Annotated in this window: 78 protein-coding genes, 2 tRNA genes and 4 pseudogenes; 57 read left to right on the forward strand and 27 right to left on the reverse strand. The window is 72.0% G+C overall.

What is annotated here, in order from left to right; genetic code table 11:
• Positions 1-844: 844 nt before the first annotated feature.
• The 9 genes from CTZ28_RS24265 (at position 845) to CTZ28_RS24305 (ending at position 9220) form a co-directional block, all read left to right on the forward strand.
• Complete coding sequence (locus CTZ28_RS24265) at positions 845-3259, forward strand: ATP-binding protein (RefSeq protein ID WP_398656617.1); 2415 nt, start codon at positions 845-847, stop codon at positions 3257-3259.
• 94 nt (positions 3260-3353) lie between these two features.
• Positions 3354-3788: a roadblock/LC7 domain-containing protein gene (locus CTZ28_RS24270; protein ID WP_121891795.1), complete on the forward strand. Its 435-nt coding sequence runs from the start codon at positions 3354-3356 to the stop codon at positions 3786-3788.
• The gene (locus CTZ28_RS24275) at positions 3785-4162 is read left to right on the forward strand and encodes a DUF742 domain-containing protein (RefSeq protein WP_121891796.1); all 378 of its coding nucleotides are present in this window, start codon (positions 3785-3787) and stop codon (positions 4160-4162) included. Before CTZ28_RS24270 ends, CTZ28_RS24275 begins: the two co-directional genes overlap by 4 nt.
• The gene (locus tag CTZ28_RS24280; protein WP_121891797.1) at positions 4140-4739 is read left to right on the forward strand and encodes a GTP-binding protein; all 600 of its coding nucleotides are present in this window, start codon (positions 4140-4142) and stop codon (positions 4737-4739) included. Before CTZ28_RS24275 ends, CTZ28_RS24280 begins: the two co-directional genes overlap by 23 nt.
• Before the next feature lie 73 nt (positions 4740-4812).
• On the forward strand, positions 4813-5406 hold the full coding sequence (locus CTZ28_RS24285; protein ID WP_121891798.1) for a GAF domain-containing protein: 594 nt from the start codon (positions 4813-4815) through the stop codon (positions 5404-5406).
• 170 nt (positions 5407-5576) lie between these two features.
• Complete coding sequence (tdh, locus tag CTZ28_RS24290; protein ID WP_121891799.1) at positions 5577-6605, forward strand: L-threonine 3-dehydrogenase; 1029 nt, start codon at positions 5577-5579, stop codon at positions 6603-6605.
• Positions 6606-6666: 61 nt separating this feature from the next.
• The gene (locus CTZ28_RS24295; protein WP_121891800.1) at positions 6667-7860 is read left to right on the forward strand and encodes a glycine C-acetyltransferase; all 1194 of its coding nucleotides are present in this window, start codon (positions 6667-6669) and stop codon (positions 7858-7860) included.
• 31 nt (positions 7861-7891) lie between these two features.
• The gene (locus CTZ28_RS24300; protein WP_121891801.1) at positions 7892-8794 is read left to right on the forward strand and encodes a LysR family transcriptional regulator; all 903 of its coding nucleotides are present in this window, start codon (positions 7892-7894) and stop codon (positions 8792-8794) included.
• A 66-nt stretch (positions 8795-8860) separates the two neighbouring features.
• Positions 8861-9220 carry an MmcQ/YjbR family DNA-binding protein gene (locus tag CTZ28_RS24305; RefSeq protein ID WP_183154556.1) on the forward strand — a complete coding sequence of 120 codons (360 nt, stop codon included), beginning with the start codon at positions 8861-8863 and terminating at the stop codon, positions 9218-9220.
• Positions 9221-9305: 85 nt separating this feature from the next.
• Here the strand turns inward: CTZ28_RS24305 and CTZ28_RS24310 are convergent, their stop codons facing one another.
• Together CTZ28_RS24310 and CTZ28_RS24315 are read right to left on the reverse strand one after the other, a co-directional pair.
• On the reverse strand, positions 9306-10217 hold the full coding sequence (locus CTZ28_RS24310; protein ID WP_121891803.1) for a transketolase family protein: 912 nt from the start codon (positions 10215-10217) through the stop codon (positions 9306-9308).
• A gap of 34 nt (positions 10218-10251) precedes the next feature.
• The gene (locus tag CTZ28_RS24315; protein WP_121891864.1) at positions 10252-10959 is read right to left on the reverse strand and encodes a thiamine pyrophosphate-dependent enzyme; all 708 of its coding nucleotides are present in this window, start codon (positions 10957-10959) and stop codon (positions 10252-10254) included.
• A gap of 147 nt (positions 10960-11106) precedes the next feature.
• Between CTZ28_RS24315 and CTZ28_RS24320 the strand changes: the two genes are divergently transcribed.
• A tRNA-Pro gene (locus CTZ28_RS24320) sits at positions 11107-11180 on the forward strand.
• Between the two features lie 56 nt (positions 11181-11236).
• Here CTZ28_RS24320 and CTZ28_RS24325 read toward each other — a convergent pair.
• Positions 11237-11737 (reverse strand): MarR family winged helix-turn-helix transcriptional regulator, encoded by a 501-nt coding sequence (locus CTZ28_RS24325; RefSeq protein ID WP_259471778.1) that lies wholly within the window; start codon positions 11735-11737, stop codon positions 11237-11239.
• A 58-nt stretch (positions 11738-11795) separates the two neighbouring features.
• Between CTZ28_RS24325 and CTZ28_RS24330 the strand changes: the two genes are divergently transcribed.
• The 9 genes from CTZ28_RS24330 to CTZ28_RS24370 all read left to right on the forward strand — a co-directional run bounded on the left by CTZ28_RS24330 (position 11796) and on the right by CTZ28_RS24370 (position 23548).
• Positions 11796-12665 carry an SDR family NAD(P)-dependent oxidoreductase gene (locus CTZ28_RS24330; RefSeq protein ID WP_183154557.1) on the forward strand — a complete coding sequence of 290 codons (870 nt, stop codon included), beginning with the start codon at positions 11796-11798 and terminating at the stop codon, positions 12663-12665.
• Between the two features lie 174 nt (positions 12666-12839).
• Positions 12840-15074, forward strand: coding sequence for an MMPL family transporter (locus CTZ28_RS24335; protein WP_121891804.1), 2235 nt, complete (start codon positions 12840-12842; stop codon positions 15072-15074).
• Between the two features lie 191 nt (positions 15075-15265).
• A complete protein-coding gene (locus CTZ28_RS24340) occupies positions 15266-16564 on the forward strand; it encodes a sensor histidine kinase (RefSeq protein ID WP_121891805.1) in 1299 nt (432 codons plus the stop codon).
• Positions 16561-17343: a response regulator gene (locus CTZ28_RS24345; protein WP_121891806.1), complete on the forward strand. Its 783-nt coding sequence runs from the start codon at positions 16561-16563 to the stop codon at positions 17341-17343. The genes CTZ28_RS24340 and CTZ28_RS24345 overlap by 4 nt, the downstream gene beginning before the upstream one ends.
• A gap of 156 nt (positions 17344-17499) precedes the next feature.
• A complete protein-coding gene (locus tag CTZ28_RS24350; RefSeq protein WP_121891807.1) occupies positions 17500-17697 on the forward strand; it encodes a ferredoxin in 198 nt (65 codons plus the stop codon).
• The gene (locus CTZ28_RS24355; protein WP_183154558.1) at positions 17694-18815 is read left to right on the forward strand and encodes an NAD(P)/FAD-dependent oxidoreductase; all 1122 of its coding nucleotides are present in this window, start codon (positions 17694-17696) and stop codon (positions 18813-18815) included. The genes CTZ28_RS24350 and CTZ28_RS24355 overlap by 4 nt, the downstream gene beginning before the upstream one ends.
• Positions 18816-18829: 14 nt before the next feature.
• Positions 18830-20056: a cytochrome P450 gene (locus CTZ28_RS24360; RefSeq protein WP_220795401.1), complete on the forward strand. Its 1227-nt coding sequence runs from the start codon at positions 18830-18832 to the stop codon at positions 20054-20056.
• Positions 20057-20280: 224 nt separating this feature from the next.
• Positions 20281-21561, forward strand: coding sequence for a metallophosphoesterase (locus tag CTZ28_RS24365; RefSeq protein ID WP_121891809.1), 1281 nt, complete (start codon positions 20281-20283; stop codon positions 21559-21561).
• A gap of 172 nt (positions 21562-21733) precedes the next feature.
• Positions 21734-23548 carry an ABC transporter ATP-binding protein gene (locus CTZ28_RS24370; RefSeq protein WP_121891810.1) on the forward strand — a complete coding sequence of 605 codons (1815 nt, stop codon included), beginning with the start codon at positions 21734-21736 and terminating at the stop codon, positions 23546-23548.
• 13 nt (positions 23549-23561) lie between these two features.
• Here CTZ28_RS24370 and CTZ28_RS24375 read toward each other — a convergent pair whose 3' ends face one another.
• Genes CTZ28_RS24375 through CTZ28_RS24390 form a run of 4 tightly spaced genes read right to left on the reverse strand, consistent with a single transcriptional unit; the run spans position 23562 to position 27570 of the window.
• Positions 23562-24089 carry an NUDIX hydrolase family protein gene (locus CTZ28_RS24375; RefSeq protein WP_183154567.1) on the reverse strand — a complete coding sequence of 176 codons (528 nt, stop codon included), beginning with the start codon at positions 24087-24089 and terminating at the stop codon, positions 23562-23564.
• A gap of 42 nt (positions 24090-24131) precedes the next feature.
• Positions 24132-25277 (reverse strand): amidohydrolase family protein, encoded by a 1146-nt coding sequence (locus CTZ28_RS24380; protein WP_183154559.1) that lies wholly within the window; start codon positions 25275-25277, stop codon positions 24132-24134.
• A 2-nt stretch (positions 25278-25279) separates the two neighbouring features.
• Positions 25280-26683 carry a type I glutamate--ammonia ligase gene (locus CTZ28_RS24385; RefSeq protein WP_121891812.1) on the reverse strand — a complete coding sequence of 468 codons (1404 nt, stop codon included), beginning with the start codon at positions 26681-26683 and terminating at the stop codon, positions 25280-25282.
• A gap of 38 nt (positions 26684-26721) precedes the next feature.
• A complete protein-coding gene (locus CTZ28_RS24390; RefSeq protein WP_121891813.1) occupies positions 26722-27570 on the reverse strand; it encodes an SAM-dependent methyltransferase in 849 nt (282 codons plus the stop codon).
• A gap of 125 nt (positions 27571-27695) precedes the next feature.
• Here CTZ28_RS24390 and CTZ28_RS24395 point away from each other — a divergent pair, with 125 nt between their 5' ends.
• Together CTZ28_RS24395 and CTZ28_RS24400 are read left to right on the forward strand one after the other, a co-directional pair.
• A complete protein-coding gene (locus CTZ28_RS24395) occupies positions 27696-28559 on the forward strand; it encodes a Cof-type HAD-IIB family hydrolase (RefSeq protein WP_121891814.1) in 864 nt (287 codons plus the stop codon).
• 148 nt (positions 28560-28707) lie between these two features.
• Positions 28708-29481 carry a sulfite exporter TauE/SafE family protein gene (locus CTZ28_RS24400; RefSeq protein ID WP_121891815.1) on the forward strand — a complete coding sequence of 258 codons (774 nt, stop codon included), beginning with the start codon at positions 28708-28710 and terminating at the stop codon, positions 29479-29481.
• A gap of 8 nt (positions 29482-29489) precedes the next feature.
• Here the strand turns inward: CTZ28_RS24400 and CTZ28_RS24405 are convergent, their stop codons facing one another.
• Complete coding sequence (locus tag CTZ28_RS24405) at positions 29490-30287, reverse strand: HAD-IIA family hydrolase (RefSeq protein WP_183154560.1); 798 nt, start codon at positions 30285-30287, stop codon at positions 29490-29492.
• 105 nt (positions 30288-30392) lie between these two features.
• Here CTZ28_RS24405 and CTZ28_RS24410 point away from each other — a divergent pair, with 105 nt between their 5' ends.
• A complete protein-coding gene (locus CTZ28_RS24410; protein ID WP_121891816.1) occupies positions 30393-31151 on the forward strand; it encodes a cobalt-precorrin-6A reductase in 759 nt (252 codons plus the stop codon).
• A gap of 43 nt (positions 31152-31194) precedes the next feature.
• Here the strand turns inward: CTZ28_RS24410 and cobF are convergent, their stop codons facing one another.
• Together cobF and CTZ28_RS24420 are read right to left on the reverse strand one after the other, a co-directional pair.
• A complete protein-coding gene (cobF, locus tag CTZ28_RS24415) occupies positions 31195-31968 on the reverse strand; it encodes a precorrin-6A synthase (deacetylating) (protein WP_121891870.1) in 774 nt (257 codons plus the stop codon).
• 55 nt (positions 31969-32023) lie between these two features.
• Positions 32024-32557 (reverse strand): DUF309 domain-containing protein, encoded by a 534-nt coding sequence (locus CTZ28_RS24420; RefSeq protein ID WP_121891817.1) that lies wholly within the window; start codon positions 32555-32557, stop codon positions 32024-32026.
• Positions 32558-32671: 114 nt separating this feature from the next.
• On the opposite strand from CTZ28_RS24420, the gene CTZ28_RS24425 reads away from it, so the two are divergent.
• A tRNA-Pro gene (locus CTZ28_RS24425) sits at positions 32672-32745 on the forward strand.
• Positions 32746-32845: 100 nt separating this feature from the next.
• Here CTZ28_RS24425 and CTZ28_RS24430 read toward each other — a convergent pair.
• Positions 32846-33019: pseudogene (locus CTZ28_RS24430) on the reverse strand (site-specific integrase); the annotation flags it as partial.
• Here CTZ28_RS24430 and CTZ28_RS24435 point away from each other — a divergent pair.
• Together CTZ28_RS24435 and CTZ28_RS49625 are read left to right on the forward strand one after the other, a co-directional pair.
• A pseudogene (locus CTZ28_RS24435) lies at positions 33009-33170 on the forward strand (transposase family protein); the annotation flags it as partial. The pseudogenes CTZ28_RS24430 and CTZ28_RS24435 sit on opposite strands and share 11 nt — an antisense overlap.
• Complete coding sequence (locus tag CTZ28_RS49625; protein ID WP_121891818.1) at positions 33095-33394, forward strand: SPDY domain-containing protein; 300 nt, start codon at positions 33095-33097, stop codon at positions 33392-33394. The pseudogene CTZ28_RS24435 and the gene CTZ28_RS49625, both read left to right, overlap by 76 nt.
• A 216-nt stretch (positions 33395-33610) precedes the next feature.
• On the opposite strand, the pseudogene CTZ28_RS49630 reads toward CTZ28_RS49625, so the two are convergent.
• Together CTZ28_RS49630 and CTZ28_RS24450 are read right to left on the reverse strand one after the other, a co-directional pair.
• A pseudogene (locus tag CTZ28_RS49630) lies at positions 33611-33960 on the reverse strand (transposase family protein); the annotation flags it as partial.
• Positions 33961-34108: 148 nt separating this feature from the next.
• The gene (locus tag CTZ28_RS24450) at positions 34109-35869 is read right to left on the reverse strand and encodes an amidohydrolase (RefSeq protein WP_121891819.1); all 1761 of its coding nucleotides are present in this window, start codon (positions 35867-35869) and stop codon (positions 34109-34111) included.
• A 474-nt stretch (positions 35870-36343) separates the two neighbouring features.
• Here CTZ28_RS24450 and CTZ28_RS24455 point away from each other — a divergent pair.
• Positions 36344-36556, forward strand: a pseudogene (locus CTZ28_RS24455) (aminoglycoside phosphotransferase); the annotation flags it as partial.
• Between the two features lie 181 nt (positions 36557-36737).
• On the opposite strand, the gene CTZ28_RS24460 reads toward CTZ28_RS24455, so the two are convergent.
• Complete coding sequence (locus tag CTZ28_RS24460; RefSeq protein ID WP_121891820.1) at positions 36738-37508, reverse strand: IclR family transcriptional regulator; 771 nt, start codon at positions 37506-37508, stop codon at positions 36738-36740.
• Between the two features lie 171 nt (positions 37509-37679).
• Here CTZ28_RS24460 and CTZ28_RS24465 point away from each other — a divergent pair, with 171 nt between their 5' ends.
• The 7 genes from CTZ28_RS24465 to CTZ28_RS24495 all read left to right on the forward strand — a co-directional run bounded on the left by CTZ28_RS24465 (position 37680) and on the right by CTZ28_RS24495 (position 46611).
• Complete coding sequence (locus tag CTZ28_RS24465) at positions 37680-38741, forward strand: zinc-dependent alcohol dehydrogenase (RefSeq protein ID WP_121891821.1); 1062 nt, start codon at positions 37680-37682, stop codon at positions 38739-38741.
• Positions 38738-39466, forward strand: a complete 729-nt coding sequence (locus CTZ28_RS24470; protein WP_121891822.1) for an SDR family NAD(P)-dependent oxidoreductase — start codon at positions 38738-38740, stop codon at positions 39464-39466. Before CTZ28_RS24465 ends, CTZ28_RS24470 begins: the two co-directional genes overlap by 4 nt.
• A gap of 114 nt (positions 39467-39580) precedes the next feature.
• Positions 39581-40921 (forward strand): histidinol dehydrogenase, encoded by a 1341-nt coding sequence (gene hisD / locus CTZ28_RS24475; protein WP_121891823.1) that lies wholly within the window; start codon positions 39581-39583, stop codon positions 40919-40921.
• Between the two features lie 224 nt (positions 40922-41145).
• Positions 41146-42615: a purine-cytosine permease family protein gene (locus tag CTZ28_RS24480; RefSeq protein ID WP_220795402.1), complete on the forward strand. Its 1470-nt coding sequence runs from the start codon at positions 41146-41148 to the stop codon at positions 42613-42615.
• 14 nt (positions 42616-42629) lie between these two features.
• On the forward strand, positions 42630-43832 hold the full coding sequence (locus CTZ28_RS24485) for an alpha-hydroxy acid oxidase (protein ID WP_259471783.1): 1203 nt from the start codon (positions 42630-42632) through the stop codon (positions 43830-43832).
• 125 nt (positions 43833-43957) lie between these two features.
• Positions 43958-45538, forward strand: coding sequence for a histidine ammonia-lyase (gene hutH, locus CTZ28_RS24490; protein ID WP_121891826.1), 1581 nt, complete (start codon positions 43958-43960; stop codon positions 45536-45538).
• Positions 45535-46611 carry a histidinol-phosphate transaminase gene (locus CTZ28_RS24495; RefSeq protein WP_220795403.1) on the forward strand — a complete coding sequence of 359 codons (1077 nt, stop codon included), beginning with the start codon at positions 45535-45537 and terminating at the stop codon, positions 46609-46611. Before hutH ends, CTZ28_RS24495 begins: the two co-directional genes overlap by 4 nt.
• A gap of 84 nt (positions 46612-46695) precedes the next feature.
• Here the strand turns inward: CTZ28_RS24495 and CTZ28_RS24500 are convergent, their stop codons facing one another.
• The 3 genes from CTZ28_RS24500 to CTZ28_RS24510 are packed head-to-tail and all read right to left on the reverse strand — an operon-like array spanning position 46696 to position 50475.
• The gene (locus CTZ28_RS24500; protein WP_121891827.1) at positions 46696-48315 is read right to left on the reverse strand and encodes an amidohydrolase; all 1620 of its coding nucleotides are present in this window, start codon (positions 48313-48315) and stop codon (positions 46696-46698) included.
• Positions 48312-49664 (reverse strand): MFS transporter, encoded by a 1353-nt coding sequence (locus tag CTZ28_RS24505; protein ID WP_220795404.1) that lies wholly within the window; start codon positions 49662-49664, stop codon positions 48312-48314. Before CTZ28_RS24505 ends, CTZ28_RS24500 begins: the two co-directional genes overlap by 4 nt.
• A gap of 43 nt (positions 49665-49707) precedes the next feature.
• Complete coding sequence (locus tag CTZ28_RS24510) at positions 49708-50475, reverse strand: IclR family transcriptional regulator (RefSeq protein WP_183154563.1); 768 nt, start codon at positions 50473-50475, stop codon at positions 49708-49710.
• Positions 50476-50725: 250 nt separating this feature from the next.
• On the opposite strand from CTZ28_RS24510, the gene CTZ28_RS24515 reads away from it, so the two are divergent.
• The 6 genes from CTZ28_RS24515 to CTZ28_RS24540 are packed head-to-tail and all read left to right on the forward strand — an operon-like array spanning position 50726 to position 56603.
• Entirely contained in the window at positions 50726-51619 is an 894-nt protein-coding gene (locus CTZ28_RS24515) for a DUF6282 family protein (protein WP_121891829.1), read from the forward strand.
• Between the two features lie 33 nt (positions 51620-51652).
• Complete coding sequence (locus CTZ28_RS24520) at positions 51653-52579, forward strand: cupin domain-containing protein (RefSeq protein WP_121891830.1); 927 nt, start codon at positions 51653-51655, stop codon at positions 52577-52579.
• Complete coding sequence (locus CTZ28_RS24525) at positions 52576-53322, forward strand: HpcH/HpaI aldolase family protein (protein ID WP_121891831.1); 747 nt, start codon at positions 52576-52578, stop codon at positions 53320-53322. Before CTZ28_RS24520 ends, CTZ28_RS24525 begins: the two co-directional genes overlap by 4 nt.
• The gene (kce, locus tag CTZ28_RS24530; RefSeq protein WP_121891832.1) at positions 53319-54290 is read left to right on the forward strand and encodes a 3,5-dioxohexanoate:acetyl-CoA acetone transferase; all 972 of its coding nucleotides are present in this window, start codon (positions 53319-53321) and stop codon (positions 54288-54290) included. The genes CTZ28_RS24525 and kce overlap by 4 nt, the downstream gene beginning before the upstream one ends.
• Positions 54287-55462 (forward strand): iron-containing alcohol dehydrogenase, encoded by a 1176-nt coding sequence (locus CTZ28_RS24535; protein WP_259471784.1) that lies wholly within the window; start codon positions 54287-54289, stop codon positions 55460-55462. Before kce ends, CTZ28_RS24535 begins: the two co-directional genes overlap by 4 nt.
• Before the next feature lie 22 nt (positions 55463-55484).
• Positions 55485-56603, forward strand: a complete 1119-nt coding sequence (locus CTZ28_RS24540) for an enoyl-CoA hydratase/isomerase family protein (protein ID WP_121891833.1) — start codon at positions 55485-55487, stop codon at positions 56601-56603.
• Positions 56604-56649: 46 nt separating this feature from the next.
• On the opposite strand, the gene CTZ28_RS24545 is transcribed toward CTZ28_RS24540, so the two are convergent.
• The 3 genes from CTZ28_RS24545 to CTZ28_RS24555 all read right to left on the reverse strand — a co-directional run bounded on the left by CTZ28_RS24545 (position 56650) and on the right by CTZ28_RS24555 (position 59842).
• On the reverse strand, positions 56650-57309 hold the full coding sequence (locus CTZ28_RS24545; RefSeq protein WP_121891874.1) for an HAD family hydrolase: 660 nt from the start codon (positions 57307-57309) through the stop codon (positions 56650-56652).
• Between the two features lie 95 nt (positions 57310-57404).
• Positions 57405-57680, reverse strand: a complete 276-nt coding sequence (locus CTZ28_RS24550) for an HPr family phosphocarrier protein (protein WP_121891834.1) — start codon at positions 57678-57680, stop codon at positions 57405-57407.
• 62 nt (positions 57681-57742) lie between these two features.
• Entirely contained in the window at positions 57743-59842 is a 2100-nt protein-coding gene (locus CTZ28_RS24555) for a transketolase family protein (protein ID WP_310887623.1), read from the reverse strand.
• 249 nt (positions 59843-60091) lie between these two features.
• Here CTZ28_RS24555 and CTZ28_RS24560 point away from each other — a divergent pair, with 249 nt between their 5' ends.
• The 4 genes from CTZ28_RS24560 to CTZ28_RS24575 all read left to right on the forward strand — a co-directional run bounded on the left by CTZ28_RS24560 (position 60092) and on the right by CTZ28_RS24575 (position 63234).
• Positions 60092-60820, forward strand: coding sequence for a GntR family transcriptional regulator (locus CTZ28_RS24560; protein ID WP_121891836.1), 729 nt, complete (start codon positions 60092-60094; stop codon positions 60818-60820).
• 43 nt (positions 60821-60863) lie between these two features.
• Positions 60864-61319, forward strand: coding sequence for a PTS sugar transporter subunit IIA (locus CTZ28_RS24565; RefSeq protein WP_121891837.1), 456 nt, complete (start codon positions 60864-60866; stop codon positions 61317-61319).
• Entirely contained in the window at positions 61316-61597 is a 282-nt protein-coding gene (locus tag CTZ28_RS24570; protein WP_121891838.1) for a PTS sugar transporter subunit IIB, read from the forward strand. The genes CTZ28_RS24565 and CTZ28_RS24570 overlap by 4 nt, the downstream gene beginning before the upstream one ends.
• Before the next feature lie 251 nt (positions 61598-61848).
• Positions 61849-63234, forward strand: a complete 1386-nt coding sequence (locus tag CTZ28_RS24575; protein ID WP_121891875.1) for a PTS ascorbate transporter subunit IIC — start codon at positions 61849-61851, stop codon at positions 63232-63234.
• Positions 63235-63818: 584 nt separating this feature from the next.
• Here CTZ28_RS24575 and CTZ28_RS24580 read toward each other — a convergent pair.
• Entirely contained in the window at positions 63819-64349 is a 531-nt protein-coding gene (locus tag CTZ28_RS24580; protein ID WP_259471785.1) for a hypothetical protein, read from the reverse strand.
• 971 nt (positions 64350-65320) lie between these two features.
• Complete coding sequence (locus CTZ28_RS46635) at positions 65321-65593, reverse strand: hypothetical protein (protein WP_147481197.1); 273 nt, start codon at positions 65591-65593, stop codon at positions 65321-65323.
• A gap of 229 nt (positions 65594-65822) precedes the next feature.
• Between CTZ28_RS46635 and CTZ28_RS24590 the strand changes: the two genes are divergently transcribed.
• From CTZ28_RS24590 to CTZ28_RS24605, 4 genes are all read left to right on the forward strand, one after another.
• Positions 65823-66623: an AfsR/SARP family transcriptional regulator gene (locus CTZ28_RS24590; protein WP_121891839.1), complete on the forward strand. Its 801-nt coding sequence runs from the start codon at positions 65823-65825 to the stop codon at positions 66621-66623.
• A gap of 105 nt (positions 66624-66728) precedes the next feature.
• Complete coding sequence (locus CTZ28_RS24595) at positions 66729-67502, forward strand: thioesterase II family protein (RefSeq protein WP_259471786.1); 774 nt, start codon at positions 66729-66731, stop codon at positions 67500-67502.
• A gap of 217 nt (positions 67503-67719) precedes the next feature.
• Entirely contained in the window at positions 67720-68133 is a 414-nt protein-coding gene (locus CTZ28_RS24600) for a DUF4260 domain-containing protein (protein ID WP_259471787.1), read from the forward strand.
• Between the two features lie 145 nt (positions 68134-68278).
• Positions 68279-69514: a cytochrome P450 gene (locus CTZ28_RS24605; protein WP_121891841.1), complete on the forward strand. Its 1236-nt coding sequence runs from the start codon at positions 68279-68281 to the stop codon at positions 69512-69514.
• A gap of 375 nt (positions 69515-69889) precedes the next feature.
• On the opposite strand, the gene CTZ28_RS24610 is transcribed toward CTZ28_RS24605, so the two are convergent.
• The gene (locus CTZ28_RS24610) at positions 69890-71152 is read right to left on the reverse strand and encodes an FAD-dependent oxidoreductase (protein WP_183154565.1); all 1263 of its coding nucleotides are present in this window, start codon (positions 71150-71152) and stop codon (positions 69890-69892) included.
• Between the two features lie 218 nt (positions 71153-71370).
• Between CTZ28_RS24610 and CTZ28_RS24615 the strand changes: the two genes are divergently transcribed.
• The 10 genes from CTZ28_RS24615 (at position 71371) to CTZ28_RS24660 (ending at position 85211) form a co-directional block, all read left to right on the forward strand.
• Positions 71371-73305, forward strand: coding sequence for an HAD-IIIC family phosphatase (locus CTZ28_RS24615; protein ID WP_121891842.1), 1935 nt, complete (start codon positions 71371-71373; stop codon positions 73303-73305).
• Between the two features lie 131 nt (positions 73306-73436).
• On the forward strand, positions 73437-75254 hold the full coding sequence (locus CTZ28_RS24620; protein ID WP_121891843.1) for a fatty acyl-AMP ligase: 1818 nt from the start codon (positions 73437-73439) through the stop codon (positions 75252-75254).
• A 1-nt stretch (position 75255) separates the two neighbouring features.
• On the forward strand, positions 75256-77067 hold the full coding sequence (locus CTZ28_RS24625) for an acyl-CoA dehydrogenase family protein (protein ID WP_183154566.1): 1812 nt from the start codon (positions 75256-75258) through the stop codon (positions 77065-77067).
• Positions 77061-78848, forward strand: a complete 1788-nt coding sequence (locus tag CTZ28_RS24630) for an acyl-CoA dehydrogenase family protein (RefSeq protein ID WP_121891844.1) — start codon at positions 77061-77063, stop codon at positions 78846-78848. Before CTZ28_RS24625 ends, CTZ28_RS24630 begins: the two co-directional genes overlap by 7 nt.
• 102 nt (positions 78849-78950) lie before the next feature.
• Positions 78951-79238 (forward strand): acyl carrier protein, encoded by a 288-nt coding sequence (locus CTZ28_RS24635; protein WP_121891845.1) that lies wholly within the window; start codon positions 78951-78953, stop codon positions 79236-79238.
• Complete coding sequence (locus CTZ28_RS24640) at positions 79238-82297, forward strand: type I polyketide synthase (RefSeq protein WP_121891846.1); 3060 nt, start codon at positions 79238-79240, stop codon at positions 82295-82297. The genes CTZ28_RS24635 and CTZ28_RS24640 overlap by 1 nt, the downstream gene beginning before the upstream one ends.
• Positions 82294-83325, forward strand: a complete 1032-nt coding sequence (locus tag CTZ28_RS24645) for a 3-oxoacyl-ACP synthase III family protein (protein WP_121891847.1) — start codon at positions 82294-82296, stop codon at positions 83323-83325. The genes CTZ28_RS24640 and CTZ28_RS24645 overlap by 4 nt, the downstream gene beginning before the upstream one ends.
• A complete protein-coding gene (locus CTZ28_RS24650; RefSeq protein WP_121891848.1) occupies positions 83322-83588 on the forward strand; it encodes an acyl carrier protein in 267 nt (88 codons plus the stop codon). Before CTZ28_RS24645 ends, CTZ28_RS24650 begins: the two co-directional genes overlap by 4 nt.
• Positions 83585-84445: a 2-oxo acid dehydrogenase subunit E2 gene (locus CTZ28_RS24655; RefSeq protein ID WP_259471788.1), complete on the forward strand. Its 861-nt coding sequence runs from the start codon at positions 83585-83587 to the stop codon at positions 84443-84445. Before CTZ28_RS24650 ends, CTZ28_RS24655 begins: the two co-directional genes overlap by 4 nt.
• The gene (locus CTZ28_RS24660; RefSeq protein WP_121891849.1) at positions 84351-85211 is read left to right on the forward strand and encodes a 4'-phosphopantetheinyl transferase family protein; all 861 of its coding nucleotides are present in this window, start codon (positions 84351-84353) and stop codon (positions 85209-85211) included. The genes CTZ28_RS24655 and CTZ28_RS24660 overlap by 95 nt, the downstream gene beginning before the upstream one ends.
• A 100-nt stretch (positions 85212-85311) precedes the next feature.
• Here the strand turns inward: CTZ28_RS24660 and CTZ28_RS24665 are convergent, their stop codons facing one another.
• The 4 genes from CTZ28_RS24665 to CTZ28_RS24680 form a co-directional block, all read right to left on the reverse strand.
• Positions 85312-88086: an AfsR/SARP family transcriptional regulator gene (locus CTZ28_RS24665; protein WP_121891850.1), complete on the reverse strand. Its 2775-nt coding sequence runs from the start codon at positions 88084-88086 to the stop codon at positions 85312-85314.
• A gap of 8 nt (positions 88087-88094) precedes the next feature.
• A complete protein-coding gene (locus CTZ28_RS24670; protein ID WP_121891851.1) occupies positions 88095-89102 on the reverse strand; it encodes an AfsA-related hotdog domain-containing protein in 1008 nt (335 codons plus the stop codon).
• A gap of 143 nt (positions 89103-89245) precedes the next feature.
• Positions 89246-89572 carry a ferredoxin gene (fdxA, locus tag CTZ28_RS24675; protein ID WP_121891852.1) on the reverse strand — a complete coding sequence of 109 codons (327 nt, stop codon included), beginning with the start codon at positions 89570-89572 and terminating at the stop codon, positions 89246-89248.
• A partial coding sequence (locus tag CTZ28_RS24680; protein ID WP_259471789.1) for a thiamine pyrophosphate-dependent enzyme occupies positions 89569-90257 on the reverse strand: 689 nt, incomplete at its 5' end. The genes fdxA and CTZ28_RS24680, both read right to left, overlap by 4 nt.

Genomic DNA, 90257 nt, shown 5'->3' on the forward strand with positions numbered 1-90257 from the left:
CGGCGCACGGCGCGGGCCGGTCGGCAACTCCTCGCCCGGACAGGGCATTTCCGGGTTTGCTACGGGTCGTCCGCCCGTTTCCCGCGGCCCACTGTCCGTTTGAGTGACCGCGTGCCGCCCGCTTGCCCGCTTTTCCTTGCACGGGAAAGCGATCCGCGGTTACGCGCAGGAGAATCCGGATCATGACCGGCATTTGGCGCGGCAGCGCCGAACGCGAGGCGAAGGAAAGCCGGGGACGCCGAACTGCCGTACCGCGATCCGTGCGCCGCGAAGGCGGCCCGCCGGCGGCCCCCGGGAGCCGGCCGTCGCTGCCCGGCCGGAGCCGTCGGTCGGCAGACACGCCCGGTGACGCTCCGAGGTGGGGTCCGAGGTGCACGGGGTGCGGGCGAGGCTGCCCGGCCGAACGGCCGGAGACGGACAAGAGGGAGGAAGCGGGCGTCTCGTGAGGGTCGGAGCGCGAGGGTCCCCCCGTCCTCGCCGACTGTTCATGACCGCTTCTGACTAGGTCAGATCGGTATCTTTCGGTTCGATTTCGCGTTCCCCGCCGGATTATCGGGCTGCCGTACGAGCTCTCATACCAGAGCGGGACCCAACGCGGGAGACTTCGCCAACTGCCCACCGCACGTGACACACAGACGACTACTGTCAGTGTCCGTCGGCCGGGCAGGGCCGGATGCCGCACGTCATCGGCCCCCTCGACCGGCACCGCGATGGCGCATGCCCACGTCGTGCACCCCGCGCGAGGAAACCGGCCCGACGGACGAGTACGAGGACACCGATGTCTCACCTCCGTGCACCGGCCCCCCGCGCCGACCGCCGAGAGGGCGGCCGGCACGGGCGACCGGTGACCCGCCCCGTTCCCGCGCTGCCCGAGGCGCACGTACGGCCCCAACTCCTGCGCCTCGCCGTGCTGCCGCCCCTCGCGGTCGCGCTCAGCGCGAGCGCGGCCGTCCTGTTCACCGTCCGCGCCACCGGCGCACGACCCGACCTCGCCCTGTGGAGCGTGCTCGCCGGAGCGGTCTCGGTGACCGTGGCCGGCATCGCGATCGCCGCCGTCGCCGCGGACCGCGCCGCCCGCGCGGTGAGCGACCGCCTCGCCGCGCTGCGCCGCAGCACCGCGCGAGGCGAGGCCGACCTGCGCGCCCTCGTGGAGAGCCTGCGACGGGGCGACGGGGCGCCACCGCGCAAGCCGCGCGGCGGACCGCCCGCGGACGCCGACGACTTCGAACTGCTCGCCGCCGATCTGTCCCGCGCCCATGACGGCGCCGTGCACGCCGTCGTCCAGGCCGCCCAGCTCTCCAGCCAGGCCGGCAGCGAACAGAAACTGGAAGTATTCGTCAACCTCGCCCGGCGGCTGCAGTCCCTCGTGCACCGGGAGATCTCCATCCTCGACGAGCTGGAGAACGAGATCGAGGACCCCGACCTGCTCAAGGGCCTCTTCCACGTCGACCACCTCGCCACCCGCATCCGGCGCCACGCCGAGAACCTCGCCGTGCTCGGCGGCGCCGTCTCCCGCCGCCAGTGGAGCAACCCGGTGTCCATGACCGAGGTGCTGCGCTCGGCCATCGCCGAGGTCGAGCAGTACTCCCGGGTCAAGCTGGTACCGCCGATCGACGGCGAACTGCGCGGCCACGCCGTCGCCGACGTCATCCACCTGCTCGCCGAACTCGTCGAGAACGCCACCGTGTTCTCCGCCCCGCAGACCCAGGTGCTGCTCCGCGCCAACCTCGTCACCTCCGGGCTCGCCGTCGAGGTGGACGACCGCGGCCTCGGACTGCCGCTCGCCGAGCAGCAGAAGATGAACGCCCTGCTCGCCGACCCCGACCAGGTCAACGTCGCCAGCCTGCTCGCGGACGGCCGGATCGGACTCTTCGTGGTCTCCCAGCTCGCCCGGCGGCACGGCATCAACGTCCGTCTGCAGACCAACATCTACGGCGGCGTCCAGGCCGTACTCGTCGTCCCGCAGGCCCTGTTGGGGACGGCACCGGGCGCACCATCCGGCAGCCGGGGGACGGCTCCCACCGCGGTCCCGGCGGGAGAGCGGAGCCGGTCCACGGAAGGAAGCCGCGGGGCAGGGGCGGCCGGGACCTGGAACGGGCCCGGCGACACCGGCACTTCGGGCGCGGCTCCGGGCGAGGCGTGGAGCCCGCCCGGGGAGTCCAGGACCACCGAACCAGCGGGCGGGCCGACCGGGCGACCGGGCGCTCCCCCCGAGCCGTCGACCGGCCGACGGCGCCACGCCGCACGCGACTCGACCGGAGCCACGGGAGCCGACGGAGCCACGGAGTCTGCGGGAGCCGCCGGGGCCACGGCGCCCGCGGCAGGCGACGGCGGTGCGCAAGCGCCGCTGCCGGTGCGCGGTGCCCATGAGGAACGGCCCAACCCGGCGGAGGCCGTGCCCGGCATCCGGTCCGGCGACCGGTGGTCCGTCGACCGGCAGGCGGGCATGGTGCCCACCCCGCGCGGCGGCACCGTGCGCGGCACCATGGACCGGCCCCGGCTGCCGCGCCGCCGCGCCCAGGAACACATCGCGCCCCAACTGCGCGGCGGCCCCGCCCCACGCCCCGGGCCGGAGACCCTCGGCGGACACGACCCCGGCCTGATGGCGGCCTTCCAGCGGGGCATCGGACTCGCCGAGGCCCAGCAGGACATGGAGTCGACACCGCCCCACACGGAGCCGCCCCACACGGAGCCGCTCCACATGGGCGTGGCCCACATCGACGCGGCTCACATGGGCGCGGCCCACCCAGAGGGGGCGCCCGTACCGGGGAGTTACCTGGAGGGGGCCCACATGGACGGGGCGTCCGTGGAGGCGCCCCCCACGCACCGGCCGCACAGGGACGCAGCGCACACGGACGTGGCGCACATGGATGCAGCGCACGTGGACGCAGCGCCACCGGACGCGGCGCGCCACACCGCGGCCCACACCCATGTGACCCACACCCACGCCCTCCCCATGGATCTGGCCCACAGAGAGAGGGCCCACACAGAGGGACAGCACATGGCCGCGGCCCACACGGACGGGTCGCATACGGACGGGCCCCACACGGAGGCGGCCCCCACACGCGCGGCCCCCACACACGCGGCCCCCACGGACGCGACCCACATGGACGCGGCCAACGCGGAGGCGGTCTACGTGGAGGGCGGCTACCTGGGTGCGGCGCCGCACACCGACACCGCCGCCGCACCCGAGCCGCACGCCCGCGCGTTCCACTCCGATCCGAGCGTCCGCCCCGACGGGAGCGCACCCACGGGATGACGACACTCGTCCCCGCCCCCGTCTCCACCCACACCCCCACACCCCCACACCCCGCACCCCCACACCCAGCACGACCCCAAGGAGCCGATCCATCATGGCGAGTGATGTGCCGACCGCCCAGGTATCCGACCTCGACTGGCTGATGAGCGGCCTGGTGCAGCGCGTACCGCACACCACCAGCGCGGTGCTCCTGTCCTGCGACGGGCTGGTGAAGTCCGTCCACGGACTCGAGCCCGACAGCGCCGACCACATGGCGGCCCTGGCCTCCGGCCTGTACTCCCTCGGCCGCAGCGCGGGCGTCCGGTTCGGCGGCGGCGGGGACGTCCGCCAGGTGGTCGTCGAACTCGACTCGACCCTGCTGTTCGTCACCACCGCCGGCTCCGGCACCTGCCTCGCCGTGATGGCCGGCCGCGAGGCCGACGCCGCGGTGCTCGGCTACGAGATGGCGATGCTGATCAAGAGCGTCCGCCCCTACCTGGTGACCGCGGCCCGGCAGCACGCCGACGAACCCCCGGCGATGAGGCCTTGAGCGTCACGGCGGCCGGTGAAGGGCCGTGGCTCGACGATGCGGCCGGACGGCTCGTGCGTCCCTTCACGGTCAGCAACGGCCGTACCCGGCCCACCATCGCGCTCGATCTGCTGTCGCAGGTGATGGCCACCGGCGCCGACACCCTCGGCTATCTCGGCCCCGAGCACGCCCAGGTGCTCGACCTGTGCCGTGCACCCGTCTCGGTCGCCGAGATCGCCGCCCAGCTGCGGCTGCCGGCCGTCGTCACCAAGGTGCTGCTCGCGGACCTCGTCGACTGCGGGGCGCTGACCGCCAAGCCCCCCGCCTTCCACCACAACCCCACTGACCGGTCTCTGCTGGAGGCAGTGCTCGATGGACTACGACGACAGCTCTGACCCGTTCCCCACCGCGCTCAAGATCCTGGTGGCGGGCGGGTTCGGAGTGGGCAAGACGACCTTCGTGGGGGCGGTGAGCGAGATCGCGCCGCTCAGCACGGAGGAACTCCTCACCACGGTCAGCGCCGCGACCGACGACCTCGACGGGATCGAGAACAAGGTCGAGACGACCGTGGCGATGGACTTCGGGCGCATCACGCTCGGCCCGGAGCACGTGCTGTACCTGTTCGGCACGCCCGGGCAGGAACGGTTCTGGTTCATGTGGGACGAGCTGTCCGAGGGCGCGCTCGGCGCGGTGATCCTCGCCGACACCCGCCGGCTCGAAGACTCCTTCGCCGCCGTCGACTTCTTCGAGGAGCGCGGCCTCGGCTTCGTCGTCGCCATCAACGAGTTCGACGGCTCCCACCGCTACGAGCCCGAGGAGGTGCGCGCCGCCATCGGCCTCGATCCGGCGATCCCCGTCGTCCGCTGCGACGCGCGCATCTCCAGCTCCGGCATCCAGACACTGCTCACCCTCGTACGCCACCTGATCGCGCACACCCCGGCCCCGGCACCCAGCCACGGCGCCCACAGGTGAAACCCGCACACCGCTCATGGAGCACATATATGAGGGACGCCCATAGGTACGCCCGCAGGGACGGAGCCCGGCCATGAGCTACGAGCCGCCACGGCCGGCCAGGGGGCTGCTGGTCACACCGGAGGACCGGGACGCGCCCGCCCGCGTGCGGCGACTGCGCCGACTCGGCCTGGGGGAGTGGCCCGAGCCCGCGCTGGACGCCCTCGTGTACCAGCTCGCCGAGCTGACGGACGCACCGTACGCCATGGTCAACTTCATCAACGAGGAGCGGCAGTTGTTCGCCGGCCTGTGCACCCCGGCCATCCGGCCGCCGGGGCTGACCGGACACGGCGGGCACGGCGGACACGACAGGCCCGTGATGGGCCGCCGACTGCCCCGCGACCATGGTTTCTGCCCCCATGTGATGGTCCGGCGCAAGGCACTCGTCCTGGAGGACGTCCGCGACTACCCGCGCTTCGCGGGCAACCCGGTCGTCGACACGTTCGGCATCCACGCCTACCTGGGCGCGCCGCTCGTCGACAGCACGGGAACGGTGCTGGGCACGGTGTGCGTCGCCGACCTCGTACCGCGGCACTGGGGGCGGACCAGTCTCGACACCGTCAAGTCGACGGCCGCCGACCTCGCCGTACGGCTGGAGCGACGCGAGGCCGACGGCCTGCCACTGTGAGCCGAGCGGGCCCGGCAGCGCGTTCAGGAAAGCTGTGGCGGCGGTTAAGAAAACCTCGATGGACCGGGCCTCGCGCATGCGGCAGATTGCTACGGGAATCCACTCTCGTCCCCGCCGCGGGCTCCTTCGGCCTGCCCGCGGCCGGGACCCGACCCACAGGAGCCGTAGCGTTGAAGGCGCTGGTCAAGGAGAAGGCGGAGCCCGGACTGTGGCTCACGGACGTCCCGGAGCCCGCCGTCGGGTCCGGTGACGTGCTGATCAAGGTCCAGCGGACCGGGATCTGCGGCACCGACCTGCACATCCGGTCCTGGGACGGCTGGGCGCGGCAGGCGATCCGCACGCCGCTCGTCATCGGCCACGAGTTCGTCGGCCAGGTCGTGGAGACCGGCCGGGACGTCTCCGACATCGGGGCCGGCGACCTGGTCAGCGGCGAGGGCCACCTGGTGTGCGGCAGATGCCGCAACTGCCTGGCGGGGCGCCGCCATCTGTGCCGGGCCACGGTCGGCCTGGGCGTCGGCCGCGACGGCGCGTTCGCCGAGTACGTGGTCCTGCCCGCCGCCAATGTCTGGGTGCACCGGGTCCCCGTCGACCTCGATGTCGCCGCGATCTTCGACCCGTTCGGCAACGCCGTGCACACCGCCCTGTCCTTCCCGCTGGTCGGCGAGGACGTGCTGATCACCGGCGCCGGGCCGATCGGTCTGATGGCCGCCGCGGTGGCCCGGCACGCGGGCGCCCGCAACGTCGTCGTCACCGACGTCAGCGAGGAGCGGCTGGACCTGGCCCGCAAGATCGGGGTGAGCCTCGCGCTGAACGTCTCCGGCGCGTCGATCGCCGACGGGCAGCGGGAGTTGGGGCTGCGCGAGGGCTTCGACATCGGTCTGGAGATGTCCGGCCGCCCCGAGGCCCTGCGGGACATGATCGCCAATATGACGCACGGCGGCCGGATCGCCGTCCTGGGTCTGCCCGCCGAGGAGTTCCCGGTGGACTGGGCCCGGATCGTCACCTCGATGATCACGATCAAGGGCATCTACGGCCGGGAGATGTTCGAGACCTGGTACGCGATGTCGGTCCTGCTGGAGGGCGGCCTCGACCTCGCCCCGGTGATCACCGGCCGGTACGGCTACCGCGACTTCGAGGCGGCGTTCGCGGACGCGGCCGGCGGCAAGGGCGGCAAGGTCATCCTCGACTGGACCGCCTGAAGCCCGCCCCGCTCCGCGCACCCCTCCGCCTCACTCGCCCCCGCATCTGATGGAGACCCTCATGTTCGACTCCGTACGCGACGACCTGCGCGCCACCCTCGACGAGATCCGTGCCGCCGGCCTGCACAAGCCCGAGCGGGTCATCGGCACCCCGCAGTCCGCGACCATCGGCGTCACCGCCGGCGGCCGGCCCGGCGAGGTCCTCAACTTCTGCGCCAACAACTACCTCGGCCTCGCCGACCACCCCGAGGTCGTCGCCGCCGCCCACGCCGCCCTGGACCGCTGGGGCTACGGCATGGCGTCGGTGCGCTTCATCTGCGGGACGCAGGAGGTCCACAAGGAGCTGGAGGCGCGGCTGTCCGCGTTCCTCGGCCAGGAGGACACCATCCTGTACTCCTCCTGCTTCGACGCCAACGGCGGCGTCTTCGAGACACTGCTCGGCCCGGAGGACGCCGTCATCTCCGACGCGCTCAACCACGCCTCGATCATCGACGGCATCCGGCTGTCCAAGGCCCGCCGCCTCCGCTACGCCAACCGTGACCTCGCCGACCTGGAGGCCCGGCTCAAGGAGGCCGCCGACGCGCGCCGGCGCCTGATCGTCACCGACGGCGTCTTCTCCATGGACGGATACGTCGCCCCGCTCCGCGAGATCTGCGACCTCGCGGACCGCTACGACGCCATGGTCATGGTCGACGACTCGCACGCCGTGGGCTTCGTCGGCCCGACCGGGCGCGGCACACCCGAGCTGCACGGCGTCACGGACCGCGTCGACATCGTCACCGGCACCCTCGGCAAGGCCCTCGGCGGCGCCTCCGGCGGCTATGTCGCCGCGCGCGCCGAGATCGTCGCCCTGCTGCGCCAGCGTTCCCGGCCGTATCTGTTCTCGAACACCCTCGCCCCGGTGATCGCCGCGGCTTCCCTGAAGGTCCTCGACCTGCTGGAGTCGGCGGACGACCTGCGGGTCCGGCTCGCCGAGAACACCGCGCTGTTCCGCCGCCGGATGACCGAGGAGGGCTTCGACGTCCTGCCCGGGGACCACGCCATCGCGCCGGTGATGATAGGCGACGCCGCGGAGGCGGGCCGGCTGGCCGAACTGCTGCTGGAGCGGGGCGTGTACGTGATCGGCTTCTCCTACCCGGTGGTGCCGCAGGGCCAGGCCCGCATCCGGGTCCAGTTGTCCGCCGCGCACTCCACGGACGACGTGCACCGCGCGGTCGACGCGTTCGTCGCGGCTCGGGCCGCGCTGGCGGCGTGAGCGGCCCGGACATATTGCGATAATCGTCCGCATGATCGAGGCGCGGCGGCTCCATATCCTCCGGGCGGTGGCCGACCACCGTACGGTGACGGCGGCGGCCGCCGCGCTGTACCTCACTCCCTCCGCGGTCTCCCAGCAGCTCGCGGCCCTGGAGCAGGAGACGGGCCACCGCCTGGTCGAGCGGAGCGCCAAGGGCGTACGGCTCACCCCGGCCGGGGAGATCCTGCTCGGCCACACCAATGCCGTCCTCGCCCAGCTGGAGCGGGCCGAGGCGGAACTGGCCGCGTACGGCTCCGGCGAGGCGGGCACGGTCACGGTGGCCGCCTTCGCGACCGGGATCGCCCAGGTCGTGGCCCCGGCGGTGGCCCGCCTCGCCCGGACCGCGCCCGGCATCCGCATCCGCGTCCGGGACGCCGAGGGCGACGCCAGTGTGCCCATGGTCCTGGACCGGCAGGTGGACGTGGCGGTCGCCGTCGAGTACCGCGGCGCCCCACCCGCCGACGACCCGCGCCTGACCCATGTCCCGCTGTACGCCGAGCCCTTCGACGCGGTCGTGCCGCTCGACCACCGGCTGGCCGGCGCCGCCGTCGTCCCGCTCGCCGAACTGGCCAAGGACCCGTGGATCGGCCCGTACCCGGGCAACCCCTGCCATGACGTGGTCGTCCTGGCCTGCGAGAGCGCCGGGTTCCAGCCGCGCCTGGAGCACTCCTCGGACGACTTCCGCGCGGTCGTGGCGCTGGCCTCGGCCGACGCCGGTGTGGCGCTCGTCCCGCGCTCGGCGCTGCGCGGCATGGACCTGTCGGGCGTGGTCGTCCGTCCCGTGCACGGAGTGGCCCCGACCCGCCGGGTCTTCGCTGCGGTACGGCGCGGAGCCGAGGGTCACCCGCTGATCCGGCCGGTGCTGGACGCACTGGACGAGGCCGCCCGGACGTGAGCGTTCCGTACCGGGCTGTGCCGGGTGAGCGGGCCGCTGTCAGTGGCGGCGGCTACCGTGCCTGTCATGCCGGACGCCGAAGACGTACGCCGTATCGCCCTGTCCCTGCCCGAGACGACCGAGAAGACCGCCTGGAGCATGCCCACGTTCCGGGTGGCCGGGAAGATGTTCGCCACGCTGCCCGAGGACGAGACCTCCCTCGCCGTGCGCTGCCCCAAGGAGGAGCGCGACGAACTGGTGCTGGCCGAGCCGGAGAAGTTCTGGATCGCCGGACACGAGGCCCAGTTCGCCTGGGTCAGAGCCCGGCTCGCCGCGCTGGACGACGAGGCCGAACTGCGGGACATCCTCGCCGACTCCTGGCGCCAGGCGGCCCCGCCCCGGCTCCTGGAGGCCCACCCGGCGGTGGGGCTGCCGGGCGGCCCGTGATCCGCTGGGCGTCGCCGTGGCACGACCCGACGGCGACAGCGCCAGCGGCGGACGGCGGGGGAGCGGGCAACGGCCCGCGCGCCGCTCAGGCCCGGGCCGGCACGGCGACGAACGCCCCGATCCGCTCCCGCAGGCTCGCCGCGTCCAGCCCGTGCGCGGCGACATGCTCCTCGACGGTCCCGTACTTCCGCAGCTCGCGCCGCCCCACCCCGAGCCCGAGGATCCGGTGCGGGACGTCGACCAGCGCCTCGCTCACCGCCCCCGTCGAGGTCCCGGCCAGATACGGCTCGACGAGGACCACATCGGTGCCCGCCGCCTGGGTGGCCCGGCGCAGCGCCGCCGCGTCGAAGGGCCGCACCGTCGTCGCGTACAGGACGGTGACCTCGAGCCCCTCGGTGGCGGCGAGCACGGCGTCCAGCATCGGACCGACGGCGACGACGACACCGGCGCGCCCCTCCCGGACCGTGCGCAGGCCCCGCCCGTCGACCCGGTGTCCCCGCCGGTTGGCCGACTCGGACAACCGGACGTACACCTTGTCGTCGCCGGCCGCGACCGCGTGCCGCAGCAGGGTCTCGGCCTCGTCCGGGTGCCCCGGCACCTGCACGGTCCAGCCGTCCAGGGTGTCGAGCAGCGCCACGTCGCCCGGCGCCATGTGCGTATAGCCGCCGGCCGGCCAGTCGAACGAGGCGGCGGCGCTGACCAGCACCGCCCCCGCGTTCTGATGCCCGAGATCCAGCTTGACCTGCTCGAAGGGGCGCTCCACCAGAAAGCTGGCGAAGGTGTGCACCACCGGCCGCATCCCGGTCAGCGCCAGCCCGGCCGCGGCCCCGACGAGCAACTGCTCACGGATGCCGACATTGATCACCCGGTGCGGATGCCGGCGCATCGCCTCGGCCAAGGCGACCTTGCCGATCTCGGCGACGACGACCGCGACCCGCGGATCCTCGTCGAGCAGGTGGGTCACGACGGGGGCGAAGCGGTCGCGCATGGTGTCCATGGGTGTCGAGCCTCCTTGGGGAAGTACGGGGAGATCAGCCGGACTTGGGTTCGACGCGGGCCACGACGACGTGCGGGCGGCCCGGGTGCGCGGCGGTGAAGGCGGCGTACAGCGCCTCGTGGTCACGGCCGTCGACGGTCACGGCCGACCAGCCCGCCGCCTCGAAGCGGGCCGCGATCCCGCCGGGCCGGGCGTGGCCGGCGGAGGCGTTGTCGACGACGACGGTGTGCAGCCGCTCCAGTCCGGTCGGCCCGGCGAAGGCGATCGCCTCGTGATTGCTGCCCTCGTCCAGCTCGGCGTCGCCGACCAGCACCCACACCGCAGGACCGGTCCGCCCCTGGGCCCGCAGCCCCAGCGCCGTGCCCACGGCGATGGGCAGCCCATGCCCCAGCGACCCGCTGCCGATCTCGGCGCCCGGCACCAGCACCCGGTCAGGATGGTGCCCGAGCGGCGAGTCGTACGACCCGAAGCCGGGCAGCCACGCCACCGGCACGAAGCCCTTCGCGGCCAGCACCGCGTAGTACGCCATCGGCCCGTGCCCCTTGCTCAGCAGGAACCGGTCCCGGTCCGGATCCGCCGCCCGCTCCGGCCCGACCCGCAGCACCCGGTCGTAGAGCACCCACAGCACGTCCAGCGTGGAGGTGGCCGCGGGCCCGTGCTTCTCGTCGCCGGTCATCAGCCCCATCAGCCGGGGCAGGTCCGCATGGGTGTACGCGCGCCCGCGTTCCTCGGTGATCGTCATACCGACCACCGTGCAACCTCAATCAGACTTCAGGTCAAGCGTCGCGCCGTGTGTCGGCTCCCGACAAACCGGTGCGCGATCACCGGCCCGAGTACGGTATGGTTTCCCTGCGCGTTCAGACGGGGGAAACCCCAGGTCAAACGGCATCGGGATGTGGCGCAGCTTGGTAGCGCACCTGACTGGGGGTCAGGGGGTCGCAGGTTCAAATCCTGTCATCCCGACTCGTGAGAGTCGTAGGTCAGGGCCGGTTCCGGAGGCATCCGGAACCGGCCTTTGGTCATTCTTGGGAAGCCGTCGGATGCCGGTGTCCTCGACGGGCGTCGGCGGGTGACGCGACGGCCGTGTCGAGTCGGGCGAGCAGCGCCTGGAGGCTTGCCAGTTGCTGCCGGTCGAGTGAGCCGAAGACCTTGCGCAGGGCGTGTGTTCCTGCTTCTTCCGCTGCTGCCAGCGTGGTGCGGCCCTTGTCCGTCAGGGACACGGTCTTGCGGCGCCGGTCGTCGGCATCGTCGGCGCGGGTGACCAGGGCGAGGCGTTCGAGTCCTTCCACGATCTGGGTGACGGAACGGGGCGCCTGGCCGAGGGCGTCGGCGAGCTGGGCCTGGTGCAGCGTGCCGTGAGCGGCCAGCGCCTGAAGGACCTTGGTGCGGGACAGTGACAGTCCCGCGGTCGACAGCATGTGCCGGTCCACGTCTTCCCGTACGCCGTAGGCGAGGGTGAGGAAGGCCAGTCCCACCTGTTCGGGGCCGCTGCCGACGGTGATCGCTTCGTACTTGCTCATGGTGTCGGGTATCCTCTCACAGAGAACTCTTGAGGTACCTCACGAATGGAGTGAAGTGATGGACCATCCCATCGCCGTGATCACCGGAGCCACCTCGGGACTGGGCCGTATCACCGCACTCGACCTGGTCGGCCGCGGCTACCGCGTCGGCGTGGTGGCCCGCTCCCGTGCCAAGGCCGACGCCCTCGTGGGCGAGCTCAAGGCGGTGGCCGACGACGCGCCGGTCGATGTCTTCGACGCGGATCTGGGCCTGCTCTCGCACGCCCGCCGGGTCGGTGAGGAGATCGCCGCGTACTACCCGCGGGTGGACGTGCTGATCAACAACGCTGGTCTGCACGCGTTCTCCCAGCGCATGACCACCGAAGGCTTCGCGGAGATGACCGCGGTCAACTATCTGGGCCCGTTCGTCCTGACCCAGGCTCTGACCGGCAAACTCCTGACGTCGGCGCCGTCCCGGATCGTCAACGTCGCCTCCGAGGCGTCCCAGCAGGCCGGGACGATCGCACCGGCCGAGGATCTGCGGCACGTCGCCCCCTACACCCGCCGCGAGTCGATGCCCTTGTACGGGCGGACCAAGCTGATGACCATCATGTGGACGCAGGAGCTGGCGCGGCGCCTGGATCCCGCGAAGACCACCGTCAACTGCTGCGACCCCGGCTTCAACGCCACCGGTCTGGGACGGGACCTGCCCGGCTCCAGGGTTCTCCAGGGCATTCTGAACACGCTGCGCATCGGTGACCCGCGCAGGGGTGCCGGCATCATCGTCCGGCTGGCCACCGACCCGGCGTTCGCGCGCACCAGCGGCGGCTATTTCTCGGTGCGCGACGCCAAGCCGCTGGAGTGCCCCGAGCCCGGCCGGGACCCTCGCGTGCAGAAGGAACTGTGGGACGAGACCGTGGCGTTGCTGGCGGCCCGTGCAGCCGGTTGAGGTCCGGTGGCTCCGTCTCAGGGATGACGTCCGACCGGTACCGGGGTACCGGCCTCGGCGCGGATTCAGTCTCCAGTAGCTCAAGCCGGTCACGCCGGCCTTCTACGTTGTGGGTCCGGAGCCTGTCAGGCCCGCTTTCACACATCCTCATTTCTCCTGGTGGGAGTAGTTTTCGTGGCCACCTTCCTCTACCGGCTCGGCCGGCTCGCCTTCCGACGGCGCAGGCTTGTGCTGCTGGCCTGGGTCGTGGTGCTGGTCGCCGCAGGCATCGGCGTCAGCAGCGTCTCCGGCAGCACGACGGATGACTTCACACTTCCCGGCACCCAGTCGCAGCAGGCCATCGACCTGCTGGAGAAGGAGTTCCCGCAGGCCTCCGCCTCGGGTGCCACCGCCCGCGTGGTCATCGAGGCGGCGGACGGCAAGAAGCTGACGTCGACCGTGCACAAGCCGCAGGTGGCAGGACTGGTCGACGACCTGCGCACGGCGCCGCAGGTGGCGAGTGTGGTTGATCCCCTCTCCAGCGGCCTCGTATCCGCCTCGGGCACCATCGCCTACGCCCAGGTCACCTACGCCGTGCCGCAGGCGGACATTTCCACCGCTGCCTCCGACGCGCTGCACGACGTCGTGCGGCGCGGTGCCGACGCGGGTCTGGCCGTCAGCCTGGGCGGCAACGCGGTCCTGGACGAGGGGGAGAGCAACGCAGCGGAGCTCATCGGCCTGCTGGTCGCAGCGTTTGTGCTGGTGATCACGTTCGGTTCGTTGCTCGCGGCCGGGCTGCCGCTGCTGTCCGCGATCGTCGGTGTCGGTGTCGCACTGTGCGGCGTCACCGTCGCCTCGTCGTTCGTGGACATGGCCTCCAACGCGCAGACTCTGGCGTTGATGCTGGGCCTGGCGGTGGCGATCGACTACGCCCTGTTCATCGTCTCCCGCTACCGCAGTGAGCTGCGGGAGGGCCACCGGCCGGAGGAGGCCGTCGGGCGGGCGCTGGGGACGGCGGGTTCGGCGGTGGTGTTCGCCGGGCTGACAGTGATCATCGCACTGGTGGGTCTGTCCGTCATCGGCATCGCGATGCTGACCACCATGGGGCTGGCCGCGGCCTTCGCCATCACCGTCGCGGTCCTGGTCGCCCTGACCCTGTTGCCGGCTCTTCTGGGCTTCACCGGCACCCGCGTGGCCAACGGCCGGTTCACCACACGCCGTTCGCGCGCCGTGCAGCGAGGCCGCGGCACCCCCATGGGGGTGCGCTGGGGCCGCTTCGTCACCCGCCACCCCTGGAAGATGCTCCTGGCCTCCGTCGTCGGCCTCGGTGTGCTGGCTCTTCCGGCCATGTCGCTGCGGCTGACCCTGCCGGACGACAGCATGGCTGCTCCGGGCAGCACCCAGCGCGTGGCCTACGACACGCTCAGCAAGGGCTTCGGGCCGGGCTTCAGCGGCCCGCTGACCGTGGTCGTCGACGCGCGGACCAGCGACGACCCCAAGGCCGCGGCGAAGGACGCCTCGGCCTTGCTGGGCCGGCTGGACGATGTCGCCACGGTGCGGCCGCCGGTGTTCAACAAGGCCGGCGACGTCGCCCTGATCAACGCCGTTCCGGCCAGCTCGCCGACCAGCCAGGCGACCGTGGATCTGGTCGCCGACATCCGTGAGCGCGGTACGGCCTTGGCGAAGGCCGGTGGCGCGCAGCTGATGGTGACCGGCACGACCGCTCTCAACATCGACGTCTCGGCCAAGCTCGGCGAGGCGATGGTGCCCTACCTGGCCATCGTCGTCGGCCTGGCACTGATCCTCCTGCTGCTGGTGTTCCGCTCGGTGCTCGTCCCGCTCAAGGCGGCCCTCGGCTTCCTGCTCAGCGTGGTCGCCACCCTCGGTGTGCTGGTGGCCGTGTTCCAGTGGGGCTGGCTGAAGGACCTCTTCGGGGTCGACGAGACCGCGCCCATCGTGAGCCTGCTGCCGATCCTGCTGATCGGTGTCGTCTTCGGGCTCGCCATGGACTACGAGGTCTTCCTCGTCTCCGGGATGCGCGAGGCGTACGTCCACGGCGCGTCCCCCACCGAAGCGATCGTCACCGGCTTCCGGCACGGGGCCCGCGTCGTCACCGCCGCGGCCATCATCATGATCTCGGTGTTCGCCGGGTTCCTCCTCGACGATGTCGCCCTGGTGAAGTCGATCGGCATGGGCCTGGCCGCCGCGGTCCTCTTCGACGCCTTCGTGGTCCGCATGACCATCGTCCCGGCCGTGATGACCCTGCTCCAGGACCGGGCCTGGTCGCTCCCCGCCTGGCTGGACCGCGTCCTGCCCAACGTGGATGTGGAAGGCGAAAAGCTGCGCCACACCCTTGACGTTCGCGACACGGACGCGCCCGATCCCGCCCTCGCGGGCCGGGAACCGGCTTCCTTCACCCCTCTTGGCTAGGCGCCCGTTCACCGGTTCCGCCCGTCGGCTCCTTGTCCGGGGCCGGCGGGTGGCCCGGACCCGGAGAGCGGAGGGCACTGCTCCGTCCTCCGGCGATGCGGTTGTCCGGGCCCCCGCACGCCCCGCCCGCCGGTCACGCCCCCGAGGGCCGGCGGGCGGCCTGACCCCTGGACCGCGAAGGCCACCCCGTCATGACCGACCCGACCACCCCGGCGCCCACGCACCGGACCGCCACGCGTGCCTCCCGACTGCCCCACTCGCTGACCAGCGACCCGGACCAGCGCGTCACGGTGTCGATCATCAGCGGGCTGGCCGCGTGGCGGATGCTCGACCGGGACCACCCGCAGCTACGGCGGTGGGCCCTGCCGGCGTTCTGCGTCGTCCTGGGCCTGCCCTCCCTGCTCAACCCGGCCAACCGCGCCCATCTGCCCAGCGAGATCGTCCTCACCCTCGCCTACGCGGTGCCTCTGCTGTGGCGCGAACGCCGCCCCGGCCTGGTCTTCGCCCTGACGACCATCGCCTCGGTACTCGCTCTGCCGCTGAACGTCCTCAACGGTGCCGACTCCGCCCGGATCGTCGCGCTCTACAACGTCGGCCGCTACGGCACCCCGCGCCAGCTGGCCGCCGCCTGCACCGTCACGGCCGCCCAACTCATCGTGTGGACCCTGACGTTCTGGGACAGCGGCCACCTGCAGCACGCCAAACGGCCCGAGATGATCACCCTGCTCGCCATGCTGGCGGTCACGGCCTGCGCGGGCCTCGCCTTGACCGGGCGGCTGGCGAAGGCGTACATCGTGGCCCTGGAGACGGAGCGGGACCAACAGGCCCGTCTGGCGGCCGCGCAGGAACGCACCAAGGTCTCTCGCGAGATGCACGACATCCTCGGCCACACCCTCGCCGTGATCGTCGGCCTGGCCGACGGAGCCGCGGCCCTGGCCAGGACCCGGCCCGAACGCTCGGCCGACACCCTGCACCTCATCGCCGACAGCGGGCGCGAAGCCCTGGCTGAGCTGCGCCGCCTGCTCGTGGTCATCGACGACCGCGCTGCGGACACGGAGGATGCCCCGCTGGCCCCGCAGCCGACTCTGGAGAGCCTCCCGGCGCTGCTGAACCGTGTGCGGGCCGCCGGCCCCGCCGCCACGCTGCGCACCGACGGCGACCTGACCGCGCTGAGCAAGGGAGTGCAGCTCACCGCCTACCGCATAGTTCAGGAAGCCCTCACCAACACCCTCAAGCACGCGGCCGCGGACACGCGTGTCGCTGTGGACGTGAGCACCGACGGCAGTACCGTCCACGTCACCATCGAGGACTCCGGCCCGCCGCGCCGCGAGAACACCGAACACCCCAGTGGACAGGGCCTGCTCGGCATGCGCCGGCGTGCCGCCCTCTACCGGGGCCACGTCCAGGCCGGCCGCACTCCCTCGGGCGGCTGGCGCGTCCACACCGCCCTCAGCGCGCCCACCGTCGCCTTGGAGAAGCACCGCACATGACCACCGTTCTCATCGTCGACGACCAGACCCTGCAACGGCTCGGCTTTCGCATGCTGCTCGAAGCCCAACCCGATATGACCGTCGTCGGCGAAGCCGCCCAAGGCCACGACGCCGTCCGTATGACCGCCGAGCTACGCCCGGACGTCGTCCTGATGGATGTGCGCATGCCCGGCCTCAACGGCATCGAGGCCACGCGTCGCATCGTCGACTCCGGCGGCCGCTCCCGCGTCCTGGTCCTGACCACCTTCGACCTCGACGAGTACGCCTACGAAGCCCTGCGCGCAGGCGCCGCGGGCTTCTTCCTCAAAGACGCACGCCCCGAGGAACTCGTCGTCGGCATCCGCGCCGTGGCTGCCGGTGACTGCGTCATCTCCCCCAGCCTGACCCACAGGCTGATCGACGCCTTCACCACGGCCCGCTCCCATCAGCACCCGTGCTCCCCCCGGCTCACCCGCGAACAGCAGCACCGGCTGGCCGAGTTGACCGAGCGGGAACGCGAAGTCCTCTCGGCGGTGGCCACCGGGTGGTCCAACACCGAGATCGCCGCCGCACTCCACCTGGCCGAATCCACGGTGAAGTCCCACGTCAGTCGCATCCTCGCCAAGATCGACGTCCGTGACCGTGTCCAAGCGGTCATCTTCGCCTACGACGTCGGTCTCGTCCGCCCCAACCGATCCCGCGTACCGCAGCCCGCCCGGCACGCGGGTCATCCACAGGTCCTCCCGTCCACCGCGCAGCGCCAGCCTGCCACCAGCCGTCGCGCGGACCGCCACCCCTAGAGCTGAGGTACCACACGATATGCTGAAGTTCGTGAGGCACCTCACTGGTTGAGGGGGCTGCGGCCTTCGCGTCGGGACCGGTCGGCACGGCACCTACCGTCCGGCGGCCACCGCGCGGGCGTCATGGCCCCAGTCGGAAGAGAGGAACCCTGGCACATGAAGGTCCATATCGACGAGCACAGGTGCGTGGCCGGCGGACAGTGCGTCCTCGTCGCCCCGGACGTGTTCGATCAGCGTGAGGAGGACGGCATCGTCGTCCTCCTCGACGACTCCCCGGCCTCCGACAAGGCCGGGGAACTGCAGGAAGCGGTCGTCGTCTGCCCGGCCGCGGCCATTCGCCTGGACCAGGCATGAGGCGTGTGGTGGTGGTCGGCGCCTCGGCCGCGGGGCTGACCACGGCCGAGGCCCTTCGCCGGCAGGGCTTCGACGGCCTGCTCACCATGATCGGCGATGAGCGGCATCCGCCGTACGACCGGGCGCCGTTGTCCAAACAGATCCTCACCGGGCAATGGGGCCCCGAACACCTCCGGCTGCGCCCCGAGTCGGACATCGAGGCCCTGGACCTGGACCTCAGGCTCGGTGTGGCCGCAGCCGGCGTCGACCGGGCGAGGCGCACCGTCGCTCCGGCCGACGGCAGCACCGTGCCCTACGACACGTTGATCATCGCCACCGGCGTACGACCACGCCCCTTCCCCGGCGGACGCGGCATCGCGGGCGTGCATGTGCTGCGCACCCAGGAGGACGCCGTGGCGCTGCGTGATCGCCTCGGCAGTGGTCGCCGCCTGGTGATCATCGGGGCCGGGTTCGTGGGCACCGAAGTGGCTGCCGTCGCACGGCGGCGGGACGTCGACGTCACGCTGGTGGAGTCCGCGGCCCAGCCGCTGGCGCGGATCATCGGCCGCGACGCGGGCCGGTTCCTCACCGGCATCCACCGTGAGCGGGGCGTGCGCATCCTCACCGGGGTGAGGGTCGCAGCTCTCGACACCGCCGGCGATGCCGTGTCCGGTGTGCGTCCGGAAGACGGCCGGCTACTGCCCGCCGACGACGTGCTCGTCGCGATCGGCTCGCTGCCCAACACCGACTGGCTGCGCGGCAGCGGACTCGACATGGGCGACGGCCTCGTCTGCGACGTCTTCAGCCGCTGCGCACCCGGCGTCTACGCAGTGGGCGACGTCGCCCACAACCTGCTCAACCCTGCCGACGCGCAGCCCTTCGCGCCCGTGCCCTACTTCTGGACCGATCAGTGCGAGGTGAGGGTGCAGGCCCATGGATATCTGCCCGGACACGCGGAGAGCGCCGTCCTCGACGGCGACCTGGCTCAGGGGCGGGCCCTGATCGGCTACAGCCGAGGACGCCACCTGACCGGCGTGCTCGCCATCGGCATGCCTTTCGGAGCCGTCCGAGCCTGGCGCACCGCCGTGGCCCGCCGCACCGAATGGGCTGCCGCAGCATCCTTACCGGCACCGGCATGACGAACGGAGCATTCATGACCCCCCAGGACCACGCCGCCCTCCCGCCTCGCTTCCCTCAGGCACGGCCGTCTGCCTGCCCGTTCGACCCACCGCGGGACTACCGGGACTGGCAGCAGCGTGACGGACTGCAGCGCGTCACGCTGTGGAACGGCACCACCGCCTGGTCGGTGACTCGCTACGAGGACATCCGCGCCGTCCTGAGCGACCCGCGCGTCAGTGCCGACGCCCGCAATCCCGGCATGCCCCGCCTGTCGCCGGCCGGAGGGGACCGGGCCGATCAGGAGCCTCCGTTCGTCCGGCTGGACGATCCCGAGCACGCTCTGCAACGCCGCATGCTCACCCGGGACTTCACCGCCAAACACGCCGCGACACTACGCCCCCGGGTGCAGCAGCTCGTCGACGAAGCCCTCGACGAGATGGTCCGCACAGGGCCGCCGGCGGACCTCCTCACCGACTTCGCCCTGCCCGTGCCCTCCCGCGTGATCGCCGTCCTGCTCGGCGTTCCCTACGACGACCACGCCTTCTTCCAGGACTGCAGCAACAAGCTCCTGGACCTGTCACTGCCCGCCGAAGAAGTACGTGCCACCAGCGAGGCGTTCGGGACCTACCTCCGCACGCTGGTCGACAGCAAAGCCGCCGAACCAGGAGAGGACCTGCTCAGCCGCCTGCTCGCCGAACGGGTCAGTACCGGTGAACTGACGGAACAGCAGCTGGTTTCCATGGCCCTGCTCATGTTGATCGCCGGGCACGAGACAACTGCCAACACCATCGCCCTGGGCACCCTCGCGCTGCTGCGCCGCCCCGAGCAACTCGCCTTCCTGCGCGACGCCGAGGACCCGGCCGTCATCGCCCGGGCCATCGAAGAACTGCTGCGCTACCTGTCGGTCGTCGAGAACGTCGTCGTCCGGGTCGCCGCCGCCGATCTCACGATCGCGGGAGAGCACATCGAGGCCGGCGACGGCATCATCGTCAGCCTCCCGGCGGGCAACCGCGACACCGCTCTCCTGCCCGACCGCCCGGACGCCCTCGACCTCACCCACAACGCCCGCGCCCACCTGGCCTTCGGCTTCGGCGTCCACCAGTGCCTGGGGCAGAACCTCGCCCGGATGGAACTGCAGGTGGCCATCCCCTCGCTGCTGCGCCGCCTGCCCACCCTGCGCCTCGCCGTCCCCTTCGAGGAGGTCCCCTTCCGTCAGCAGATGTCCGTCTACGGCGTCACCCGGCTGCCCGTCACCTGGTGAGAACCGTCCCAGCCGACCCGCGGTCCTGGCGATCCATCGCATGAGGCACCTCACTCGATGCGGTGGATCGCCGTGCCGGCCGGCACGACCGGATGCAGCCCTGCCCACACGCCCACCGCACCCGCCTCATCACGGAGCAACCGCGCCCCCATGCCCAGACACACCCGCCCCACCCGCCGTCGGCCGCGTGTGCGTGCCGCGAGCCCCGTCCCGGCGACGGCGGCATGAGCAGCCTCGCCCAGGAAGCAGCCGTCGTCGGCACGAGCATCGTGGTCGCAGCCGCCGCGCACCGCTACCTCTACGTGCGGCTCGTCAAGGGCGTCACAGCCTCCCCTCGGCTGCGCCGCGCCGGGCAGATCACGGCGGTGGTGCTGACCGTCCTGGTTCCTGCCGGTGTCCTGGCCGCCCAGTACGCCGATCCCACACGCATCGCCTGGCTCGTCCGGCCGGTGTTCGCCTGGGTTGCCTGCGCCGCCTACCTCCTGCTCGTCCTCGCCGTCCTGGAGGTTCCCCTGCGGCTGACGGCGCGCTCGCTCGGACGGTCCGGCCGAGCGACCTCCAGCAGCCCCGCACCCGCACCCGACGCAGTCGTCGCCCACCGGCCGCGGCCGGGCCCGGACACGACAGCGGCGGAGACCGCAGAGACCGTTCCAGGCCCGGACACACCGAGCACGGTCGACCGGCGCCTCGTGCTCGCCCGATCGGTCGCTCTGCTGGCCACCGCGACGGCTACAGCCACGACCGGCTACGGCTTCCACCGCGGACTGGGACCGGCCGACATCAAGACGGTGCGGGTGAACCTGCGCCGACTTCACCCGTCCCTCGACGGCATGCGCATCACCATGGCCAGCGACCTCCACATCGGCCCCTTCTTCGGCCGCGCCCACACCGCCCGCAACGTCCGCGCGATCAACAGCACCTCTCCCGACCTCGTCGCGATCGTGGGCGACCTCTCCGACGGCAGCGCCGAAGACCTCGCCGGACACGCGGAACCCCTGGCGCGCCTGCGCTCGACACACGGCACGTTCTTCGTCACCGGCAACCACGACTACCGCCACGACGTCGACGCCTGGATCGACGCCCTCGCCGGCTTCGAGGTCACGACCCTGCGCAACACCCGCACCCTGATCGTCCACCGCGGCGGAGCCCTCGACCTCGCCGGCGTCACCGACATCGAAGGCGAACGCGACCACGACGCCCCCGACTACGACAAGGCCCTCACCGGCCGGGACCGGTCACACCCGGTGATCCTCCTCGCCCACCAGCCCGTCCAGGTGCACGAGGCAGCCCGGCGCGGCGTGGACCTGCAGCTGTCCGGCCACACCCACGGCGGAGGGTTCTTCCCCGGGAACCTGCTCGTCCCCCTGACACAGCCGGTCACGGCGGGACTGGCCACCTTCGACACCACACAGCTCTACGTCTCGCGCGGGGTCGGGGCTTCCCTGCCACCCATCCGAGTCGGAGCCCCACCGGACATCACGGTGATCGAACTGCGCAGCACCTGAGCGACCGACAGCGGCGGCCACCGGCCGGATTCAGGTCGGCGGCCCGGAAAACGCGTGGACTCCGTGAGCGCGCCCGCGGGACACTGCCCGTCCTTGTCCGCCCGTACCGCACGTGGTCCTCGCCATCGGCCGCGTGGGGGTGCGGGCTGTCCTACGACACCACAGGGTTGGGATGGGAACGCCTGAATCGCCTGGGAATTCTCGGCGCAGGGGCTCCGTGCTCCTCGCACTTCGCTACTACGGACGGGAGTTGGCCCGGCTGCGCCGGCTCACGGTGCCCGCGATGCTGCTGCCGGCGCTGGGCAACATCGGCATCGCCTACCTCGCGCCGCTGATCGTCGCCAAGCTCGTCGCCGATCTCGCCGACGACCCCGGAACCACCGTCGGCTCGGCCCTGCCGTACGTCCTCGGCTTCGCCGGTGTCCTGCTGGTCGCTGAGACACTGTGGCGGATCGGGCTGCACTGCCTCAACCGCCTCGACGCCCTCGGCATCGAGCATCTGTACGTGGTCGGCATGGACGAACTGTTCGCCAAGGACGCCGCGTTCTTCCACGACAACTTCGCCGGTTCGCTGACCAAACGGGTGCTGAGCTTCGCCTCCCGCTTCGAGGAGTTCGTCGACACGCTGACGTTCAACGTGGTCGGCAGCTTCGTACCGCTGATCTTCGGCTCGATCGTGCTCTGGCGCTACGAACCGCTGCTCGTCGTCGGCCTGTTGACGATGATCGTGCTCACCGCGGTGTGCGTGGTGCCGCTGATCCGCCGCCGCCAGGCCCTCGTCGACCAGCGCGAGGAGGCGATCGCCCGGGTGTCCGGCCACGTCGCCGACAGCCTGATGAACATGGACACGGTCCGGGCGTTCGCCGCCGAGGAACGCGAAGCGGCCGAGCACCGCTCCCGCGTCGCCGCGTCCCGCCGGCTCACTCTGCGGTCGTGGGACTACGGCAATCTGCGCATCGACACCCTGGTCGCGCCGATGTCCGTGCTGACCAACGCGCTGGGCCTGCTGCTGGCGATCATGATCGGCGGCGGCGAGCACGGCGTGGAGGCCGTCGTCGTCGCCTTCACGTACTACACCAACGCGACCCGGATCATGTTCGAGTTCAACCAGATCTACCGCCGTCTGGAGAGCTCGATGACGGAGGCGGCACAGTTCACCGAACTGCTGCGGACGTCGCCGACGGTGCTCGACCCGGTGTCGCCCGAGCCGCTGCCGTCCCGTCCCGCCGACGTCCGGTTCGAGCGGGTGACCTTCGCCCACGGGGGCGCCGAGCCGCTGTTCGAGGGCCTCGACCTGGCCGTGCCCAGCGGCACGAAGGTCGGGCTCGTCGGCCGGTCCGGCGGCGGCAAGACCACGCTCACCCGGCTGCTGCTGCGGATGACGGACATCGACTCCGGCCGGATCCTGATCGGCGGCCGGGAGATCAGCCGGCTGCGCCAGGCGGACCTGCGCAGCCTGATCGCCTACGTGCCGCAGGACCCGGCGATGTTCCACCGCACACTGCGGGACAACATCGCGTTCGCCCGGCCCGACGCCACCGACGCGGAGATCCGCCGCGCGGCCGAGGCGGCGCACGTCACGGAGTTCGCCGACGCGCTGCCGGACGGCTTCGGGACCATGGTGGGCGAGCGCGGCATCAAACTGTCCGGCGGACAGCGCCAGCGGGTCGCCCTCGCCCGGGCGATCCTGCGGGACGCGCCGATCCTGCTGCTGGACGAGGCGACCAGCGCCCTCGACTCCGAGAGCGAGATCCTCGTCCAGGAGGCGCTGTGGCGGCTCATGGAGGGGCGGACGGCGCTCGTGGTGGCGCACCGGCTGAGCACGGTCGCCTCCATGGACCGGCTCGTCGTCCTCGACCGCGGGCGGATCGTCGAGCAGGGCACCCACCAGGAACTGCTCACCTCGGAGGGCGCCTACGCCAAGCTGTGGCAGCACCAGTCGGGCGGCTTCCTCGACGGCGTCCCGCCGCAGGCCGACCCGCGCTGAGGGCCGCAGCGGGTCAGGACACCTGGCCGACGTAGGCGAGGGCCTGCTTCAGCAGCACCCCGTGCCCGCCCGGCATCTCGCTCTGCACCGCCTCGGACGCGGCCTCCTGCGGCGTGAACCACACCAGGTCGAGCGCGTCCTGCCGGGGGCGGCAGTCCCCGGCCACCGGGACGACATAGGCGAGGGACACCGCGTGCTGCCGCGGGTCGTGGTACGGGGTGATCCCCGCCGTCGGGAAGTACTCGGCGACCGTGAACGGCTGGAGCGAGGCCGGCACCCGCGGCAGCGCCACCGGGCCGAGGTCCTTCTCCAGGTGGCGCAGCAGGGCGTCGCGCACCCGCTCGTGGTGCAGGACCCGGCCGGAGACCAGGGTCCGGCTGACCGTGCCCTCCGATCCCATGCGCAGCAGCAGACCGATGCTGGTGACATCGCCGCTGTCGTCCACGCGCACGGGCACGGCCTCGACGTAGAGGATCGGCATGTGGGCGCGCGCCATCTCCAGCTCGTCGCTGGACAGCCAGCCGGGCGTGGTCTCCGTCATGTCAGACATTGCTTGATCATACTTTCCGGGTGTGGCACGCGCTCAGTCGCGGGCGGGGTCGGATGCGGGCAGTCCGTACAGGCGGCGGGCGTTGTCCCGGCCCGTCCAGGCGGCGATCCGCAGGGCGTCGGTCAGGCTCAGCTCGTCCGCGTCCACCCGGTCCTGGAGCAGCGCGGCGAGGCCCTTTCGGAAGCACAGCGCGCCGAGGTGGTGGAACTCGGCCACACCGTACGCGTCGGAGCTGTACAGCAGTTTGCGGAACGGGGTGATCTCCAGCGCCTCCTCCAGGATCGCCCGGGCCCGGACCGGTCCCGCGTGGTGCAGGGCCAGCCCGACGTCGAGGTACACCTGCTCGAACACCGCGGCCAGAAAGGCGGCGTTGCGCTGGTACGGCCAGCAGTGCAGCAGCAGCACGGGCACGGTGCCACGGGTCAGGTGCAGCCAGTCCGTCAGCAGGGCGGGGTCGGCCCGGTGCAGCCGGATGTCGTCGTCACCGAACCCGGTGTGCAACTGCAGCGGCAGCCCCAGGTCGACGGCGGTCCACAGCAGATGCCGTATCAGCACCGGGTCGGCCAGCCGGCCGCCCGCCGCGAGCCAGCGCCGGGCCGAGCCGGTCACCTCGTCGTCCGCGGGCCGGGCCGGGTCCAGGGCGAGGCCGGTGCGGTAGGCGGCCACCGACTTGACCGCGACCACGCCGGGCCGCCGCACCGCCTGCTCGGCGGCGGCGCGGAACGCGCGCGCGTACTCGCCGGGCTCCACGCCCGCGCGGGCCACCGCCTCGGCGACCGTCTCCAGCCGCACCACCTCGTACGCCGTCGCGCCCGCGGCCCGGGCCAGCTCGGCGGGGGAGGTGAGGGGATGCGGGGCGTACCCGGTGTCGACGCAGAACACCCCGGCCGCCGCCGCGGACAGGAGACGCCGGTTGACCTCCGCCCAGCCCAGGGCGGTGCGCCGGGCCAGATAGTCGGCGGCGGGCGCGTGCCGGGGCAGGTCGAGCAGGGGCGCGCAGTGCCGGCGCACGGCCACGCCGGCCGGGGTGTCGAACGCGGAGATCCCGCTGCCGGGCCGGGCCTCGCCCTCGGTGAGCAGCGACTCGAACGCGGCCGGGGCGAGGTCGGCGGTGACCGCGCCATGGCAGTGGTGGTCCACCAACGGCAGCCCGGCGAGCGCCTCCTGGACCGCGCCCATCGTCAGTACCGCCAGCGGTAGGCCGCCGCCACCTGCGCGTCGTCGAGGCCCTCGACGGCCCGGGCCTCCCCGAGGCGGACCGCGGTCACGGCGTCGGCCAGGACCGGGCCGAGCGCGGCGCGCAGCACCGGGTCCGCGCGGAACGCCGCGACCGCCGCCGTGAGCGTGGTCGGCAGCCGCCGTACGCCCCGGACGGCGGCCTCCTCGGCGTCGAACCGGGCCGGATCCCCGGTGATCTCCTCGGGGAGCGGGGCCGCGGCGGCGAGGCCGTCGAGACCGGCGGCGATGACGCAGCCGAGCGCGAGATACGGGTTGGCGGCCAGGTCGACCGGTTTGACCTCCAGGTTGGCGTCCCGTTCCCGGCGGCCCACGGTGCCGGTGACGAGCCGCAGCGCCGCCTCCCGGGTCTCCCGGCCCCAGCAGGTGAACACGCCCGCCCACTGGGCGGGTCTGAGCCGCAGATAGCTGGCCGGGCTCGGCGCGGTCACCGCCGTCAGCGCGGGCAGCCGGGCGAGCACCCCGGCCGCGAACGACTCCGCGTCGGCCGTCATGCCGTAGCGGCCCTCGCCGCCCGCGTGCAGGTTCGTCCCGGCCCGCCAGCAGGACAGGTGCAGATGACCGCCATTGCCGACGCCGCCGGCGAGCACGGCCGGGGCGAACGACACCCGCAGCCCGTGCCGCCGCGCCACCGCCCGCACGGTCTGCCGCACCAGCACGCTGCGGTCGGCCGCCGCCACCGGGTCCAGCGCGCCCACCGACACCTCGAACTGCCCGGCCGCGTACTCGGGATGGAGCTGGTCGACGTCCACGCCCTGCGCGGCCAGGGCGGCGAGCAGGTCGGCGGCGCAGTCGCCCAGCTCGACCTGCCGCGTGGCACTGTAGGCCGGTCCGGACACCGCCGGGACGAACGCACCCTCGGGTGCCGTGTCCAGGCCGACGGCCCACTCGATCTCCACGGCCGCCCGGAAGGTGAGGCCGAGCCGGGCCTCGGCGTCCGCGACGACCCGGCGCAGGAAGGTGCGGCTGCACCCGGGGTGCGGCTCGCCCTCCTGGGTGATCCGGTCGACCGGGGCCCAGGCCCAGCCGGGCTGACCGGCCAGCTCCACCAGCCGGTCCAGGTCCGGGTACAGCCGCAGGTCGCCGTCGGGGGAGCCGAGGACGTCCGTGGTGACGATCGAGTCGTCGGCCAGGAACGTGTCGAAGACCGGTGACATGCCGACGCCCCAGGCGGCCGCGTCGGCGAGCCGGGCCGTCGGGATCGTCTTCACCCGGCCCACGCCCGCCGTGTCGACGTAGGCCAGGACGATCCCGCGGACGCCCCGGCCGGTCAGTTCGGCGGCGCGTTCCACGGCCCGGTCCACGTCACCGGGGCGCCCCCCGGGCACGGGGTCGGCCAGCGTGGTCATACGTCCTCCAAGACGGGCTCGGCGGTCCGGTCCGGGGGTCAGGGTTTCACGGCCACCGCGCCGAACTGGGGCACCACCGCGGGGGAGTCGGGTCCTGCGCGCCACTGCGAGCAGGGCACCAGGCCGGGTTCGAGCAGGTCCAGCCCGTCGAGGAAGGCGGCGACCTCGGTCTTCGCACGGGCGATGATGGGCGGCGTGGCGTTCTCGTTCCAGAACTCCATGGCGGCCACGTTGCCCGCGCCGCCGAACTCGGCGTCGAAGGTGGGGTGGGTGAGCACGAGGAAGCTGCCGGAGGGCACCGCCGCCATCACCCGGCGCACGATGTCCCGCGCCTTGTCCGTGTCGAGCACGAAGTTCAGGATGCCCAGCATCATCACCGCGACCGGCCGCGACAGATCGAGGGTCTCGGCGGCCCGCCGCAGGATCGCGTCCGGGTCGTGCACATCGGCATCGATGTAGTCGGTGACGCCCTCGGCACTGCTGGTCAGCAGGGTGCGGGCGTGCGCCAGCACGATCGGGTCGTTGTCGACGTACACGATCCGGGAGTCGGGCGCGATCCGCTGGGCCATCTCATGGGTGTTGTGCACGGTCGGCAGCCCGGTGCCGATGTCGAGGAACTGCCGCACCCCGCGCTCCTCGGCCAGGCACCGGACCGCCCGCCCGAGGAACTCCCGGTCGGCGCGCGCGACCGCCCGGATCACCGGGAACAGCCCGGCCACGTGCTCGCCGACCTGCCGGTCGACCTCGTAGTTGTCCTTGCCGCCGATCCAGTAGTTCCAGACCCGTGCGTTGTGGGCCACGGAGGTGTTCAGCTTCACCGGCCCGTCCGCAGGGGGGCGCCCCTCGCTCACGTCACTGCCCCTCTCATATGCGCTGTCCGCCGACATTCTGCCGCCCGGTGATCGGGAATGTCCCGGGAATCGGACAGCGGGCGGCTCGGGGGCCGTGCGCCCCATGAGGAACACTGGGGCGCGTACGCCCCAGCAGCACCGTCCCCGACCGGAAGCAGGACATGTCCGTCTCCCCCGCACCCCTCGGCACCGTCCCCGACCTCCCGTCCGGCCCCGCCGACATCAGGCTCGTCGTCACCGACATGGACGGCACACTTCTGGACAATGCCAAGCGGATCCCCGAGGCGATGTGGCCGCTGCTGGCCGAACTGCGCCGGCGCGGGGTGGTGTTCATCCCGGCGAGCGGACGCCAGTACGCCACGCTGGCCCGGCAGTTCGCCGAGGTCGCGGAGGGCATGGCGTTCATCGCGGAGAACGGCACGTATGTGGTGCGCGACGGGGTGGAGATCAGCTCCGACCCGCTCGCGGCGGGCGTCGCCGCCGACCTGGCGCGGGCGGTACGGCGGCTGGCGGCAGGCGGTGCCGACGTGGGCGCCGTCGTGTGCGGCAAGCGCGCCGCCTACGTCGAGCGGACCGATGAGGCCTTCCTCGCCGAGGTCCGCACGTACTACGCGGAGCACCGGATCGTCGAGGACGTCACCGCGGTGGACGACGAGGTGATCAAGGTGGCGCTCTTCGACTTCGGGCGGGCCGAGCACTCCACCGCCCCGGCCCTGGCGGAGTTCGCCGCCACCCACAAGGTCGTCGTCTCCGGTGAGCATTGGGTCGACGTGATGAACCGCACCGCCGACAAGGGCACCGCCCTGCGCGGCCTCCAGCGCGAACTCGGCATCACCCCCGCCCAGACCATGGTCTTCGGCGACTACCTCAACGACCTGGAGATGCTGGACGCGGCCGACTGGTCCTTCGCCATGGCCAACGCCCACCCCGAGGTCGTCCGCCGGGCCCGGCACCTCGCGCCGTCCAACAACGACCACGGGGTGCCGCGCACCATCGCCCGGGTCCTGGGCCTGCCCGCACTGTGAGTCCCCGCCCGTCCGATGGTTCCGCCGTGGCTCACGCCGGCGGCACGGCGTCCGGGAACCGGACGAGGCCCACGAGGACCTCGTCCCCCCTCGGCGGCTCGGGCGGCGGCCCTGACCGAGGGACCCACCGCATAGCATCGGTGTCCGCATGAACACGATGACGCTCTGGCACATATCAGGCTGGGAGTTCGCCGCGCTCGCCTTCGCGGCACTCCTGGTCGGCTTCTCCAAGACCGCGGTGAACGGGGCCAACACGGTCAGCCTCGCCGTCTTCGCGGCGGTGCTGCCGGCCCGCGCCTCCACCGGCGTGCTGCTCCCGGTGCTGATCGCGGGCGATCTGCTCGCCGTCGCCATCTACCGGCGGCACGCCCACTGGCCCACGCTGTGGCGGCTGTTCCCCGCCGTCGCGGCCGGTGTGGTGCTCGGCACGCTGTTCCTGCTGTGGGCCGACGACGGGATCGTACGGACCTCGATCGGCGCGATCCTGCTGCTGATGGCCGCGGTCACGCTCTGGCGGCGGCGCCGGGCCGACCACGAGGAGACGACCGAGCCGGACACCGGCCGGGCGGCCCGCGTCACGGCCCGCTCGTACGGCGTCCTCGGCGGCTTCACCACCATGGTCGCCAACGCCGGCGGCCCGGTGATGTCGATGTATCTGCTGTCGGCGGGCTTCCGGAAGCTGGGGTTCCTCGGCACGTCGGCGTTCTTCTTCCTGATCGTGAACGTCTCCAAGGTCCCCTTCAGCGTCGGCCTCGGCCTGATCGACGGCCGCTCGCTGCTCCTCGACGCCGCTCTCGTCGTGTTCGTCGTACCCGGGGCGTTCCTCGGCACCTGGGCCGTGAACAGGATCAACCAGCGGCTGTTCGAGCACCTGGTGATCGCGGCGACGGTCGTGGGCGGCGTGCAACTGCTGGTGCGCTGAGCCGGCCGCTACCCGCGCGGTCCGAGGAGCGCGGGCAGGCCGGCGAACGAGTCCAGCACGTGGTCAGGGGCGCCGCCCGCCGCGGCGAGCGTCTCGGGCAGGTACTTGCCCGTGCGGACCAGCACTCCGGTGATCCCGGCCCGCTGCGCCGCCAGGACGTCCGCCTCGACGTCGTCGCCCACCATCAGCGCCCGGTCCGCGCCCACCCCCAGCCGGGCCAGCGCCGCCGCGAAGAACGCCGGCGACGGCTTGCCTGTCACCACCGCCTCGATGCGCGCGGCCCGCTCCAGGCCCAGCAGGAACGCGCCCGTGTCCAACTGCAGGCCGCGGTCCGTGCGCCAGAACAGATTGCGGTGCATCGCCACCAGCCGCGCACCCCGCTGGAGCTGCCCGAAGACCCGGTCGAGCGCCGCGTAACCGAACTCCGGTCCGGCCCCGCCCACGACCACCACGTCCGGGTCCGCGTCCATGCCGACGAGCCGCACGCCGGCGAGGTCCTCCCGGACGTCCCCGCTGTTCAGGAGGGCGCAGCGGGCGTCAGGGAAGTGCGCGGCGAGATGGGCGGCGGTGACGGCGGGCGCGGTGAGCACGTCCTCGGCGGTCACCGCGAAACCGGCCGCCGCCAGGGTCGCGGCGATCGAGGCCCGCGTCCGGGACGTGGTGTTGGTGACGAGCGCGACACCGAGCCCGGCCGCACGGATCTCCCGCAGCGCCGCCACCGTGCCGGGCAGCGCCCGCCACGAGACGGTGAGCACTCCGTCGATGTCGATCAGCACGGCACGCACGGACACCGGACCGGACCCCATGCCCGACCGGGTACCCGGATCTCCGCACCCCGACCGCACGCCTGGTCCACATATGCGCTTTGCACGCCCGGGCGGCGGCGACCCGTGACCCCGTACGCTCACCCCATGTCCCCGCACGTCCTGATCCTCGGCGGCACCGCCGAGGCGCGCCTGCTCGCCGCCGAACTGGCGGCCGGCCCCGGTGTCCGGGTCACCACCTCACTGGCCGGGCGGGTGAGCCGGCCGGCCCCGCTGGCCGGAGACGTCCGCACCGGCGGGTTCGGCGGGGCCGAGGGGCTCGCCGGGTGGCTCGCCGAACGGCGGGTGGACGCCGTCGTGGACGCCACACACCCCTTCGCCGCCGGGATCACCGCGCACGCGGCGCGAGCCGCGGCGGCGACCGGGGTGCCGCTGGTGGTGCTGCGCCGCCCGGGCTGGCAGCCCGGCGACGGCGACCGCTGGCACCCGGTGCCCTCCCTGGCCGCCGCCGCGGACGCGCTGCCCGGCCTCGGCCGCCGGGCGTTCCTGACCACCGGCCGCCTCGGTCTCGCCGCCTTCGCCCACCTCGCCGGAGTGCACTGCGTCGTACGGTCCGTGGAGCCGCCCGCGCCGCCGCTGCCGCCGCACGCCGAAGTCCTCCTCGCGCGCGGCCCGTTCACGGTGGCCGACGAGACGGCGCTGCTGCGAAGGCACCGGATCGACGTCCTGGTCACCAAGGACAGCGGGGGAGCGGCCACGGCCGCCAAGCTGACGGCCGCCCGCACGCTCGGCCTGCCCGTGATCGTCGTACGCAGACCGCCGCTGCCGGCCGGAGTGGCGGCGGTGCCGGACGTCGCGGCCGTGCTGGCCCGGCTGGGCCTCACTCCGCCACCACCGACGCGCTGAGCCGGCCGGCCGCACCACCCGGTCCGGGGTCCCGGCGCTGCCGTCAGCGGTCGTGCGGACGGCGGCGCAGCAGATACGTGTCCATGATCCAGCCCTTGCGGGCACGGGCCTCCGCGCGCAGCCGCTCGATGCGCGGCCCGGCCTCCGCGATCGGACCGGAGTCCAGGATCTCGTCCGGGGTGCCCAGATAGGCGCCCCAGTAGATGTCGATGTCCTCGCCCGCGTACCGCTGGAACGCCTGCTGGGCGTCGAGCATCACCACCACGTCGTCCACGCCCTCGGGGAAGCCCTCGGCCAGCCGCCGCCCGGTGGTGATCTGCACGGGCCGGGCCACCCGGTTCAGGCCCGTGCGGTGCCGGGCGACGAGCGCCGAGACACTGCTGATCCCGGGCACGACCTCGTACGCGAACGTCACGGTGCCCCGGGCCAGCACCTCCTCCAGGATCCCCAGCGTGCTGTCGTACAGCGCGGGATCCCCCCACACCAGGAACGCCCCGGTCTCGTCCTCGCCCAACTCCTCGGCGATCAGCCGCTCGTAGAGGCCGGCACGCGCGCTGCGCCACTCGCCGACAGCCGGGGAGTACGCCGCGCCGCCCGCGCCCCGGTCCCGCTCCGGGTCACGCGCCGCCACCAGCCGGTACGTCCCCTGCGGCACATGCGCGTCCAGCATCTCCCGGCGCAGCCGGGTCAGATCACTCTTCACCTCGCCCTTGTCGAGGAGGAAGAACACGTCCGTGCCGCGCAGCGCCCGGACCGCCTGGAGGGTCAGCTGCTCCGGGTCGCCCGCGCCGATACCGATGACAAGAATCCTTCGCACGCCCCGAGTCTGCCCCATGCCGCCGACCGTGCGCGCACCCCCTGCGCACCGGGCGCTACGACGCCTGCCGCCCGCACAGCCGAGGGGCCCGCGCGGCGGCGTCGACGGGCTTCCCCGTCCGCTCCGCCGCGTCCGCCAGTTCGCGCGCCCAGGCCGCGAGCCCGGCGATGTCCAGGCCGTACGGCCGCTCCCGCCCGCAGTGCGCCGCCCACTCCTCGGCCGCTCCCGCGCCCCGGCGCAGCAGCCGCGGCCCGCCGGTGGCATTGCCGCGGGCCGCGTGGGTGAGCCCCACCGCCAGCTGGGCCAGGCCCCGCCACAGCGCGCGTTCGTCCTCGGGCCCGGACTTCCAGGCGTCCTCGAAGACCTCGTGCGCGTGGAACGGCTTGCCCGCGTCCAGCAGTTCCTGCGCCTCGGCGAGCGTCTGCGACGGTGTGCGCACGACCCCCTCCGGCTGGCGCGCCACGCCGTCCGCGCCGTACGGCAGGGGCCGCCCCAACCCGTCCCGTGGCCGTGCGTTGCGCGCCCGGCCCGCGCCGTCCCGGTCCCGGGTGCCGGCCGGCCGCCCCGGTGATGCGCCCGTGCTTCCCATACGACGATTGTCCCCCACCGGCCCGGCCGCCCCCGGTGTCGTTTTCGGCGCGGCGCGGGAGGTGGGGTAAAGTGCTCCTCGCGCACTCACACGGGTCACCGTGCGTGAGCGCACCGGGACGTGGCGCAGCTTGGTAGCGCACTTGACTGGGGGTCAAGGGGTCGCAGGTTCAAATCCTGTCGTCCCGACTTTGCGAAGTCGCAGGGCAGGGCCGGTTTCGGAGCAATCCGAGACCGGCCCTTGATCATTCTTGGGGACCGGTTGGGGACCGGCGCCCTTGACCGAGGGTCAGCGGGTCACGACGATCGGGCTCGGCAACGAGCGCGGTGCGCGCAGCGCGCTGAGGTGTGCGGAGAGCGCCGCCCCGGCGGCCGTGATCTTGGTGACCACCTCGTCCCAGTGTGTCGCGTCGCGCAGGACAGCGGTGGAGATGCGTCCGCCGCGCGGGCCGGTGAACAGGCGCCATGCGAAAATCCGGGCGCTGGGCGAGCAGGCCATGGCCACACTCAAGACCTGGCGACTGCTGCGCAAGCTGCGATGCAGCACCACCCGCATCACCAGCCTTGTTCAGGCCGCCCTCACTCTCCACATGGCCTGTTCGAACCAAGGTTGAAAACGGCTCAGTGGGTGGAATTGGAGGAACAGGGACCGTCGGGATGGCAGACGTGGGCCGAGCCCGTCCCCGGCTCCTACGTGTGGGCCGTGTCTTTCAGTCCCAGCGTGCCCCAGGACCTCGTCGCCGTTTTCGCTGCTTCCCTCAGCTCCGCCGCACCGGTCCGGCGCCGATTACTGCCGGAGAGCAAGCGGAACCTGTTGCTGCGCGCTCCGGCCGGATGAGCCGTCCGGGTCGCCCCTGCCCTGCCAGCCTGGCGCCCACTTCAGAAAGTCGGGCTTCGTGCTGCCGATCCCGTGTCGACCCCGGCCGTACCACGGTCGGTTCGCCAGATGCGCCACGGCGCCCTCGGTCTGTGACCGAGGGCGCCATGGTGTGTGTCGGCGTCATCTTGGGCTGTGGAGGTTGGGGCCGGAGCGGGCCGGGGCCTGTCCAGCAGGTCATGGGCGAAGCCAGAGTCGGATCGACGCGACGGTGATGGTGCCGTGGAAGATGTAGGCAGTCGTATCTCGTGGCCACGGCCCGGGAGTTCTTGAGGCCGTTGATCGTCCGCTCGACTTCGTTCCTCCTTGTGTAGATCGTCTTTTCGAAGCCGGTGGGCCGGCCGCCCCGGGAGCGTCCGAGTCCCTTGTCGGGTGCTGCCGGGGCGTTGTTCTTTTCTCGGTACCTGCGGGCGGCTCTTGCGGGCCCCGGCGGCGTGCTGGTGGGCTCGGCAGGTGGTGGAGTCCACGCTCACCATCGACCAGTCGACGCGGCCCTCGACATCGGCGTCGGCCAGGACGGCCGCGATGGCTCACCCAACGACCGCCCCGCTTGCCGGACTTCGGCAGATGCGGCTTCAGCCGGGCCTCCCGGTACCGCTTCCGCCACGCATGCACGGACAAGCCGCGACACCCCGTATCTCAACGCGACCTCGACCACGGGCGCCCGTCCAAGAGCTACCGGCTTGATGAGGAAGCGTCGTAATAGCCTCCGAAATATTTCACGGGTGACCATGCCGGCATTACTTCCGGGAGTTCGGGAGCCAGGTCTCGATAATCGCCGTCACCGAATACTACGCGGCCGTCTACAACGGTTAGTACGGAGGAGATGCCTCTGATCTCATCATCTGGTACGGAAAAATAATCCGCGTTGAGCACGGCGAAGTCGGCCAGGTTGCCCGGTGCTATTCTGCCTTTTTCGTGTTCGCTGTTTTCGAACCAGGCGGCACCCAGGGTAAAGAGCTTCAATGCTTCTGCTCGGCTCAGGCGGTTGTCGCTGCCCAACACCTCCGAGCCTGACACGGACTTGCCGGTAACGGCCCAGCTTATGGCTGTCCAGGGATGATACGAGGATGCCCTGTATCCGTCAGTGGTCAGAGCTACCGGAATACCACTTTGCAGTAGAAGGCGGAAGGGCGGCGTCTGCAATGCCTTTTCTCTGCTGTAGGTCGTTGCAAAGCTGTCGCCGTGCACGGCCATTTTGCCATCCAAGGCCACTGCTCCGCCGAGCTTCCTGACCCGCGCTATGTTTTCCGGGCTGATGGTTTCGGCATGCTCAATGGACCAGCGCAAGCCATCGAGCGGCGTCTGCTGATTTATTTTCTCCAAGGCATCCAGGAAGGGAGTAATGTTTTCGTTGTAACTGAGGTGTACCCGGAAGGGAATCCTTCGCTTTACGAGCTTCGTGAAATCTTCCGCTACCTTCGAACGCATCAGCTCCGGATCGATGATGATCGCCGGCTGATCAAAATCTTCGTGATCGTGCAGCTCAGGCCCGAGAGCCTCCCCGTAGCCTTCGTATTCATGGCCGTGCAGCCACCTCGGATGCAAGTTTTGACCGGGACTGATCGGGGCCTTTTTGGTTATGGTCTCGATCGCGTCGTCCACATTTATTTCGAAGCCGCTGCTCGTGATCGCAATCTGTATGTCAATAAAGGGAAGCCGAACCCTCAGGAGGTCATCCTTGATTAATGCGCCAACAATATTGTGGCCCTCCGGATAAGGTTCTGAGCTCGCGCAGTCTATAACGGAGGTCACGCCGAAGCGATTCAGATCCCTGATTGCCTGGCCCAGTGAGTTCACTTGTTCTTCGAAGCCCGGTGCAGGAAGCATGGCCTCGATGGTGATGAAGGTAAAGGTATTGCCGTGTACGACTCCCGTATAGCGGCCGTCCTGGTCCTTCTCAAAGACCATCCCGGGCAAGTCCGGAAAGGCAGAGGTGCCTACCCCCAGCTGTTCCATGGCCTGAGCGTTTATGAATGCCTGGTTGTAGGCGTATTGCACGTGAAGAGGTCGGTTGGGCACAGCCCTTTCGAGCTCTTCCATGGTAGGAAGTCTGTCCTCTTCGAACTGATGGGGTGACCAGCCGCCAGACACCCTTACCCACTGACCTTCCGGCGTCCTCTCGGCCTGCTCGTGCAGCATTTCTAGTGCCCGTGCCAGAGTAGGGACGCCGTCCCATCTTGTTTCGTAATTGTAGAATTTGCTATTCAGCAGGTGTAGATGTGCATCTTCCAGACCTGGTATCAACCGCAGACCGCCGGCGTCAATCACCTTTGTACCTTGGTCCTTCAGGGAAAGGATCTCGGCGTCGTTGCCAACAGCATAAATCCTCCCCCGCTTCACAGCTAGCGCAGCCGCCTCCGGCTGGGCCAAATTCTGCGTGGTAATTCTTGCGTTATGAACGATTAGATCGGCACCCACAAATGTGTCCTGCATCTTCCCTGCCTCCTCTGGTCATTGGTCTGCTGGCGTGCTCCGAGAGCAACGAGCGGCTTGGCCGAGTGTGCCGCTGTAGCTGCCGACGCCGTGCGCCCCTGCGAGATTCACCAGGTCCGTCCCCGACCCGGCAAGCCCGGCGAACTGGCCCGTCGAGGCCGGGTCGACGGGCCAACTGCCAACGATCGCGAACGGTGGTCAAACGCCTGTGACCGCACAGGCTGCCGGCCTCGTCCAACACGAGTGTGCTGCCCGGGTTGTTGGCGAGCGTGAGGGCATGGCACTGCGAACCTGATCAAGGCGGACGCCAGGGTTGGCTTCCTTCGTCACCGGCGTTCCTCCCCCCCTTGAGCAACGTAATACATGACATGTCAACTAGCGTCAACTGTAGCAGACAGCTTTGATATGTCAACTACTTCTCTAGGGGGCGGCGGCCAAGTCGGCGCCGGCGGCGCACGGTGGAGATCGACGCACAACCTTGCGGATCACTCCACAGACCGCGTGTCCATGAGCCAAGCCCACCTCACCCGGCGAATCCACGAGGTCTACGGGAAGGACATCGATACCACGATCACCGACTGGGCCTGTGCCAACGTCGAACGCGCCTTCCGTCGGACAGGAAGGAAGGCGCCGCTGACCGACACCATGGCTGAACTCGCTGCCTCACTGATCCGCGAACTGCAGTAAGCACCAACAGAACTTGGTCTCACCAGACCGTTCTGATGATGAGCGGCCCTGCCCTTCGGCTCCCCCCGTGGCCGGAGGGCAGGGCTTCACCAAGAGGTCTGCGACGGTAATTCGCCCGACCACACGTCGGGGACCGGTGCGGTACCCGTGCCGCTGCCGGAATCGCGGACAGGTGCTCGGGTCATTCCCCCGGTGCGTGTCCCAGTTCCGTGGAGAACCGGCCTGCCACCGCCTGGACTTCGGTGGTGAGTTGATCGAGCGAGAGGCTCTGCGTGCCGGCCACCGTGGCAACGCCGATGGCCGCGACGGCACTTCCGTCGCCGGTCCGCACGGGCGCCGCGACGCACTCGATGCCCGAGGTGGTGGACCCGGTCTCCACCGCGTAGCCCGCTGTCCGTACGTCCGCGAGCAACGAGGTCAGCTGCTCGAAGGAGTCGACTCTGACGTCCGTGCGCTGCGGCCAGTTGTACTCGGCGAAACGCGCACGCAACTCGCTGTGGTCCAGGAAGGCCAGAATGGAACGCCCGACAGCGGTGAGATGGGCCGGCAGCCGGGTCCCCACGTCGGTGACCAGACGGATGCCCGATCCCTGTGGTTCCCGCTTGTCGAGGTAGAGCACATCGGTGCCCTGGAGAACCGCCAGATGGCTGGTCTGCCCGGTCCGTGCCGTCAAGGTGCTGAGGTGACGCTGCCCTTCGTGCTGGAGGTGTCCCGTGCGCAGATAGGCGGCACCGATCTCGAGCGCGCTGATCCCGAGGGACCACACCCGGCGATCGGGCCAGTACGCCACATAACTCATGTCGCGCATGACATTGAGCAGATGATGTGTGGTGCTCTTCGGCAGGTCCAGCGCTGCGGCGATCTCCAGCGCGGACAGCGGTGTGACCCGTCGGCCCAGCAGATCCAGGACCGCCATGACTCGCTCGGCGGACTTCACTTTGCTGCTCGACACCCGGCACCACCCAGCTCATCGCGGCTCAATACGGTCGGTCGGTGTCCAGTGCATGTCCCGCCGGACAATCGACCGTCAAGGTCTTCCGTACGGGAGCGCCCTGTCGTAGGGTGCCGGACAAGTCGAGACTGTAGTCTCGGATACGAGACAAGGCAAGGGTGCGTGCCTGCAATGACACGAGCATTGCTGATGGGTCAGGATCTCGCTCTGACAGTCGCCGAGCAGCCTCCGGTCGTCTCCGGTCCGGGCGACGTGGTCGTTCAGGTCGCCTGGGCCGGTGTCTGCGGATCGGACCTGCATGTCATGCGGACGGGGGACTGGGTCGAGTACTGGCCGGCCACGCTCGGTCACGAGGTGGCCGGCTGGATCGTGGCGTCCCAGGCTCCCGGATGGGACGAGGGCACGCCCGTGGTCGTGGACTCGCGCATCCCGTGCGGTGTGTGCGACGGCTGCCGTCGCTCCGCGCGGCTGTGCACCGCCATGGCCTGGCTGGGGGAGCGCAGGCCCGGTGGCTATGCCGACCGGCTGACCGTGCCCGCCCACATGGTTCATCCCGTCCCCGCGGGGCTCGACCTGTCCGTGGCGGTCCTCGCCGAGCCGCTGGCCGTCGCCATGTCCGCGCTGGACCGTGTTCACCAGCCGCCGCGGTCGGTGCTGACGGTCGGGTACGGTCCGATCGGCGCGTTCTGCCACACCGAGGTCACGCGCCGCTGGCCCGAGGCGGCCGTCAGCGTCGTGGAACCCTCGCCGGCGCGCTCCCGCCTCGCCGCAGCACGACAGGTCCCCGTCGCGGCGGCCCTGTCCGACCTGCCGGGGACCGACGCAGGGCCGCCCGGGTTCGACCTGGTCATCGACGCCGCAGGCTACCCGGGAAGCCTGTCGGACGCCCTGTCCTCGGTCACCTCCGGCGGCACGGTGCTCCTGGTGGCGCTCTCCTCGAAGCCCACGCCCGTCACCCCGTCCGCGATCGTCGAGCGGTCGGCCAGCATCGCAGGCAGCGTCGGTTTCGACACCGGACACCTGCACCGCGCCCTGGACGCCCTGGCCGCCGATCCGGACCGCTACAGCACCCTCGTCACCCACCGCGTCCCGCTGGCCGGCCTTCCGGCGTTCCTCGCCGAAGGAGTCCAGCGCACCGCCGGAAAGGTGATCGTGTCCTGCGACCCGCACCCACCCGCGCGGCCGCACACGCAGCGGACACCGTCCGCGGAGCGGCCGGAGGCCCTGACATGACCCAGGGGCGACGGTATGTGATCACCGGAGGTACCAGCGGCATCGGCAGGGCCTGCGCCGAGCACCTCACGGCTGCGGGCGCGAAGGTGTGGATCACGGGAACCAGCGCGGCAAACGTGACCGCCGCCGTCGAGGCCGGTGTCGCCCTCGGCGGCAGTGTGTGTGATGTACGCGATGACGCCGACGTGCACGCGGCGGTCCTGGAGGCGGTGGAGTCCCTGGGCGGACTCGACGGGGTGTTCGCCAACGCGGGCATCGACGGCGAGGGAAAGCCCGCCGCCGAACTCAGCACGCGAAACTTTCAGCAGGTTCTTGACGTCAACACGCTCGGCGCCTTTAGGGTGTGCCGTGCGGCGTACAGCCACCTGACACGGCCCGGAACCCTCGTCATCAACGCCTCGGTCAACGCACAACGTCCTGAGGCCGGCTTCACCGACTACAACGTCAGCAAGGCCGCAGCCGTGGCTCTCGCCAAGTCACTGGCGCTGGAATGGAGTGGCGAGGGCCTCTCCGTGATCGCCCTGTGCCCGGGGTACTTCCCCTCCCGCATGACGAATCCGTACCTGAACGACGAACAGACAGCTGCCGAACTGCTGAAACACATCCCGGCAGGGCGCTTCGGGGACCTGCGCGAAGCCGGCGCGACGGTGGAGTTCCTGCTCGGTCCGCACGCCTCCTTCATGACCGGCGCAGTCGTCACCCTCGACGGCGGCCGGTCCCTCTAGACCCTGCCGGAAATTCCCGAGTCGTCCGCCTGTTCCCGTGCGGGGTGGCAGCCGGACAGACTCACAACTCTCAAGCGAGACAGTTGTCTCGGGTACAAGACAAGGAGTGGCACGATGCCGGAGACCACGACCAAGGTCCTGCGCGAACGCGGGTACTGGCACGAACTCGACGCCGAGGCCAGGGCCGACCTGCTGACCCGTGGCACCGCCGCGATCTTCGACCCGTCCCTGCGCGAGGGCGTCCTGGAGATCATCGAGGATGTGCGCGCGAACGGTGACGCCGCTCTGCTGCGGGCCCTGGAGAAGTTCGACAAGTGCACCCTCACCGCGGGCCAGATCAAGGTCACCGAGGCCGAGTTCGCCGCCGCCCGCGAGGAGGTGAGCGACGAACTGCTCGCCGCGATCCGGGACAGCATCGCCCATGTACGCCGCTTCAACGAGCAGTTGACGGCACACGGGGACTGGAGCTTCGAGACCGCTCCGGGACTGCGTGTCGGCGAGAAGGTCAGCCCGATCGCCAGCGCGGGGCTCTTCGTCCCCAGCGGCAAGGGCTCCTACCCCTCGGTGCTCATCCAGCTCGCGGTGCCGGCCGTCGTCGCCGGTGTGCCCGAGATCGCCGTGATCGTCCCGCCGGTGCCCGGCTCGGGCGGCAAGGTGGACTCGGCCGTGCTGGTGGCCGCGGACGAACTCGGCATCCACCAGGTGTTCCGCGCCAACGGCCCGGCGGGCGTCGCCGCCCTCGCCTTCGGCACCGAGACGGTCCCGGCCGTGCGCAAGCTCTGCGGTCCGGGCAGCCCGCCCGTCACCTGCGCGCAGATCGAGGTGCAGCGCTTCGGGACCGCCGGTGTCATGCTGCTCGGCCCCAGCGAGAGCCTGGTCCTGTCCGACGATTCCGCCGACCCCCGGCTGCTGGCCGCGGATCTGCTCAACGAGGCGGAGCACGGCCCGGACTCCACCAGCGTCCTGGTCACCGACAGCCCGGAACTGCTGGCGAAGGTCCAGGTCGAGCTCGCCGTCCAACTGGAGGAACTGCCCGAGCCGCGGCGCGACTACGCCCGCACCGCGCTGGGACGCAACGGGGGCGTGGTCCTCACCCGGGACCTCGCCGAGGCGGCCGAGGTGGCCAATGCCTTCGCACCGGAGCACATGCAGATCGTCGCCCGCGACGAGCAGGAGGTGCTCGACCGGGTCGTCGACGCCGGTGAGATCCTCCTGGGACAGCACACCACCGTTTCCATGGCCAACTTCGTGATCGGCTGTCCGGCGGCCCTGCCGACCAGCGGATACGCGAAGGTCACCAGTGGCGTCACCGCCAACGCCTTCCGCAAGTGGACGGCCGTCGCCAAGGCCGACCGCGCGGCCCTGGAGGCCACGGCACAGACGGTCTTCGCCTTCTGCGCGCACGAGGGCTTCCCCGCCCACGCCAACTCGGTGCGAGCGCGTCTGCAGAACTGATGTCGTCCGCCGGCTGAGGCAGCGGGCACACCGCGCAGGCAGAACGTCCAGCGTGCGCCGTGTGACCACCCGCCGACCGAATGACTGCGTTCAGCGCCGAGGTACAGCACATGCGACGGTCCGCCGGGCACCTCGCACCCCTCGTATCCGGTCCCGCGGCTCCCCGCATCCACGCACCGCTCTTCCCTGCCTCGCACTCGCGCGCAGCCCTTGGAGACACAGACGTGACCGCAAACTCCGTAACGAGCATCGAGCAACGCTCCATCGACTTCATCCCCCACAGTGAGCGTCACGGCAGCGTCCGCAGCCTGTTCACGCTCTGGTTCGGCGGCAATCTGCAGGTGACCGCGATCGCCGCCGGCGCCATCACGGTGGCGGTCGGCCTTCCGCTGCCCTGGGCCCTGCTGGCGATCGTCGTCGGCAACCTGGTCGGAGCGGTCTTCATGGCGCTGCACTCCGCCCAGGGCCCCCGGCTCGGCATCCCCCAGATGATCCAGAGCCGGGCCCAGTTCGGCTACCTGGGTGCCGTCCTGCCACTGCTGCTCGTCCTCCTGATGTACGTCGGGTACTTCGCGAGCAGCGCCGTACTGACCGGGCAGGCCATCAGCAGCTGGCTGGGTCTGCCGGTGGATCTCAGCATCGTCGCGGCCAACGTGGTCACCGCCGTGCTGGCGCTGTACGGCTACCGCCTTCTGCACGCGACCGAGAAATGGCTGTCCGTGATCAGCGGTATCGGCTTCCTCGTCCTGTCCGTGCAACTCGTACGGCATGTGGGCATCGGCGACTGGAACGCGTCCGGTTTCAGCTGGGGAACGTTCCTGCTGGCGACGTCCATCGCCGCCACCTGGCAGCTGACGTACGCCCCGTACGTGGCGGACTACTCCAGATACCTGCCGGCGGACACACCTGTACGGGCCTCGTTCTGGTACACCTACACCGGCACCGTGCTCGCCTCCAGCTGGATGTTCGCCTTCGGCGCCGTCGCCACCGCCGCCGCCGCGAAGGCGTTCGCCGGCGGCTCGGTGGACTTCATCGTCGGTCAGGCGGGCACCGCCACCTGGGCGTTCTTCCTGATCATCATCGCGGGCAACATCTGCGTGAACGCCCTGAACCTCTACGGCATGTTCATGTCCGCCACGACCACGCTGACCGTCTTCGTCAAGGGCCCGGTCAATGTCACCATGCGGACGCTGATCGTCGTATCCGCCGCGGCCATCGGCACCGTCCTCGCCATCACGGGCCGCAGCAACTTCCTGGACAACTTCACCAACTTCATCCTGCTGCTGGCCTACTTCCTCATCCCCTGGACATCGATCAACCTGGTCGACTTCTACCTGGTCCGCAAGGAGCGGTACGCGATCGACGACATCTTCGAGCGCGACGGCCGCTACGGCGGCGTGGACTGGCGAGCGATGACCGCCTACATCGCGGGCATCGTCATAGAACTGCCTCTCGTCAGCTCCGCCTTCTACGTCGGCCCCCTCGTCGCGCCGCTGGGCGGAGCGGACATCTCCTGGATCGTGGGTATCTTCGTCAGCGGTGGTCTCTACCTGCTCATCATGAAGGCGGCGCCCGTACGGCGCGGCCACCTCGCCACCGAGGGGGACGTGCCGGTGCCGGGCGGGGCCGACCACAGCCGCTCCGGCGGCGGCATGAGCGTGATCGAGACGGCGCAGGGCGAGGCGAACAGCTAGTGCGAATCAATGAAGTGCGCGAGCTCATCCAGCTCAAGCCGATCGATCTCAACCGGCGCCGTCGGCAGCTGGCGGCCGCGCACACCACGGAGGACTTCCGGCTGCTGGCGCGCCGCGCCCTGCCGCGTTCCGTCTTCGACTACGTCGACGGCGGCGCCGACGAGGAGACGAGTCTGCGCGCGAACGTGGCCGCGTTCCGCCGCTGGCGGTTCGTGCCGCGCTCGCTGACCGACGTCTCGGCCCCCGACCTGAGCACGAAGATCCTCGGCCGGCCGGCCGCGGCACCGCTCGGTCTGGCGCCGACCGGATACACCCGCATGATCTCTGCCCTCGGCGAACCCGCGGTGGTCGCCGCGGCCGCTTCGGCGGGCCTTCCCTATGTGCTGTCCACCATGGCGACCACATCGCTGGAGGACCTCGCGGCAGCGGCACCCGACGCGGAGCGCTGGTTCCAGCTGTATGTGTGGAAGGACCGCAGGCTGACCGAGCTGCTGGTGGAGCGGGCCGCACAGGCCGGCTGCTCCGTTCTCGAGATCGCGGTGGACACCGCAGTCTCCGGTTTCCGGGTACGCGACGTGCGCAACGGGCTCACGATCCCGCCGGCCCTCACCCTGGCCGGCCTCATGGACATCGGCAGGCGTCCGCGCTACTGGACGAGCATGCTGCGCCACCCGGCCCTGCGGTTCGCCAACGTCAGCTCCGACGGCGCGGACGGTTCGCCTGGCTACACCATCGAGAACATCACCAGCCAGTTCGACCCGGCGGTCACCTGGGACGACGTGGCACGTGTGCGCGACCGGTGGCCGGGCAAGCTGGTCGTCAAGGGCCCCATCAGCGCGCAGGACGCGGTGCGGGCCCGGGAACTCGGCGTGGACGGCGTGCATCTGTCCAACCACGGCGGGCGTCAGCTCGACCGCGCCGTCGCCCCCATCGACCTGGTCTCGCCGGTCCGCGCGGCGGTGGGTGCGGACTTCACCGTCCTCGTCGACTCGGGCGTCCGGCACGGCGCGGACATCGCCACCGCGTTGGCCCTGGGCGCCGATGCGTGCCTCATCGGACGCCCCTACCTGTGGGCCCTGGCGGCCGGCGGACAGGACGGCGTCACCCGGCTCCTGCAGCTCCTCACCGGCCAACTGCGCCGCACGATGCAGCTGCTGGGCGTGACGTCGGTCGACCAGCTGCGCCACGAAGGGCCCTCGCTGATCATGCGGGACTGACCCCGCCCGGCCCGGCCGGCGCGCCCCGCCCGGACACCGACCTGCCCGGCCGCGGGTCCCGCGGGGACGCCTGAGCCACGTTCAAGACTCCAGTCTGACATGCAAGACCGATGGAAAAGGGTGTCATGAGTACAGCCGCGATCACGACCAGCCCCGTAAGGACGGACCCGCCCACCGTGGTCGTGGGTCTGGGGCCGGTATCCGCTTCCGATGTGCTGGCCGTGGCCCGGGCGGGCGCCGCCGTCCGGCTGTCGCCGGAGTCCAGGGACGCGATGAGCGCCAGCAGGCAGCGCATCGAAGACCTCGCGAACTCCGCCGACCCGGTCTACGGCGTCTCCACGGGGTTCGGGGCGCTGGCCACCCGGCACATCCCCCCGACGCTGCGCGCACAGCTGCAGAGCAGCCTGATCCGCTCGCACGCGGCCGGCTCCGGTCCGGAGGTGGAGCGGGAGGTGGTACGCGCGCTGATGCTGCTGCGCCTGTCCACCCTGGCCACCGGCCGCACCGGGGTGCGGGTCGAGGTCGCCGAGGCGTACGCGGCCATGCTCTCCGCGGGGATCACCCCCGTCGTCCACGAGTACGGCAGCCTGGGATGTTCCGGAGACCTGGCGCCGCTGGCACATGTCGCCCTCGCGCTCACCGGCGAAGGAGCCGTACGAGACCACAGCGGCCGGCACATACCGGCCGCGCAGGCGCTGGAAGCAGCCGGGTTGCGCCCGCTGCGCCTGCGCGAGAAGGAGGGCCTGGCCCTCATCAACGGCACCGACGGGATGCTCGGCCAACTCGTGCTGGCGCTGGACGACCTGGACGCTCTGGTGCGGCTTGCCGATATCGCGGCGGCCATGAGCGTGGAGGCGCTGCTGGGCACCGACCGGGTCTTCGCCGCGGATCTGCAGGCCCTGCGCCCGCATCCCGGGCAGGCGGCATCGGCGGCCAACATGCTCGCCCTGCTCGCCGGTTCCGGCATCGTCGCCAGCCACCGCGCGGACACCTGCACGATCGTCCAGGACGCCTACTCGCTGCGCTGCGCCCCGCAGGTCGCAGGAGCCGTCCGCGACACCCTCACGCACGCCCGCGGAGTTGCCGAGCGGGAGCTGGCGTCCGCCGTCGACAACCCCGTCGTGACACTCGACGGACGGGTGGAGTCCAACGGCAACTTCCATGGCGCCCCGGTCGCCTACGTCCTGGACTTCACCGCGATCGCCGTCGCGGACCTGGCCGGCATCAGCGAGCGCCGCACCGACCGCATGCTCGACCCCGCCCGCAGCCACGGCCTGCCGGCCTTCCTGGCCGACGATCCCGGCGTGGACTCCGGCCATATGATCGCCCAGTACACCCAGGCCGCCATCGTCTCCGAACTCAAGCGGCTCGCGGTGCCCGCTAGCGTGGACTCGATCCCCTCCTCGGCGATGCAGGAGGACCACGTCTCCATGGGATGGTCGGCGGCCCGGAAGCTGCGCAGGGCCGTCGACGGGCTGACCCGGGTCCTGGCCATCGAAGTGCTCACCGCGGCCCGCGCCCTGGACCTGCGGGCTCCGCTGCGGTCGGCTCCGGCCACCGCAGCGGTCCGCGACCTGATCCGTACCCGGGTGCCCGGGCCCGGCCCCGATCGTTTCCTGTCACCGGAGATCGAGCAGACAGTGGAACTGGCCGCCGGCGGAGACCTGTTGGCCGCCGCGCAGAGCGTTTCTGGAGAACTGCAGTGAACACCCGAGTGCCGACGGCACGGCCCACCCCGCGTCCCCGCATCGCCGCCCTGCCGGTGTACTCCCGCGCCGCCGGCAGCGCCTCGGTACGCTGGCGCGCCTCTTCCAACGAGTCGACCGTGGCTCCTTCACCGGCCATCCGTGAGGCCGTCGCGCGGGCCGCCGCGCACGCCAACCTGTATCCGTCCCTGGCGGGCGACGAGTTGATCGCCGCGATCAGCGAGCGTATGGGGGTGCACGAGGACCAGGTCGTCGTGGGCGGCGGCTCGCTCGCCCTGCTGCAACTGGCACTGACCGCGTTCACCGGTCCCGGCACCGAGGTGATCCACGCCTGGCGCAGCTACGAGGCGTACCCGATCCTCATCGGCATCGCCGACGCGCAATCCGTCCCGGTGGCTCTCGACCACGAGTACCGTCACGACAGCGAGGCCATGCTCGCCGCGCTCACCCCGCAGACCTCGGCGATATTGATCTGCGATCCGAACAACCCCACCGGGACGACGCTGCCCCCGGAGCGGCTGCGGGCCCTGATCGACGCGGTCCCCGGCCATGTGCTCATCCTGCTGGACCGGGCCTATCAGGAGTTCGACCAGGCGGAGCCCGACCTGGCGGCCCTGGTCTGCGAGCACCCCAACGTCATCGTCCTCCGGACCTTCTCCAAGGCCTACGGGCTGGCGGGCCTGCGCGCCGGCTACGCCATCGGCTCGCCCGAGGTGATGCAGGTGGTGCGCGCGACCGCGCCACCGTTCGGGCTGAGTGCCGTGGCGGAGGCGGCCGCTCTCGCGGCCTGGGGGGACCGGGAACACACCCGGCACATCGTGAACACGGTGACCGAGTGCCGCGAGAAGTTCCGCCGGGCGCTGGGCGACCGAGGCCTGTTCACCCCCGACTCCCGCGCGAACTTCGTGTGGCTTCCCGTCGGGGACCGGGCCGAGGCACTGCAGACGGCCTGTGTGCGGCACGGCGTGTCCGTGCGTGCCTTCGCCGGCGAGGGCGTGCGTGTCACGGTGGGCTGCCCGGACGCGGAGGCCGCCGTCCTGGCCGCCGTGGACGAGATCTGCCGCCCACGCTGAGTCCCGGTCCGGAGCGGTGAACGGCGGGCTGCGCCTCCTCGGCTTTCGCAAGCAGTGCGACGTCGGTGCCGGTGGAACCGGGGCCTACCGGCGGCTGGTGTACACGCACTCGCCGCCCACCCAGGTGGAACGGACCCGGATCTCGGACAGGGCGTCGGGCTCGGCTGCGGTGAGGTCCGTGTCCAGCACGGCCAGGTCGGCCAGCCGTCCCACCGCCAGGGTTCCCTTCACCGACTCGTCGTCCGAGGCCGCTGCCGAGCCGCGGGTGTAGACGTCGACCGCGTCCTGCGGCCCGATCCGCTGTCCGGCACCGACGGTCGTGCCGGCGGCCGTGGTGCGTGTGACCAGGGACCGGATGGCGAGCAGGGGGTCGGGGGGAGCCAGCGGGTAGTCGGACGAACCGGCCACGACGATCCCGGCGTCGCGCAGGGTGCGGTGGGCACAGATGTGGTCGACCCGGTCGCCGTAGTAGTCGAGCAGCTTTTCTCCGTGCAGCGTGACGAACGGTCCGAACGGCACGGTGATGAGCCGTGCGCGGGCGATTCGCCCGGCCAGGCTGTCGTCGATCAGACTGCAGTGCTCGATCCGGTGCCGGGTCCCGCTCCTGGGGAGGGACTCGATGACGTCGAGGACTGTCTGGACGGCCTGGTCCCCGTTGGCGTGCACGGCGACGCGGCCGCCCGCGGCGTCGATGGCCCGTACGGTGGCCGTGAACTCGTCGTCGCCGAGGATCTGCAGTCCGTTGCCGGTGCCGGTGGCACTGGGGTAGGGCGACCGGCACAAGCAGGTTCCACCGGACAGAGCACCGTCCAGCATCATCTTCACCCCGACGGTCCGCAGCCGGAGGGGGTCGGGGCCGTCGCCCGGGAGCCGTTCGGGGTCGGCGTAGCTGTGCCACAGCAACATGCCGACGCGTGCGGTGAGTTCGCCCGCGGCCAGGGTCCTGGCGTAGAGCTCCTGCTCGGCCGGTGTGACGAGCGCGTCGCAGAACGATGTGATGCCGCATGCGTGGAGTTCCGCGATCACGTCCTTCAGCGCGGCCTGTTGCGCGGAGGGCGTGCCGTACGGTGCGATCGACGAGGCTCCCGTGCCGGGTAGCCAGGGGTCCAGCCAGGCACGTTCGACGAGGTGTCCGTCCAGGCGCCCGTCGGCACGGACGCCGAGCTGACCGCCCGGTGGTGCGTCTGCGGGGCTCCGGTAGCCCAGGGCGGCCAGGCCGGCGCTGTTGGCCACGGCTCGGTGCAGCGAGTAGTGGACGACGAGGACAGGATGGCTGTCCGACACCTGGTCGAGCATGTCCCGGTCGAGGACGCCCACACGGCGTTCGTCGAGCGGCTGCCCGACCACCCACTGGCCGGGCGGTGTGCGTCGAGCCTGGCGGCGCAGGGCCGAGAGCACGGCGCCGGCGTTCGGCAAGGTGTTCAGGTCGACGCGCACACGTGCCAGTGCGGCCTGGGAGGGGTGGCAGTGGGCGTCGTTGAAGCCGGGGACGACGAGCGCACCGTCGAGGGCCACCTCCTCGGCCTTGGGGAAGGCGGAGCGCAGGTCGTGCCGGGTGCCGGCGGCGACGATCCACCCCGACCGGACGGCGAGGGCCTCCGGCTCGGTGCCGTCCCCGGCGAGGATCCGGGGGCCGGTGAAGATCTTGGTCCGGGCTCCGGCGCCCGAGGGCGCCGGAGCGGGCGTAGCGGGGAGAGCGGTCATGAGCGTGCTTCGGCTGCCGTGCCCGCCGTCATGTCGACGTCCTTGGTCTCGGGTCCGAGCGCTCCGCCGACGGCGACCAGCAGACCGCCGAGGACGAGGAGGGCGACGGGGGCCAGCGCGGTGCCGATGAGCGTGCCGAGACCGCTGATGTAGAAGGCGTAGAACGCGGGGATGACCAGGGCCAGGCTGTAGCCGACGCCGTAGCCGGTCGCGCGGATCGATGCCGGGAATCGCTCGGTGAGGTAGGCGGCGATCGGTCCGTACATGGAGATGGTCGAGGCCTGGACGCCGATCGCCAGCAGGGCGGCGGGCACGGCCTGGTCCTCGTTCAGCGTGGTGAGCAGTGTGTAGCAGGTGGAGGCGACGACGGCGGCGACGATGCCGAAGAGGGTGTAGAAGCGGCGCCGCCCGATGCGCTGGGAGAGCACGGCGCAGCCGATGAAGGTGCCGACGCAGACCACCGACGAGATGAGCAGGATGATGCTCACGGTGCGGTCGTGCAGGCCGACGTCGTTCCTGAGCATCGACGGCAGCACGGCGGCGGCGACGTTGGTGAGGAACCAGGCACCGGTCATGAGGATGAAGACCTGGGCGAGAGCGCGGCGGTGGCGTCCGCCGAGGAGTTCGCGCAGCGGGGATGCCGTCGACTCGCCGGCTTCGAAGGCGGGGGCCTCTTCGACATTGCGGCGGTAGTAGAAGAAGAGGACGATCCCGAGCAGGCCGCCGATGAAGAACGGGATGCGCCAGCCCCACTGGACGTAGGCGCTGTGTACGCCGTCGGGCGGCATGACGCTGAGCAGGAACAGGCTCAGGGCGGCGATCGAGGCGGTGGCCAGCGGGGAGGTGCAGGTGATGAGCCCGCTGGCCAGACCCCGTCTGCGCGCGGGGCTCCACTCCATCGCCAGGGGTACGGCGGTGGCGTACTCGCCGCCCAGGAAGATGCCGCCGAGGAAGCGCATGCCGATCAGCAGCGCGATCGCCCACAGTCCTATGTGCTGGTGGCCCGGCAGCAGTCCGATCAGGAAGGTCGTCACACCGAATCCGGCGACCGCGACCATGGTGGTGATCCGCCGGCCCACCTTGTCGGCGTAGTAGCCGAACACCGCGGAGCCGAGCGGGCGGGCCAGCAGGGTGGCGGCGAAGACCGCGGCGGCGATCAGCGCGGCCGTGCCCTTCGAGGTGTCGGCCGGCTCGAAGTAGATCATCGCGGGTGCGAGGGTGATGATCGGCACAAAGATGTCGAACTGATCGGCGTAGTAGCCGAGGATGCCGCCGCGGAGTGCGGCGCGGCGCGGATCCCTGACGGGACGGCCGGCGGATACGGCACGGCTGTTGACTGTGGTGGACACCGATGTCCTCCGATCTGGCCCCGACGGGCGGGGCGGGCTGGCGCTAGAGTCGCTTCTCGCCGCCCATGGCCTTGCCCAGTGCTCGGGCTGTGCTGCGCAGGTGGCCGGCGGTGGTGCTGTCGGGGTCGAGGGGGAGCAGGTCGTCGGTGGCGACGAGGGCGAGGCTTGCGCAGATGCCGTACTCGTCGAAGACGGGGGCGGCCATGGCGTGCACGCCGAAGCCGTCCGGGCTCATGGCGACCTGGTCGGTTCCCGTGAGGGCGTGGATCTCGTCGGCCAGTTCGGTCCGCTGATCGCCGGGCAGGCTGCCCAGCAGGCGGTCGACCTGGAGCTGGTCGGACATATGGGCCAGGAAGATCTTGGTCTGGGCCGCGGTGAGCGACAGCTGGGTTCCGACGCGTACCGTCACCAGGACGGTCCGGGTGGCGTCCTCCTCGACCCTGGACACGATCGGGCCGGTGGAACCCCACAGGCTCAGTACGGTGGTCAGACCGGTCAGCGAGCACAGGTCCCGCATATAGGCGGGGGCGAGGTCGACGACCTTGCGCCGGCCGAGCGCGAAGGCTCCGAGCTGCAGCAGCAGCGCGCCCGGGACGAACGTGCCCGGTGTGTTGCCCCGTTCCAGCAGACCCGATGCGACGAGTGAGGTGCAGTACCGGTAGGTCGTGGTGCGGTTGAGGCCGAGGCGCTCCGCCGCTTCGCCCGCCGTCAGCTCCGGGGTCTCCGGGCCGAACAGGCGCAGGATCTGGGCAGCGCGGTCGACGGCCTGGATCTCCCCGCCGGACCGTGCTTCGTCGTCCTTCTCCACCATCTGGCACTCCGTTCGTGATGAGGACTGGCTGTTCACATCACGAAGTCTGCCTGATGGCCGGGGCGACATCGGTGACGCTACCCACGGCATGTGAACATGGCAATGCTCATGCGAACAAGAGGTGTGCGGGACTTCTTCGGTTGAGCGTGCAGCTGCGTGCAAAGTGGATCGACTGTGTTCGCATGACGTATTGACAATTCACTATGCGGTCGCGGATGGTCGGCGATGACCCCACGTGAGGAGAAAGCTGATGGAGCCCAGCCCCGCCGTCGCCCGGATCCTGGACGGAATGGTCGACCTGCACTGTCACTCAGGACCGGGCCCGTTCCCCCGCGAGTTCGACCACGTCGAGGGAGCCAGGGATGGCGACCGGATCAAGATGCGGGCGTTCGTCGCCAAGTCGCACCACCACAGCACCGTCATGGATCTGCAGGCCGCACGGCGTTCGTTCGAGGGCATCGGCACCCAGGTGTTCGGCGGCATCGTGCTCAACAACCAGGTCGGCGGCATCAACCCCTACGCGGTGGAGATGTGTCTGCGGATGGGCGGCAAGATCGTCTGGTTCCCGACGTTCTCCTCGCGCCGGCACATCGAGTTCCAGGAGGAGGCCCTGGCCGGCGGGTTCCCCCGCAGCACCGTCGAGCTCACCACCGTGCCGGTGCTCCTCCACGACGCGCAGGGGCGGCTGCGCCCCGAGGTCGGCCAGGTCGCCGATGTCGTCGCCGAGACCGGAGCCGTTCTCAACGGCGGCCATCTGCACCCCGACGACATGGCGGAGCTGTTCGCCGTGGGCGCCGAACGCGGTGTCGAGAAGATGGTCGCCAGCCACCCGAACTTCATCAGCGACCTGACGCTGGAGCAAGGGGTCGAGCTGTCCCGTCGCGGGGTGTTCATGGAACACGAGGTCGGCATGTATCTGCCGAACGACCATCCGCACTTCGGGATCGAGGTGCTGCTGGAGTGGATCGCGGCCGTCGGTGTCGAGCGCACGGTGCTCGCCTCCGACCTGGGCCAGCTCGGCCGTACCCGACCCGTCGACGCGTTCATCGAGGTCACGACCGCGCTGCTCGATCACGGCGTCGCCGAGAAGGACGCACGCCGGATGCTCGTCGACAACCCCGCCCATCTGCTCGGCCTCGACTGAACCGCCGCATTCCGCTGACAGAAAGGAGCCGGCGTGTACGACCCGACCGATCCGCGTGCGGCGCTGCCGACATCCGCTGCACGCCCCGCCGTTCCGGCCGGCGCACCCATCGCCGCCCCCGCCTACACCGAGTTCGACGGGCCACCGCAGACCGACGACGCGACATCCGGCCGTACCTGGGTGGTGCGCGGACAGAACTTCGTCGTGGCCCTCTCCCGGCTGCGCACCGGACAGGTCCTGGAACGCACCGCCCAGGAACACGAGTACGTGGTGCTGCTCGCCTCGGACGACGCACATGTCGACGTCGCGTACGGCGACGACACCCATGAGGTCCGGGGAACGGCGATGATCGTCGTCCCGGCGGGGCACTCCCACGTCAGCGCCCGCGCCGACACCCAGGTGATACGCCTCTTCGACCACCGCACCGCCGACATCGCCGCCCTCGCGGCCAACGCCGCCGACTACGCCGAGCCGCACGTCCGGGTCACCCCCCTGGCCCCGTGGCCCGCTCCCGTCGACGGCGACCGCCTGCGGATATACCGGCCCGATGAGGTCCCGGCCGAGCCGGGCCGGTTCGGGCGCATCTACCGCACCCGCTCGTTCATGGTCAACTTCCTCGACCCGCTGGACGGCCCACGGCCCCGCAACAAGCTTTCGCCACACCACCACGACGACTTCCAGCAGTGCTCGCTGGCGGTGTCGGGGCAGTTCGAGCACCACATCCGCACTCCCTGGACCACCGACATGGACCAGTGGCGTCCCGACGAACACCGGGTCGTGGGCAGCCCGTCGGTGGCCGTGATCCCGCCTCCGACCGTCCACACCACGCGGGCCTGCGGAGCGGGCCGCAATCGGCTGATCGACATCTTCAGCCCGCCCCGGACCGACTTCTCCGCCCGGGACGGCTGGGTCCTCAACGCCGCCGACTACCCCGCTCCCGAGGAGGTGACCGCACCGTGACGGCACTGCACGGCGGCCGACTCGGCACCTGGATCAAGCTTCCCGCCCTGGAATCGGTCCAGATCGTCGCCCACGCCGCGTTCGACTTCGTCGTCATCGACCAGGAGCACGCCCCGCTCGATCTGCGAACGGTCTACGAACTGGTCACCGTCGCACAGGCGTTGGGGGTGCCGCCGCTGGTGCGCGTCGCCGACGGCGCCCCGTCCGGCATCCAGCGGCTGCTCGACGCCGGAGCCGCGGGAGTGCTGATCCCGCACATCGACACCGTGGAACAGGCCCGCGCGGCGGCGGCCGCCGTCCGCTTCCCGCCGGCGGGCCGCCGCGGTGCCGGCGGCACGAGCCGGGCGGGGCGGTGGGGACTGCTCTCCCGCGAGGAGTACCTCGCCACGAGCGACAGTGCGCTGTGCGTCCCCCAGATCGAAAGCCGCCAGGCCGTCGGCAACGCCGCGGCCATCGCCGCGGTCGAGGGTGTCGACGCGCTGTTCGTCGGCGCCGCCGACCTCGGCCTGGACATCGGGGCCGCGCCCTCGGCACCCGAGGTGAGCGAACTGTGCGGCACGGCTCTGGACGCCGCACACGCCGCCGGCATCCCCTGCGGCGCGGCGACCGCCACCCCCCAGGGCGCCGCCGCGCTGCTGGCCCAGGGCTTCGACTTCGTGGTTGTCGGCAACGACACCTCCATGCTCGCCGAAGCCGCCACCGCGACCGTGCACGCGATCCGCGGCGACGGAGGTCCCCGATGAGGCAGTGCGACCAGACCGTCATCAGCTGCGCGGTCACCGGTTCGATCCACACACCGAGCATGTCCGACGCGCTCCCCGTCACCCCTGACGAGATCGCCACCCAGGCCGTCGACGCGGCCGACGCGGGGGCCGCGGTGCTCCACCTGCACGCACGCGACCCCCAGGACGGTCGGCCCAGTTCCGACCCGGAGGTGTTCCGGCAGTTCCTCGCCCCGATCACCGCCGGATGCGACGCCGTCGTCAACATCACCACCGGCGGATCGGTCGTCATGACCCTCGACGACCGGCTGGCCGCGGCGCGCGCCTTCGCCCCCGAACTGGCCTCGCTCAACATGGGGTCGATGAACTTCAACTTCGCGCCCGCCGCCGGCCGCGTCACCCACTGGCGGCACGACTGGGAGCGTGAGTACCTGCTCGGTTCCGCCGACAGGATCTTCTCGAACACCTTCACCCAGATCGAGACGATCCTGAACGGCCTCGGAGAACGCGGTACCCGGTTCGAGTTCGAGTGCTACGACATCGGCCACCTGTACACACTCGCCCACTTCGTGGAGCGCGGACTGGTCCGGCCGCCCTTCCTGGTCCAGGGGGTGTTCGGTGTGCTGGGCGGTATCGGCCCCGATCCGGACCACGTCCAGCACATGGCGCGCACCGCGGACCGGCTGTTCGGCGCGGACTACGTGTTCTCCGCCTTCGCCGCGGGCCGTCACCAGTTCGCCGTCGCCACGCAGGCCGCGCAGCTCGGCGGCCATGTGCGGGTCGGGCTGGAGGACGGCCTCTACATCGGCGCCGGACAGCTCGCGCGGAACAACGCGGAGCAGGTCGAGAAGATCGTACGGATTCTCGCCGAGCTCGGCCGCACCCCGGCGACCCCTGCCCAGGCCCGCGAACTGCTCGCGCTCAAAGGCCCCGAACACACCGCACTGCCCGGGCAGGCCCCGGCCGTGCGCGCAAGGAGCGGCAGGTGAACGACTCCGTGGCCGCCGTCGCCCTGCCACGCCTGATGCGGATCGGACCCGGCGCCGCCGGGCAGCTGGGGGAGGTCCTGCGCTCCCTCGGACTGGCCCGGCCGCTGATCGTGACCGACCCCTACCTGGCCGGCAACGGCACAGCGCGGCAGCTCGTGGCCGACCTGGCCGCACAGGCCATTCCCGCGACGGTGTACGACCGCACCCGACCCGACCCGACGACGACCTCCGTCCAAGGCGCTGTCACCGTGCTGGCCGAGGGCGACTTCGACTGCGTGGTCGGACTCGGCGGGGGCAGCCCGATGGACACCGCCAAAGCCGTCGCACTGCTCGGGACGACCGGCCGGCCCATGCGGGACTACGCCGCGCCGACCGTGACCGACACCCCCGCCCTGCCGCTCATCGCCGTCCCCACCACCGCCGGCAGCGGCTCGGAGTGCACCCGCTACACCATCATCACCGACGACTCGGGCGACACCGACGAGAAGATGCTCTGCGCGGGACTGGCCTTCCTGCCCACCGCCGCGCTCGTGGACCCCCTGCTCACCCTCCCGATGCCGGCCCGGCTCACCGCCGACACCGGCATCGATGCGCTCACCCACGCCATCGAGGCATATGTCAGCCGGCGCGCCAACCCGTTCACCGACGGGCTCGCCCTGACCGCCCTGACCGCCATCGCCCGGAGCCTGCGCACCGCCTACGCCCACCCCGACGATCTGCGGGCCCGCGCGACGATGATGCTCGCCTCCACCCAGGCCGGCATGGCGTTCTCCAACGCCAGCGTCGCCCTCGTGCACGGGATGAGCCGCCCCGTCGGGGCCCACTTCCACGTGGCCCACGGCTTGTCCAACGCGATGCTCCTGCCCACCGTCACCGCCTACTCGGTGCCGGCCGCCACCTCCCGCTACGCCGACTGCGCACGCGCCATGCGCCTGGTGGGCGAGGCCGGCTCCGACGAGGCCGCCGCCGACGCGCTCGTCGCTGAACTGCGGGCGCTGAACACCGATCTCGCGGTTCCGGGACCGGCCCGCCACGGGATCGACCCGGAGCAGTGGGAGCGGATGACACCCACGATGGCGCGGCAGGCACTGGCGTCCGGTTCCCCGGCCAACAACCCCCGCGTCCCCGACCAGGCCGCCATCGAGGAGCTCTACCGCTCCCTCATGGCCTGACGCCCCATCCGAAAGGCCACCCATGACAAGAACCGACCGGTCCTTTCGGCCCGGCGGAGCGCCCGAGGCGTCCCACGGCCCCGGCGGCGCCCCGCCCGGGCACACGCCACGGCACGACGTCCCCGGCCCCGTCACACCGCCGGCAACCAGCCACGTCCGGGCCGGAATCCGGGGAGGACTGGGCGAGATCCTGCTCGACCGGCCGGAAGCACTCAATGCCCTCACCCCCGCCATGGTCGCGGCGATCACCGAGGTGCTCACCCGGTGGGCGCAGGACGACACCGTGGACACGGTGGTCGTGCGCAGTACCTCCCCCCGTGCCTTCTGCGCGGGCGGCGACGTCCGCCTCATGCGGGAGGAGGTACGGGCGGACCGGCTGGACGGCACCATGGCGTTCTTCGCCGCCGAGTACGCGCTGAACGAGCTCATCGCCTCCTATCCCAAGCCCTACGTCGCCCTGCTCGACGGCGTGGCCATGGGCGGCGGGCTCGGCCTGTCCGTCCACGGCAGCCACCGGGTCGTCACCGAGCACAGCGCGCTGGCCATGCCGGAGACCGCCATCGGCTTCTTCCCCGACGTCGGCGCCAGCCATTTCCTGCCCCGACTGGCCCCCGGCTGGGGCCGGTATCTCGGGCTCACCGGCGCGCGGGTGGCTGCCGGGGGCGCTCTCCGCAGCGGCCTGGCGACCCACCATGTGCCGCGCAAACACCTCGACGACCTGGTCGACGCGCTCGCACGGGACGGAATCGGCGCCCTCGACGCAGCCCACACACCGCCTGCGCCGCCGGACCACGCCGACGAGGACGCGGAGACCGCGCTGCTCGCGGTCTTCACCGGCACCCCGCTGGCCGAACTGGAGTCCGCGCTGAGCCTCCTGCCAGGAGAGGGACCCGCCGCCGCGCTCGCCGCCCTGCGCGCGGCGAGCCCCGCGAGCCTGGTGACGACCGACCGGCTGCTGCGGCTCGGAGCCGGCGCCTCCCTGCGGGACTGCCTGGCCCGCGAACTCGCCACGGCCAGGAACGCCGTCGTCGCACCCGACTTCGACGAAGGAGTCCGGTGCGCCCTGGTCGAGCGCGGCACCCGGCCGCGCTGGACCGACGCCGGCATCCGGCACGCGACGGCCAGAACGGGCGGCCGGTGACTGTCCGACCGCGGAGCCGGCGCACGGCCGGCCGTACCGGCCCGTGTCAGGTGACGAGATGGGTCAGGTCCGCCACGACGCCCAGGTCCGCGTGGGCCAGGGCGGCGGTGTCGGTGGGGCCGCCGGTGTAGCCGACGACCCGCATGGCGGCGGCGAGCGCCGCGTCGACTCCGGCGGGGCTGTCCTCGATCACCAGGCAGTGCTCCGGCTCGTACGACAGGGTGCGGGCGGCGTGCAGGAACAGATCGGGCGCCGGCTTCCCGGCCGCCACGTCGTCGGCACTGAACACCCGCCCGGCGAAACGGCCTTGGAGCGCCGTGACCTCCAGCGAGTGCGCGATGCGCTCGTGGCTGCCGCTGGAGGCGACACAGTAGGGGAGCCCCCGCGCATCGAGGTGGTCCAGCAGCTCCCGTACCCCCGGCATGGTGCGGGGCCGCGCGGCGAACGCGTCACGGACGCGCGTGCGGTACTCCGTCAGCCACTCGGGACCCGGCGGGGTGGTGGCGTGGGCACGTATCTGCTCGTACAGGTAGGACTCGGGGCGGCCGAGGAACCGGTGGCGCACCTCCTCGGCGGTCAGGGGCCAGCCCGCCTCCGTGGCCATGGCCGCGACGATCTGCGGGCCGATGCTCTCGGTGTCCACCAGGACGCCGTCGCAGTCGAAGATGACGAGCCGGGCGTCCCGCAGGGCGGCCTGAGCACGCACGTTCAAGGGGAACCTCGCTTCGGAGCGGGGGTGGGCGGTCGGTCGGTCCGGGCCGCCGCGCCGGTGACCGGTCGGCCACCGGCGCGGCGGGCGGGTCAGCCGGCGGGCTCCGCGTCGTGATCGCGGGTGAGCAGGGCGGCGAGCGCGTCGAGGGCTTCTTCGGCGCCCTCGCCCTCGGCGGCGAGCGTCACCGAGTCGCCGTGTCCGGCGCCGAGGGCCAGGACCGACAGCAGGCTGCGGGCGTCGACGGTGCGGCCCTCGCGGGAGATGGTCACGGGCACGGCCTGTTCGGCCGCCGCCCGGACGAACGCGGTGGCGGGCCGGGCGTGCAGTCCGCTGCGCGAACCGATGGTGACAGTGCGTTCGGGCATGACAGTGCTTCCTTGTCCGTGGAGGAGGTGCGAAGAGGGCGTTCGTGCGGGGAGGCCAGGGGTCAGGACCGAGCGGCGGCGAGGGAGGCGAGGGCCGCTTCGACCACCGCGTCCTCGGTGAGGCCGACCGCGGTGAGGGCGTCCTGTGCGGGGGCCGAGGTGCCGAAGTCGTCGACGGTCACGGTGCGGCCGTGCTCGCCGAGCAGGCCGTGCCAGCCGAAGGCGGTACCGGCCTCGACCACGACACGGGCGCGCACGGACGGGGGGAGCACGCGGTCGCGGTACTCCGCGTCCTGCGCCATGAACCAGTCCAGGCACGGCACCGAGACGACCCGTGCGGCGACGGCGCGCGCCGCGAGGAGATCGCGTGCCGCCATGGCCAGGGCGACCTCGCTGCCACTGGCCAACAGCACCACATCCGCAGCTTCCTGATGATCCGTCACCACATAGGCGCCGCGTGCCACGCCCGCGCGGACGGTGCCGGCGTCGGTGGGCAGCACCGGCAGGCCCTGCCGGGCGAGCGCCAGGCCGACCGGGCCGGGCCGGCCGAGCGCGGCGAGCCAGGCGGCAGCGGTCTCGGTGGCGTCGGCGGGCCGGACGACGGCCAGTCCCGGCATGGCGCGCAGCGCGGCGAGGTGCTCCACCGGCTGATGGGTGGGGCCGTCCGCGCCGAGGGCGACGGAGTCATGGCTCCAGACGTGGATCACCGGCAGCTTCATGAGGGCGGCCAGCCGCAGGGAGGGGCGCTGGTAGTCGCTGAACACCAGGAAGGTGCCGGCGAAGGGGGTGTCGTAGCCGACCAGGGCGATGCCGTTGAGCGCGGCGGCCATCGCGTGCTCGCGCACCCCCCAGTGGACGTTGCGGCCCCGCAGGCCGGAGCCGCCGTCCTCGTCCGCGGGCAGGAACGATCCGCCGGACGCGATGGTCGTACGGTTGCTGTCGCCGAGGTCGGCGGAGCCGCCCCACAGCCGCGGCAGTTCGGCGGCCAGGGCCTGGATGACCTTCCCGGAGGCGTCGCGCGGGGCGATGCCGGCGCCGGGCTCGAACTCCGGCAGTACCCGGGCCACGCGGTCGGGGTCCGCCGGGCGGACGGCCCGCTCGCGGGCTGCCGCGGCCTCGGGGTGCTCGGCCGCCCAGCGGGCCAGTTCGCGGTCCCAGTCCGCGTGCAGTCCGGCGCCGCGTGCGAGGGCCTTGCGGGTGTGCTCCAGCACGTCCGCCGGAACCGTGAACTCGCCCTCGATGCCGAGGACTTCCTTGACGGCGGCGGCCTCGGCGGCGCCCAGCGGAGCGCCGTGCGAGGCCGCCGTGTTGACCGCGTTCGGGGCGGGGAACGCTATCTGCGACTTCAGGGCGACGAAGCTGGGCCGGCCGGTCTCGGCGCGGGCCGCGGCGAGCGCGCGGTCGAGCGCCTCGGCGTCCACGTCGCCGTCGGCGCCGAGCCCCACCGTCTGTACGAACCAGCCCTGGGCGCGGAAGCGGGCCGCCGTGTCCTCATGGGTCGTCAGGCCGGTGTCGCCCTCGATCTGGATGCTGTTGTCGTCCCAGACCACCACCAGGTTGTCCAGCCGGTGCCGTCCGGCCAGCGCCCCGGCCTCGTAGGAGATGCCCTCCTGGAGGTCGCCGTCGGAGCACAGCACCCAGACGGTGCGGCCGGCGGGGCCGCCGGGTGAGGTGTCCGCGCCGGTGAGCCGCTCCTCGTCGCGCTTGAGCGCCATCGCCATGCCCACGGCCGTGGCGACGCCCTGGCCCAGGGGCCCGGTGGTCGTCTCGACACCTGCGGTGTGCCGGTACTCGGGGTGGCCCGGGGTCAGCGAGCCGAGCCGGCGGAAGCGGCGCAGATCGTCCAGCTCCAGCCCGTAGCCGGTCAGATGGAGCTGGACGTACTGGAGGATGCTGGCGTGTCCGCAGGACAGCACGAAACGGTCACGGCCCTCCCAGGAGGGGTCCGCGGGATCGTGCCGGATGTGCCGCTGGAAGAGCAGGTGGGCGACGGGCGCCAGGGCCAGTGCCGTGCCCGGGTGTCCGGACCCCGCGGCCTCGACGGCGTCCACCGCCAGGGCCCGCGCCACGGCGACGGCTCGTGCGTCCGCCGCGTCGAGCGCCCGCCCCGCCGTGGCGGAGGCCCCGAGAGGCCGCGTCGTCTGTGTCGGTGAGAAGGCCACGGGAACTCCTTGGAGAGAGCATGACGTCATGATGACTTCGGGAAACGTAACTCATGCCTCCGTAGCGACACCAGAGGGGGCCCGTCGATGTGATGTGCCAGGCCAGAGAGGTGAAGATGTGACCTGGCAGACATGAACCGCTGTCAGGGCGGTGCGAGATCTCGTTTAGGCGTCGACTATTGACGCTGCGATTCCTCCGTAGTCATCATGATGTCTCGATGACATGTAAGCCCGACGAGGAGGTCGTGGATGGCCGGGCACAAGTACGCACAGGTGCGCGACCATCTGCTGCAGCGCGTGCGGAGTCTCCCCGTGGGGGAGCGCCTGCCCGCCGAGGGCGTCCTGTGCGGTGAATACAATGTGAGCCGCATCACGTTGCGCCGCGCGGTCGACGAACTCGTCCAGGACGGTTACCTCGTGCGCGAGCACGGCCGCGGCACCTTCGTGAGCCACCCGCGCTACAACCTCAAGCACCGCGAACGCTTCGTCAACGAGGTGACCGGCTTCCACACCCAGCTCACCCGGCAGGGGCACACCGTCACCTCGCAGGTGACCGTGCAGCGCGGCGAACGGGCCGGTGCCCGGATCGCCGCCGCGCTCGAGGTCAGCCCCGCCACCCCGGTCATACGGCTGGAGAGGCTGCGCAGCGTGAACGGCGTGCTGCACCACCTCGCCGAGTCCTACGTCGAGGAGGCCCGGTTCCCGGACGTCCTGACGGCGGACTTCACCGACACCTCCCTGTACGCCCACCTGAGGGCCCGTCACGACGTGCTGCTCGTCCGCAACGAGATCGTCGTCGGACTCCACCGGTGCGACACACGCGAGGCCGGGCTGCTCGACGTGGCCGAGGAGACCCCGCTGCTGCTCGCCACCTCCCGTGTCTTCGAGCCGGGCCGCAAACCCGTCATCTTCGGCACCTCGAAGTTCCTGCCGGACACGGCGGAACTGTCCTTCGACATCGTGGCCGACGCCGAGTAGCCGCGCCGTGCCCGTCCCTCACCCGCACCCCCGTGGAGCACGTATGCTCAGTCGTCTTCTGCCCGAGCGGAACATCCACTTCACCGACGACAAACTGACCTGGCGGGAAGCCGTCACCCGGGTCGCCCGTCCGCTGGTGGAGGCCGGAGACGTCACCCCCGAGTACGTCCAGGCCATGCTGGACTCGATCGCGGCCGGCGGCACCTACATCGACCTCGGCCACGGCATCGCGCTGGCGCACGCCCGCCCCGAGTACGGTGTCGTCCGTACCGGCATCGCGATGCTCCGGCTGCGCGAGCCCGCCCCGCTGCTCGACCGGCCCGAGCACGCGGTCGACCTCTACTTCTGCTTCGCAGCGGCGGACGCCGACGCGCACCTGCGCGCCATGGCCTCCCTCGCGCGCATTCTCTCGGACGCCCCGACCCGCCAGGCCCTGCGCGAGGCGGCCTCGGCCTCCGAGGTAGTCAAGTTGATCACCGAATTCGAGGAATCCGAATGAAGTTCCTGGCGATGTGCAGCACCGGACTGGGCAGCAGCTTCATGGTGCGCATGAACATCGAGACCGTCGTCCGTGAACTCGGCCTGGCCGACGTCACGGTCGAGCACTCCGACATCAGCTCCGCCGGCCCCGACAGCGCGGACGTGTTCTTCGTCGCGAAGGATCTGGAGGACACCGCCCAGGGACTGGGCGACGTGGTCGTGCTGAACAGCATCATCGACATGGACGAGCTGCGCGAGGCGGTCAAGGACGCCGCCGCACGCCACGGCCTGCTCTGATTCTCCGATCAGCCACCAAGAAACGTTACTTCCGCTGAGTGCGGCGACCGCGGACGCGGCGCCGCCCACCTCGACGGCGCCGGGCGGACACCCACCCCGGCCGCCGCCCGCCCGCAGCGCCCGACGCCTCATCCCTCCCGCTCCGGAGCTGCACTCCGCCGGCCGATGCTCCCGTGCGTCAACACCGCCCGGAACCCGGCACCCACCACCCCCGCACGCGGCCCCGTCGTGCCCCAAGAGAGGCGTTGTCCGTGAACAGCGTTCTGCAGAATTTTCTCGATGTCTTCCGTGAGCCATCCGTCATCGTCGGCCTGATAGCCCTGCTCGGCCTGGTCCTCCAGCGCAAGTCGGCCTCCGACACCGTCAAGGGCACCATCAAGGCGTTCGTCGGCTTCCTGGTCCTCGCGGCCGGCGCCGGCGTGGTCTCCGACGCGCTCACCCCGTTCGGCGACATGTTCCAGCACGCCTTCGGGGTGCAGGGTGTCGTGCCCAACAACGAGGCCATCGTCGGCAAGGTGCTCACCGACTACGGCTCCCAGGCCGCGCTGATCTTCTTCTTCGGCATGGTCGTGAACGTGCTGCTCGCCCGCTTCACCACGTTCAAGTTCATCTACATGTCGGGGCACGTCGCCCTGTACCTGGCGGCCATGATCGCCGTCATCCTCATCGCGAACGGCTTCAGCAGCTGGCAGGCCATCCTCTGGGGCTCCCTCGCCCAGGGCCTCATCACCACGATGTCGCCCGCGCTCGTCCAGCCCTGGATGCGCAAGGTCACCAAGAACGACAACGTCGCGCTCGGCCACACCGGCAACTTCGGCATCGCCACCAGCGGACTCGTGGGCCGTCTGGTGGGCGACTCCTCGAAGTCCACCGAGGACCTCAAGATCCCCAAGGGCCTGGGCTTCCTGCGCGACACCACCGTCGTCATCGCCACCTCGATGGGCATCATCTACCTGCTGGTCACCCTCGTCGCCGGACCCGGCTACGTCGAGCGTGAGCTGAGCGACGGCCAGTGGTACCTGCTGTGGGCCGTCATGCAGGCCGGCAAGTTCGCCGCGGGTGTCTTCATCATCCTCGCCGGTGTCCGCGTCGTCCTCGCCGAGATCATCCCCGCCTTCAAGGGCATCTCGGAGAAGCTCGTGCCCAACGCGCGTCCCGCCCTCGACGTCCCGATCGTCTTCACCTTCGCCCCGAACGCCGTCCTCATCGGCTTCCTCGCCAGCTTCGTGGGCGGCCTGATCGGCATGGGCATCCTCGTCGCCGTGGGCGGCACCATCATCATCCCCGGCATCGTCGCCCACTTCATGACCGGCGCCGCGTCCGGCGTCATCGGCAACGCGACCGGCGGCCGGCGCGGCGCGATCCTCGGCGCCATGGCCAACGGCCTGCTGATCACCTTCCTTCCGCTGCTCGTCCTGCCGTTCCTCGGCGACGTCGGCCTGCAGAACTCCACGTTCTCGGACGCCGACTTCGGCGTCTCCGGCCTGCTGATCGGCGGCTCGGTCCGGATCGGCCACGCGGCCGTCATCGGCCTCGTCGTCATCGCGCTGGCCGCGGTGTTCGTCAGCAGCGCCCTCGTCACCCGCCGCCGCGCCGTCGCGGCGGCGACGGAGGCGGAGGCCCAGCCCACCCACTGACCCGACGGCCCGCCCCGCACCGCCCGCCCGGCGACCCACCTGGGTCGCCGGGCGACGCCGTTTCTGCGACGCGGGCCCGGTCCGCGTTTCACCGGGGGCGGTTCAGTAAGTGCCGTAGTACCACGGGGCTGTTGGGGCCCGCATCTCGGCCGGCTCCCGGTTGCTTGCGGTGAATCCGTCCAGCGGTTCCTCCCGTCTGATCGCCGGTGTTCCGGGGGCGTACGGTGTCGCGTTCGCGCGGTAGGTTCCGCGGTCTGCCGGGTGCCGTACCGCCCCAGGCCCGTGTTCCGGAACACGGGCCTGGGGAGACGGTGGTGGCGCACGGTGCTCGGTTCGCGCCGTGGTTGCCCGTTCGGGTGTGTCGGGACACCGGGGCGGAGCCGGTGCCCCGCACGGGTGTGAACGGGGGGTGTCGTGGTGGGAGTCGGCCGCCGGGTGGGCCGTAAGGGGAGGGGGCCGCCCGGCGGGGTGCGCATGACGCGCGGGTTGTCACAGAATGGTGTGGTCCGGGTGCTGCCCGGAGGGGAGCCCCGGCCCGATTCCAGCGGGCCGGGGGTTCCCGTCGTGCAGCCGGTTCAGGCGGTTCAGTACTTGAACTCGTGGTGCTTGATGACCCGGAAGCTGGCCAGCACTCCGTCCTTGACGTGGACGCCTTCGGTGTGGTGCGGCTTCACGCCGTCGCTGGAGCTGTGCGGTCCGACGGTGGCGATGGGGGCGCCGTTGTCGCAGACGGCTCCGCGGAAGACCTCGACGGTCTTGCGGCTGTCGTTGCGGATGTTCAGGGTCCTGGCGCCGAGGCCGCTGACCACGGTGATGCAGCCGCCCGGGTGGGCGGAGTACGTCCGCTCGTTGATGTGGATCCGGCCCTCTTCGAACTTCTTGCCCTTGCCCTCGCGGCCCTCGTTCTCCTCCTCGTTCTCCTCCTTGTTGCCCTTGCCGACGTTGCCGCCGAAGGGCGCCTGGGCAGGCGCGGGAGCCGCCTGCAGGGCCACCGGAGCCACCGGAGCCGCCTGGGCCGGCTCGGAGGCGGCCGAGGCGTAGGTGATACCGGTCGCGGCCAGGGCCGCCGCGGCCACGATACCGGCGGTGACCGCCGTGGAGCGGGTCATCAACATGCAACTTCTCCTGTCTGCGAGAGGCCGGCTGAGCAGCCGGCGTACGACGAACGTACAAACAGCTCCGGTGACTTTCATCTCGAGCATCTCCAGAGGCCGAAGCCAGGGAGCCGAACGGGGGACGCGCGGCGCCCGCACGCCTCTTTCCCGGCGGTCGACGGCTTGTCAATGCCCTTGAAAAACAAGGAGATTGACAGGCACTTAGCCCTTCAAGGTGATTGTCTGACTGCCGGTCACCCCATCGACGACAGGACCCCGGCGAAAGGCCGCCGGACTAAGCCGGGGAGTGGCTGCCGGACCCCCTGCTGCCCCACCCCGACGTCGCCGACGGCATCGAACTCGCGGAAAGCGTCTCCCATCGCGACGCTGACCGTCCTGGAGACGCCCCGACCGGTGGAACGCCCGTCCCGCCCGGAACCGCGTCGCCGCTCGGCAGTCACGGGCCGGCGTGAGCCGATCGGGGCGCAAGGCCGTGATGGCGCGGTTCGTCGCCGCGCCGCACGCCGGGCGCATCCAGGGCCTTCCGGGGCTCATGGTGCCGGCCCCGATCCACGGGGCCGGATTGGTGGCGAGGGTGCTCGTCGGCACGGATCCGGTCGAGGTCGAGGCCGTGGTCGTGTGGCTCAACGCGGCGCCCGCGATCCGGATCGACTCCGGCAGTGGACGGGCCGCGGTCGGCCGCGCGATCGAGACCGGGCGCATCCAGGGCCTTCCGGGGCTCATGGTGCCGGCCCGGATCCACGGGGCCGGATTGGTGGCGAGGGTGCTCGTCGGCACGGGTCCGGTCGAGGTCGAGGCCGTGGTCGTGTGGCTCAACGCGGCGCCCGCGATCCGGATCGACTCCGGCGGCGGACGGGCCGCGGTCGGCCGCGCGATCGAGACCGGGCGCATCACCCCGATCTGCGCGGCATCCGACCCGCTGAAGCCGACACGACTCGACGCACCGACCGATCGGGGTGCCTGCTCCGGCGTCAGCTTCCGGTGTGCTTCACGTCGATGCCCAGTCCGGCCCACAGCTCCCGCTCGGTCTGGCTCGGCGGGGTCGCGCAGTGGCCCTCCGGGTGCCAGGCGGGGGGCACGTGCGGGGCCTCCGGCAGGCCCGCGTCCCGTGGGGTGCGGTCGGGGTCCGGGCCGGGGTCGGGGTAGTGGACGCCGGGCAGCGGTCCGACGGAGAACGCGCTGAGCTGGATGAGCAGCTTCAACACAGCGGCAGCCGCCCTGCCGAGCCAGAACCTCAGCCTCATGCCACCCCTCTTCTTCCAGCCGGTCCCACGGCCGTCCCGAGACGGCCCCCGTCGGTGCCCAGGGTCGCCGCTCGTCCTGAAGCGCCGCTTAAAGCGGGTCCCGGAGAATCCGCGCCCATGAAAATCTCATACCCCGGGGCAGCCAGATTCCCGGCCGAAATCATGATCGGCTAAGTGTCGTGGCAGCCGCCGACGTGTCAGTGTTCCGGCAGGCGGAAGGAGCAGTGGCATGGAGATCGGGGTTCTCGGGCCGCTCGTGGTGAGCATCGACGGCACCTCCGTGGTGCCGAGCGCGGCCAAGCCGCGCCAGCTGCTCGCGCTGCTGGCGGTCAACGCGGGCTGGGACGTGAACGTGGCGACCCTGACGGAGGAGCTGTGGGAGTCAAGTCCCCCCAGCGGGCCCGCGGGTGTGGTGCAGACCTATGTCAAGCAGTTGCGCCGGGCCATCGGTCACGCCCTGGGCCCGGAGCACGAGCACGCGCCGAAAGAGGTACTCAGCCGCAGCTACGCCGGGTACGCGCTGAACATGCCCGCGCCCGTCCTGGAGGCCGACCTCTTCCAGCAGCTCAGCGGCCGCGGCCTGCGGGCCCTGGAGAGCGGCGACGACGAGACCGCCGCGAAGCTGCTGGGCGAGGCGCTCGCCATGTGGCGCGGGCCGGTCCTCGCCGACGTACGCATCGGACCCGCGCTCCGGGTCGAGCTGCTGCGGCTGGAGGAGGCACGGCGCTCCGCGCTGGAGGGGCGGATCACCGCGGATCTGCGGCTCGGCAGACACGCCGAGGTGATCGGTGAACTCCTCGCGCTCACCGAGCGCTTCCCCCTCCAGGAGAGCCTGCACGCGCTGCTGATGCTGGCGCTCTACCGGTGCGGACGCTCGTGGCAGGCGCTTGAGATTTTTCGAAAGCTACGCGCGTCGACCGCCCAGGAGCTGGGCATCGAGCCCTCCCTGCGCCTCCAGAAGCTGCACCGGGCGATCCTGGCAGCCGACCCTCAACTCGATCTCACCGTGCCGAGTTTGGCGGCCTTTTAGCGGGCCGGGGCAGCGTGGGGCCGCGCCGGCCGGGAACGCCCGTCCGTTGTCGCACCGCGACCCGGCCGGCCCGCTCACCCCTGGACGGAACCGAGACGGAGCACCATGACGCGATACCTGTCCCGGAAGCGCCCGGACGGCGAACCGGACCCTGCGACACGGCTGTTCTGCTTCCCGTACGCGGGCGGCGGAGCCTCGGCGTACCGGCGATGGCAGCGCGGCCTCGACGCCCACGACGCCGGGGTACGGGTGCTGCCCGTGCAACTCCCCGGCCGCGAGGAGCGGTTCGCAGAACCCAGGTTCACCGATCTGGACGCCCTGATCGACGACATGGACGCGCAGCTCGACGAGGAGCTGTCCGAACCCCACATCTTCTACGGACACAGCATGGGGGCGCTCCTCGCGTACTCGCTCGCCCGGCGGCGGCAGCGGCGCGGCGCGCCCCTGCCCCGGGCACTCGTGCTCAGTGCCTACCGCGCCCCGCACCTGCCGGCCCCGCCGATCGCCGACCCGGACGCCGGGGACGCGGCACTCGTCGCCGGCCTGACGGCACTCGGCGGCATCCCGCAGACGCTGCTCGACCACCCCGAATTCCTCTCCGCGCTGCTCCCGGTGGCCCGCGACGACCTCCGGTTGTGTCTCGGCAGCGGCGCCGCGCCCGCCGAGCCGCTGCGGGTACCGCTGCACCTGTTCGCGGGGCGCGGTGACCGGCTGGTCGCCGTGTCCGAGGTGGCCGCCTGGGAGCGGCACGCGGGGTACGGCTGCGAGCTGCGTACGATGCCCGGGGGACACTTCTTCGTCAGGTCGGACGAGGGCGCCTTCCTGCGTGAACTCGCCTTGCTGACGCGCCGGTACGCCACGGAGCGGGTCGCCGTGTGACGGGCCGGCACCGCGGCGGCCGGGTCGTGAGAATCTCATGTTCCGGTCAGTTGTCCGTCATACCGGGGCCATGGTGGCGTCCCCGCCGCCAGGCTCCCGCTCCACCGGTCCCGACGACCCGGGAACGGCGGGTACTTCGGCCATCCCCCCACCACCGACGCGCGGCCGCCGCGCCGCCCCGAGCCCGTACGGAACCATCGTGAAAGGAACTTGTCCTGTGACACACGACGCCGCGGAGGGCCCCACGAGGAGCCCGGCCTCACCGCTGGTCCGCGTCGCCTGGGGGGTGCTGGCCGCCCTCCTGCTGATCTGGCTGGTGTTCGAGACGGCGAAGTACGGCGGCTGGGTGATCGTCGCCGCGGTCGCCGGGGTCGTCGTACCCGACCTGTCCTTCCTCGCCGCGCTCTCCGGCCCGCACGAGCACGGCCGGATGCCCCGTAGGGCCGTGCCCTTCTACAACCTCCTGCACCGGCCCCTCGTCGCCCTCGTCGTCATGGCCGGCTGTCTGATCCCCGAATCCTCGGCCGTCGCCGTCCCGTTGTTCAACTTCGGCCTGGCCTGGCTGGTGCACATCGCCGCCGACCGGGCCCTCGGGTTCGGCCTGCGCGGCGCCGACGGCCGGCAGCGCTGACCGCGCCCTCGGGGCGCGCTTTGGTGCCGCGCAAGCCCTCGCTGCGAGGCTCGTCCGGGTCCCCGACCGCGCCTCGCACCGCGCGTCGGCCGCCCGGACCACCGCACCCAAGTAACCGCTGAGCACCTGTTGCCGGAGGAAACGCATGGATACGACGGACACGACGCACGGCGGGCCGGAGACCGGCCAACCCCCGATGGACTACCCGTTCCACCGCCGTTCGGCCGTCGAAGTACCCCCCGTCTACGAGGAGTTGCGGGCCAAGTGCCCGGTCGCCCACGTCCGGCTGCCCAGCGGTGACGAGGGCTACGTGGTGACCCGCTACGACGATGTGCGCACCGTTCTCGCCGACGTCAGGTTCAGCCGGGAAGCCACCATCGCCCCCGACGCGCCGCAGCTCACCAGCACACCGCCCGTGCCGGGCAGCCTGTTCACCACGGACCCGCCCGAGCACACCCGGCTGCGCCGGCTCGTCTCCCGGGAGTTCACCGCCCGCCGGGTGCAGAACATGCGTCCGCGGATCCAGGAGCTCACCGACGGGCTCCTCGACGAGATGGCGAAGCAGGGCGGGCCGGTCGACCTGAACACGGCGCTGGCCTTCCCGCTGCCGGTGATGGTGATCTGTGAGCTGCTCGGTGTGCCCTTCGAGGACCGTGACCGCTTCCGCGAGTGGTCGGACGCCTTCGTCTCGTTGACGGCGCACACCCCGGAGGAGACCGCCGCCCAGCGCCAGCAGATGATCGAGTACCTGGCGGCGCTCGTCAAGCGCAAGCGGGAGGAGCCGACGGACGACCTGATGGGGGCGCTCGTCGCCGTCCACGACGACGAGGGCAGCCTCAACGAGTTCGAGCTGATCGTCATGGCGGCGACCATCCTCGTCGCCGGCCACGAGACCACCGTCAGCATGATCGGCAAGATCGTGCTGACGCTGCTGCGCCACCCGGAGCACCTGGCCACGCTGCGCGAGCACCCCGAGATGATCGACCACGCCATCGAGGAACTGCTGCGCGTCAACCCGATCGGTGACGGGGGTCCGCTGCGGATCACCCTGGAGGACGTGGAGATCGGCGGCACCGTCATTCCCAAGGGGAGCGCGGTGCTGGCGGCGGTCTGCTCCGCCAATCAGGACCCCGCGCGCTTCCCGGGCGCGGAGGCCGATGAGTTCGACCCCACCCGGCCCGAGGCCGTCCACCACGTCGCGTTCGGCCACGGCCCGCACTTCTGCTTGGGCGCCGCGCTGGCCAGGGCGGAGCTGCAGATCGTCGTCACCTCGCTGCTGAACCGGTTCCCCGGTCTGCGGCTCGCGGAGGAGGTCGAGGCCCTGGAGCTGACGACCGGGATGATGGTGCACGGCCTGACCCGACTCCCCGTCACCTGGTGACACCCGAGCCACGACACAGCCCGGCCGCCACCGGTTGACGGCCGGCCGGGCGCCGGGGCGCTGCGCCGGCCAGGGCGGAGCCCCCGGTTGACGGTCGGGTGGGCGCCTGGTGGGCCGGATCCGGTTCCGTTACGGCTGGTGGGCCAAGCGCTCCGCTGGAATTGCCGCGCTGTGCCGTCGGTCGTCTGCGGCACCGTCGTGGCTGGTCGCGCAGTTCCCCGCGCCCCTTCGGGGCGCTGTCGAACCGCAGCGGACTTCACGCGGCGGGCCCCGGAGGGTGGCTGTTCCGGTGCGCGGGGGATTCGGGTGGTGGGCAGGGCGGAGGCCCCGGTCCGTACGGGCCGGGGCTTGTGTCGTTCGGGTCCGGACCCGCGGTCATACCCGGGCGGTGGGGGACTGCGCCTCCACGACGTGCGGCCCCGGCCGCTGCAACTGGAAGTACGCGCTCCCCAGCACCCGCTCCTTCAGCTTCTGGCTCCGGTCGACCACCCGGTACAGCGAGCGGCGCACCACACCGCCGGCGCCGTGCAGCGCGAACAGCCGCTCCTGCCGCAGCTGCAGTCCGCGCGACGTGGCGACCGACTCCTCCCGCGCCCGCTGGAACCGGGCGTTCGCCGCCAGCAGCGCCACCTCGCTGCCGCCCGCGTCGAACGCCTCGCGCAGCAGCGGGGCCAGCGTCACCCCGTCGATGATCGCGTGATTGACACCCTGCCCGAGGATCGGCGTCAGCGTGTGCGCCGCGTCGCCGATCAGCACCAGACCCGGCATGGACCAGCGCGGCACCACCGTGGTGAAGATGTCCAGCATCGAGGTGTCGGACCAGGAGCGGATCTCCGCGCGCACCGACCCGGCCAGCTCCGGAGCGAGCCGGTCCAGCCGCTCGTACAGCGCGGGCAGCCCCTCGGCGCGCAGCTCCTTGAGCCCGCCCTTCGGGATGTTGAAGCCGACCCGCACACTGTCCGGGTGGGTCGGGATGAACAGCCCGTGCTGGTCGCCGCGGATCCGGACGCGATACGTACGGTCGTCCCACTCGGCCGGGAACGGCAGCTTCAGCCACACCACGTCACGGTCCAGCGGCAGCTTCGTGTACGACAGCCCGGACATCTCGCGGACCTTGCTGAACCGGCCGTCCGCCGCCACCGTGAGCGCCGCGCGCACCGTCAGTTCGCCCTCCGGGGTACGCGCCGTCACCCCCGTGACCGCACCGCTGTCGCCGTCCGCGCGCAGCAGCCGGGTGGCGGTCGCCCGGCGCACCAGGGTGAAGTGCTCCGCGTGCTCCTCCTGCCCGAGGCCCGCCAGGGCCGAGAGCAGCGCCGGCTGGGGCAGCTCCACCGGATAGGGGTGCGGGTACCGGAAGCGGCGGAAGTCGGCGCGCAGCACCGTGCTGCCGGAGTCGACGATCTCCATTCTGTGCATCTGCTGACAGGCGCCGTTCAGCCGGGCGAGGACGCCCAACCTGTCGAGCAGCCACACCGAGTCGGGGGAGACCGACTCGCCCCGGAACGACCGGTCGAAGTGACCGCTCTGCTCCAGGACCACGACGGAGACCGAACGCCTGGCGAGCTCCACGGCCAGGGTGAGCCCCGCCGGACCTCCTCCGACCACACACACTTCTGCGGTCAGCTCAGTTGTCGTCATCAGTGCTGCCTTTCAGAAGGAGTCATCCTGCCCCGATGGTCGGCAGCCCGCCTAAAGCAGCTCTTGCGGGCGGTCCGCGGGGCCCGGTCCGCACCCCGGTCCGCACCCCGGAGCAAGCCCGGCCACGGCCCGGCCCGTACCCGGGCGCAAGCCCGTCTTTAGGGACGGGGCACAAGCTCCCAAGCGCCTGCCCGCCCCCGCAGAGAGGCGAATCGACCGTGAGCACAGCAGTGACGACGTCCGACCCGGAGCGCACCGGCCCCGCCGGCCCCCTCGACCGGCTGCGCGCGCTGTACGGCGAGCGACGGCTCGCCGCCGAGTACCCGGCGGTGCCCGGACTGCTCGCCGAACTCGCGCAGCGGGACGACGGGTTCGCCCAGCTGTCCCGCGCGGGCCGGCTGCTCGCCAAGGTCGCCGCCGAGGACATCGTGGCGCGGCACCCCGGCGTCGTACCCGCCACCGTCGCCGTCACCGGACACGGCACGATCGACGCGCTGACCGCACCGCTCACCGCGGAACTCGCCCGGCACGGCATCCCGTTGCGGACGAGCGCAGGCGACCACGACGCATGGCTGCGCGACCTCCAGGACACCGACAGCCACCTGTACGCCCCCGGCACCGAACTCGCCCTCTGCCTGCTCGACGCCCAGCTCGTCTTCGACGAACTGCCGCTGCCCTGGGGCGTGGCGGACGTCGCCGGGACCGCCGCCGGCAAACTCGAACTCCTCGACCGGCTCGCCGCCCGCTACGACGCACACGGCACCGGGACGCTCGTACTCAACACCCTGCCGCTGCTGCCCCAGCACACCCAGCAGCTGATCGACCACCGCTCCCGTACCGAACTCTCCATCGCCTGGCGGGAGTTCAACATAGGGCTGCTGCGGCTGGCCGCCACGCACCCGCGGCTGCACGTGGTCGACCTGGAGCCGCTGATCGCCGGGGGCGGACCGGTCCGCGATCCGCGGCTCGCCGCCTACGCCAAGGTGAACCTGGGCGAGGAGGTGCTCGCCGGATACGCCCGGCAGACGGGCCATCTGCTGCGGACCCTGCGCGGCAGGGCCAAGAAGGTCCTCGTCCTGGACCTCGACAACACCCTCTGGGACGGCATCCTCGGCGACGACGGACCCGACGGCATCGCCGCCGCCACCACCTACCGCGGCGAGGCCTTCGGCCGGTTCCAGCGAGTGGTCAAGCAGATCGGCAGCCAGGGCGTCCTGCTCGCGGTGTGCAGCAAGAACGACCGCGAGCCGGTGCTCGACGTGCTCCGCGACCACCCCGACATGACCCTGCGCGAGGCCGACTTCGTCCGGATCAGCGCCGACTGGGAACCCAAGGACGGCGGCATCCGGACCATCGCCGCCCGCCTCAATCTCGGCACCGACAGCTTCGTCTTCGCCGACGACTCGCCCTTCGAACGCGGTCTCGTCGCCGCCACGCTCCCCGAGGTCGCCGTGATCGCCCTCGACGAGGAACCGGCGCTGCACATCGACCGGCTCCTCGCCGACGGCTGGTTCGACGTGCGGGAACTGACCGTCGAGGACCGCGGACGCGCCGTGCAGTACCGGCAGGAGGCGGAACGGCAGGACCTACAGCAGGTCACCGGGTCGATGGAGGAGTACCTGCGCGCCCTCGACGTGCGGATCGAGGTCGCCCCCGTACGCGACCACGAGGTGGTCCGGGTCGCCCAGATCACCCTGCGCACCAACCAGTTCAACCTCACCACCCGCCGGCTCCAGGCGCCCGACGTCCGCGAACGGCTCGACTCGCCGGACCATCTGGTGCTGGCCGTGCGCTCCCGTGACCGCTTCGGCGACAACGGGGTCGTCGGCGCCCTGTTCGCGCACCGCGAGGACGCGGCCCTGCGCATCGACAACATGCTGCTCAGCTGCCGGGTCTTCGCCCGCGGCATCGAGCAGGCCGCCGTCGCCGCGCTGCTGGCGCACGCTGTGGACTCGGGTGCGACCGAGGTACGCGCCGGCTACCGGCCCACCGCCAAGAACCACAAGGTGCGCGACTTCTACCCGTCGCTCGGCTTCGAGCGGGCCGCCGAAACCCCGGACGGCGGCGTCGAGTTCCGACACCGGCTGGTCGAACTGCCCGACATGCCCGGACATGTGACCCTCGACGCGGACTTCCGGGGCGGCCCCGAATGACCTGGGCGCACCCGGGAGGCGTCGCACCGAACGCACAAGCGTCTCCTTAGTGCCCCGGACGACGATCGTGATGTCAGAGCAACCCGTGCCGGCGCCACGCCAGCGGAACTCGGAGAGGTCGGAGAAAGACGTTGACGAACTTCCGGACCTTCACGGAACTGGTTCTGGAACGCACCGAAGCCCGCAGCGCCGCGGATGCCTTCATCTTCCTGCCCGACGACGCCCGCGGCTCGGTGCCGCAGCACCTCACCTTCGCCGGGCTCGACCAGGAGGCGCGCCGGATCGCGTCCTGGCTCCAGGCGCGCGGGGCCGCGAACCGCCAGGTCCTGCTGCTCCACCCGGCCGGCCTGGACTTCATCAAGGCGTTCACCGCCTGCCTGTACGCCGGTGCCGTGGCCGTGCCGGGACCGCTGCCCACCGAACAGGGCCAGCACTTCTCCCGGGTCTCCGGCATTCTGCGCGACGCCGAGGCGTGCGCCGTGCTCACCGACTCGGCCCACGCCCCCGAGATCTCCGCCTGGCTGGCCGCGGAGGGCTTCACCGACGTGCCGTGCCTGGCCACCGACGATCCGGCCCAGGGCGCCGCGGACGCCTGGCACGCCCCCGCCCTCACCCCGGACAGCCGCGCCTTCCTGCAGTACACCTCGGGCTCGACCAGTGACCCCAAGGGCGTCGTGGTCTCGCACCGCAACCTGCTCGCCAACGAGGCGGCGATCCAGCGGTCGATCGGCACCAGCGCACAGACCGTGTGCGGCGGCTGGCTGCCCTTCTACCACGACATGGGTCTGATCGGGCACATCCTCCATCCGCTCTACCTCGGCATCCCCGCCGTCCTGATGGCGCCCTTCACCTTCCTCAAGCGCCCCGTCCGCTGGCTGAAGATGGTCGGCGACTACGGGGTGACCACCGGCGGCGGCCCCAACTTCGCCTACGACCTGTGCGTGCGCAGGGTCACCGACGCACAGCTGGAGACGCTCGACCTGTCCACCTGGACGACCGCCTGCAACGGCGCCGAACCGGTCAGGGCCGAGACCGTCCGCGCCTTCACCGAGCGCTTCGCGCCCGCCGGATTCCGGCCCGAGGCATTCTTCCCCTGCTACGGCATGGCCGAGACGACCCTGCTGGTCTCCGGCATCCCGCGCACCGCCGGCCCCCGCGTGCTCGACGTCGACGCCGCGGCCCTGGAGCGCGGTGAACTCGCCGACCCGCGGGCGGACCGGCCCACCCGTTCCCTCGTCAGCAGCGGGATCGTGCGCGACTTCGAGGTCCGCGTCGTCGACCCGGAGACCCGGACCGAGAGGCCCGCGGGACACGTCGGCGAGATCTGGCTCAAGGGTGACAGCGTCGCGTCCGGCTACTGGAAGCGGCCGCAGACCAACAAGGAGATCTTCGACGCGGCGATCCGCGACGCCGCGGGCGCGGGCGACGACGACGGCGGGTGGCTGCGCACCGGCGACATGGGCGTCCTCCAGGACGGACAGCTCTATGTCACCGGCCGGCTCAAGGAGTTGGTCATCCTCGCGGGCCGCAACCTCTACCCGCAGGACGTCGAACGCGCCGTCCAGTCCGTGGACCCGGCCTTCGGCAGCGGCGCGGGCGCCGTCTTCGCCGTCGAGACCGACCGCGAGCACCTGGTGGCGATCCAGGAGGTCCGCCCCGGCAGCGTCGCCACCGACCTGCGCACCCTCGCCTCCGGCGTGCAGAGCTTCATCAGCAAGGAGTTCAGCATCCCGGCAGGCAACATCCTGCTGGTCCGCCCCGGAACCGTCCGCAGGACCACCAGCGGCAAGATCCAGCGGACCCTGATGCGCAAGCTGTTCCTGGCGGGCGGGATCACCGCGCTGCACGAGGTCCTGGAGCCGGCCGTCCGCGAACTGGTCGCCTCCGCCGACGCCGGCGCGGCCACCGGCGACCAGCCCGCCGCCCTGTCCCCGGAATCGGTGGTCTGACGTGGAACACCCGCCCTACCGGCTCGCGGAGGAGTTCGACCGCTACCTCGGCGACCCCGACGACCCCGGCGAGGTCTTCTCCTACGCGCGCTGCGCGGAACTCGACGACAAGGAGGAGTTCCCCGCCGACATCTGCCGCCGCTTCGAGGAGTGGGGCCTGCCCGACCAGTACGTACCGGTCGAGCACGGCGGCCGGCTGCGCGACTACGAGCAGGTCCTCCAGCTCGTCCGCGCCGTCGCCCGCCGCGATCTGACCTGTGCCATCGGCCACGGCAAGACCTACCTCGGCGGGGTCTGCGTATGGGTGGCGGGCTCCGCGGAGCAGGGTGCCCGGCTCGGTGCCGACATCATGGCCGGGGTCCCGGTCTCCCTCGGGCTCACCGAACGCGCCCACGGCAGCGACCTGCTCGCCGGCGAGGTGCGCACCGACGGCACGGCGGCGGACACCGCGGACCACTGGCTGGTCAGCGGCGAGAAATGGCTGATCAACAACGCCACCCGGGGGTCGGTGCTGTCGCTGCTGACCCGTACCCGCCCGGACGGGGGCCCGCGCGGCTTCAGCGTCCTCCTCGTCGACAAGCGCGAACTCGACGAGGGCAGTTACCGCCACCTGCCGAAGATCCGCACCCACGGCATCCGCGGCGCCGACATCTCCGGCATCGCCTTCGACGGCGCCCGCGTGCCGCGCGGCGCCCTCGTCGGCGCCGAGGGCGCCGGACTGGAGATCGTGCTGAAGGCGCTCCAGCTCACCCGCACCATGTGCGCGGCGCTGTCGCTCGGCGCCGGCGACCACGGGCTGCGGCTCGGCCTGGACTTCGCCGAGGAACGCGAGCTGTACGGCCGGCGGCTCATCGACCTCCCGCAGGCCCGGCACGTGCTGACCGGTGCCGCCGCCGACGTCCTGCTGCACGAGGCGGTCGCCCTGGTCGCCGCCCGCGCCGTGCAGAGCCAGACCGCGGAACTCGGCGTCACCTCGGCCGTCACCAAGTATCTGCTGCCCACCGGCACCGACCAGGTCCTCGCCGACCTGACCGGGCTGCTCGGCGCCCGCGCCTTCCTCAAGGGCGTGCACGCCGACGGCCGGTTCCAGAAGCTCCAGCGCGACCACCGCATCGTCGGGCTCTTCGACGGCAACACCCTGGTCAACCTCAACTCCCTGATCAACCAGTTCCGTTCACTGGTACGCGGGTTCCGGCGCGGCACCGGCGACACGGCGGGCAGCGACACCGCCTGCGACCTGGGCGCACCGCTGCCGCCCCTGGATCCGGCGAAGCTGTCACTGGTCGCCCGGCACGGCAGCGGACTCATGGCGGGGCTCCTCGCCTCGGTCGAGGAGATCACCCGGCGCGCGGACCTGAACCCCGCGCTCGGCCCGGTCGCCGAGGCCGCGCGGCGGCTGCTCGCCGTCACCACCGCGGTGCACACCGAGATGGAGGAGTACCAGGGCGCGCTCACCGAGGTGCCGCCCGCCGCCTTCGAGGTCGCGCGCCGCTACACCCTGTGCTGGGCAGGAGCGGCCTGCCTCGGCCTGTGGACGCACAGCACCGACCGGTTCCCCGACGGCCCCGACGCTGTCGCCACCGGGGAGTTGTGGCGCGACGGCCTGTGGCTGCACACCGTCCTCGACCGGCTGCTGGTCCGGCTCGGCGAACCGGCGGCGGCCGGCCCGGAGACCTACGAAGAACTGCTCGGCGCCCTGCGGGCGGCCCGCTCCTCGGGCCGGCTGTTCTCGCTGCTGCCGCAGCGGGGCCCCGAGCGGCGGCCCGCGACGCCCGGCGCGGCCGCCGGCGAGAGGGAGACGACGTCATGCTGATCGCTGCAGAGCCCCAGGACCCGCACCCGGCGACCGCCGCGGCGGACGGCGACGGGACGCCGGGGCAGGAGGCGCGGGCCGCGGCCCGCGTGGCCGAAGTGGACCGGCGGCTCGGCGACCCGACCGACGAGGCGGGCGAACTGTCCTACGCCCGGCTGATCGCGGCGGACGAGGCCGGTGAACTCGCCACGGCCGGCGAGCGCGCCCTCGACGAACTCGGGCTCGGCGCCGACTTCGTGCCGACCGCCGAGGGCGGCCGGCTGGAGCGGCTCGACACCCTGGTGCGGGTCATGCGGCAGGTGTTCCGCCGCGACGTCGCCCTCGGCCTCGGCTACGGAGTGACCTCCTTCATGGCCGGAGTGAACGTCTGGACCTCCGGGGACGCCGCACAGCGCGCACGCCTCGCCCGGATCCTCACCGGCGGCGGCAAGGTGTCGGTCGCCTACCACGAACTCGCGCACGGCAACGACTTCGTACGCAACGAGTTTGAGGCCCGCCCCGCGCCGGACGGCGGATTTCTGCTGAACGGCGCCAAGCAGGTCATCAACAACGCCGACCGCGCGGACGCCTGGGTGCTGTTCAGCCGCACCAGCCCCGCACCGGGCAGCCGCAGCCACTCCGTGCTGTTCGTCGAGCGCGAGGGGCTCGACCCGGACACCTGGCGGGTGCTGCCGCGCTACGACGCCGTCGGCGTGCGCGGCTGCCACCTGTCCGGACTCCGCTTCGACGACACACCCGTGCCGTCCTCGGCCCTCGTCGGCGCGAGCGGAACAGGGGTCGAAACCGCCCTGCGCGCCTTCCAGATCACCAGGGCCGCGCTGCCCGCCATGGCCGTCGGCACCGCCGACACGGCCCTGCGCACCGTCGTGGGTTTCGCGCTGGGCCGACGGCTCTACCGCAAGTCCGTCCTGGACATCCCGCATGCCAGAGCCACCCTGTCCGGGGCCTTCACCGACCTGCTGACCTGCGACAGCCTCTCGCTGGCCGCGACCCGGGCGGTGCATCTGCTCCCCGAGCAGACCAGCGTCCTCGCCGCCGCCACCAAGTACCTCGTCCCGAAGCTGCTCACCGACGCCCTGCACGAGCTGTCCATCGTGCTCGGTGCCCGCTTCTACGTCCGGGACGGAGAGCACGGCATCTTCCAGAAGCACATCCGTGACCTGCCCGTGCTCAGCCTCGGCCACGCCGGCTCCGCGGCCTGCCAGGCCACCATCATCCCCCAGCTGTCCCGGCTCGCCCGGCGCTCCTGGTTCAGCGACGAACCGGCCCCCGCGGCACTCTTCCGGCCGCGCGCCGGCCTGCCGGACCTCCCCTTCGACCGGCTCACCCTGGCGAGCGGACGGGACGGGCTCAGCGCCACCCTGGTCGCCGCCGTCGACACGCCGCCCGGCGCGACACCCGAGGAGCAGGCCGTCCAGGAACTGGCGCGGCAACTGGTGGACGAGCTGCGACAGGTCCAGGAGGCGAGCCGTGCGCTCGCACCCCAGGACCGTACGGCCCTCGCCGGCCCCGCCGCGTTCGCCCTCGCCGACCGGTACGCCGTCCTGCTCGCGGCCGCCGCGGCGATCGGCGTCCGGCAGCAGGCGGCCCAGGACGGCGGCGACGCGTTCCTCGCCGACCCCGCCTGGCTCGCCGCCGCCCTGCACCGGCTCGCCCGGCGGCTCGGCCGGCGGCCCGCCGCGCTCCCGGCGTCCGTGGACGCCCGGGTGCACGAGGAAGTACTGCGCAGGTTCCACGCGCGCACCAGCTACGACCTGTACGACACCCCGCTCACCGGCTGACGGACGCCGGCCGGACCGTCACGGATCCCGGCCGTCCACGACGGCCGCCGGACGGCACCACGACAGCACGCGACCACCGCTCACCCCGCCGAGGAGTGCACCATGCCCGTTCCGACCACCGGACACACCACCGAGTCTCTGACCACGTGGTTGGCCGAGCGCATCGCCCTCTACCTCAAGCGGCAGCCCGCCGACATCGACCCGGACGTGCCCCTCGCGGAGTACGGCCTCGACTCCGTCGCCGCCCTCAGCCTGTGCGGCGACATCGAGGACGACTTCGACGTCGTGATGGAGCCGACGGTCGCCTGGGACTACCCGACCGTGCACGCGCTCGCCGGCCACCTCCTGGCGGAGCTCGCCGCGGACACCGCGCAGGGTGGCGGCGCTTGATGGAACCCGTGGCCATCGTCGGCATCGACTGCAGATTCCCGGGGGCGCCCGACACCGGCGCCTACTGGGACCTGCTGATGCGCGGCGCAGACGGGGTGGGGGAGGTGCCACGGCAGCGGTGGGACGTCACGGAGTTCCACTCGCAGGCCGGGGAGGAAGGACGCACCAACACCACCGAGGGCGGCTTCATCGCCGACCCGGACGCCTTCGACAACGAGTTCTTCACCATCTCCCCGCGCGAGGCCGCCGCCATGGACCCCCAGCAGCGGCTGCTGCTGCAGTCCGCGTGGCGGGCGGTCGAGGACGCGGGGATCGCGCCGCGGAACCTCGCCGGCACCCGGACCGGGGTCTACGTCGGCATCATGGGCAACGAGTGGGCGCACCTGCACCTCACCGACTACGCCAACGTCACCGCCCAGGTCGGCTCCGGCAACGGCTACTGCATGACCGCCAACCGGATCTCGTACCACCTGGACCTGAAGGGCCCGAGCCTCGCCGTCGACACCGCCTGCTCCTCCTCGCTGGTCGCCGCGCATCTCGCGGTGAACGCCCTGCTGGCCGAGGAGTGCGACCACGCGCTCGTCGGCGGCGTCAACGTGAGCCTCACCCCGGCCCTGTCGATCTTCTACACCCAGGCCGGGCTCTCCGCCCCCGACGGGCGCTGCAAGCCGTTCAGCAGCGAGGCGAACGGCATCGGCCGCGGCGAGGGCGTCGGCACGGTCGTGCTGCGCAGGCTGCGGGACGCGCTCGCCGACGGCCAGCGCGTGTACGCCGTCATCCGCGGCACCGCCGTCAACCAGGACGGCCGCAGCAACGGGCTGACCGCGCCCAACCGGTGGGCCCAGCAGGAGGTGCTCGGCGCCGCCTACCACAGGGCCGGGGTCGAGCCCGCCGACGTGGTCTTCACCGAGGCGCACGGCACCGGCACCGGCCTCGGCGACATGATGGAGGTCAAGGCGCTCGGCCACCACCACGCCGGCCGCAGCGGCAGGCCCATGGCGCTCGGCTCGGTCAAGGGCAACCTCGGCCACACCGAGGGCGCCGCCGGCATCGCCGGGCTGATCAAGGTCGCCCTGTCACTGCACCACCGGGTGGTCCCCGCCAGCCGCTACGCGGCCAAGGAGAGCAAGCAGCTCAAACTGCGCGACCACGGGCTGCGGCTGCTGAAGGCACCGCTGCGGCTGCCCACGGGACCCATCGTCGCCGGACTCAGCAGCTTCGGCATGGGCGGCACCAACGCCCACGCCGTCCTGGAGTCCGCGCCCGCCGCCCGCCCCGAACCGGCCGACGGCGCCGCGCCCGGCGGCATCGGCGCCGCCGTCTTCACCCTCACCGCGCCGAACGCCGACGCGCTGCGCCGCAACCTGCTGGCCCAGGCGGACGCGGTAGCGGCCCGCCGGGTGCCGCTGGGCCCGCTGGCCAGATCCAGCAACCGGGTCAAGACCGGCCACCGGCACCGCTTCGCGACCGCCGCCACGGACACCCGTGAACTCGTCGCCGCGCTGCGCGAGTCGGCCGACGATCCCGATCTGCTGGCCCGGCTCTCCGCTCCTCCCGCCGGCCGGCCCCGCATCGCGTTCCTGTTCACCGGACAGGGCGCGCAGCACCCGCGGATGACCGCCGCACTGTACGCGCAGTCGCCGCTGTACCGGCGCTTCCTCGACGAGGCCGACGCCGCGCTGCTCCCGCACACCGGGCGGTCCGTGCGCGACCTGATCCTCACCGGCGACGACGCGGTGCACGGCACCCGGTGGACGCAGCCCGCACTGTTCGCCGTCGGCTACGCCCTCGGCCGGACCCTGACGGAACTCGGCGTGCGCCCCGGCATGCTCCTCGGTCACAGCGTCGGCGAGTTCGCCGCCGCCGTCCTGGCCCGGGCGCTCCCGCTGGACGGCGCCGCCCGGCTGGTCGCCGCCCGCGGCGCCCTGATGCAGGAACTCCCCGCGGGCGGCGGCATGCTGTCCGTTCGGGCCGCCCGGGCTGACCTGGCCGCGTGGCTCGAGCCCGAACCCCTGGTCGGCGTCGCCGCGGTCAACGGCCCCACCGCCACCGTGCTCTCCGGCGACCTGGCGGCCCTGGAACGCATCGGCGCCGCGATCGCCGCCGAGGGAATCACCACCCGCAGACTCCAGGTGTCGCACGCGTTCCACTCACCGCTGATGCGGCCCGTACTGGCCCGCTTCGCGGAGATAGCCGACGAGATCGGCGGCACGGTGCCGGAGCTCCCGGTGTACTCGACCGTACGCGGCCGGGTGCTCGACGGCGAGGCGATGGACGCCCCGTACTGGGTCGAACACATCGGCGCCACCGTGCTGTTCGCGGACGCCGCCGAGGCGCTGCTCGCCGCGGACCCGACCCACCTGGTGGAGCTCGGCCCGCAGCCGGTGCTCTCCGGGATGGTGCGCCGCCTCGACCGGCCCGCCGCGGGCGCGGGCCCGGCACATGTCCTGCCGGTGCGCGGCCCCGAGTCCGCCGGCCGGGACCTCGCCGAGGCCCTCGCCGCGCTGTACCGCGGCGGCGTCGAACCCGACTGGGACGCCGCGTACCCACCCGGGGAACGCATTGCGCACCCGCTGCCGCCGTACGCCTTCTCCACCCGGACCCGCTACTGGGCGAGGCATTCCGTGCGGACCACGGGACCGGCGGCCGGGCCCGCGGCCCCGGCGTCCGTCGCGCACCGGGAACCGGAGACCACCGCGGCCTCCGCCGCCGTCCGCACCCTGGACCGGCCCGGCGGCCCGGCGGACCCGGTCGCGGACGCCGTCCTCGACGCCGTCCGACAGGTCGGCGGCTACGCCGACGCCGAGATCGGCCCGCACGACCGGCTCTACGAGGACCTCGGCTTCGACTCCGTCATGATCATGGAACTGAAGAACCGGCTGGAGGCCCGGCTCGCCGGTGTCGCCGGCCTGACGGTCCAGGACCTGCTGCCCCGGCTCTCCTCCGTCGGCGACCTCGTCGCCTTCCTGCGCGAATCCGGCGCGGCGCCGCCCGGTCCCGCGCACCACGGCGACAGCCAGGAGAACCCGGCGTTCAGGGAAGAGGAGAGGACGGCATGACCACCCCGACGACTGCGACCAGCCATCTCGCCGCCATCGGCACCGCGCTGCCCGGAGACCCGGTGGACAACGCCACCCTGGCCAAGGTGCTCGGCATCAACGAGGAGTGGATCGAGGTCTTCATCGGCACCAGGACGCGGTACTTCGCCCGGGACCTCGGCACCGGAGTGGTGCGCTGGTCGCTCGCCGACCTGTGCGCGCAGGCCGCCGAGCGGGCACTCGCCGCCCCCGGCACCGACCCGTCCGAGATCGAGTTCATCGTGCTCGGCACCGCCACCCCCGACACCCTGATGCCCGCCACCGTCAACCATGTCGCCGATCAGCTCGGCCTGGACCAGGTGCCCACCTTCCAGCTCCAGTCCGGCTGCGCCGGCGCCGTACAGGCCCTCGGCGTCGCCCAGGCGATGATCGCCTCCGGCCAGTACCGCACCGGCCTCGTCATCGGCGGCGACGTGTGCAGCAAACACCTCGACCTGGGGCGCGACGTGTCCGGCGCCGCCCCCGGCGACCTCGTCAACTACGTCCTGTTCGGCGACGGAGCCGGCGCGGCCGTCCTCACCGACGAGCCGCGCGGACAGCGCGTCGCGCTGCGCCACGTCCTCAACCGCTTCACCGGACTGGGCCGCAAGCCAGGTCAGATCATCGAGTGGTTCGGGCTCGCCGACCGGTACGACGACCGGCAGGCCCTCACCGAGGACTACAAGGCCATCGAGGAGTCCGTGCCCGTCATGGCCGGCGAGATCCTCTGGGAGATGCTCGGCGAACTCGACTGGGACGCCGACCAGCTCGACTATCTGCTGCCGCCCCAGCTGTCCGGCCGGATGACCCGCCGGATCACCGAGGAACTCGACGTGCCGGCCGCGCAGGACGTCTCGTGCGTCGCGGACACCGGCAACAACGGGAACGCCCTGCCCTTCCTGCAGATCGAGAAGTTGCTGGAGCGGATGACCGACGGCGAGCGGGCCCTCGCGGTCGCCGTGGAGTCCAGCAAGTGGATCAAGGCCGGTTTCGCCCTGGAGAAGATATGAGCATCGACGGCACCGCCCCCGCGCCCGCCACGGGCGGCTTCACCCTCGACGACTACGTCCGGCTCGTCAACGACGAGATCGGCATGCCGCTCGCCCCCGCGCAGGTGGCCGCCGACTTCGACGAACTGCCCGACTGGGACTCGCTGTACCTGCTCAAGCTGGTCACCGCCCTGGAAGCCGCCATCGGCCGCAAGGTCCCGGTCGGCAGGGTCCTGGAGGCCCGCAGCCTCAAGGAGATCTACGAGCTGGCGGTGACCGGGTGAGCACCACCGCCGAGGCCGTACGGCGCCGCCGCCACACCCTGTACTTCCTGGAGTGGGCGGCGGCCCAGCGGCCCGTGCACCTGGACACCGACGTCGACATGACCCGGGTCCAGGCGCACCGCGCCGCCGCCCGCGACAACGGCCGGCGCTACTCGGTGGTCAGCTATCTGCTGTACGCGGCCGGGCGGGTCCTCGACCGGCACCCGGAGGCGAACGCCGTCATGGCACCCGGCTGGCCCGCACTGCTGCGCCGGCCGAGGATCGTCCGCTTCGACGGCGTCACCGCCAAGGTGGCCCTGGACCGGCCCGTCGAGGGCGAACGCACCGTCCTCTCGGCGCTCGTGCCCGGTCTGGAGGCGGCGAACCTGCGCGAGATCCAGCAGCGCATCGACCGCTACCGGGGCGAACAGGCCGCCGAACTCCCCGAGTTCAAGGGCGTACGGATGCTGGGCCGGCTCCCGGTCCCGCTCGGCAGGGCCGCCTTCGCCGCGGCCCTGCGCGATCCGCACCGGCGCGCCGGCGTGTTCGGCACCGTCTCGGTCAGCTCGCTCGGCCACGGGACCGTCGACGGCTTCCACTCGGCCGGCGGCACCGCCGTGACCCTCTGCGCGGGCCGCGTCGTGGACCGTGCGGTGGTCCGCGACGGCGCCGTGGTGCCCGCGCCGATGATGCGGCTCGGCCTCACCTTCGACCACCGGGTGATCGACGGCGCGACGGCGGCCGACGTGCTGTCCGATCTCCACCACACGATGGAGACCTTCGATGACGGCACCTGGGCGCCGGACCCCGGGCCGGACCCTCGGCGAACCGATCGCGATCTGCGGCCCCTCGGCGGGCTGGAGCAGGGTACGCGCTGACCTGGACCGGCACGGGGCCGCGGTGCTCTGCGCCCGCCAGGACGACTGGCGGCCCGAAGGGGCGGGCGCACGGCGGCTGCGCGCGCTCCTCGGCCGGGACTGGGAGCGCTACCGGGAACTGACGCACCCGAAGGCCCGTACCCGGTTCGCCGCCTCCCGCGTCCTGCTGAAGTTCGCCGCCGCGGCGGCGCTCGGCGTACGGCCCCAGTCCGTCGAACTCGGCTACGGCCTCACCGGCCGCCCCTGCCTGCGCGGCTACGACGGGCTGCACATCAGCCTCAGCCACACCGATGACCTGCTGCTGGTCGGCCTCGCCGGCGACGGCACCATCGGCGTCGACGCCGAGCGCACCGACCGCGTCCTGTACGGTTCCGGACTCGGCCGGCACATGTGCACCCCGTACGAGGCTCAGCGGATCGAGGCCCTGCCGGCCGCGGAGCGCAACCCCGCCCTGCTGCGCCTGTGGACCCTGAAGGAGGCCTACAGCAAGGCCATCGGCCTCGGCATGCTGTTCCCCTTCACCGACTTCGGCTTCAGCCCGGACGGCGCGCCCACGGACGTGCTGCGCCCCGACGGCACCCCCGGCACGGTCGGCGCCTGGGCCTTCCACACCGTGTCGTTCGCCGGCCGCTACACCCTGGGCGTCGCGGTCGGCGACGCCGGATTCGGCCGCACCGCGGACCTGGCCGCGGCCACGGCACTCGACCCGGCCATCGTCGACGCCCTGGTCGCGGCGCTGGACGAGGACGAACCGCAGGCACGCTGAGCGCTCCGCCGGACAGGCCGCGATGTGCCGTCGGTCGCCCGCGGCACCGTCGTGGCCGGTCGCGCAGACCACCCGCGCCCCTTCGGGGCGCGGGTGGTTCTCATGCGGCTCGTCGGGTCGGTTGTGCCGGGTGGAACAGCCAGACGCCGGGGCGGACTTCGAGGGGGATCGAGGCCACAGCGGCCGGCCGGCCGGACCCGAGTGCCGTGCGCAGGGCGAAGGCCGTGCGTCGGGCGTACTCGCTCCAGCGGTGGTCGCCGGCCGAGCGCGCGGCGCTCTCGCACTCCGCCAGGCGGGCCAGCGCCTCCTCGTGGCGGCCCTCGCGCTGCGCCACCAGGGCCAGTCCGCGCAGCGACTCCGCCGCGCCACGCACGTCACCGGCCGGCCGGCTCACCGACAGGGCACGCGCATAGCCCCGCCCGGCCCCGCCGACGTGCCCCATCGCGAGGAGCGCGTCCGCCTCGGCGGACAGACAGCGGCCCGCCGCCGCCCGGTCACCGTGCCGGACGAACAGGTGCCAGGCGAGGTGGTACCGGTCGACGGCCTGCGCGGTCCGGTGGCGCTGCCAGGACAGGTCGCCGAGGGACCGCAGGATCACGGCCTCCGCGTGGACGTCGCCGGACCTGCGGGCCGCGTCCAGCGCGAGGTCGTGCGTCGACTCCCACGCGTCCCACAGGGCGCCCGCCTCGTAGTAGCCGGCCGCGGCCGAGGCCAGGGCGCAGCACAGCCGCCACAGCCCGGCCGCATGGGCCTGCCGCACGGCCTCCGACAGACCCGCCGACTCCTCCTGGAACCACCGCAGCGGTGCGCCACCGACCACCTCCTCGGGCGAGATCCCGGCCACGGGCTCGGCCTCGTGGGCGAGCCGGTCCCGGCCGGGCGCCAGTTGCGCGTCGGCGTGCCGGGCCAGCGCCAGGTAGGCGCGGCACAGCCGTGCCACGGCCGCGGTGCCCTCCTGCGGTGACTCCTCGGCCGACACGTCGAGGGCCAGCGAGCGCAGCAGCGCGTGGAAGCCGTAGCGCACGGGGGCCAGCCGCCCCGGCCGCCGCCGCGCCTCCAGCAGATGGGCCTGCACCAGCCGCTCGGTGAGCCGCTCGGCCCGCGCCGGGTCCGCGCCGAGCAGCGCGGTCGCGGTCCAGGGCGCGAAGTCCGGCAGCGGGGCCAGCCCGAGCAGCCGGAAGGCGTGCCGGGCCTCCTCGTCCACGTCGTGGTAGGCGGTCAGCAGAGTGCCGCGTACGTCGAGGTCGCCGAGGGCGAGCGTGGCCAGCCGGGTGCGCTCGTCGCGCAGCCGCCGGGCGAGCCCGGCGGCGGTCCAGTGCGGGCGGGCCGCGAGCCCGGCGGCGGCCACCCGAAGGGCCAGCGGCAGCCGTCCGCACAGCCGGGCGATCTCCGCCGCCGCCTCCGGCTCGTCCCGCATCCGCTCGCCGCCGCACGCCGCGAGCAGTGCCTCGGCCTCGGGCGCGGAGAGCACGTCGAGGGTCAGCCGTCGCACGCTCTCCAGCGCGCCGAGCACCTGACGGCTGGTCAGGATCACCGTGCTGTCGGGCAGCGCCGACAGCACCGGCCGGACCTGCGCCTCCGAGACGGCGTCGTCCAGGACGACGAGCATCCTGCGGCCCTCGGCGCGCCGGTGCAGCAGCTCCGCGAGCTCCGCCTCCGACGACGGCAGCGGCGGTGCCGCGGCGGTGTCCTCTTCCGCCGCTGTGGCCTGCGGCCCGCGCAGCCGTCGCAGCAGGGTCGCCATGGCGGTCCTCGGTTCGACGGCCCGCCCGCCGGCGTCCCGCAGTGTCACGAGGATCCGTCCGTCGGGGAACCGGTCGGCGGCGCCGTGGGCCAGTCGCACGGCGAGCGCCGTCTTTCCGGCGCCCGCCCGGCCCGACAGCACGAGCACCCGGTTCCGGCCGGCCGGCTCGTCCCCCAGCAGCCGCTCACCGAGGGCCAGTTGGTCCTCGCGTCCGGTGAAGTCCGCCACGGCCGGCGGCAGCCACACCGTGGGCCCCGCGTCCCGTACGCCGCCCGCGGGTCCGTCGGCCGGCCCGCCGGGCGCCCCGGCGGCCGGGCGCCCGCCGGATCCGCCCACCGGTACGAGCCGGCGTTCCGGCTCGCCGTGCCGGGCCAGCGACGGGTCGGAGGCGAGGATCCGCTCCTGGAGCCTGCTCAGCACCGGCCCGGGCTCCACCCCCAACTCGTCGACGAGCGAGCGCCGCGCCCGCTGATAGACGTGCAGGGCGTCGGACTGCCGGCCGGACCGGTAGAGCGCCACCATCAGATGACAGTGCAGCGTCTCGCGCAGCGGGTGTTCGTGTGCCAGGGCCATCAGCTCACCGACCAGTTCCTGGTGCAGCCCGAGCCGCAGATCGGCGGAGATCCGCTGTTCCAGCACCTCCGCGCGCAGCTCGTTCAGCCGGATCGCGGAGGTCTCCAGCGTGGGGCCGTGCGGTATGCCCGAGAGCGCGGGGCCCGTCCACAGCCCCAGCGCGCGGCCGAGCGCCCGCGACGCGGCCTCGTACTCGTGCCGGCCGTAGGCGGCCCGGCCCTCGGCCCGCAGCGACTCGAAGACGGCCAGGTCCAGTTCCGCCGCGTCGGCCCGCATCAGGTAGCCGGGCGGCCGGGTCAGCAGCGGCTGCTCCGCGCCGGTCTCCGCCACGGTGCCGTCGGGGCCCGCCAGCAGGGCCTTGCGCAGCTGGGACACATACACCTGGAGGGTGGTGGTGGCCGTGCGTGGTGGTTGTGCACCCCACAGTTCGTCGATCAGAGTATGGGTGGACACCACCGTGTTGCGCTGTACCAACAGGGTGGCGAGGACCGCGCGTGGCTTGGCCGCGGACGGCATACGAGGCGTCATGTGCACGGGGCCGAGTACTCGGTATCGCATCGCGCGCCTCAGCAGTCCTGCAGCACGGACGCGGAGATCCGCGCCACGACCCGGCTGCCCTGGAGGAACGACAGCCGCAGCTCGACCACCGGCCGGCCCGCGGTGTCCCGGCACACCCGCCCGTCCGTGCGGCGCGCGCTCTCACGCACCGTGCAGTGCAGCGGCAGCCCGGGCTCGGCGAAGCCGCGGAACGTGGCCTGCCACCGGGACAGCACCGCGTGCGAGGGGACAAACCCGCGCAGCTCGGCGGTGGCGAGCAGCCCCACCTGACGGGACACCTCCAGGAACAGCATCGGTGGCACCTCGTCGGGCGCGTCGGCCTCCAGCCGGAGCCCGGCCGCCGCCTTCGCGTCGATGGGGAAGGCCAGTTCCTCGTGGCCCTCCGCGCCGGTGCGCTCGGGCAGCCCGACCAGGACGTTGCGGCTGTCCCGGTGACCCACCTGCTCGGGCCGCGGCACGCCCGCGGGCCGCGGCTCGTCGTCCCAGCCCGTCAGGGACGCCGTGCTCTGCCGCCGCCCGAGGTCGCGATGGCCGCGGTAGACGCCCTGGGTGAGGAAGACCAGCCGCGCCGAGGCGGTGCCGCAGCGCTCGCCGTCGATGGAGACGGCGGCCTCGCACTCCAGGCCGCGCGGCACGCCGGCCACGACGTCGAGCGGTGTCATCCCGAGGTGCAGGGCGATCCCGGCTCTCGGGCCCCTGCGGCGCCAGGCGTCCAGGCGGGTGATCGCGGCGCTGCCCGAGGCCACCACGGGGTGCCAGCCCGGTGGCACTCTGAAGTAGCGGCGCGCCGCGAACAGCATGGTCTGGTGCAGCGACTCCACGGGGAACAGCAGATCGTGGTACCGCGACACACAGTCGCCGAACAGCGGGTGTTCTGCGGGCAGTTCTGCGGAGAAGGCGAAGTTCTGTCGTACCGGCGCGGTCGCCTTCAGCAGATAGGCCTCGGGGCTGGCCGGCCTGTGGACCAGATGGTGGGGTCCGAGGAAGGCGGGGGACGGAGCGGTGTAGGTGTCCATGGGATTCCTCTGCGGCGGTGTCCGGCGGCTCTGCGGAACTTGCTGGGCACGTGCGCTTGACGGGGTGCACGTTGCCGGACTCCGCTGAAGGACCGGGGAAGCCGCACTGAAGCCCGCGGGCCACGCCCCCGCACCGCTGCGGCTCAGCCCGCTTCGACCGGCTCTCCCGCCACCACCGGGTGGTCCCGGGCCAGGGGTTCCGCCCCGCTCGCCCCGCCGGTCGCCGCGGCTCCGGCCGTCGCGAAGACCTCCCGTTCGGCGGTGAGATAGCCGGACCACTCGTCGGGCAGGGCGTCCTCGTAGAAGATCGCCTCGACCGGGCAGACGGGCTCGCAGGCGCCGCAGTCCACGCATTCGTCGGGGTTGATGTACATCTTGCGCGGGCCTTCGTAGATGCAGTCGACGGGGCACTCGTCGACGCAGGCCTTGTCCTTGAGGTCCACGCAGGGCTGGGCGATGACGTACGTCACGGGGTCTCCACGGTCCAGGTGTCGGTGCCGGCGAGGAGGGCGGCGAGGTCGCCCTTGCCGTGCTGCTCGACGGCGGTTTCGAGCTGGTCGGACATCCGGGCGTCGTAGACCGGCCGGGCCACGGACCGGAAGACGCCGATGGGCGTGTGGTGCAGGGTGTCGGGGTCGGCGAGGCGGGACAGCGCGAACGCCGTGGCCGACGAGGCCGCGTGGGCGTCGTGGACGAGGACCTGTGCCTCGTTCTCCGGGGTGACCGTGACGACCCGGAGGTCGCCGGTCCGTGCGTTCCGTACGACGCCCTGGGCGCGGTCGGCGCCGAAGCGGATCTGCCGGCCGTGCTCCAGGCGGATCACGGCCTCCTCGGCCCGCCGGCGGTCCCGCACGGCGTCGAAGGCGCCGTCGTTGAAGATGTTGCAGTTCTGGTAGATCTCCACCAGGGCGGTGCCGGGATGCGCGGCGGCCTGCCGCAGGACCTCGGTGAGGTGCGCGCGGTCGGAGTCGACGGTGCGTGCCACGAAGGAGGCCTCGGCGCCGATGGCCAGGGACACCGGGTTGAAGGGCGCGTCGAGGGAGCCCATCGGTGTCGACTTGGTGATCTTGCCGACTTCGGAGGTGGGCGAGTACTGGCCTTTGGTAAGGCCGTAGATGCGGTTGTTGAAGAGGAGGATCTTCAGGTTGACGTTGC

Origin of the sequence: Streptomyces shenzhenensis (assembly GCF_003688995.1) — a bacterium.
GTDB classification, from domain to species: Bacteria; Actinomycetota; Actinomycetes; order Streptomycetales; family Streptomycetaceae; genus Streptomyces; species Streptomyces shenzhenensis_A.

Coding starts and splice junctions, on each gene's coding strand:
- CTZ28_RS24270 (WP_121891795.1), top strand. CDS start 3,354: ATGGCGAGTGATGTGCCGACCGCCCAGGTATCCGACCTCGACTGGCTG.
- CTZ28_RS24280 (WP_121891797.1), top strand. CDS start 4,140: ATGGACTACGACGACAGCTCTGACCCGTTCCCCACCGCGCTCAAGATC.
- CTZ28_RS24285 (WP_121891798.1), top strand. CDS start 4,813: ATGAGCTACGAGCCGCCACGGCCGGCCAGGGGGCTGCTGGTCACACCG.
- CTZ28_RS24295 (WP_121891800.1), top strand. CDS start 6,667: ATGTTCGACTCCGTACGCGACGACCTGCGCGCCACCCTCGACGAGATC.
- CTZ28_RS24300 (WP_121891801.1), top strand. CDS start 7,892: ATGATCGAGGCGCGGCGGCTCCATATCCTCCGGGCGGTGGCCGACCAC.
- CTZ28_RS24305 (WP_183154556.1), top strand. CDS start 8,861: ATGCCGGACGCCGAAGACGTACGCCGTATCGCCCTGTCCCTGCCCGAG.
- CTZ28_RS24310 (WP_121891803.1), bottom strand. CDS start 10,217: ATGGACACCATGCGCGACCGCTTCGCCCCCGTCGTGACCCACCTGCTC.
- CTZ28_RS24315 (WP_121891864.1), bottom strand. CDS start 10,959: ATGACGATCACCGAGGAACGCGGGCGCGCGTACACCCATGCGGACCTG.
- CTZ28_RS24325 (WP_259471778.1), bottom strand. CDS start 11,737: ATGAGCAAGTACGAAGCGATCACCGTCGGCAGCGGCCCCGAACAGGTG.
- CTZ28_RS24330 (WP_183154557.1), top strand. CDS start 11,796: ATGGACCATCCCATCGCCGTGATCACCGGAGCCACCTCGGGACTGGGC.
- CTZ28_RS24340 (WP_121891805.1), top strand. CDS start 15,266: ATGACCGACCCGACCACCCCGGCGCCCACGCACCGGACCGCCACGCGT.
- CTZ28_RS24345 (WP_121891806.1), top strand. CDS start 16,561: ATGACCACCGTTCTCATCGTCGACGACCAGACCCTGCAACGGCTCGGC.
- CTZ28_RS24350 (WP_121891807.1), top strand. CDS start 17,500: ATGAAGGTCCATATCGACGAGCACAGGTGCGTGGCCGGCGGACAGTGC.
- CTZ28_RS24355 (WP_183154558.1), top strand. CDS start 17,694: ATGAGGCGTGTGGTGGTGGTCGGCGCCTCGGCCGCGGGGCTGACCACG.
- CTZ28_RS24360 (WP_220795401.1), top strand. CDS start 18,830: ATGACCCCCCAGGACCACGCCGCCCTCCCGCCTCGCTTCCCTCAGGCA.
- CTZ28_RS24365 (WP_121891809.1), top strand. CDS start 20,281: ATGAGCAGCCTCGCCCAGGAAGCAGCCGTCGTCGGCACGAGCATCGTG.
- CTZ28_RS24370 (WP_121891810.1), top strand. CDS start 21,734: ATGGGAACGCCTGAATCGCCTGGGAATTCTCGGCGCAGGGGCTCCGTG.
- CTZ28_RS24375 (WP_183154567.1), bottom strand. CDS start 24,089: ATGACGGAGACCACGCCCGGCTGGCTGTCCAGCGACGAGCTGGAGATG.
- CTZ28_RS24380 (WP_183154559.1), bottom strand. CDS start 25,277: ATGGGCGCGGTCCAGGAGGCGCTCGCCGGGCTGCCGTTGGTGGACCAC.
- CTZ28_RS24385 (WP_121891812.1), bottom strand. CDS start 26,683: ATGACCACGCTGGCCGACCCCGTGCCCGGGGGGCGCCCCGGTGACGTG.
- CTZ28_RS24390 (WP_121891813.1), bottom strand. CDS start 27,570: ATGTCGGCGGACAGCGCATATGAGAGGGGCAGTGACGTGAGCGAGGGG.
- CTZ28_RS24395 (WP_121891814.1), top strand. CDS start 27,696: ATGTCCGTCTCCCCCGCACCCCTCGGCACCGTCCCCGACCTCCCGTCC.
- CTZ28_RS24400 (WP_121891815.1), top strand. CDS start 28,708: ATGAACACGATGACGCTCTGGCACATATCAGGCTGGGAGTTCGCCGCG.
- CTZ28_RS24405 (WP_183154560.1), bottom strand. CDS start 30,287: ATGGGGTCCGGTCCGGTGTCCGTGCGTGCCGTGCTGATCGACATCGAC.
- CTZ28_RS24410 (WP_121891816.1), top strand. CDS start 30,393: ATGTCCCCGCACGTCCTGATCCTCGGCGGCACCGCCGAGGCGCGCCTG.
- CTZ28_RS24420 (WP_121891817.1), bottom strand. CDS start 32,557: ATGGGAAGCACGGGCGCATCACCGGGGCGGCCGGCCGGCACCCGGGAC.
- CTZ28_RS49625 (WP_121891818.1), top strand. CDS start 33,095: ATGCAGCACCACCCGCATCACCAGCCTTGTTCAGGCCGCCCTCACTCT.
- CTZ28_RS24450 (WP_121891819.1), bottom strand. CDS start 35,869: ATGCAGGACACATTTGTGGGTGCCGATCTAATCGTTCATAACGCAAGA.
- CTZ28_RS24465 (WP_121891821.1), top strand. CDS start 37,680: ATGACACGAGCATTGCTGATGGGTCAGGATCTCGCTCTGACAGTCGCC.
- CTZ28_RS24470 (WP_121891822.1), top strand. CDS start 38,738: ATGACCCAGGGGCGACGGTATGTGATCACCGGAGGTACCAGCGGCATC.
- hisD (WP_121891823.1), top strand. CDS start 39,581: ATGCCGGAGACCACGACCAAGGTCCTGCGCGAACGCGGGTACTGGCAC.
- hutH (WP_121891826.1), top strand. CDS start 43,958: ATGAGTACAGCCGCGATCACGACCAGCCCCGTAAGGACGGACCCGCCC.
- CTZ28_RS24500 (WP_121891827.1), bottom strand. CDS start 48,315: ATGACCGCTCTCCCCGCTACGCCCGCTCCGGCGCCCTCGGGCGCCGGA.
- CTZ28_RS24510 (WP_183154563.1), bottom strand. CDS start 50,475: ATGGTGGAGAAGGACGACGAAGCACGGTCCGGCGGGGAGATCCAGGCC.
- CTZ28_RS24515 (WP_121891829.1), top strand. CDS start 50,726: ATGGAGCCCAGCCCCGCCGTCGCCCGGATCCTGGACGGAATGGTCGAC.
- kce (WP_121891832.1), top strand. CDS start 53,319: ATGAGGCAGTGCGACCAGACCGTCATCAGCTGCGCGGTCACCGGTTCG.
- CTZ28_RS24540 (WP_121891833.1), top strand. CDS start 55,485: ATGACAAGAACCGACCGGTCCTTTCGGCCCGGCGGAGCGCCCGAGGCG.
- CTZ28_RS24550 (WP_121891834.1), bottom strand. CDS start 57,680: ATGCCCGAACGCACTGTCACCATCGGTTCGCGCAGCGGACTGCACGCC.
- CTZ28_RS24560 (WP_121891836.1), top strand. CDS start 60,092: ATGGCCGGGCACAAGTACGCACAGGTGCGCGACCATCTGCTGCAGCGC.
- CTZ28_RS24565 (WP_121891837.1), top strand. CDS start 60,864: ATGCTCAGTCGTCTTCTGCCCGAGCGGAACATCCACTTCACCGACGAC.
- CTZ28_RS24570 (WP_121891838.1), top strand. CDS start 61,316: ATGAAGTTCCTGGCGATGTGCAGCACCGGACTGGGCAGCAGCTTCATG.
- CTZ28_RS24580 (WP_259471785.1), bottom strand. CDS start 64,349: ATGTTGATGACCCGCTCCACGGCGGTCACCGCCGGTATCGTGGCCGCG.
- CTZ28_RS46635 (WP_147481197.1), bottom strand. CDS start 65,593: ATGAGGCTGAGGTTCTGGCTCGGCAGGGCGGCTGCCGCTGTGTTGAAG.
- CTZ28_RS24590 (WP_121891839.1), top strand. CDS start 65,823: ATGGAGATCGGGGTTCTCGGGCCGCTCGTGGTGAGCATCGACGGCACC.
- CTZ28_RS24595 (WP_259471786.1), top strand. CDS start 66,729: ATGACGCGATACCTGTCCCGGAAGCGCCCGGACGGCGAACCGGACCCT.
- CTZ28_RS24605 (WP_121891841.1), top strand. CDS start 68,279: ATGGATACGACGGACACGACGCACGGCGGGCCGGAGACCGGCCAACCC.
- CTZ28_RS24610 (WP_183154565.1), bottom strand. CDS start 71,152: ATGACGACAACTGAGCTGACCGCAGAAGTGTGTGTGGTCGGAGGAGGT.
- CTZ28_RS24630 (WP_121891844.1), top strand. CDS start 77,061: ATGCTGATCGCTGCAGAGCCCCAGGACCCGCACCCGGCGACCGCCGCG.
- CTZ28_RS24635 (WP_121891845.1), top strand. CDS start 78,951: ATGCCCGTTCCGACCACCGGACACACCACCGAGTCTCTGACCACGTGG.
- CTZ28_RS24640 (WP_121891846.1), top strand. CDS start 79,238: ATGGAACCCGTGGCCATCGTCGGCATCGACTGCAGATTCCCGGGGGCG.
- CTZ28_RS24645 (WP_121891847.1), top strand. CDS start 82,294: ATGACCACCCCGACGACTGCGACCAGCCATCTCGCCGCCATCGGCACC.
- CTZ28_RS24650 (WP_121891848.1), top strand. CDS start 83,322: ATGAGCATCGACGGCACCGCCCCCGCGCCCGCCACGGGCGGCTTCACC.
- CTZ28_RS24660 (WP_121891849.1), top strand. CDS start 84,351: ATGACGGCACCTGGGCGCCGGACCCCGGGCCGGACCCTCGGCGAACCG.
- CTZ28_RS24665 (WP_121891850.1), bottom strand. CDS start 88,086: ATGCGATACCGAGTACTCGGCCCCGTGCACATGACGCCTCGTATGCCG.
- CTZ28_RS24670 (WP_121891851.1), bottom strand. CDS start 89,102: ATGGACACCTACACCGCTCCGTCCCCCGCCTTCCTCGGACCCCACCAT.